Annotated in this window: 100 protein-coding genes, 5 tRNA genes and 1 pseudogene (1 of these 106 running past the window's edge); 40 read left to right on the top strand and 66 right to left on the bottom strand. The window is 70.5% G+C overall.

What is annotated here, in order from left to right; translation table 11 throughout:
- The 6 genes from ACT3SQ_RS06625 to ACT3SQ_RS06600 all read right to left on the bottom strand — a co-directional run.
- A protein-coding gene (locus tag ACT3SQ_RS06625) for a catalase (protein WP_441443103.1) crosses the window boundary here: on the bottom strand, nt 1–518 show its beginning. It extends 976 nt beyond the left edge of the window; only the first 518 of its 1,494 coding nucleotides appear in the window; it begins with the start codon at nt 516–518; the stop codon falls past the left edge of the window.
- 94 nt (nt 519–612) lie between these two features.
- A complete protein-coding gene (locus ACT3SQ_RS06620) occupies nt 613–1,098 on the bottom strand; it encodes a Fur family transcriptional regulator (protein WP_444599167.1) in 486 nt (161 codons plus the stop codon).
- A gap of 105 nt (nt 1,099–1,203) precedes the next feature.
- Nucleotides 1,204–2,022 carry a carbohydrate ABC transporter permease gene (locus tag ACT3SQ_RS06615; RefSeq protein WP_441443105.1) on the bottom strand — a complete coding sequence of 273 codons (819 nt, stop codon included), beginning with the start codon at nt 2,020–2,022 and terminating at the stop codon, nt 1,204–1,206.
- A complete protein-coding gene (locus ACT3SQ_RS06610) occupies nt 2,019–2,966 on the bottom strand; it encodes a carbohydrate ABC transporter permease (RefSeq protein WP_444599166.1) in 948 nt (315 codons plus the stop codon). Before ACT3SQ_RS06610 ends, ACT3SQ_RS06615 begins: the two co-directional genes overlap by 4 nt.
- A gap of 7 nt (nt 2,967–2,973) precedes the next feature.
- Nucleotides 2,974–4,269, bottom strand: a complete 1,296-nt coding sequence (locus ACT3SQ_RS06605; protein ID WP_441443107.1) for an ABC transporter substrate-binding protein — start codon at nt 4,267–4,269, stop codon at nt 2,974–2,976.
- A 117-nt stretch (nt 4,270–4,386) separates the two neighbouring features.
- A complete protein-coding gene (locus ACT3SQ_RS06600; protein WP_441443108.1) occupies nt 4,387–5,160 on the bottom strand; it encodes an SDR family NAD(P)-dependent oxidoreductase in 774 nt (257 codons plus the stop codon).
- Nucleotides 5,161–5,305: 145 nt separating this feature from the next.
- Here ACT3SQ_RS06600 and ACT3SQ_RS06595 point away from each other — a divergent pair, with 145 nt between their 5' ends.
- The gene (locus tag ACT3SQ_RS06595; RefSeq protein ID WP_441443109.1) at nt 5,306–6,031 is read left to right on the top strand and encodes an SDR family oxidoreductase; all 726 of its coding nucleotides are present in this window, start codon (nt 5,306–5,308) and stop codon (nt 6,029–6,031) included.
- A gap of 105 nt (nt 6,032–6,136) precedes the next feature.
- Here the strand turns inward: ACT3SQ_RS06595 and ACT3SQ_RS06590 are convergent.
- The 4 genes from ACT3SQ_RS06590 to ACT3SQ_RS06575 all read right to left on the bottom strand — a co-directional run bounded on the left by ACT3SQ_RS06590 (nt 6,137) and on the right by ACT3SQ_RS06575 (nt 9,962).
- Nucleotides 6,137–6,209, bottom strand: a tRNA-Thr gene (locus ACT3SQ_RS06590).
- A gap of 103 nt (nt 6,210–6,312) precedes the next feature.
- Nucleotides 6,313–7,956, bottom strand: coding sequence for an alpha/beta hydrolase (locus ACT3SQ_RS06585; protein ID WP_441443110.1), 1,644 nt, complete (start codon nt 7,954–7,956; stop codon nt 6,313–6,315).
- Nucleotides 7,957–8,106: 150 nt separating this feature from the next.
- Nucleotides 8,107–8,841, bottom strand: coding sequence for an ABC transporter permease (locus tag ACT3SQ_RS06580; RefSeq protein ID WP_441443111.1), 735 nt, complete (start codon nt 8,839–8,841; stop codon nt 8,107–8,109).
- A gap of 113 nt (nt 8,842–8,954) precedes the next feature.
- A complete protein-coding gene (locus tag ACT3SQ_RS06575) occupies nt 8,955–9,962 on the bottom strand; it encodes an ABC transporter ATP-binding protein (RefSeq protein WP_441443112.1) in 1,008 nt (335 codons plus the stop codon).
- Between the two features lie 198 nt (nt 9,963–10,160).
- On the opposite strand from ACT3SQ_RS06575, the gene ACT3SQ_RS06570 reads away from it, so the two are divergent.
- Together ACT3SQ_RS06570 and ACT3SQ_RS06565 are read left to right on the top strand one after the other, a co-directional pair.
- Nucleotides 10,161–11,294 carry a sensor histidine kinase gene (locus tag ACT3SQ_RS06570; protein WP_441443113.1) on the top strand — a complete coding sequence of 378 codons (1,134 nt, stop codon included), beginning with the start codon at nt 10,161–10,163 and terminating at the stop codon, nt 11,292–11,294.
- Nucleotides 11,291–11,959 (top strand): response regulator, encoded by a 669-nt coding sequence (locus ACT3SQ_RS06565; protein ID WP_441443114.1) that lies wholly within the window; start codon nt 11,291–11,293, stop codon nt 11,957–11,959. Before ACT3SQ_RS06570 ends, ACT3SQ_RS06565 begins: the two co-directional genes overlap by 4 nt.
- A gap of 25 nt (nt 11,960–11,984) precedes the next feature.
- Here ACT3SQ_RS06565 and ACT3SQ_RS06560 read toward each other — a convergent pair whose 3' ends face one another.
- Nucleotides 11,985–12,350 carry a metallopeptidase family protein gene (locus tag ACT3SQ_RS06560; RefSeq protein WP_441443115.1) on the bottom strand — a complete coding sequence of 122 codons (366 nt, stop codon included), beginning with the start codon at nt 12,348–12,350 and terminating at the stop codon, nt 11,985–11,987.
- A gap of 169 nt (nt 12,351–12,519) precedes the next feature.
- Here ACT3SQ_RS06560 and ACT3SQ_RS06555 point away from each other — a divergent pair.
- The 5 genes from ACT3SQ_RS06555 (at nt 12,520) to ACT3SQ_RS06535 (ending at nt 15,013) form a co-directional block, all read left to right on the top strand.
- Nucleotides 12,520–12,592: transfer RNA gene (locus tag ACT3SQ_RS06555), tRNA-Glu, on the top strand.
- Nucleotides 12,593–12,736: 144 nt separating this feature from the next.
- Nucleotides 12,737–12,813 (top strand) — tRNA-Asp (locus ACT3SQ_RS06550).
- A 146-nt stretch (nt 12,814–12,959) separates the two neighbouring features.
- Nucleotides 12,960–13,982 carry an NADP-dependent oxidoreductase gene (locus ACT3SQ_RS06545; protein ID WP_441443116.1) on the top strand — a complete coding sequence of 341 codons (1,023 nt, stop codon included), beginning with the start codon at nt 12,960–12,962 and terminating at the stop codon, nt 13,980–13,982.
- Between the two features lie 112 nt (nt 13,983–14,094).
- Nucleotides 14,095–14,170 (top strand) — tRNA-Phe (locus ACT3SQ_RS06540).
- Between the two features lie 207 nt (nt 14,171–14,377).
- Entirely contained in the window at nt 14,378–15,013 is a 636-nt protein-coding gene (locus ACT3SQ_RS06535; RefSeq protein WP_441443117.1) for a maleylpyruvate isomerase family mycothiol-dependent enzyme, read from the top strand.
- A 53-nt stretch (nt 15,014–15,066) separates the two neighbouring features.
- On the opposite strand, the gene ACT3SQ_RS06530 is transcribed toward ACT3SQ_RS06535, so the two are convergent.
- Both ACT3SQ_RS06530 and ACT3SQ_RS06525 read right to left on the bottom strand, forming a co-directional pair.
- A complete protein-coding gene (locus tag ACT3SQ_RS06530) occupies nt 15,067–15,861 on the bottom strand; it encodes an AAA family ATPase (RefSeq protein WP_441443201.1) in 795 nt (264 codons plus the stop codon).
- A pseudogene (locus tag ACT3SQ_RS06525) lies at nt 15,853–16,746 on the bottom strand (MFS transporter); the annotation flags it as partial. The pseudogene ACT3SQ_RS06525 and the gene ACT3SQ_RS06530, both read right to left, overlap by 9 nt.
- Nucleotides 16,747–16,849: 103 nt before the next feature.
- On the opposite strand from ACT3SQ_RS06525, the gene ACT3SQ_RS06520 reads away from it, so the two are divergent.
- Nucleotides 16,850–18,523 (top strand): formate--tetrahydrofolate ligase, encoded by a 1,674-nt coding sequence (locus ACT3SQ_RS06520; RefSeq protein WP_441443118.1) that lies wholly within the window; start codon nt 16,850–16,852, stop codon nt 18,521–18,523.
- A 190-nt stretch (nt 18,524–18,713) separates the two neighbouring features.
- On the opposite strand, the gene ACT3SQ_RS06515 is transcribed toward ACT3SQ_RS06520, so the two are convergent.
- Genes ACT3SQ_RS06515 through ACT3SQ_RS06490 form a run of 6 tightly spaced genes read right to left on the bottom strand, consistent with a single transcriptional unit; the run spans nt 18,714 to nt 25,700 of the window.
- Nucleotides 18,714–19,301, bottom strand: a complete 588-nt coding sequence (locus tag ACT3SQ_RS06515) for a cation:proton antiporter (RefSeq protein ID WP_441443119.1) — start codon at nt 19,299–19,301, stop codon at nt 18,714–18,716.
- Nucleotides 19,298–19,957: a monovalent cation/H+ antiporter complex subunit F gene (locus ACT3SQ_RS06510; RefSeq protein ID WP_441443120.1), complete on the bottom strand. Its 660-nt coding sequence runs from the start codon at nt 19,955–19,957 to the stop codon at nt 19,298–19,300. The genes ACT3SQ_RS06515 and ACT3SQ_RS06510 overlap by 4 nt, the downstream gene beginning before the upstream one ends.
- Nucleotides 19,954–20,493 carry a Na+/H+ antiporter subunit E gene (locus ACT3SQ_RS06505; protein ID WP_441443121.1) on the bottom strand — a complete coding sequence of 180 codons (540 nt, stop codon included), beginning with the start codon at nt 20,491–20,493 and terminating at the stop codon, nt 19,954–19,956. Before ACT3SQ_RS06505 ends, ACT3SQ_RS06510 begins: the two co-directional genes overlap by 4 nt.
- Nucleotides 20,490–22,070 (bottom strand): Na+/H+ antiporter subunit D, encoded by a 1,581-nt coding sequence (locus ACT3SQ_RS06500; protein ID WP_441443122.1) that lies wholly within the window; start codon nt 22,068–22,070, stop codon nt 20,490–20,492. The genes ACT3SQ_RS06505 and ACT3SQ_RS06500 overlap by 4 nt, the downstream gene beginning before the upstream one ends.
- A complete protein-coding gene (locus tag ACT3SQ_RS06495; RefSeq protein WP_441443123.1) occupies nt 22,067–22,786 on the bottom strand; it encodes a Na(+)/H(+) antiporter subunit C in 720 nt (239 codons plus the stop codon). The genes ACT3SQ_RS06500 and ACT3SQ_RS06495 overlap by 4 nt, the downstream gene beginning before the upstream one ends.
- Entirely contained in the window at nt 22,776–25,700 is a 2,925-nt protein-coding gene (locus ACT3SQ_RS06490) for a Na+/H+ antiporter subunit A (protein ID WP_444600973.1), read from the bottom strand. The genes ACT3SQ_RS06495 and ACT3SQ_RS06490 overlap by 11 nt, the downstream gene beginning before the upstream one ends.
- 150 nt (nt 25,701–25,850) lie before the next feature.
- Between ACT3SQ_RS06490 and ACT3SQ_RS06485 the strand changes: the two genes are divergently transcribed.
- The gene (locus ACT3SQ_RS06485; protein WP_444600968.1) at nt 25,851–27,203 is read left to right on the top strand and encodes an MFS transporter; all 1,353 of its coding nucleotides are present in this window, start codon (nt 25,851–25,853) and stop codon (nt 27,201–27,203) included.
- A 40-nt stretch (nt 27,204–27,243) separates the two neighbouring features.
- Here ACT3SQ_RS06485 and ACT3SQ_RS06480 read toward each other — a convergent pair whose 3' ends face one another.
- Together ACT3SQ_RS06480 and dcd are read right to left on the bottom strand one after the other, a co-directional pair.
- Nucleotides 27,244–28,074, bottom strand: coding sequence for a hypothetical protein (locus tag ACT3SQ_RS06480; protein ID WP_444600967.1), 831 nt, complete (start codon nt 28,072–28,074; stop codon nt 27,244–27,246).
- Nucleotides 28,071–28,724 carry a dCTP deaminase gene (dcd, locus tag ACT3SQ_RS06475; protein WP_444600966.1) on the bottom strand — a complete coding sequence of 218 codons (654 nt, stop codon included), beginning with the start codon at nt 28,722–28,724 and terminating at the stop codon, nt 28,071–28,073. Before dcd ends, ACT3SQ_RS06480 begins: the two co-directional genes overlap by 4 nt.
- Nucleotides 28,725–28,955: 231 nt before the next feature.
- Between dcd and ACT3SQ_RS06470 the strand changes: the two genes are divergently transcribed.
- Nucleotides 28,956–29,026, top strand: a tRNA-Gly gene (locus ACT3SQ_RS06470).
- 95 nt (nt 29,027–29,121) lie between these two features.
- On the opposite strand, the gene ACT3SQ_RS06465 is transcribed toward ACT3SQ_RS06470, so the two are convergent.
- On the bottom strand, nt 29,122–30,060 hold the full coding sequence (locus ACT3SQ_RS06465) for an alpha/beta fold hydrolase (protein WP_444600965.1): 939 nt from the start codon (nt 30,058–30,060) through the stop codon (nt 29,122–29,124).
- 237 nt (nt 30,061–30,297) lie between these two features.
- On the opposite strand from ACT3SQ_RS06465, the gene ACT3SQ_RS06460 reads away from it, so the two are divergent.
- Nucleotides 30,298–30,873 carry a TetR/AcrR family transcriptional regulator gene (locus tag ACT3SQ_RS06460; protein WP_441443137.1) on the top strand — a complete coding sequence of 192 codons (576 nt, stop codon included), beginning with the start codon at nt 30,298–30,300 and terminating at the stop codon, nt 30,871–30,873.
- A 164-nt stretch (nt 30,874–31,037) separates the two neighbouring features.
- On the opposite strand, the gene ACT3SQ_RS06455 is transcribed toward ACT3SQ_RS06460, so the two are convergent.
- The 15 genes from ACT3SQ_RS06455 to ACT3SQ_RS06385 form a co-directional block, all read right to left on the bottom strand.
- Nucleotides 31,038–33,536, bottom strand: coding sequence for a pyrophosphatase (locus ACT3SQ_RS06455; RefSeq protein WP_444600964.1), 2,499 nt, complete (start codon nt 33,534–33,536; stop codon nt 31,038–31,040).
- A gap of 108 nt (nt 33,537–33,644) precedes the next feature.
- Nucleotides 33,645–35,696, bottom strand: a complete 2,052-nt coding sequence (locus ACT3SQ_RS06450; protein WP_444600963.1) for a thioredoxin-like domain-containing protein — start codon at nt 35,694–35,696, stop codon at nt 33,645–33,647.
- Between the two features lie 157 nt (nt 35,697–35,853).
- A complete protein-coding gene (locus ACT3SQ_RS06445; RefSeq protein WP_442332775.1) occupies nt 35,854–36,537 on the bottom strand; it encodes an HAD family hydrolase in 684 nt (227 codons plus the stop codon).
- The gene (locus ACT3SQ_RS06440) at nt 36,534–37,238 is read right to left on the bottom strand and encodes an HAD family hydrolase (protein ID WP_444600962.1); all 705 of its coding nucleotides are present in this window, start codon (nt 37,236–37,238) and stop codon (nt 36,534–36,536) included. Before ACT3SQ_RS06440 ends, ACT3SQ_RS06445 begins: the two co-directional genes overlap by 4 nt.
- A gap of 78 nt (nt 37,239–37,316) precedes the next feature.
- Nucleotides 37,317–38,606 (bottom strand): O-acetylhomoserine aminocarboxypropyltransferase/cysteine synthase family protein, encoded by a 1,290-nt coding sequence (locus ACT3SQ_RS06435; RefSeq protein ID WP_444600961.1) that lies wholly within the window; start codon nt 38,604–38,606, stop codon nt 37,317–37,319.
- 103 nt (nt 38,607–38,709) lie between these two features.
- Nucleotides 38,710–40,395 (bottom strand): ABC-F family ATP-binding cassette domain-containing protein, encoded by a 1,686-nt coding sequence (locus ACT3SQ_RS06430; protein ID WP_444600960.1) that lies wholly within the window; start codon nt 40,393–40,395, stop codon nt 38,710–38,712.
- A 216-nt stretch (nt 40,396–40,611) separates the two neighbouring features.
- On the bottom strand, nt 40,612–41,544 hold the full coding sequence (locus ACT3SQ_RS06425; protein ID WP_444600959.1) for an ABC transporter ATP-binding protein: 933 nt from the start codon (nt 41,542–41,544) through the stop codon (nt 40,612–40,614).
- Nucleotides 41,545–41,552: 8 nt separating this feature from the next.
- Nucleotides 41,553–43,316, bottom strand: coding sequence for a dipeptide/oligopeptide/nickel ABC transporter permease/ATP-binding protein (locus ACT3SQ_RS06420; RefSeq protein ID WP_444600958.1), 1,764 nt, complete (start codon nt 43,314–43,316; stop codon nt 41,553–41,555).
- 15 nt (nt 43,317–43,331) lie between these two features.
- Nucleotides 43,332–44,309, bottom strand: coding sequence for an ABC transporter permease (locus tag ACT3SQ_RS06415; RefSeq protein WP_444600957.1), 978 nt, complete (start codon nt 44,307–44,309; stop codon nt 43,332–43,334).
- A gap of 64 nt (nt 44,310–44,373) precedes the next feature.
- Nucleotides 44,374–46,044, bottom strand: coding sequence for an ABC transporter substrate-binding protein (locus ACT3SQ_RS06410; protein WP_444600956.1), 1,671 nt, complete (start codon nt 46,042–46,044; stop codon nt 44,374–44,376).
- Entirely contained in the window at nt 46,041–47,036 is a 996-nt protein-coding gene (locus ACT3SQ_RS06405) for a GNAT family N-acetyltransferase (RefSeq protein ID WP_444600955.1), read from the bottom strand. Before ACT3SQ_RS06405 ends, ACT3SQ_RS06410 begins: the two co-directional genes overlap by 4 nt.
- A complete protein-coding gene (locus ACT3SQ_RS06400; RefSeq protein ID WP_444600954.1) occupies nt 47,033–47,731 on the bottom strand; it encodes a PIG-L deacetylase family protein in 699 nt (232 codons plus the stop codon). Before ACT3SQ_RS06400 ends, ACT3SQ_RS06405 begins: the two co-directional genes overlap by 4 nt.
- Entirely contained in the window at nt 47,728–48,927 is a 1,200-nt protein-coding gene (locus tag ACT3SQ_RS06395; RefSeq protein WP_444600953.1) for an exo-beta-N-acetylmuramidase NamZ family protein, read from the bottom strand. Before ACT3SQ_RS06395 ends, ACT3SQ_RS06400 begins: the two co-directional genes overlap by 4 nt.
- A 124-nt stretch (nt 48,928–49,051) precedes the next feature.
- Nucleotides 49,052–49,924, bottom strand: a complete 873-nt coding sequence (locus tag ACT3SQ_RS06390) for a MurR/RpiR family transcriptional regulator (RefSeq protein ID WP_444600952.1) — start codon at nt 49,922–49,924, stop codon at nt 49,052–49,054.
- Nucleotides 49,921–50,907, bottom strand: coding sequence for an N-acetylmuramic acid 6-phosphate etherase (locus ACT3SQ_RS06385; RefSeq protein ID WP_444600951.1), 987 nt, complete (start codon nt 50,905–50,907; stop codon nt 49,921–49,923). The genes ACT3SQ_RS06390 and ACT3SQ_RS06385 overlap by 4 nt, the downstream gene beginning before the upstream one ends.
- Before the next feature lie 274 nt (nt 50,908–51,181).
- Between ACT3SQ_RS06385 and ACT3SQ_RS06380 the strand changes: the two genes are divergently transcribed.
- The 3 genes from ACT3SQ_RS06380 (at nt 51,182) to ACT3SQ_RS06370 (ending at nt 54,635) form a co-directional block, all read left to right on the top strand.
- A complete protein-coding gene (locus ACT3SQ_RS06380) occupies nt 51,182–52,174 on the top strand; it encodes an N-acetylglucosamine kinase (RefSeq protein WP_444600950.1) in 993 nt (330 codons plus the stop codon).
- 173 nt (nt 52,175–52,347) lie between these two features.
- A complete protein-coding gene (locus ACT3SQ_RS06375; protein ID WP_444600949.1) occupies nt 52,348–53,043 on the top strand; it encodes a DUF1345 domain-containing protein in 696 nt (231 codons plus the stop codon).
- A 164-nt stretch (nt 53,044–53,207) separates the two neighbouring features.
- A complete protein-coding gene (locus ACT3SQ_RS06370; RefSeq protein WP_444600948.1) occupies nt 53,208–54,635 on the top strand; it encodes a flavin-containing monooxygenase in 1,428 nt (475 codons plus the stop codon).
- A gap of 204 nt (nt 54,636–54,839) precedes the next feature.
- Here the strand turns inward: ACT3SQ_RS06370 and ACT3SQ_RS06365 are convergent, their stop codons facing one another.
- From ACT3SQ_RS06365 to ACT3SQ_RS06320, 10 genes are all read right to left on the bottom strand, one after another.
- On the bottom strand, nt 54,840–56,654 hold the full coding sequence (locus tag ACT3SQ_RS06365; RefSeq protein WP_444600947.1) for a CopD family protein: 1,815 nt from the start codon (nt 56,652–56,654) through the stop codon (nt 54,840–54,842).
- Complete coding sequence (locus ACT3SQ_RS06360) at nt 56,651–57,061, bottom strand: fluoride efflux transporter FluC (protein WP_441443150.1); 411 nt, start codon at nt 57,059–57,061, stop codon at nt 56,651–56,653. The genes ACT3SQ_RS06365 and ACT3SQ_RS06360 overlap by 4 nt, the downstream gene beginning before the upstream one ends.
- Nucleotides 57,058–57,696 (bottom strand): fluoride efflux transporter FluC, encoded by a 639-nt coding sequence (locus ACT3SQ_RS06355; RefSeq protein ID WP_441443151.1) that lies wholly within the window; start codon nt 57,694–57,696, stop codon nt 57,058–57,060. Before ACT3SQ_RS06355 ends, ACT3SQ_RS06360 begins: the two co-directional genes overlap by 4 nt.
- 147 nt (nt 57,697–57,843) lie before the next feature.
- Nucleotides 57,844–59,382: a dihydrolipoamide acetyltransferase family protein gene (locus tag ACT3SQ_RS06350; protein WP_444600946.1), complete on the bottom strand. Its 1,539-nt coding sequence runs from the start codon at nt 59,380–59,382 to the stop codon at nt 57,844–57,846.
- A 33-nt stretch (nt 59,383–59,415) separates the two neighbouring features.
- Nucleotides 59,416–60,399: an alpha-ketoacid dehydrogenase subunit beta gene (locus ACT3SQ_RS06345; RefSeq protein WP_444600945.1), complete on the bottom strand. Its 984-nt coding sequence runs from the start codon at nt 60,397–60,399 to the stop codon at nt 59,416–59,418.
- Complete coding sequence (locus tag ACT3SQ_RS06340) at nt 60,396–61,535, bottom strand: thiamine pyrophosphate-dependent dehydrogenase E1 component subunit alpha (RefSeq protein WP_444600972.1); 1,140 nt, start codon at nt 61,533–61,535, stop codon at nt 60,396–60,398. The genes ACT3SQ_RS06345 and ACT3SQ_RS06340 overlap by 4 nt, the downstream gene beginning before the upstream one ends.
- A gap of 383 nt (nt 61,536–61,918) precedes the next feature.
- Nucleotides 61,919–63,478 (bottom strand): glycoside hydrolase family 3 N-terminal domain-containing protein, encoded by a 1,560-nt coding sequence (locus ACT3SQ_RS06335; protein ID WP_444592390.1) that lies wholly within the window; start codon nt 63,476–63,478, stop codon nt 61,919–61,921.
- 123 nt (nt 63,479–63,601) lie between these two features.
- On the bottom strand, nt 63,602–63,805 hold the full coding sequence (locus ACT3SQ_RS06330; RefSeq protein ID WP_441443155.1) for a hypothetical protein: 204 nt from the start codon (nt 63,803–63,805) through the stop codon (nt 63,602–63,604).
- A gap of 89 nt (nt 63,806–63,894) precedes the next feature.
- Nucleotides 63,895–65,187 (bottom strand): Gfo/Idh/MocA family protein, encoded by a 1,293-nt coding sequence (locus ACT3SQ_RS06325; RefSeq protein WP_441443156.1) that lies wholly within the window; start codon nt 65,185–65,187, stop codon nt 63,895–63,897.
- Nucleotides 65,188–65,271: 84 nt separating this feature from the next.
- A complete protein-coding gene (locus ACT3SQ_RS06320; protein ID WP_444600944.1) occupies nt 65,272–66,600 on the bottom strand; it encodes an MFS transporter in 1,329 nt (442 codons plus the stop codon).
- Nucleotides 66,601–66,815: 215 nt separating this feature from the next.
- On the opposite strand from ACT3SQ_RS06320, the gene ACT3SQ_RS06315 reads away from it, so the two are divergent.
- From ACT3SQ_RS06315 to trpB, 3 genes are all read left to right on the top strand, one after another.
- Nucleotides 66,816–67,061 (top strand): type II toxin-antitoxin system Phd/YefM family antitoxin, encoded by a 246-nt coding sequence (locus tag ACT3SQ_RS06315; protein ID WP_441443158.1) that lies wholly within the window; start codon nt 66,816–66,818, stop codon nt 67,059–67,061.
- Entirely contained in the window at nt 67,058–67,447 is a 390-nt protein-coding gene (locus ACT3SQ_RS06310; protein WP_441443159.1) for a type II toxin-antitoxin system VapC family toxin, read from the top strand. The genes ACT3SQ_RS06315 and ACT3SQ_RS06310 overlap by 4 nt, the downstream gene beginning before the upstream one ends.
- A 238-nt stretch (nt 67,448–67,685) precedes the next feature.
- A complete protein-coding gene (gene trpB / locus ACT3SQ_RS06305; RefSeq protein ID WP_441443160.1) occupies nt 67,686–69,062 on the top strand; it encodes a tryptophan synthase subunit beta in 1,377 nt (458 codons plus the stop codon).
- A 109-nt stretch (nt 69,063–69,171) separates the two neighbouring features.
- On the opposite strand, the gene ACT3SQ_RS06300 is transcribed toward trpB, so the two are convergent.
- On the bottom strand, nt 69,172–70,263 hold the full coding sequence (locus ACT3SQ_RS06300) for a histidinol-phosphate transaminase (protein WP_444600943.1): 1,092 nt from the start codon (nt 70,261–70,263) through the stop codon (nt 69,172–69,174).
- Nucleotides 70,264–70,371: 108 nt separating this feature from the next.
- On the opposite strand from ACT3SQ_RS06300, the gene ACT3SQ_RS06295 reads away from it, so the two are divergent.
- Both ACT3SQ_RS06295 and purB read left to right on the top strand, forming a co-directional pair.
- Entirely contained in the window at nt 70,372–70,785 is a 414-nt protein-coding gene (locus ACT3SQ_RS06295; RefSeq protein ID WP_441443162.1) for a phage holin family protein, read from the top strand.
- 96 nt (nt 70,786–70,881) lie between these two features.
- The gene (gene purB / locus ACT3SQ_RS06290; RefSeq protein ID WP_441443163.1) at nt 70,882–72,297 is read left to right on the top strand and encodes an adenylosuccinate lyase; all 1,416 of its coding nucleotides are present in this window, start codon (nt 70,882–70,884) and stop codon (nt 72,295–72,297) included.
- 150 nt (nt 72,298–72,447) lie between these two features.
- On the opposite strand, the gene ACT3SQ_RS06285 is transcribed toward purB, so the two are convergent.
- Complete coding sequence (locus ACT3SQ_RS06285; protein ID WP_444600942.1) at nt 72,448–73,137, bottom strand: SDR family oxidoreductase; 690 nt, start codon at nt 73,135–73,137, stop codon at nt 72,448–72,450.
- A gap of 97 nt (nt 73,138–73,234) precedes the next feature.
- Between ACT3SQ_RS06285 and ACT3SQ_RS06280 the strand changes: the two genes are divergently transcribed.
- Nucleotides 73,235–73,987: a CPBP family intramembrane glutamic endopeptidase gene (locus ACT3SQ_RS06280; RefSeq protein WP_444600941.1), complete on the top strand. Its 753-nt coding sequence runs from the start codon at nt 73,235–73,237 to the stop codon at nt 73,985–73,987.
- 82 nt (nt 73,988–74,069) lie between these two features.
- Here ACT3SQ_RS06280 and ACT3SQ_RS06275 read toward each other — a convergent pair whose 3' ends face one another.
- The 10 genes from ACT3SQ_RS06275 to mshD all read right to left on the bottom strand — a co-directional run bounded on the left by ACT3SQ_RS06275 (nt 74,070) and on the right by mshD (nt 84,442).
- Complete coding sequence (locus tag ACT3SQ_RS06275) at nt 74,070–74,396, bottom strand: rhodanese-like domain-containing protein (protein ID WP_441443166.1); 327 nt, start codon at nt 74,394–74,396, stop codon at nt 74,070–74,072.
- 179 nt (nt 74,397–74,575) lie between these two features.
- Complete coding sequence (locus ACT3SQ_RS06270) at nt 74,576–75,922, bottom strand: FtsX-like permease family protein (protein ID WP_441443167.1); 1,347 nt, start codon at nt 75,920–75,922, stop codon at nt 74,576–74,578.
- Nucleotides 75,919–76,686, bottom strand: coding sequence for an ABC transporter ATP-binding protein (locus tag ACT3SQ_RS06265; protein ID WP_441443168.1), 768 nt, complete (start codon nt 76,684–76,686; stop codon nt 75,919–75,921). Before ACT3SQ_RS06265 ends, ACT3SQ_RS06270 begins: the two co-directional genes overlap by 4 nt.
- Before the next feature lie 646 nt (nt 76,687–77,332).
- Nucleotides 77,333–78,118: a phosphate ABC transporter ATP-binding protein PstB gene (pstB, locus tag ACT3SQ_RS06260; protein ID WP_441443169.1), complete on the bottom strand. Its 786-nt coding sequence runs from the start codon at nt 78,116–78,118 to the stop codon at nt 77,333–77,335.
- Between the two features lie 28 nt (nt 78,119–78,146).
- Nucleotides 78,147–79,310, bottom strand: a complete 1,164-nt coding sequence (pstA, locus tag ACT3SQ_RS06255) for a phosphate ABC transporter permease PstA (protein ID WP_441443170.1) — start codon at nt 79,308–79,310, stop codon at nt 78,147–78,149.
- A 9-nt stretch (nt 79,311–79,319) separates the two neighbouring features.
- The gene (gene pstC / locus ACT3SQ_RS06250) at nt 79,320–80,282 is read right to left on the bottom strand and encodes a phosphate ABC transporter permease subunit PstC (RefSeq protein WP_441443171.1); all 963 of its coding nucleotides are present in this window, start codon (nt 80,280–80,282) and stop codon (nt 79,320–79,322) included.
- Nucleotides 80,283–80,353: 71 nt separating this feature from the next.
- A complete protein-coding gene (locus ACT3SQ_RS06245) occupies nt 80,354–81,496 on the bottom strand; it encodes a phosphate ABC transporter substrate-binding protein PstS (protein ID WP_441443172.1) in 1,143 nt (380 codons plus the stop codon).
- A gap of 269 nt (nt 81,497–81,765) precedes the next feature.
- Nucleotides 81,766–82,404, bottom strand: a complete 639-nt coding sequence (locus tag ACT3SQ_RS06240) for a DUF4190 domain-containing protein (protein WP_441443173.1) — start codon at nt 82,402–82,404, stop codon at nt 81,766–81,768.
- A 190-nt stretch (nt 82,405–82,594) separates the two neighbouring features.
- On the bottom strand, nt 82,595–83,539 hold the full coding sequence (locus ACT3SQ_RS06235) for an NUDIX hydrolase (protein WP_441443174.1): 945 nt from the start codon (nt 83,537–83,539) through the stop codon (nt 82,595–82,597).
- Between the two features lie 3 nt (nt 83,540–83,542).
- Nucleotides 83,543–84,442 carry a mycothiol synthase gene (gene mshD, locus ACT3SQ_RS06230; RefSeq protein WP_441443175.1) on the bottom strand — a complete coding sequence of 300 codons (900 nt, stop codon included), beginning with the start codon at nt 84,440–84,442 and terminating at the stop codon, nt 83,543–83,545.
- 170 nt (nt 84,443–84,612) lie between these two features.
- On the opposite strand from mshD, the gene ACT3SQ_RS06225 reads away from it, so the two are divergent.
- From ACT3SQ_RS06225 to ACT3SQ_RS06200, 6 genes are all read left to right on the top strand, one after another.
- A complete protein-coding gene (locus tag ACT3SQ_RS06225; protein WP_441443176.1) occupies nt 84,613–85,362 on the top strand; it encodes a hypothetical protein in 750 nt (249 codons plus the stop codon).
- Nucleotides 85,363–85,600: 238 nt separating this feature from the next.
- A complete protein-coding gene (locus tag ACT3SQ_RS06220; protein ID WP_441443177.1) occupies nt 85,601–86,242 on the top strand; it encodes an FABP family protein in 642 nt (213 codons plus the stop codon).
- Complete coding sequence (gene ygfZ, locus ACT3SQ_RS06215) at nt 86,235–87,356, top strand: CAF17-like 4Fe-4S cluster assembly/insertion protein YgfZ (RefSeq protein ID WP_441443178.1); 1,122 nt, start codon at nt 86,235–86,237, stop codon at nt 87,354–87,356. Before ACT3SQ_RS06220 ends, ygfZ begins: the two co-directional genes overlap by 8 nt.
- A gap of 153 nt (nt 87,357–87,509) precedes the next feature.
- Nucleotides 87,510–87,944: a hypothetical protein gene (locus tag ACT3SQ_RS06210; protein ID WP_444600940.1), complete on the top strand. Its 435-nt coding sequence runs from the start codon at nt 87,510–87,512 to the stop codon at nt 87,942–87,944.
- On the top strand, nt 87,941–89,263 hold the full coding sequence (locus tag ACT3SQ_RS06205; protein WP_441443180.1) for an FUSC family protein: 1,323 nt from the start codon (nt 87,941–87,943) through the stop codon (nt 89,261–89,263). The genes ACT3SQ_RS06210 and ACT3SQ_RS06205 overlap by 4 nt, the downstream gene beginning before the upstream one ends.
- A 133-nt stretch (nt 89,264–89,396) precedes the next feature.
- A complete protein-coding gene (locus ACT3SQ_RS06200) occupies nt 89,397–89,714 on the top strand; it encodes a DUF2516 family protein (RefSeq protein ID WP_441443181.1) in 318 nt (105 codons plus the stop codon).
- A 196-nt stretch (nt 89,715–89,910) separates the two neighbouring features.
- Here the strand turns inward: ACT3SQ_RS06200 and fbaA are convergent, their stop codons facing one another.
- Nucleotides 89,911–90,939, bottom strand: coding sequence for a class II fructose-bisphosphate aldolase (fbaA, locus tag ACT3SQ_RS06195; RefSeq protein ID WP_441443182.1), 1,029 nt, complete (start codon nt 90,937–90,939; stop codon nt 89,911–89,913).
- A 220-nt stretch (nt 90,940–91,159) separates the two neighbouring features.
- On the opposite strand from fbaA, the gene ACT3SQ_RS06190 reads away from it, so the two are divergent.
- Both ACT3SQ_RS06190 and ACT3SQ_RS06185 read left to right on the top strand, forming a co-directional pair.
- The gene (locus tag ACT3SQ_RS06190) at nt 91,160–91,345 is read left to right on the top strand and encodes a hypothetical protein (RefSeq protein ID WP_444600939.1); all 186 of its coding nucleotides are present in this window, start codon (nt 91,160–91,162) and stop codon (nt 91,343–91,345) included.
- A 26-nt stretch (nt 91,346–91,371) separates the two neighbouring features.
- Nucleotides 91,372–91,908 carry a hypothetical protein gene (locus ACT3SQ_RS06185; RefSeq protein WP_444600938.1) on the top strand — a complete coding sequence of 179 codons (537 nt, stop codon included), beginning with the start codon at nt 91,372–91,374 and terminating at the stop codon, nt 91,906–91,908.
- 66 nt (nt 91,909–91,974) lie between these two features.
- Here ACT3SQ_RS06185 and ACT3SQ_RS06180 read toward each other — a convergent pair whose 3' ends face one another.
- Nucleotides 91,975–92,613: a TrmH family RNA methyltransferase gene (locus ACT3SQ_RS06180; protein ID WP_441443204.1), complete on the bottom strand. Its 639-nt coding sequence runs from the start codon at nt 92,611–92,613 to the stop codon at nt 91,975–91,977.
- Between the two features lie 92 nt (nt 92,614–92,705).
- Nucleotides 92,706–93,455, bottom strand: a complete 750-nt coding sequence (locus ACT3SQ_RS06175; RefSeq protein ID WP_444600937.1) for a DedA family protein — start codon at nt 93,453–93,455, stop codon at nt 92,706–92,708.
- A gap of 187 nt (nt 93,456–93,642) precedes the next feature.
- Between ACT3SQ_RS06175 and ypfJ the strand changes: the two genes are divergently transcribed.
- A complete protein-coding gene (ypfJ, locus tag ACT3SQ_RS06170) occupies nt 93,643–94,581 on the top strand; it encodes a KPN_02809 family neutral zinc metallopeptidase (RefSeq protein WP_441443186.1) in 939 nt (312 codons plus the stop codon).
- 103 nt (nt 94,582–94,684) lie between these two features.
- Here ypfJ and ACT3SQ_RS06165 read toward each other — a convergent pair whose 3' ends face one another.
- Together ACT3SQ_RS06165 and ACT3SQ_RS06160 are read right to left on the bottom strand one after the other, a co-directional pair.
- A complete protein-coding gene (locus tag ACT3SQ_RS06165; RefSeq protein WP_441443187.1) occupies nt 94,685–95,284 on the bottom strand; it encodes an orotate phosphoribosyltransferase in 600 nt (199 codons plus the stop codon).
- 139 nt (nt 95,285–95,423) lie between these two features.
- On the bottom strand, nt 95,424–96,272 hold the full coding sequence (locus ACT3SQ_RS06160) for an SDR family NAD(P)-dependent oxidoreductase (protein ID WP_441443188.1): 849 nt from the start codon (nt 96,270–96,272) through the stop codon (nt 95,424–95,426).
- 65 nt (nt 96,273–96,337) lie between these two features.
- Here ACT3SQ_RS06160 and ACT3SQ_RS06155 point away from each other — a divergent pair, with 65 nt between their 5' ends.
- The 7 genes from ACT3SQ_RS06155 (at nt 96,338) to ACT3SQ_RS06125 (ending at nt 102,138) form a co-directional block, all read left to right on the top strand.
- Nucleotides 96,338–97,138: an exodeoxyribonuclease III gene (locus ACT3SQ_RS06155; protein ID WP_441443189.1), complete on the top strand. Its 801-nt coding sequence runs from the start codon at nt 96,338–96,340 to the stop codon at nt 97,136–97,138.
- Between the two features lie 469 nt (nt 97,139–97,607).
- Entirely contained in the window at nt 97,608–98,768 is a 1,161-nt protein-coding gene (locus ACT3SQ_RS06150) for a hypothetical protein (RefSeq protein WP_441443190.1), read from the top strand.
- The gene (locus ACT3SQ_RS06145) at nt 98,765–100,015 is read left to right on the top strand and encodes a TadA family conjugal transfer-associated ATPase (RefSeq protein WP_444600936.1); all 1,251 of its coding nucleotides are present in this window, start codon (nt 98,765–98,767) and stop codon (nt 100,013–100,015) included. Before ACT3SQ_RS06150 ends, ACT3SQ_RS06145 begins: the two co-directional genes overlap by 4 nt.
- Nucleotides 100,012–101,097, top strand: coding sequence for a type II secretion system F family protein (locus tag ACT3SQ_RS06140; protein WP_441443192.1), 1,086 nt, complete (start codon nt 100,012–100,014; stop codon nt 101,095–101,097). Before ACT3SQ_RS06145 ends, ACT3SQ_RS06140 begins: the two co-directional genes overlap by 4 nt.
- 116 nt (nt 101,098–101,213) lie before the next feature.
- Nucleotides 101,214–101,414, top strand: coding sequence for a DUF4244 domain-containing protein (locus tag ACT3SQ_RS06135; protein ID WP_441443193.1), 201 nt, complete (start codon nt 101,214–101,216; stop codon nt 101,412–101,414).
- Nucleotides 101,411–101,809 (top strand): TadE family type IV pilus minor pilin, encoded by a 399-nt coding sequence (locus tag ACT3SQ_RS06130; protein WP_441443194.1) that lies wholly within the window; start codon nt 101,411–101,413, stop codon nt 101,807–101,809. The genes ACT3SQ_RS06135 and ACT3SQ_RS06130 overlap by 4 nt, the downstream gene beginning before the upstream one ends.
- Nucleotides 101,806–102,138 carry an Rv3654c family TadE-like protein gene (locus ACT3SQ_RS06125; protein WP_441443195.1) on the top strand — a complete coding sequence of 111 codons (333 nt, stop codon included), beginning with the start codon at nt 101,806–101,808 and terminating at the stop codon, nt 102,136–102,138. The genes ACT3SQ_RS06130 and ACT3SQ_RS06125 overlap by 4 nt, the downstream gene beginning before the upstream one ends.
- A 40-nt stretch (nt 102,139–102,178) precedes the next feature.
- Here the strand turns inward: ACT3SQ_RS06125 and ACT3SQ_RS06120 are convergent, their stop codons facing one another.
- Nucleotides 102,179–103,627 carry a heparan-alpha-glucosaminide N-acetyltransferase domain-containing protein gene (locus tag ACT3SQ_RS06120; RefSeq protein ID WP_441443196.1) on the bottom strand — a complete coding sequence of 483 codons (1,449 nt, stop codon included), beginning with the start codon at nt 103,625–103,627 and terminating at the stop codon, nt 102,179–102,181.
- 214 nt (nt 103,628–103,841) lie between these two features.
- Nucleotides 103,842–106,358, bottom strand: a complete 2,517-nt coding sequence (locus tag ACT3SQ_RS06115; RefSeq protein WP_444600935.1) for a DEAD/DEAH box helicase — start codon at nt 106,356–106,358, stop codon at nt 103,842–103,844.
- 107 nt (nt 106,359–106,465) lie between these two features.
- Here ACT3SQ_RS06115 and ACT3SQ_RS06110 point away from each other — a divergent pair, with 107 nt between their 5' ends.
- The 3 genes from ACT3SQ_RS06110 to topA all read left to right on the top strand — a co-directional run bounded on the left by ACT3SQ_RS06110 (nt 106,466) and on the right by topA (nt 111,859).
- A complete protein-coding gene (locus ACT3SQ_RS06110; protein WP_444600934.1) occupies nt 106,466–108,025 on the top strand; it encodes a DUF7059 domain-containing protein in 1,560 nt (519 codons plus the stop codon).
- Nucleotides 108,022–109,020 carry a phosphatase PAP2 family protein gene (locus ACT3SQ_RS06105; protein WP_444600933.1) on the top strand — a complete coding sequence of 333 codons (999 nt, stop codon included), beginning with the start codon at nt 108,022–108,024 and terminating at the stop codon, nt 109,018–109,020. The genes ACT3SQ_RS06110 and ACT3SQ_RS06105 overlap by 4 nt, the downstream gene beginning before the upstream one ends.
- A 103-nt stretch (nt 109,021–109,123) precedes the next feature.
- Nucleotides 109,124–111,859, top strand: a complete 2,736-nt coding sequence (gene topA / locus ACT3SQ_RS06100; protein ID WP_441443200.1) for a type I DNA topoisomerase — start codon at nt 109,124–109,126, stop codon at nt 111,857–111,859.
- Nucleotides 111,860–112,088: the final 229 nt, after the last annotated feature.

Here is a 112,088-nt window from a genome sequence, read left to right as displayed (position 1 = left end):
TCCGGGGAGTTGGACCAGAAGTCCCACTGCATCTGGTTCGAGCGCAGGCCCGAGTCCGGGGTGCGCTTCTGGGAGTGGATGAAGTCGGGGAACTTCATCGGGTCGCGCAGGAAGAAGATCGGGGTGTTGTTGCCGACGATGTCGAAGTTGCCCTGCTGGGTGTAGAACTTCAGCGCGAAGCCGCGCACATCGCGCCAGGTGTCTGGCGAGCCGAGCTCACCGGCGACGGTGGAGAAGCGGGCCAGCATCGGGGTCTTGCGACCGGGCTGGAAGAGGTCCGCCTTGGTGTACTGCGAGACGTCCTCGGTGACCTCGAGCTCGCCGAAGGCACCGGAGCCCTTGGCGTGGGGGCTGCGCTCCGGGACGCGCTCGCGGTCGAAGCGGGCGAGCTTCTCGACCAGTGCGACGTCGTGGAGCAGCAGCGGGCCGTCGGCGCCGAGGCTCAGCGAGTGCGCATCGGACTCGCGGGGAGCGCCGGTTTCCGTGGTGCTCGGGATCGTGGGATCGAAGTCGGTCATCTGCATCTCCTGGGTGGTGGGGGATTCTGACAAGCTGTGAGAAAAAGTTCGGATACGGGGGCCGGGAAGGATTCCGGAGGTCATCGGCCTCGGATCAGGGAGCGGGGGTCGAGGCGGGTCCGGCGGGGATCGAGGACGCCGACGCCGACGTAGTCGCCGCCGCGATTGCCCGGCATTCCGAGCAGACGCCCCGATAGACGACATCTGCGATCTCGATGTCGAAGCCGTGGGAGTCGTGCGGGGTCAAGCAGGGCGCCTCTCCGACCGCGCACGGGACGTCCTCGAGCCGGCCGCATTCGCGGCAGACCAGGTGGTGGTGGTTGTCGTGGCGATGCATCTCGTACTGCATGCTGCGACCGCCCACCGACACCCGACGCAGCAGATCTGCATCGGAGAGGGCGTTCAGCACGTCATAGACCGCCTGACGGGACACGGCCCCCAGGCTCTCGCGGACGGACCGGGCGATCGTCTCCGCATCGGCATGCGGGTTCGCCTCGACCGCCGCCAGCGTCGCGAGCCGCGGAGCGGTCACGCGCAGACCCGCGCCCCGGAGGGCGGAGGTGTGAGCGGTGGTCGTCATGGCTCCACCATAGCGCCCTGTCTGGACTATCTCAAGAAAGCGTCTAGGTCCGGAGAGGGTGTGGGGTGTCCGGAGAGGGCAGGGCCGGGACGCCCGCGCAGCGGTTCAGCCCTTGGTCGCCCCCGCGGTCAGCCCGGAGACGATGTACTTCTGCGTGAACAGCGCCATCACGATCACCGGCAGCGTGATGATCACCGAGGCCGCCATCAGGCCGCCCCAGTCCACCGAGGAGTACGCGATGAAGTTGAAGATCGCGACCGGCAGGGTGCGGGTGCTCTGACTGGCCAGCACCAGCGCGAACATGAAGTTGTTCCAGGAGAAGATGAACGCCAGGATCGAGGCCGTCGCGATGCCCGGGGTCGACAGCGGCAGGGCGATCCTCGCGAAGACCCCGATGTTGGTGAGGCCGTCGACCAGCCCGGCCTCCTCGAGGTCGCTGGGCAGCGACTCGAAGAACGACAGCATCACCCAGGCGATCAGCGGCATGGTGACGAACATGTGGGAGATGATCAGCGGCGCATAGCCGCCCACCCAGCCCAGCATCGCGAACACGTAGTAGAACGGCACCAGCAGGGACACCCCGGGGATGATCCGGGCCACCAGCAGCATGCCGGATGACCGTGACATCCCGTACTTCGCCATCACATAGGCGGCGGGGACTGCGAGCAGCAGCGACAGGCCGACGGCGGCGACGCCGACGACCAGTGAGTTCAGCATGAACAACCCGAACTGCGCCTCGGTCATCACCCGGACGAAGTTGTCCAGCGTCGGGGTGAAGCGGAACAGTCGCGTGGGATCGGTGATGTCCAGGCTGGTCTTGATCGAGGACAGGCCCATCCACAGCAGCGGGAACAGGAACACCAGGGCGATGATGCCGATCGCGACATAGCGCGCCACGTTCTTCAGGAGCTTCTGCCGCCTCATCCGCGATCACCGCTCTGGGCAAAGCGGAACAGGGCCCAGGAGGCACCGACGATGAGGAGGAAGAAGACGACCAGCACGGCCGAGGCGATGCCGTACTCGTTGTACTCGAAGAACAGCGAGTAGGACAGGATGTTCAGCGTCTCCGCCTCATGGAACGAACCGCCGCCGCGACCCTTGGTCGCGTACAGCAGGTCGAAGGTCTTCAGCGCGTCGATCGAACGCAGCAGCACGGCGGTGATCACGACCGGCATCAGCTGCGGCATCACCACGAAGCGCAGCCGCTGGAAGAAGTTCGCCCGGTCGATCAGGGCCGCCTCCTCCGGCTCCTCCGGCAGGGAGGAGAGCCCGGCCAGCAGGATCAGCGTGACCATCGGGGTCCACTGCCAGATGTCGACGAACATCAGGGTCGGCATCGCCTGGGTCGGGGAGGAGATCCACCCCTGAGGCGGGAGGCCGAACCAGCCGATGAAGGTGTTCACGAAGCCTATGGTGGGCTCGAACAGCAGCAGCCACATCATCGCCACAGCCACCGGCGTGGCGACCAGGGGCAGCAGGATCACGACCCGCACGAAGCCCTGCCCGCGGAAGGGGCGTCGCAGCAGCAGAGCGATCGCCAGACCCAGCAGGAACTCCACACCCACGCAGATCACGGTGAAGTAGAGCGTCCGCCAGACGGCCGGCCAGAACCGGTCCAGGCCGGTGAAGACCTCGACATAGTTCGCCAGGCCGATGAAGCCGAAGCCTCGCTGCAGGGAGCCGCTGGCGTCCGTGAGCGACATGATCAGCGTGTAGATCGCGGGGAACACGACCATCACGATGGTGAACAGGAGGGCCGGGAGCGCGAACAGCCACTTCATGTGCCGGTTCGCCCAGCCGGAGAAGCCGGGCGCCCCACCGGACACGGTGTGTCCCGTCGGCCGCCCGATCTGGGAGTCGGCCGTCATGGGAGGCTCAGCCCTCCTCGTCGAGGAAGGCCTGGTATTCAGTCTGCGCGGTGGTGATGGCCGCGTCGAGGTCGCCGCCCTCGATGCCGATCGGGATCGGGGCGCCGACGATGTCGCGTGCCTGCGAAACCTCGACCACGACCGGCCGGTCGTGGTCCACGCCTTCGGTGAGCGAGGCCTTGATGGTCGCGGTGAGGTTCTCGGGGAAGGCGGAGGTGGCGTCGGGGTCGTCCCAGACCGAGGTCCGGGCTCCGGCGACGCCGGCCTTGCTGATCTCGGTCATGATCTCGGCGGAGGTCGCCCATTGGATGAACGTCCAGGCGTTCTCGGTGTTCTCTGAGGCGGCGTTGATCGCGAGTGCCCAGGACGGGATCGAGTACGGCTTCGAGCCGGCGTCCCCGGCGGGCATCGGGGCGACGGCGAAGGTGTCGCCGATGCGCGACTGGGTCTCGTCGATCATGTTGTTGTAGAACACGCTGGCGTCGGTGTAGAAGGCGGCCTGGCCCTGCTGGAAGATGGCGCTGGCCTCCTTCCAGCTCATGTTGGTGGTGCCGGGAGGGCCGTAGCTGCGCAGCAGGTTGGTGTACATCTCGTACGCGGCCCGGGCCTCGGGGGTGTCGATGGTCGCGGTTCCGGCGGCGTCGTCCCAATCTCCGCCGTAGCCGTACAGGAAGCTCGAGAACTGGGTGACCGCCGCGGCGCGCTGCCCGCGGGCGACGAATCCGAAGACCCCGTCGTTCGCCTCCTGGATCGCCTTCGCGGCCGCCTCGAGGTCATCGAAGGTGGCGGGGACCTCGAGCCCGGCCGCCTCGAGCAGGTCGGTGCGGTAGTACATGACCTCCTGCTCGACCACGATCGGGACGCACACGATGCCCTCGTCGGTGGTCGCGGCGCCTTGGGCTTGGAAGTCGTCCCAGTTCCAGTCGCTCGCGCCGCTGACCTGGTCATCCAGCGGCAGCAGCCAGCCGTTGCGGGAGAACAGCTTGCCCTCCTGCAGGGGGCGCAGCATCGCGACGTCGATGTCGGAGGCGCCCGAGTTGAGCTGGACCTTGTACTGATCGGAGAGCTGGTCCTCCCCCAGCGTGGTGAGCTCGACCTTGAGGCCGCTCTCCTCCTCGAAGCGGGGCAGGAGATCCTTGACCACATCGGTCCACGGATGGTTCGAGAGGGTGAGCATCAGCGTGCCGCCCCCACCGCCACCTCCGCCGGACGAGGAGCCGCCTCCGCAGGCGGCGAGGGCGAGGGTGCCGGCTCCGAGGCCGGCACCGGCGAGAAGCGAGCGACGTGTGGGACGAGCGGACATGACAGCTGCTTTGCATCAGCATGCGCGTCGAACCAGACTCCCACACGCCGTGACGAACCTCACGTCGACTCCCCCTCTGGGGAGGTCACTATCCGGTGACGACGCCGCGGGTGACCCTCAGGGCATGCGCCAGGCCGCCCCCGGGTCCTGGGTGGCGAACTTGCCGCCGCTCACGTCGAGCAGTGCACCGGTGATGTAGCCGGAGAGGTCACCGGCCAGGAACAGGCAGAGGTTCGCGACGTCCTCTGGCAGCCCCCAGCGGCGAATGCTCAGCTGGTCCAGCTTCGTCGCCGCCGCGGACTCGTCGAGCGCGGAGAAGCCGTTCATCGCGGTGGGGATCATGCCGGGCGCGTAGGCGTTCACGGTGATCCCCCAGGGGCCCAGCTCGCTCGCGAGCACCCGCGTCATCTGCACCACGGCGGCCTTGGAGGCGCCGTACGCCGCCGCCTCGACGCTGGGGATGATCGCCGCGAACGATGCGGCGTTGATGATCCGCCCCGACTGCTGCCGTTTCATCATCGGGATGACCGCCTGGCAGGTGTTCAGCACGCCGCGCACGTTGACGGCGAAGACTCGGTCCCACAGCGCGGGGTCGAAGCTCTCCAGCGGCCCCTCGGCGTTGATGCCGGCGTTGTTGACCAGCACGTCGAGCCTGCCGTGCCGCTCCTCGATCCTCGCGATCGCCGCCCGTACCGCCTCAGGATCGGTGATGTCGCAGGTCAGGACCGTCTCGGCGAGGCCCTCCTCGCGCAGCTCGGCGAGCGCGTCGGGGTCGATATCGAGCCCCACGACAATCGCTCCCTCCCGGGCGAAGGTCTGTGCGATGGTGCGGCCAATCCCCCGCGCGGCGCCGGTGACGAGCACGACGCGCCCTGACATGTCGATCTGCATGCTTCTCCTCGGATCATGGGCTCCCGGGCGCGGGCGCGTGAGTGCGCTCTACGCTGGGCGGGACCCGATCTCGGGTCCACAGACACCGGGTCCCACTGTCGCCCCTGCTTCGGGCGTGGTCAAGGGACCGGAAGGAGAGACAGCGATGGATGCACGCACCGTCTGGGTGACCGGCGCGGGATCGGGGATGGGCCGCGCCTCTGCGCTCCTCGCGGCGCAGGACGGGAGACCGGTGGCGCTGTCCGGTCGGCGTGCCGAGCCGCTCGAGGAGGTCGCCGAGGAGATCCGCGCCGCGGGCGGGACCGCGCTCGTGGTGCCGCTGGACGTCGCCGATCGCGCAGCCGTGAAGGCGGCGGCCGTGCGGATCGGCGAGGAGCTCGGGAGCATCGAGGCGCTGGTGCTGTCGGCCGGGGCGAATGCGCCCCGCCGCTATTGGCGCGATCAGGACCTCGAGCAGTTCGCGGCGCTCACTGACATCAACCTGCTGGGACCGGTGGCGGTGATCGACGCGGCGCTCCCGGGGATGCGGGAGCGCGGCGCGGGCACGATCGTGCTGATCTCCTCGTATTCGGCCTGGCGCTTTTCGCCAGACGCCGGGGTGGCCTACAGCGCCTCGAAGACGGCGCTCGGTCCGCTGGCGGCGACCCTGAATGCGCAGGAGAACCAACACGGCATCCGTGCCTGCCACCTGTGCCCGGGAGACGTCGACAGCGCCTTCCTGGACCAGCGGCCGCAGGTGCCGGGAGCCGCCGACAGAGCCGTCATGCTCAGTCCTGAGGACGTGGGACGGGCCGTGTCGTTCGTGCTGACCAGTCCGCCGCATGTGGTGATCGACGAGCTCGTCATCAGCCCCGCGAAACCGGCCGTCTGAACCGGCTGTCTGAACGGCACCCGGAACTTCGGCCGGAACGGCATCCGGAACTGCGGAAGGGCCCCGCTCCTGTGCGTCACAGGAGCGGGGCCCTTCTGCATGCGGAGCCGCCTAGGAGAATCGAACTCCTGACCTATTCATTACGAGTGAATCGCTCTACCGACTGAGCTAAGGCGGCGTCGTCGCCGGGGCACGGCGGACCGGTTCACTGTACGTGACCTGCAGGGCCCTGTGCAAAGCAGGAAGGGGCGATCCGTGTCACCCCGTCGGCCGCCGCGGGCTCAGCAGGTCAGGCCGTCCTCCGGCACGGTGCCCTCGAGCAGGTAGGCGTCGACCTGTTCCTCGATGCAGCCGCCGGAGCGCCCATAGGCGGTATGGCCCTGCCCCTCGAAGGTCAGCAGCACACCGCTCTCGAGCTGCTCGGCGAGGCTCTGCGACCACTGGTACGGGGTGGCCGGGTCACCGGTGGTGCCGATGACCACGATCGGGCCGGCGCCCTCGGCGGCGATCGGGGCGGGCTCACGCAGCGCAGGGACCGGCCACTGGGCGCAGCCGCTCCCGCTGAACGTCGGGCCGAAGGTCGGGAACTCCTCCGCCAGGCGCTGCGCCTCCTGCGCGACCCATTCCTCGTCGGCGACCTCGGGGCGGTCCAGGCAGTTCACCGCGGCCTGCGCGAAGGTCGCGTTGGTGCGGTAGGTGCCATCCGCGGAGCGTTCGGAGGAGCTGTCGGCGATCGAGAGCAGCAGCGAGCCGTCCCCGCTCATCGCGGCGGAGAGCGCGTCGCGGCCGTAGTCCCATAGCCCGTCGTCGTACATCAGCAGCATCACGGCCGACCGGGCGAGGCTCCCGGTGAGCGGCCTTTCCGGGTCCCCGCTGTCCAGGGGGGAGGATTCCACGGCGGTGAAGAAGGAGAGCAGCTGCTGCCTGGCGTCCTCCTCGCTGCCCTTGAACGGGCAGCCCTCCCCCGCCTCCAGGCAGTCCGCGAGGAACGCCTCGGTGGCGCGTTCGAAGCCCTCCGACTGACCGGCCGCGAAGTCGTTGCTGGTCAGTGTGGGGTCAATTCCGCCGTCGAGCACGAAGTGGCCCACCCGCGCGGGGTACAGCTCGGCGTAGCTGGCGCCGAGATAGGTCCCGTAGGAGTAGCCCAGATAGTCCAGCTGCTCGGAGCCGAGCGCCGCACGCAGCACGTCCATGTCGCGAGCGGCGGAATAGGTGTCGAGATAGGGAAGGACATCCTCGGAGTGCGCTTCGCAGGCTTCGGCGACGCGGGTGCCCCATTCGATGGCGAGCTGCTGGGCCTCCGGAGAGCCGGGCTCCGCTCCGGCCGCGAGGTACTCGTCGGTCTCCTCGTCGCTGAGGCACTCGATGCCGGCGGAGCGGTTGACCCCGCGCGGGTCGAAGCCGACCAGGTCATAGGCGGTGCGCACCTCGGGTGAGATCAGGTAGGGCATGCTCTCGAGGTAGTTCACGCCGGAGCCTCCGGGCCCGCCGGGGTTCGTGACCAGGGCGCCGACCCGTTCACCCGAGGCCGCGATCCGTCCTACCGCGAGCTGGATGTCCCCGGCCTCCGGGTCGTTCCAGACCAGCGGCACGTCGATCGTGCCGCATTCGATGTCCGGCCCGTCCACGCCCTCGCAGGGTCCCCACTCGATGTCCTGCGCGTAGTAGTCCGCGTAGGCGGGATCCTCGGCGGGATCCGCAGGCAGGTCCACGGCGGCGGAGGTGCCGAGCTCCTCGAGCGCCGACCCGTCCGGTGCAGACCCGTCCGGCGCAGGCCCCGGCGCTGCTGAGGCGCCGCCGCCGTCGCTCGCCCCGTCACCGTCATCCGGCGCCCCGTCGGGCGCGGTGCAGCCGGCCAGCAGCAGGATGGTCACGGCTGCCGCGGCGGCGAGACGCGTGAGGCGGGGGTGGGCGGCGAGAGTCATGCAGGTTCCTTGTCCGTACGGGAGGCGGGCTGGACGGGCGGGGCGGCGGGATCCGCAGGGCCCGGGGGCGCGGCATGCGGTGGGCTTGGCGTGCGGGTGGCGCGGGGCCCGGCCATCCTAGGCCCCGCGCATGTCCTGCTCCCTGACCGTTCAGCCCACCTCGCGCCGGTTCCAGCGCCGGATCCCGAACACGGTCGGCACGATCACCAGCAGCAGCAGCGGCAGCAGCTCGAAGGCGGTCGCCTCCCCGCCGCCGAAGGTGATGGCGGCGGTCTGCAGGTCGACAGCGCGGATGATGTCGCTGATCACCTCGGAGCCGAACACCATCGCGAGGGTCCCGGCGGTGGTGATGACGAAGGGTGTTCCGATCGCGGTGACCAGGCCGATCACCGTGGACTGCAGCAGGATCGCCATCGCCAGGGAGAACAGCAGCGTCGCCGCCATCATCGCCAGCTGGGTGGTCAGGACTCCCTCCATGCTGGAGAAGATCGCGCCCTCGCCGAGCAGCTCACCGCCCACCCAGGTGGCGGCGGCCGCGAGACCGATGGACAGTGCCATCAGCGCGAGGAACACCACCGTGGCGGCGAGCACCTTCGAGGTCAGCACCGCGAGCCGGCCCGGCCGCTGCAGCAGCGTGTTCTGGATGGACTTGTCGGACCACTCCCCCGCCACCATCATCACCGTGATCACGGGGATGATCAGGCTCAGCGGGAGTGCGAGGACGGCGAAGGTGAACTCCACGTCGGAGGTGCCGCCCGGCATGACGGCTGGCTGGATGAGCCCGCCGAGGGCGGCGAAGCCGGCGATGATCAGCACGGACAGGGTCAGCAGGAACGCGGCTCCACGGGTGTCGAGGAAGCTGCGCAGGTCGATGGCGGGTCTCATGGGGTGACTCCTCAGGTGGGTCAGTGCGGGGCAGTGCAGTGCAGTTCAGGTCAATGCGGTGCGGGTCGGGTCGGGCGGTGCCGGCCAGCGCAGGGCGGGCCGCGCGGTGCTGATCAGCGCAGCGGTGCCGGGGCGGGCTCGGGGGCGGCAGCGGTCTCCGAGAACGCAGCGGCGTTCACGGGCTCCGCGCCACCGGACTGCTCGGCGCTGCCGGTGAGGGCGAAGAATAGGTCCTCGAGCCCGCCGCCGGAGGTCGCACCCAGGGAGGTGAGCACCAGCTGCTCGCGCAGCGCCAGGCGTCCCATGTCCTCAGGGGCGAGGCTCACCTCGAGCTCGGCGTCGAGGCGCTGCTCATAGGCGATCCCGTGCTTGTCCAGGGCCTTCAGGAGGGCGGCTGCGTCCAGTGCGGTGACGCGGGTGCCCGTGCCCGAGTCGGTGGTCAGCTCCTCGAGGGTGCCCTCGCGCACCAGGCGGCCCTGCGAGATGACCACCAGGCGGTCCACCGTCGCCTCGACCTCGCGCAGCTGGTGGCTGGAGAGCAGCACGGTGCCGCCGGCTGCGGCGAAGGAGCGCAGCAGGCGGCGCATCCAGCGGATCCCCTCGGGGTCCAAGCCGTTCGCGGGCTCGTCGAGGACGAGCACGGCGGGGTCACCGATCAGCGCCACCCCGATCCCGAGCCGCTGGCGCATGCCATAGGAGTAGCCGCCTACGCGCTTGCCCCCGGCGTCCTGGAGACCCACCTGCTCGAGCACCTCGTCGGCCCGGGAGGCGGGCATCCCGATCGTGCGGGCGGTCAGCCGCAGCGTCTCCAGGCCGGTGCGGCCACCGTGCAGGGCGCGGGCATCGAGCATCACCCCGATGGTGCGTGCGGGGTGGGAGAGCCGCCGGTAGGGCTCCCCGCCCACGAGCGCCTCGCCGGCGTCGGCCTGCGCCAGGCCGGTCAGGATGCGCAGCGTGGTGGACTTGCCGGCGCCGTTGGGGCCGAGGAAGCCGGTGACGGTGCCGGGACGGCACACGAAGCTGAGGTCGTCGACGGCCGCGCGCTCGCCGTAGCGCTTGGTCACGCCGCGCACCTCGAGGGTGGGGCCGGAGGATGTGGATGAAGGGGTCGTGATGCTCATGGGACGAGACTCCTCCTGCATCACGCGGCCGCGACAGCGTCGCGGGGCCAGGCCGGTGGCGACGAAGGTCGGGCCGCGGGTGGTCCACGGGGACGGCAGGGGCGACCTCCGTCGATCCCGTCCCCGACCTGGGGCGAGGACCGGGCGGACGCTGCTGGTCCGGGCGGGGGCCGGGAGCTGCGCGATTACAGTGGCCACGTGGATGAACCCGGAGCCCCGAGGCGGCAGCGCTGGCAGGAGGTGCTCGTCCTCGCCGTCGTCGTGGCCGAGGCGATAGCGCAGCTGGTCGTCGTGACCTCCCCCTTCGAGCCGTGGCGCGCCGCCCTGACGCTCGTGCTCGGGAGTGCTCTGCTGCTGCGCCATCGGCACTGGCGCTGGCTGCTGCCCGTGCTGCTGGTGCTCAACGCGGCGGTGATGGCGCTCTCGGTGCTGATCATCGTCGTCTACAGCTTCGCAACCCGCAGCCACCATCGGCTGCTGACCCTGCTGGTCGCAGCGCTGGCCGTGGCCGCCGGGGCGGTGCCCTCACTGCTCTGGGTCGGGGCCGGCCCGTACATGGGCATCACCGGACTGGTGGTGAGCACGCTGATCGTCGCCGCCTCAGCCGCGACCGGGATGTACACCTCGACCCGACGCGCCCTGCTCGCCCAGCTCCAGCAGCGGGCGGAGCAGGCGGAGTCCGGACGTGCTGCCGCCGAGGAGCAGGCCCGGCGCGCCGAGCGCACCCGCATCGCCCGCGAGATGCACGACATCGTCGCCCACAAGATCTCGCTGGTCGCCCTGCAGGCCGGCGCTCTCGAGGTGAACCCGAATCTCGAGCGCGCCCAGGTGCAGCAGTCCGCCGGCCTGATCCGGCAGACCGCGACGACCGCGCTCTCGGAGCTGCGCGAGGTGCTGGGAGTGCTGCGCGGCGATGGGGAGGAGGCGCCTCTGGCACCGCAGCCCACCTGGGAGGACGTGCGCCGCCTGGTGGCCACCTCGCAGGACGCCGGCATCTCCGTGGACCTCTTCGATTTCATCGACGATCCGGTGCCCGATCAGCTCGCGCGCACCGCCTACCGGGTGGTGCAGGAGGGGCTGACCAACATCCATAAGCACGCCCTGCACACCAAGGCGCGGGTGGCGCTGATCGGCGAGCCCGGCATCGAGCTGGTGATCGAGGTCAGTAATGTTCTCCCCAAGGGGTTCACGACGGATCTTCCCGGGGCCCGGATGGGCCTGTCGGGCATCGAGACCCGTGTCACCCACGCGGGTGGCACCATCACGTCGGGCCCCACCGACGACGGACGCTTCGAAGTGAGGGCGGTGATCCCGTGGCCGACGGCGACGTGACTCGTGTAGGACTGATCGACGACGACTCCCTGGTGCGTGCTGGGCTGGCGATGATCCTGGGAGCTGATCCGGCCATCGAGGTGGTGGGTCAGGGCAGCGATGGCGCGGAGGCGGTGACACTGGTGCAGAAGCACCGCCCGGACGTGCTGCTGATGGATGTGCGTATGCCGAAGCTCGACGGGATCGCCGCGACCCGCGCGGTCAGCGCCCTGCCGAACCCGCCCAAGATCATCATGTTGACGACGTTCGACATGGATGAGTACGTCTTCCAGGCGCTCGAGGCCGGAGCCAGCGGCTTCCTGCTCAAGGACACTCCGCCCCAGGACCTCGCCCGTGCAGTCCATGTGGTCGCCGGAGGCGAGGCCATGCTCTCCCCCACCGTCACCCGACGGATGCTCTCGCACTTCTCCGACGCCAATCCGGGCTCGCGCCAGGAGCAGCACCCCGGGCTCGATCAGCTCACCGAGCGCGAGACCGAGGTGCTCGGCGCGGTCGGCGCGGGACTGTCCAACGCCCAGATCGGGATGCGGCTGTTCATGAGCGAGGCGACGGTGAAGGCGCACGTCTCGAAGATCTTCGCGAAGCTCGACTGCACCAACCGCGTGCAGATCGCGATCATCGCCCATGAGGCCGGGCTCACGGACCTCGACGCCGACCAGGTCTGAGCGACCCGGCAGCAGTCCTCACGGGTCAGCCCCAGCCGAGCTCGTGGAGGCGGGCGTCGCTGATCCCGAACAGGTGGCCGAGCTCATGCAGCACGGTCACCGCGATCTCCCGGACCAGGTGTTCGCGGGAGATGGCATGGCGCTGGAGCGGGCCGCGGAAGATGAAGATCCGATCCGGCTGGGCGTAGCCGTCGAAGACCGAGCGCTTGTCCAGCGGGATCCCCTCGTACAGGCCCAGCAGCTCGCGACCGTCGGCCTGCTCCGGTGACGGCTCCTCCTCCACCAGGATCACAACATTCGCCTCGGCGATGGCGCGGGCGATCTCCTCGGGCAGCGAGTCCAGGGCGTCATCGACCGCTTCCTCGAACTCCTCGCGACTGATCCGGATCATGGAGCCATCGAACCATGCGCGGGCCGTACGTGGCGGGCTGCGCGCGGGACGTGACGCGACAGCCTGGAACTGCGCCGCATCGTGTCGGATACGACGCATCCATGCCGAACCCGGAGGCATAGATCGCCAGAGATGGGTATGCTCTGCGTCGGGCAGTTCTGCTGCCCGGGCCCCCATCGTCCAGTGGCCTAGGACACCGGCCTTTCACGCCGGCGACACGGGTTCGAATCCCGTTGGGGGTACTTCGCTCCAGGTGCGACGGAAACGTCCGGACCAGGCGAAACGGAAGTGCGAGACGGCTCACAGCCAGTTTGGTCGAGAGCCATCTGAACATCCGGTAGAGTTATTCGAGTCGAAGCGAGTACGCGAAGCGCACAGACACGCATGGCCCTGTAGCTCAGTTGGTTAGAGTGCCGCCCTGTCACGGCGGAGGTCGCCGGTTCAAGCCCGGTCAGGGTCGCCATCGAAAGCAGGCCCCGGAACATCGTTCCGGGGCCTGCTTCGTTCTCTGGATCCCCCAGCAGCCGACGCAGGTTCGAGTCCCCTAGCGGGGCATATGCCACCGCTCGCAGCTCACCCCCTCCGCTCGTTTCCCCTTACGCTCGAGGGATGAGCACCTCCCTGCGCAATCACCGCATCCGCCTCGCCTCACGCCCCCAGGGCGAGCCCGTCCCCGACGACTTCACGCGCGACGTGAGCGAGGTCCGGTCCCCCGAGGCGGGCCAGGTGCTGCTGCGCACCCGCTACCTGTCCTTGGACCCCTATGTCCGCGGCCGGATGAGCGCCGCGAAGTCCTATGCGTCGCCGATGGAGGTCGGGGACGTGATCGTCGGCGGCACCGTCTCCGAGGTGGTCGAGTCCGCGGCCGACGGCTTCGCGCCGGGCGACACCGTCCTCTCCTACGGCGGCTGGCAGGAGTACAGCGTCGAACCCGCCGCGCAGCTGCGCCGCCTGGACCCCGCCGCCGCCCCGGTCACGACCGCTCTCGGGGTGCTCGGCATGCCCGGCTTCACCGCCTACGCCGGTCTGCTCGCGATCGGAAAGCCCCAGCCCGGGGAGACCGTCGCGGTCGCGGCGGCCACCGGGCCGGTCGGCTCTGCCGTGGGCCAGATCGCGAAGATCCACGGTGCCCGCGCGATCGGCATCGCCGGCGGCGAGCAGAAGGTCGCACGCCTGCAGGAGCTCGGCTTCGACGCGGCGCTCGACCACCGGGCCCCGGACCTGGCCGGCAGGCTCGCCGCGGCCGCCCCCGACGGCATCGATGTGTACTTCGAGAACGTCGGCGGCACAGTGTGGGACGCGGTGCTGCCACAGCTCAACGAGTTCGCGCGAGTGCCGGTATGCGGGCTGGCCGCGAACTACAACGCGACCTCGCTGCCCGAGGGCCCCGACCGCAGCGGGCAGCTCATGGGCGCCATCCTCGCGAAGAGCCTCACCCTGCGCGGATTCATCCAGCGCGAGTTCGTCTCGGCGATGTTCGAGGACTTCCTGCGGGACATGACCGGGTGGCTCGCCTCCGGCCAGGTGCAGCACACCGAGGACATCACCGAAGGGCTCGACCGCGCCCCGGAGGCGTTCGCGGGCATGCTGCGGGGCCGGAACTTCGGCAAGGCGATCGTCCAGGTCTCCTGAGCAGAATCCTCGGCCCGACCGCGTCTCGTGGCGTGCCTTACACCACGCCGATCTGGTGAGGTGCCGGCCTCTCCCGCCTGGTACTCTGTTCCCTGGTCGCCTCGGCGGCCGCGGCTCTGTAGCTCAGTTGGTAGAGCGTTCGACTGAAAATCGAAAGGTCACCGGATCGACGCCGGTCGGAGCCACCACCACGAAGCCCCCTGGTACGCCAGGGGGCTTCGTCGTTCTCCAGGCTCGATCTCCTGCTGGGTCCGCCCTCGCGCTAGGTCCGACCCCGTGCTGAGTCCGGCCCCGTGCTGAGTCCGGCCCCGTGCTGAGTCCGGCCTCGTGCCGGGCCCGGTCTGACACTGTGCCCGGTCTTGTGCCGGGTCCTCCACCGCCCTACCGTCGGCCTGGTGAACCCCCGCGACGTCCTCCCTCTCCTCCACGCCGAGCGCCTCGCTCTCGCCGATGCGCTGCGGGACGTGCCCGACGTGGACTGGGAGCGTCCTTCGCTCTGCGCCGGGTGGACGGTACGGGATGTGCTGACACATCTCACCGCCGCAGCGCGCACCCCGACCCTCCCCTGGCTCATGAACATGGCCGCCGCACGGTTCGACACAGACCGGCACAACCAGCGCCTGCTGCACCGGCATCGCGCTGCGGATCCGGCCCGCGGGCTGGCTGCCTTCCGTGACTCGGCGATGTCGTCGGCCGCACCGTTCGGGGAGCGGGCAGGCATGCTCGGAGAGGTCGTGGTGCACGGGCAGGACATCGCGCGACCGCTCGGCCTGCCGCTGGTCCCCGCGCGCGAGGCGGTACGGGTCGTGGCCGAGTTCTTCGCGAGCAAGGACTTCGCCGTCAACAGCCGCACGCTGGTGCGAGGACTGCGCCTCGAGGCGACCGACGATGACCTGGCCGTCGGCGACGGCCCCGAGGTGCGCGGCACAATGCTCGACCTCGTCATGGCGATGGCGGGACGTACCGCTGCGCTCGACGAACTGGAGGGAGCAGGCGCGGAGGTGCTCAGGGAGCGGCTCGCCCAACCCTGAACGCGGCGACCGGGCGACGTGCCCGGAGCTGGGCGGGACGGATCAGGACCGGCTCAGTCGTCCGTCGGCTCCTCCAGGTCCATATCGACCATCCCCCGCTCAGCCTCGACGGCTGCGACGATCTCCTCCACGGCTTCGTCGAGCGACATCTGGCTGGAGTCAATGATCAGGTGATAGCGACCCTCGTCGGTCGGCTCCCAGTGCATGAGCCGGCGCGACATCCGCGGCCGCATACGGTCCTCGCGCACCTGCCGCTGCTCGGCGACCTCGCGGGTGATCCCGTAGTCCGCGGCGGCCCGGTCCACGCGGTCCTGGACATCTCCGATCATCCGGATGTGGACCGCGCCGCGCATGTTGTCGAGGATCGCGGTCGCATCCCGTCCGAGCACCACGCCGCCGAAGCCTTTGACCAGGCCCATCACCTCGTCGATGTTCTTGGAGACCAGATTGGTGCCCACCTGCGCGTCTCCGGAGGCGGTGGCGACGTTGACGTCCATCCCCGGCCAGGAGAAGGAGTGCAGCCATCGCAGGGACCTGCCGGTGGTGTCGTCGGCCAGCACCTTCGGGTTGGAGGAGGACGCCCGTTCGAGATCCTCGGAGCTGAATGCGAGGCCCGCGTACGGCACCCCGAGCTTCTCGGCGACGCGCGGAGCCACGTAGGAGGCGCCGGCGCCGTAGTCCTCGTTGACGGTGACCACCGGGCGGCGGGCGATGAGCTGGTCGCCGCGCGAGGCGAGCACCACTCCCGCGCCGGGCGCGGTCTCCCCCAGGGCGCTGCGTGCTCGCCGCTGGTGGAGCTCCTTGACGATCCCGGTGTGCTCCTTCGCGGTGAGCGGGTACAGGAGCATCACCAGCACCGCGATCAGGCACAGCACGGCAGGTGCCCAGCCGGCGGCGAACTTGATGCCCTGCACCGCCTGGTCGGGCTGGTCCGGAGCGCCGGAGACGTAGCCGAAGGCGGCGATGATCGCGCCGCCCAGGAAGCCGCCGATGCCCTGGCCCGTCTTGCGGACGAAGGAGAGGATCGAGTAGCTGCCGCCCTCGGCGCGGGTGCCGGTCCTCCATTCGCCGTAGTCGACGGTGTCGGCCTGCATCGAGAACATCAGCGCATTGGTGCCGCCGAAGCCGATGCCGTAGATGAGGAAGGCCAGCAGCGTCATCGGCAGGTTCCCGGTCGGGGTGAGGCCCACGATGCTCAGGCCCAGCACGGCGAACATCGCCAGGCCCACGTAGCTGGTGCGCTTGCCGAAGCGTTCCGAGATCCGCGGGATCACCGAGGCGATCGCGATCGTGCCGACCGTCTGCAGCAGGAACAGGAGCGCGAATTATCCGGCGCCGCCGACCACGTCGCGGGCGTAGTACATCATCACCGCGTTCATGGTGAACGAGCCGCCGAGCAGGAACAGCGCTCCCACGCACAGCACGATCAGCGGCTTGTTCCGCCGCACCATCGACATGGTGGTGCGCAGGTTGACGGTGCCCGTGCCGGCCGTGACGACCTCCTTGGTGTTGCGGAAGCAGACCCAGTAGAAGACGAGCGCGAGGGCGGCCAGGACCAGGGTGGCGATCGTGAATTTCAGGCGGATGCCGTCGACGGCCGTGTTCTCGAACTGCGGGGAGAGCACCATCGACAGGATCACGCCGGTGACCGCGCCGCCGATGGAGCGCGCGCCCGCCAGGCGTGAGCGGTCGGTGCCGCCGATGCCGAGCCGGTGCCTGGTCCGCCCCAGCACCAGGTCTGCAGTTCCCGCGTCTTCCTTCTCCCACCGCCGTAGGCTGGTCCTCGGATCAGCCCGGCCCCGTGCCCGGGCGCTCGACACCCAATGGAGGACGACGATGTCAGCCGAGAACCCGGACCTTGCGATCGCCCAGGCGGCGACCCTGCAGCCCATCACCGAGATCGCCGAGAGGGCCGGGGTGCCCGCCGAGGCCCTGGTGCCCTACGGCTCCTACAAGGCCAAGGTCGATGTGCGGAAGATGACGCCGACGGGGACGACCGGGAGACTGATCCTGGTCTCGGCCATGTCCCCCACTCCGGCCGGTGAGGGCAAGTCCACCACCACGGTGGGTCTGGCCGATGCCTTCACGCTGCTGGGGCACCGGACCATGGTCGCGCTGCGCGAACCGGCGCTCGGCCCGATCATGGGGATCAAGGGCGGCGCCACCGGTGGCGGTCACGCCCAGGTGGTCCCGATGGAGGACATCAACCTCCACTTCACCGGGGACTTCCACGCGATCCAGATCGCCAACAACACCCTCGCCGCCCTGGTCGACAACCACATTCACCAGGGCAACGCCCTGAACATCGATCCCCGCCGGATCCAGTGGAAGCGCGTGGTGGACGTCAACGACCGGGCTCTGCGGAAGATCACGATCGGTCTGGGCGGCCCGACCCAGGGCGTTCCCCGCGAGGACGGCTTCGACATCGTGGTCGCCTCCGAGATCATGGCCGTGCTGTGCCTGTCCACCGACCTGAAGGACCTCGAGGCCCGCATCGATCGCATCGTGCTGGGCTTCACCTACGACCGGAAGCCCGTGAGCGTCGCCGACCTGGGCGTGGGCGGCGCGGTCACGATGCTGCTCAAGGACGCTCTGCTGCCGAACCTCGTCCAGACCCTCGGCGGGACCCCGGCGCTCGTGCACGGCGGCCCCTTCGCGAACATCGCCCACGGCTGCAACTCGCTGGCCGCGACCCAGCTGGCGCTGTCCCTGGCGGACATCACCGTCACCGAGGCCGGCTTCGGCTCGGACCTCGGTGCGGAGAAGTTCCTGGACATCAAGGCCCGCCTCGGCGGTCTCTCCCCCGACGCCGGGGTGGTGGTCGCGACCGTGCGCGCGCTGAAGATGCACGGCGGGGTCGCCAAGGACGGGCTGGCGACCGAGGACATCGACGCCGCCCTGGCCGGCACCGTGAACCTCGCCCGTCACGTGCAGAACATGCGCAAGTTCGGCATCGAGCCGGTCATCGCGCTGAACCGCTTCCCCACCGACACCGAGGCTGAGCTCGAGGCAGTGCTCGGATGGGCGAAGGAGCAGGGCTTCCGCGCCGCGCTCTCGGAGGTCTGGGCGAAGGGCGGCGACGGCGGCCTGGCGGTCGCCGAGCAGGTGCTCGCCGCGATCGAGGAGGACGCCCCGGACTTCCGCCACCTCTACGACCCGGCCGAGGGGATCGAGGCATCACTGCGGACCCTGGCTCGCGAGATCTACGGGGCCGACGACGTGGTCTTCGAGGACCGCGCACCGGCACAGCTGCGGATGCTGAAGCGCAACGGCTGGGACACCCTGCCCGTCTGCGTCGCGAAGACCCAGTACTCCTTCTCCGATGATCCCAAGGCGCTCGGCGCCCCCACCGGGCATGTGCTGCATGTGCGGGATCTGGTGCCGAAGATCGGGGCCGGCTTCGTGGTCGCGCTGACCGGCGCGATCATGACGATGCCGGGGCTGCCCAAGGAACCTGCCGCGCTGCGCATGGGTGTCACCGACGCCGGGGAGTCGGTCGGGCTGTTCTGAACTGAACTGAACTGAGTTGAGCCGGGGCGGGCCCGGCAGCCGGTGCGAGCCGGGCGGCCCGGCGGAGCGAAGGGCGCGGCGGGGCGGGCGGGCCGGCCCGGCGGAGCGAAAGGCGCGGCGGGCCGACGAGCCGGGGTGTCGGCCCGTCACCGGTGGTCGCGGCGGGCCGACGAGCCGGGGTGTCGGCCCGTCACCGGTGGTCGCGCTCGGCGACCTCCTCGGCCTCGAGCTCGGTCTCGTCGTCGAGGTCGATATCGATGATGTCCTCGTCCTCGACGTCGTCCGCGCGTTCCTCCGGGTCCACCCAGTTGGGATCCGTGAGCGGTTCGACGGTCTCGGTGAGCACGTTCTCGGGGAAGCGATCCACGTCGCCGTCGGCCATCCCCCGGTGATCGTCCCCCTCTTCGTCGATGAAGCCGTCCTCGTCATCGTCATCATCATCGGTATCTGCCAGCCGGGGGCTGAGCTCGTCGATCGCGTAGTCGCCGCCGCGCACGAAGCCGCGGCGGAAGGCGGCACGGCCCACCATGACGCTCGAGACCGGCACGGTCAGCATCTGGGCGAGCAGCACCACCAGCAGGAAGGCTGCCAGGGACCAGGAGCCCGAGAACAGCGCCGCCCCGCTGAACACCAGGATCAGCCCCAGCACCTGGGGCTTGGAGGCTGCATGGATGCGCATCAGCACGCCGTCGAAGCGGTTGAGCCCGATCGCGGAGACCACGCCCAGCAGCACGCCGCCGGCGATCAGCACAGCGGCGATGATCTCGATCGTCGTCATCGGGGCTCCTCCGTCGTTCCGGGATCACGGACGCCGCGGCGCTCGTCCTCGAAGCCGCGCCAGCCCGGCTGGGCACCGAACCCGTGCTCGTCCCCGTCCTCGAACGGCTCCGGCTGCTGCGGGGCGTCGCGCCCCTCCCCCGGCCGGCCTGTCTCCTCGAGAGCCTCCCCCGGCTGGAGCGGATCCTCCAGCGGGTCCTCGGCGGTCAGCGGGTCCTGGGACTCGGCGTCGACGAAGGTGTTGCCCGGCGTGCTGCCCGGTGTGCTGTCCGATGCGCCCCCCGGCGCCTGGTCCCAGGCCTCCGAGCTGGAGGGGTCGGGGTGGATCGCCTCATGGGGGCCGGTGTCCGTGCGCGGCTCGCGGGAGTGGCGGGTCCGGCGGCCCTGCATCGGGTCCTCGCGGGCCACGAAGCGGGCGAAGGTGACGGTGCCGATGAAGGCCAGGCCGGTGAGTCCCAGCAGTGCCGGCCCCGCCCAGGCCGCCTGGGCGTGCGCGGCGTAGAGGGCCATGCCCATCACCACCAGCGTGACCAGGGAGTCGCTGGAGATCGCACGATCCAGGATCGTCGGGCCCACCACCATCCGGTACACCACGCCCAGCGCAGCGGCCGCGAGGATGGCGGCATAGATGACCAGCAGGATCTCGAAGGTGCTCATCGCAGACCCGCCTCCTCGAGGACCTCGCGGCGGCCGACGGCCCACAGCAGCCGCTCCTCCTGGGCACGGACCTGTGCCCGCGCCTTCTCGACCTCCTCGGGAGTCCCGGTGTTGAAGGTGTGCAGGAACAGCATCCCGGTGGCGCGCTGCGCCTCGACCACGACAGAGCCGGGGATCAGGGTGCACAGCACGCCCGTGAAGGTCAGGAAGAAGTCCGAGCGCGACGCCATCCGCACAGCGATCACCGAGCTCGGCGGCTGCGGGCCCGGGCGCAGCGAGTAGTAGCCGACCTGGATGGCGGAGACCACCACATCGGCCAGGAAGCGGGCCGCGAAGAGGAGGAAGCGCACCGGGCGCAGGGTCAGCTCGTGGCCCGTCGGCGGCATCGGGAACAGCACGAAGACGAGGACGGCGACCGCGATGCCGCCCAGCACGTTCTTGAGGTCCACACCACCCCACAGCAGGCACCACAGCGCCACCGAGACCAGCGCCCAGATCCATGAATGCCGAAGGTCCCTGAAACGTCGGGAGATCATTCGTCCACCTCCTGCCCGTTGCCGTCGAGGCGGTGCCCGGCGTCATCGATCCGGTACTGCAGCTCGCCGGCGGCCTCGTCGCCGAGCACGGCGCCCACATACGGGGTGCGCTCGAGGATGGAGCTCGCCGCATTGTCGGCGTAGGTCATGATCGGGCCGGCGAGCACCGTGAGCACGAGCGAGAAGGCGATCATCGCGGCGGTCGCCCCGCCCATCACCTTGGGCAGCGGGACGTCACGGGCGATGATCTCGGCGCTGGGCTCCTGCCAGAAGGCGCGGTTCCAGATCTTGGCGATCGCATACAGCGTGAGCAGGCTGGTCAGGACGCTGATGACGATGAGGATCCAGCCCGCGGTGCGGTCGTACTGGATGCCCGCCTCGATCAGCCCCACCTTGCCGATGAAGCCGGAGAAGGGCGGGATGCCGGCGAGGTTCATGGCGGGGATGAAGAAGAGCACCGCGATCACGGGGGCCAGCTTCTGCAGCCCGCCGAGCTTGATCAGGTTGGTGGTCCCGCCGCGGTGCTCGATCAGGCCCGCCGCGAGGAACAGCGTGGACTGCACGGTGATGTGGTGGGCGACGTAGAAGATGGTCGCGCCCATGCCCAGCTGCGTGCTCATCCCGATGCCGAACAGCATGTAACCCATATGGGAGACCAGCGTGAAGGACAGCACTCGCTTGAGGTCCGTCTGCGCGACGGCACCGAAGATGCCGATCAACAGGCTCAGCGCCGCCGCGGCCAGCAGCAGGTTCTGGATCTGCGAGGCCGGGAAGAGCAGGGTCTCCAGGCGCAGGATCGCGTAGATGCCGACCTTCGTCAGCAGGCCCGCGAATACGGCGGTGACCGGGGCGGGGGCGGTCGGGTAGGAGTCCGGCAGCCAGGCGCTGAGCGGGAAGATCGCGGCCTTGATCCCGAAGGCCACCAGCAGCATCAGCTCCAGGACCATCCGGATGCCGGGGTCCAGGCCATCCAGCCGGACCGCGAGCTCTGCCAGGTTCACGGTGCCGGTCGCGGAGTACACGGCGGCGATCGCGGCCAGGAAGATCACCGAGCTCAGCAGCGAGACGATCACATAGGTGGTGGCTGCGCGCACACGGCTGGCGGAGCCGCCGAGGGTGAGCAGCACGTAGCTCGCCGCGAGCAGCACCTCGAAGCCGACGTAGAGGTTGAACAGGTCGCCGGCGAGGAAGGCCATCGACACCCCGGCCACCAGGGCGAGGTAGGTGGGATGGTAGATCGCCACCGGGGTCCGCTCGGTGTTCTCGCTGACTGTCTGCGCGCTCGAGTACACCAGCACCGCGAGGGTGACGAAGCTGGAGACCAGCAGCATCAGCGCGGTGAGACGGTCCGCGACCAGCACGATCCCCAGCTGCGGGGTCCAGTTGCCGATCTGCAGGACCAGCACGCCCTCCTGCGAGACGTAGTAGCCCAGCACCATGGAGACGGTGAAGATCGCGGCCAGGGTGAGGATCGCGACCCAGAGCTGGATCCGGGTGTAGTGGCGCAGCAGCAGCGTGAACGCGGCACCGGCCAGCGGAAGCATCACCGGCAGCGCGAGGAGCAGTTCGATGCTCATCCCTCACCCCGCCCATCTGTGTGCTCTCGGTCGGTATCGGTGGCGGGGCCCGCGCCGGGCACGCTGCCCATGTCCTGGGACGCCTGGTCTGCAGCGGAGTGCCCTGCGCGCGGCGGGTCCTCGGGCCGCTTCCCTCCCTTGTCGGCACGGCGACGGCCGGGCCGTGGGGGCGGCGGCGCACCTCCCTCGTCGGCCTCGGTGGCGTCCTGCGGGACGTCCTCGGCACTGGTGAGGTCCGAGCCCAGCGGATCGTCGTCCTCTGCGGCGAGCAGTCCCTGGGACTGTGCCAGGGCACCGCGGCGGGACTCCTCCGAGAGCGCCTGGGACCAGGGCAGGTGGTCGGTCTCCTCGGGGCGGCGCCTCCGCCGACGCAGCACCCGTCGGTCCTCGACGTCGTCGGGGACCTCGTCGTGGCCGAAGAGCTGCCAGGCCCGGTAGGCCAGGGCCATGCCGAAGGCGGTGATGCCCAGCGAGATCACGATCGCGGTGAGCACCATCGCGAAGGGGAGCGGATCGGTCATCTCCGCAGGATCGCCGGTGCCCTCGAAGGGTGGCAGCCCGGGCTTCCCGGCGGCGATGATGAACAGCACGTTCACGCCGTTGCCCAGCAGCACGAAGCCCAGGATGATCCGCGAGAGGGTGCGCTCGAGCATGAGGTAGACGCCGCAGGTGATGAGCACCCCGGCGATCAGGAGCAGCGAGAGACTAACGGGCATCGATCTCCGCCTCCTGCTGCTGGTCGATCTGCGATCCGAGCGACCGCAGGAAGTCGAGCATCACGCCGACGATCACCAGGTAGACGCCGACGTCGAAGATCAGGGCGCTGGGGAAGTGCAGCTCCCCCAGCAGCGGCACCTGCACCACCGGGGTCGCGCTGGCGAAGACGGTGCCTCCGAAGAGCACCGGGAGCACGCCCGCCAGGACCGCGATCGCCATCCCGGCGCCGAGCACGAGACCCGCCTGCACCGGCGCGGCCTCGCTCAGCTCGTAGCGGCCGCCCGCGATATAGCGCAGTGCCAGGGCGAGACCTGCCACCAGCCCGCCCGCGAAGCCGCCGCCGGGCAGGTTGTGCCCTGCCATCAGCAGGTACACCGAGAACATCATCATCATCGGGAAGGCGAGGCGTGTGATGACCTCGAGCATGACCATGCGCCTCTCGGGGGCCAGGGTCAGTCCCGCGGAGAGCCAGGTCCGCCAGCGGTTGCCCTCGGAGACGTCATCCGGGCGGGCGTCGAAGTCCAGGGCATTCTGGGGCAGCTCGGAATCCATCCGTCGGGGCCAGATGGAGGTCTTGGACTCCAGGTCGCGCACCCGGGAGATGGGGCGTTCGCGACGGGTGACGAAGATCAGCGAGGCCACCCCGGTCGCCACCACCAGCAGCACGGAGATCTCGCCCATCGTGTCCCAGACGCGGGCATCGACCAGGGTCACGTTGACCACGTTGTGGCCGCCGCCGATGGTGTACGCCGGCTCGATCAGGCCCGGGCCGAGCGCCTCGCGGTAGCGGGCATCGGCGGCATACAGGGTGCCGCCGCACAGCACCACCGCGGTCGCGATCGCGATCCCCCAGCGTCCCCAGGCACCGATCCGCAGGGGTCGGCGGGAGAAGTGGATCGGCAGGCGACGCAGCACCAGCACCAGCACCACGGTCATCGCGGTCTCGACCAGCACCTGGGTGGTGGCGACGTCCGGTGCGCCGGCGACCAGGAAGAGCAGGGCGACGCTGTAGCCCGTGACGGTGATCAGGAAGACGGCTCGCAGTCGGCGACGGGAGCGGGCGGCGCCGAAGGCCGCCAGCGCCGCCACCGGCAGCAGGATCAGCTCGAGAGGATGCTGGAACAGCACCAGGTTGTCCGGCAGCGGGGCCTGGGACACCGCGACCGGCCCCACCAGGGCGATCAGCACCACCAGCATCGTGCCCAGAGTGTAGGGCAGGGACCCTCGCTGGAACAGCGCGGTGGCCGCGATCGACAGCGCATCGGTGCCGCGCAGGATCCGGCGGAAGCCGCGCTCGGCATCGAAGGCCTCCAGCAGGCCGCCGTCGGCCCAGCGCTGCGGGGAGACCCGCTTCTGGAGCTTCGCGAAGGGCTTGGCGAGCAGGGCGAGTCCGATGCCGAGGCCGAGGGTGAGCACGGAGGCCAGCAGCGGGACTCCCAGATGCGGGATCACCACCAGGTGCACTCCCGGGCCGGTCTCCGGCAGCACCGAGGAGGAGGCGCGCAGCACCTCCTCGAGCGGGCCGGTGGCGACGGCGAGCGCCACGGAGAACACGGCCACCAGCGCGGGCGGCAGCCAGTAGAGCACCGGGATCTGCGGCTTCTGGACCCGGGGAGCTCCCGGGGCGGGCCCGAAAGCGCCCCAGACGAATCGCCAGGAGTAGGCGACGGTGAGGATCGATCCGGCGATCAGGGCGAGCAGCAGCAGGCGCTGCCAGCCGCCCGCGTACCAGAGCGCGGAGTAGATCGATTCCTTGGCCACGAATCCGTACAGCGGCGGCACCGCGGCCATCGAGGCGGCGGAGAGGGTGCCGATCACCGCGACGACCGGCGCGACCCTGCCCACTCCGGACAGGACGCGCAGGTCACGGGTGCCGAACTTCTTGTCGATGATGCCGACGACCATGAACAGGGGTGCCTTGAACACCGCGTGCGCGATCAGCATCGCGAGGCCTGCGAGCACGGCATCGTGCGTGGCCAGGCCGGTCACCGCGGCCAGGAATCCCAGCTGCGAGACGGTGCCGTAGGCGAGCAGCAGCTTGATGTCCGTCTGCCGCAGCGCCCGCCAGCCGCCGACCAGCATGGTCGCCGCACCCACGGCGGCCAGGATCATCGTGATCACTTCGAGGTGGGTCAGCGCCGGGGCCATGCGCAGGATCAGGTAGACCCCGGCCTTCACCATCGCCGCAGCATGGAGGTAGGCCGAGACCGGGGTGGGGGCGGCCATCGCGCCGGGGAGCCAGAAATGGGTGGGCAGCAGCGCCGACTTGCTGGTGGCGCCCGCCAGGATCAGCACCATCGCGGCGACGAGATACGGGCCGGCCTGCTCCCACATCGGATCACCGACGATCACCGAGAGCCGCATCGACCCGGCCTGCGAGGCGACCATCAGCAGGCCCACCAGCATCGCGAGCCCACCGGCGGTGGTCGAGATCAGGGCATTCAGTGCAGCACGCCGCGAGGCCTGCTTGTCCTGGTAGTGCCCGATCAGGAGGTAGGAGAAGACGGTGGTGAGCTCCCAGAAGGTGTAGATCACCATCACGTCGTCCGCGAGCACCAGGCCCACCATCGCCCCTGCGAACGCGGTCAGCACCCCGGCGAAGCGCCCCAGCCCGGGTTCGGTGTCCTGGAAGTAGCGCGCGCAGTACAGCAGCACGATCGCGCCGATGCCGGTGGCGATCAGCGCCAGCACCCAGCTCAGCGGATCGAGCCGGAAGGCCAGGTCGATGCCGAAGGCGGGGATCCAGGGGATCGATTCCTCGCGCGGGAGCTCCGCGAGGGCCCGGGGGTCGATCGTGGCGAGCCAGAGGGCTGAGGCCCCCGGCACCACGGCCAGCGGATAGAAGGCGTTCCGGCCGATCCATCGCACCAGGAGGGGTCCCACGAGCGCCGCCACCAGGTGGGCGAGCAGCATCAGGAACACGCGAGTCTCCAACCGGAGCAGGGGGAAGGGGCCGACGACATCTTACGGGAGGCCGCGCCCCCTTTCCTGAATCAGGGGCATCCGACCACACATCTCACGGACTGCGGCACCGACACCCCGGCTGCTCCGTAGAGTGAGCGCATGGCCACCATCTCGGACCCGGAGGCGCACGTGTCCGCTTCCCGCCCCGCGCGCCCGCCCGTCGTCCCCTTCGCGCTGTGGGACGGAGGGATGTCGGCCTTCAGCTCGGTGATCCTCACGTTCGTGTTCGCGACCTATGTCGCCAGCGCCGTGGCCGCCGAGGGTGCCGTGGGCGATGCGGCGATCACGGCCGCGCAGGCTCACGGCTCACAGGTGCTGACCACCTGGCAGTCCATCGGTGCGGTGGCGGTCGCGCTGCTCGCTCCCCTGCTGGGGAACCTCGCCGACCGGGGCGGTGCCCGCAACACCCTGCTGCGCGTCACCACCCTCGCCACCGTCGTGGTGATCGCCCTGATGCCCCTGGTCGCGCTGGACTCCGACTACCTGGTGCTCGGCGCGGCCCTGATCGCGCTGGCCGTGGTGTTCAGCGAGCTCGCCGGGGTGTTCGTGAACTCCGTGCTGCCGGAGATCTCCACCCCTGCCAACCGGGGCCGCATCTCGGGCACGGCCTGGGCGGTGGGCTACTGGGGCTCGATCGTGTGCCTGGCCGTGGTGCTGGTGCTGTTCGTCATGCCCGGGACCGGGCTGCTCGGGATCACCGGCGAGAACGGCTGGAACTACCGGGCGATCCCGCTGTTCGTCGCGCTGTGGATCCTGGTGGGCACGATGCCGCTGATGCTGCGGGCCCCGAAGCACCCCGCCTCCGCCCCCGGCGAGAAGTGGAACCCCTGGCAGGGCTACGCGCACATCGTGCGCCGCGTGATCCGGGCCTTCCGCGAAGAGCCGATCATGCTGCAGTACCTGGTCGCCTCGGCCATCTATCGCGACGGCCTGGGAGCGGTGTTCTCGATCGCCGGAGTGCTGGCAGCGAACGCGTACGGCTTCTCCTTCACGGAGATCATCATCTTCGGCATCGCCGCGAACCTGGTGGCCGGCGTCGGGGTGTTCCTCGGAGGTCGCGTCGATGACCGCGTGGGGCCCCGTCCTGTGATCATCGCCGGGTCCCTCGGGGTCATCGTGCTGGGCCTGGTGGTGCTGTTCTTCAGCTCGAGCCTCGTGTTCTGGATCGCCGGCCTGGCGATCTGCCTGTTCGTCGGCCCCGTGCAGTCCGCGTCGAGGAACCTGCTCACCCGGCTCTCGCAGCCCGGTCGGGAGACGGAGAACTTCGGCCTCTACGCGACCACCGGCCGTGCGCTGGGCTTCCTGGGCACCGCCGCCTTCGCCGCGACGGTCGCGATCTCGGGCGAGACCCGCACCGGGATCTTGGGGATCGTGCTGGTGATGGCCGTGGGGCTGATCGCCTTCGTGCCGATCCGGCTCGGTGCCGCCGGGCGGGCTCCGGCGGCTGACTGAGGACTGGAGGCGTCAATGGCGCAGGCCCGCCCTCCCGCCGTCAGCCGAGATCAGCAGGGTCGACCAGGAACCCCTCGAGGTCCACGACGTAGCCACCGACGCTCTCGATGAGCAGCCCGGCGATCAGTCCGATCCGCCGGTAGGCGTGCTCCCACCGCTCGGCGACCTCGGCCGAGGGGACCTCGACCGCATCCTCTTCCGGGTCTGCGGTGACATGCACCACCTGGTACTCCACGGCGTCGTCGAGCCATTCCAGCGCGGACAGCGCCGCAGGGCGAGAGCTGAGCCCCACCCGCACCGAGATCTCTTCCCCTCCCGGCAGCGAGATCGAAGCGCTGTACCCAGAGCGGGCGATATGTTCGGGAACCTCGTCGAGCGAGATCTCCGACTCGAGCGGGGCGAGCAGCTCGACCAGGGACTCCGGGGCCAGCGCGTGAGCGCTCACCACGCTCAGATCACGGATCTGGAAGGGATGCGGCTCGAGCCGCACACCGCCGTCGGTGACCACCGCGCCGTAGAGACGACGGCCCAGCGACCAGGCGAGGTCCAGCGCCCGCCGCTCGGCGCCGAAGGGCATCCCCTCGGGGAAGGCCCGGTCGTAGCCATGGGAGTCACCCATGCCCTCGGGCAGCGGCACCTCCCGCTCCCGCGGGGTCTCCAGATCCCAGCGTCCCGCACCGCGCGGCGAGCGGTCCGGCACCAGGCGCACCTGGGCCTCGAGCTCGATCGCGCCGTCCAGGTCCTCGCCGGCGGCGGGGAGCACGTTACGGATCATGGTGAGGACGTCACCGGGGTCGGTGTCGCGGGGCAGCTGCAGACGATGCCGGGTGCGGCTCTGCTCAGTGCTCGACGGGGGGACCGAAGCGGTCACTGCTCCTCCTCGACAGGGATCAGGGTGCGATGGAAGTTCTGCGCGGAGCGCGACGGCGTCGGGCCGCGCTGGCCCAGGTAGCGGTTGAGATTCCCGGCGCTGCCATAGGGGCGCTCCGAGGCGCTCGAGAGCTGGAAGAAGCACAGCTGCCCGATCTTCATCCCGGGCCAGAGCGCCACCGGCAGGGTCGCCATGTTCGACAGCTCGAGAGTGATGTGGCCCTGGAAGCCGGGGTCGATGAAGCCCGCCGTGGAATGGGTGAGCAGGCCGAGCCGTCCCAGGGAGCTCTTCCCCTCGAGGCGCGCGGCGACGTCATCCGGCAGCGTGATCTGCTCATAGGTCGAGGCGAGCACGAACTCCCCCGGATGGAGCATGTACGCCTCCTCGGGGTCGACCGCCACCTCACGCGTGAGATCGGCCTGCTCGAGCGCAGGATCGATCATCGCGTGCTTGTGGTTGTCGAAGAGGCGGAAGAAGCGGTCTATCCGCACATCCACGGAGGCGGGTTGGATCATCTCGTCATCGAAGGGGTCCAGGCGTACCCGACCGGCCTCGATCTGGGCCCGAATATCACGATCGCTGAGCAGCACGGCGCCCAGACTAGTCTCCCCGCGTCGAGGAAGGCACAGCATCCCAGCATCACCGCCCATGGCGGGGCTCCACCGGTGGGGCATCGCCGGTGGGGCATCGCCGGCGGGGCTCCACTGGCAGCGCATCACCGGCGGGGGCCTGCCGCCGGTGCGGAGGAAGCGCCCGCGCTCCGCCCGGACAGGACGCGCGGCGCCGGTTGGCGGAGCACTGCCGGGAGAGGGTATGCTGATTCGCGTTCGCTCGAGCAGCCGTGGTCCTCCGGGATGGCAGGCCAGGTCGGACGGCGTTTCGCGGGTGTAGTTCAATGGTAGAACTTCAGCTTCCCAAGCTGATAGCGCGGGTTCGATTCCCGTCACCCGCTCTCGATGATGTCGCAGGACATCCGAAGGGCCCGGCACCATGAGACATGGTGCCGGGCCCTTCGTCATGCCGGGAGATCCCGGGGCCAGGCGGAGCTCAGCGGGCCAGCAGATGCTCCTGGATCCAGCTGATCAGCTGGTCCCGCACCTCGTCACGGATCGGCGGCTCATTGTGGATCTCGTGGCGGTATCCCGGCCACACCCGCACCATCACGTCCTCCACGCCCGCCTCACGCAGCTTCCGGCCGACCTCCTCCGGACCCGCCCCGAAGCCGCCGACGGGGTCATCCTCCCCCGCGAGCACCGCCACCGGCAGGTCCGTGGGGACGCTGGAGTACCAGGCATCGGGGGTCACCTCGCGGTACAGGCCCACGAAGTTCCGCAGGAACCGCAGGGTCATCACCGCCTGGAAGTTGTTCAGCGGGTCGCTGGCGTGGTCGGCCACGACGCCGCGGTCCGCGGCTACCCAGTCCGTGGGTCCCTGGACGTCGTCGTAGCGATCGAGGAAGCCCTCGAACAGGGTGGGGAGGAAGGCGCCCGCGGGGGCGTCGCCTCCGTCCCGTGCGATCGCCGCATCGATCTCTGCGAGCGCCACGGCCTCGAAGGACGGCTGCGCGGCGGCGATCCCTCCGAGGAGGAGGCCCGCGAGCTCCTCGCCGTGCTGCGCGGCATAGCCGCGCGCGATGATTGAGCCCCAGGAGTGCCCGAACAGCACTAGCGGGAGGTCGGGGTGGAGCTCCCGGACCTTCTGAGTCAGGGCCCATTCGTCGGCGATGACGCCGTCGGGATCGGCCGTGCCCGAATCCTGCCAGTGCCCGCTCAGAGCGGCGGTGCGACCATGCCCCATATGGTCATCAGCGGCGACCACGAAGCCCGCGTCCAAGAACGCGGAGATCAGACGCAGATAGCGACGCGAGTGCTCGCCCAGGCCGTGCACGATCTGCACGATCGCCCGCGGCTGCGGCGGGGAGTAGATCCAGGCTTGGATCCGATCCTGACCGGATGTGGACTCGAACTCGAACTCATGCAGGGCCATCGTCACTCCTTCGTGGGGTCTGGGTGCGCACACCCTACTCGCGTGCGTCACTATGCCTCCAGGTCAGCGCCGTACCTTCAAGTCAGCGCCGTCGCCACCTCGTCCTGGGGTCAGGCCTTGCCCGAGCCCGGTGAGCAGGAGCCTCCCGCACGGAGAGCACGGACAGCGCGGAAACCCGCACGTCGGCGCATCGCCGCCCGGGTTATGTCGATCTTCGCGGAAGTGTAAGAATGCGGCATGCCCAAGATCATCGGAGGATCCCTCGAGGAGCATCGCGAGCGCACGCGGGAGAAGATCTTCGCCGCGCTCGCCGAGCTGCTCGAGACGCAGTCGTTCGAGTCGGTCACCTTCTCCCGCATTGCGTCCGCGGCCGGCGTGGGGCGCACGGCGATGTACAACCACTTCCCCGACCGCGAGACCCTCCTGGTCGAGTACGCGATCCATGAGACGACGGACTACATCGCCCAGCTGCGTGCCGGGGTGAGCGATTCCGCCACCCCCCGCGATGCCGCGATCGCCTACGTGCACACCCAGCTGGACCTCAACATCTCCTTCCATGTCCCGCAGACCTCCGGCGGCGCGAGCCTCACCCCGGAGACGGCCGCGCGCATGCGCGACCACGTGGTGCTGATCGAGGACGTGCTGCGCACGATCGTCACCGATGGCGTGGCCGGTGGTGACTTCGCAGCTGATCTCGATGTGGACGCGACCGTGCGCATCATCAACGGTCTACTGGTGGGCTCCTCCGCCAAGCGCTACTCCCGTGAGGCGCTCGAAGGCTTCGTCCTGCGAGGCCTGGGCGTCGAGGCCTGACACCGGCGCCGACGCCGACGCCGCGACGCAGACAACCGAAACGCCCCGTTCGAACCGCAGCTGCGGATCGAACGGGGCGCTTCGCTGTCTGAGGCCGGCGGGGCCGTCTGAGCCCGACTACGCGGTCTGGACCCGGCGGGGCCGTCTGGGCCCTGCGGGGACGGTCAGTCCTCGTCCTCCTCGTCGGACTCCTCTGCGGCCCTCGCCTCGGCGCGGCGCTTCTTGCGCTGGGCGCGGGTCGGCTTCTGAGCAGGCACCGGGACCTGCTCGACGTTCTCATCGTCGGCCCCCCAGTCCATCGCATCCAGACCCCCGTCCGCAGTCTCCTCGGCCCGGGCGAACAGCGGCCGGGAGATCTCTCCCTCACCATCTTCGAGATCCACCTCGGGGGCCGTCGCGGCCACCACCCAGCAGACCAGCACGATGACGAGGGCGAGCACGGCGATGCCCCAGCGCAGGAAGGCGCTGGTGCCGTCGGTGGTCATGCCCACCACGGCGCTGACGGACAGCGCCGCCAGCAGCGAGGTGGTCAGCAGCAGCGGGAGCGCGACGGAGCCGACGGCGGCGCGCAGGATGCCGGTCAGCACCGTGCCGCCCAGGGCGCCGGAGTGGCCCCAGGAGCCGCGACCGCCATAGCGGCCCGAGCCGATCACGGCCGCGGCGTTCTCGAGGGTCGAGGCGGAGCCGAGCAGCCACAGGCCCAGGCCTGTCGCCGTGAGCACCACCCCGATCACCAGTCCGGGCAGAGCCCCCGGTCCCAGACCGAACCCGGCCACGATCGGCATCAGCACGACCAGCACCACGGACGGCACGGCGGCGCGGCGCACCATCTCCGAGAGCTCGACCAGCTCGGCGCGGGCACGGCCCTCGAGCATCGAGGCGCGGGTCTCGACCACGGCATTCGCACCGAGGCGGCGGGCGCCGTCGAGCAGGGAGGCGGTCACCAGCAGCACGGTGATCACGCCGAGCCCCACCCCGCCGAGCACGGTCAGGGAGGTGGGACCGACGGCGTGCAGGGCACGGTCCTCCCAGACGGTCGCGGCGCGGGGTGCGAGCTGCAGGGCGCTGCCCAGCGGGCCCAGCACGGGCAGGGCGGTGAGGGCGCCTGCCAGCAGCAGCGCCGCGCGCGGACCGGTCGCGGCACCGGCACCGGCGTTGGCCAGCCCGGCGTCGATCTCCGGGCCCTCGGTCAGAGTGGACGCCAGGAGGGAGCCCGCATGGGCCGCCACCACGATCAGGGCGCCGATCCCGGAATATGCCAGCAGCGCGAGCGCGAGGGCGGGCACCCCGGCGGAGAGCACGGCGATGACCGTGGTGATCAGGACCAGCAGGGCCACGACTCCGGCCGCGGTGAGCGCGGTCGAGCCGAGCCCGGCGGTGAGGCCGAGCGCCCCGCCGGTGCGGGCGGTGCGGGCGGCGCGCAGCACGGTCCCGCCGAAGCGGTGCCCGGTGCCGCCCAGCAGCGCCACCGTGCCCAGCGCGGTGAGGGCGCCGAGGCCGAGGGCGATCGCGACCACCACGTTGGGGGTGATCGAGTAGAGCGTGAGGGTGTCCAGGAAGGCGCTCGCGTACTGCGACTCATCGGTGCTGGTCAGCCACTGGCCCATGTCAGTCAGCGCGCCCTCGATCTGCGGCTCGAGCTGCTCGCGCGGGGTGGGGGTGCCGCCGGTGATCGCCGGGTCCGTGAAGTTCTCGAGGCCCACGTCCTCGAAGCGGAGGTCCTTGTAGAGGGACGGGATCCACAGCGCAGCGGCGGCGACTGCTCCGGCGGCGCCGAGCACTGCCGGGATCAGCCCGCCCAGACGGAGCGCTCCGCGCTCATGGCCGGTGCTGCCGACGTGGGGCATCACTGCGACGACGGCAGCGGCCAGCAGTGCCGCTCCGAGCCCCAGCAGCACCACGATGAATCCTTCCGCCGCGAAGACGGGGATCCCCAGCAGCACTCCGACCGCGGCGACCGCTGTGGCCACGGCGACCAGATCGGCGCTGAGTCCACCTCCGCGGCGGAACATGCGGGCGCTGCGCAGGTGCGGACCGCCCAGATTCTGCGGGTCTTCCGCGTCCAGCTCGTGCTCGTCGGTTCCCACGAGGAGCCCGGCGGAGGAGGCGGCCGCCTCGATGGGTGCCCCGCAGACCCGGATCGCCAGGGCGGAGATCGCAGCGCCGGCGGCCAGGGCCATCAGCGCCGGTCCGGCGGTCGTCTGCAGGAACCACACGATGATGACGATCGGGATGATCGCGACGGCCAGTGCCCCGGTGACGGCGAGCGCCCCCAGCCGGGAGATCATCGCGGCGCGTCGTTCGGCGGCGATGCCGAGGGCGGCCAGCTGGATGGCGATGCCGCGCCAGGCCGCGAGTGGTCCGAGGGCGACGCCCACCAGCAGCAGCGCGGAGCGCAGGATCCGGTCATCGGTCGTGCCGGGAGCGAGGTACAGCAGCATCGCGACCGGCAGGCCGATCCACAGCATCAGCGAGCCGGCGGAGAGCAGCTGCGCGCCGAGGCGATGGCCGAGTGCGTCGTCGACCTGGTCGCTGTCCTCATCTCGACGCATCCGGCTGGGGACGACGGCCCCCGCGACGAGGGCGGCGAGGGCGAGCACGCCGAGCGCCAGGAGGGTCCAGGCGAGATCGTCGCCCAGGGGGAATTGCGTGATCAGATCCACGGGTGAGCTTCCGACGACGGGGCTCGGCAGGCCGAGCAGGTCAACGCACCGGAGCGGGGCTCCGGCGGACGAGAATAGCGGAGGGCGGCGGCCGGGTCCTGGACCGACTCAGTCCAGCAGCGAGAGATCGAGATGATCCGGTCCGCCTTCGACGACTCGGATCGGGACTCCCCAGTCCTGCTGATGCATGTGGCAGGCCGGGAACTCGACCGCCGGATCTGCATCGCAGGAGGCGGCCCGGGCGCTGACGTGCAGCACTCCCTCGGTGTAGGCGGGATCGAGCTCGAGCGTGCGCTCGAGGGCGGTGTCCACCCCGGCACCTGCGGTGAGCATCGAGGACGGGGTGGTCGAGATGGTCACCTGAGTCGAGGGGCCCAGGGAGTCATCGAGCTTGTGGCCCGGCGGCGGGGTGAACAGCACTCGCACGGTGAGCGGGCCCGGTCCCACCTCGGTGACCGGCCGTTCGGAGCGCTGAGCGCCCTGGTCGATCATCCGTTCGGCAGCCTTCGCCACAGGCACCCAGGTGATGCGGTGGGTGCCGGACTCGACGACGATCAGCTGACCGATGCCGTCCACCGGCGGGCCGACGATCGCGTCCGACGGCTCCTTGAGGTCGGTGGCGACCGTAACCACGTGCGCGGTCCCGCCGCCGTCCCCGGCCCCGTTCCCCCCGGCAGCGGTGCCCCCAGCAGCGGTGCCTGTGCCCGAGGCGCCCGGAAGGTCCGCGATCCCGACCATGCCGCTGAGGGCGGTGATGCCGCCCGTGGTGGCGTGGTCGCCGTCGGCCGACGGCTCCTCGATGATCCGGATCGCGCCGTTGTAGGTGTCGCTGACCGCGATGCGGCCATCGGGCAGTGCCGTCACCCCGAGCGGGTGCTGGAACCGCGCGACGTCCGCGGCGCCGTCCACATGCCCGAAGTCGAACAGCCCGTGCCCCACGAGGGTGCTGACCTGCATCGTGCGCGGGTCCAGGATGCGCACGGCGGAGGTCTCGGAGTCGGCGATCACGATGCGGCCGTCGGGCAGCTCGTCGAGCCCGGAGGGCTGGGCCCACCAGGAGGTCACGGCCGGACCGTCCACCAGGCCCTCCTGGGTGGTGCCGGCGAGCACCATGAGCGCACCGGTGACCGGGTCGAAAGTCCACAGCTGGTGGATGCCGGCCATCGCGATGACCGCCCGGCTCAGCACATGCGACCAGGTCAGGTCCCACGGCGTGGACAGTGAATAGGTGCGTGCATCCCCCTCGCCCCGGGGCAGCGGCTCGCCCTGCATCCACTGCGCACCGGTGCCGGCGACGGTGGTCACCTCGGTCGCGGTGCGCGAGCGCAGCAGGCGGTCCTGGCCGACCTTCACCCCGCGCAGGCGGTGATTCACCGTATCGGCGATCAGCAGGTCATAGCCGACCTCGGCGGCGATCTCGTCAGGGAGCGCGAGGACGCCGTTGGGCTCGGCGAACTGTGCGATCTCGGCGTCACCGTCGGCGTGGCCGCGGGTCCCGGTCCCGATGATCGCGTCGACCGTCGTGCCGTCGTTCTGGAAGACCACCAGCCGGTGCTGGCCGGCATCGGAGACCACCAGGCGCCCGTCCGGCAGGACCGAGAGCTTCGAGGGGAAGCGGAGGGTCTGGGGGGTGCGCTCGGTGAGCACGGTGGGGGCCGGGCCGCGACGCAGCGAGCCGTCGGCCTCTCCCTCGGCGACCAGCTGCTCGACGAGCTGGTCGAGGTTCGCGGCATGCCCCTCACCGGAGAGGTTGCCGGCGATGCGGCCATGGGCGTCCAGCACCATCAGGGTGGGCCAGGCGCGGGCCCCGTAGGCGCTCCAGGTCTCCAGCTCCGGGTCATCGATGACCGGGTGGGTGACCTCGTAGCGCTCGATGTTGGCGGCCAGTGCCTCAGGGTCCTTCTCGAACTCGAACTTCGGCGAGTGCACCCCGATGACCACGAGCTCCTGCTCCCACTTCTCTTCCAGAGGGCGCAGCTCGTCGAGCACATGCAGGCAGTTCACGCAGCAGAAGGTCCAGAAGTCCAGCAGGACGATCTTCCCCCGCAGCGCTTCGAGGTCGAGCTCCGCACCTCCCGTGTTCAGCCAGCCGCGGCCGCGCAGGGCGGAGCCGTGGGCGCGGGCGGTCAGGGGCGCAGAAGGATCGGACGCTGTGCTCATGGGGACCAGTGAACACCGGATCGGCGTCGCAGGTCGAACTCGGGTGACATGCGCGGACATCCGGGCCGCTCTCCCGCGTGCCCGCTCCTGCTGACGACCACGCTGACGATCACGTCGTTCCCACGCCCTGCGAGACGGCCGGAACGGCTCCTTCAGCTCACCAGCTGCGGATCCAGGCCGCGAGGTCGGGGTCGGTCAGCGAGGTCAGCGCCAGATCCGCGGGCGGGGCGTCATAGCCGGGAGCCGGGACCGCGATCAGGCGCAGACCTGCATCGCGCGCGGCCTGCGCCCCGGTCCCCGAGTCCTCGAAGGCGAGTACGTCCGACGGCTCGATGCCGAGGGCACGGGCCGCGGCGGCGTACATGTCCGGAGCGGGCTTGGCGTTCTCGACGGTGTCCGAGGCCTCGAGCACCGCGAACTTCTCGCGCAGCCCGCCGAGGGTCAGCTTGTCCTCCAACGCGGCCAGCCACGAGTTCGAGGCGCAGCCCAGCGGCACCTTCTCCCCCGCCAGGCGCAGGATCTCCTCGGCGCCCGCCATGGTGCGGATCCCGGCGGAGAGCTCACGCTCGAACTCGCGGTGGAGATCCGCGAGGACCTCCTGCTCGTCGTGGCCGGAGCGGCGTGAGATCAGCTCGGCGGCAGCCTCGATGGTGGAGCCGTGCAGCACGTCCTCGTCGCCGGCCTGGAGCTGGGCGTCGTGTGCCGCGACGACCAGGTCCTCGGTGCGCTGCCAGACCGATTCGGTGTCCAGCAGCAGTCCGTCGCAGTCGAAGACGACGGCGCGCGGGGTCCAGTCCCCGAATGCCTCCGCGAAACGGGCCGGGATCGCGGCCCCGGTCATCGCCGCAGCTCCCAGCCGGCGATCCAGCCGCTCAGCACCGGGTCGGCCATGGATGCCAGTCGGCGCGACGCGCGCGGCTCCTGGCCGAGGATCGACGGCACCGCGATCAGCTGCAGGCCGGCCGCCAGCGCGGCCTCCGCACCGGTCTCGGAATCCTCGAAGCCGAGGCAGTCGACGGGGTCGACGCCGAGCGCACGGGCCGCGGCGAGATACATGTCCGGAGCAGGCTTGGGCTCTGCGACGTCGTCGATCGCGATCGAGGTGTCGACGACGTCGGCGATCCCGAGACCGTCGAGCTTGGCGTCGAGCAGATCGCGCGGGGAGTTCGAGGCGACGGCGACCGGGCGCACCGCGGCCATCGCACGCAGCGCCTCGAGCGCACCGGGCAGCGGAGTGAGCCGGTCCCCGACGTGCTCGCGGTGCGCGGAGATCAGCTCCTCGCCGACCAGGAGCGGGTCCTTGTCCACGACGTCCGCGATGGTGAGCACGACCAGCTCGGCGGCGCGGCCCGTGATCGCGCGGCGGGTCTCCGGGTCGAGGGCCGCGCCGTGCCGGGCGAGGTAGTCGTCCTGCAGCGCGACCCACTGGCTCTCGGTGTCCACCAGCAGCCCATCGCAGTCGAAGATCACTCCGCTCGGCGACCAGCGCGGGGGCCACTGGTCCAGCGGGGAGGAAAGAAGTGCAACAGGCTCGAGGGTCATGCCCACCAGGGTATCCACCCTCGCCTGCACGAGCGCTGGCCCGTCTGCGGGCCCCCAGCAGCTGCTCGTGGCTGAGACTCAGGCGCCGGCGGCGGCCAGCCCCTGCTCGATGTCGGCGAGGATGTCGTCGATGTGCTCGATGCCGACGCTGAGGCGCACGAAGCCCGGCTCGATGCCCGCGGCGCGCTGCTCCTCTTCGCTCAGCTGGGAGTGGGTGGTCGAGGCGGGGTGGATCACGAGGCTGCGCACGTCGCCGATGTTCGCTACATGGGAGTGGAGGGTGAGGGCGTCGACGAAGCGCCGGCCGGCCTCGAGCCCGCCGGGCAGGACGAAGCCGAGCACGCTGCCCGCCCCGCGGGGGAGGTACTTGTCCGCGGTCGCCTTGTACGGGGAGGAGTCCAGCGATGCCCAGGTCACCGAGGCCACGCGCTCGTCGGCCTCGAGGTGATCGGCGACCTTGCGGGTGTTCTCCAGGTGGCGCTCCATGCGCAGCGGCAGCGTCTCCAGGCCCTGCCCGATGAGGAAGGCGTTGAACGGGGAGACGGCCGGGCCCAGGTCGCGCAGCAGGTTGGTGCGGGCGCGGGTCGCGAAGGCGGCGGGCAGGCCCGCGAAGACGAGGCCGTTGTAGGACTCATCGGGCTGGTTGAACTGGGGGTACTTCTCGGCGTGGGCGGAAAAGTCGAAGCTGTCGCCGTCCACGATCACGCCGGCGATCGAGGTGCCGTGGCCGCCGAGGAACTTGGTGGCGGAGTGGACGACCACATCGGCTCCGTGCTCGAGCGGGCGCAGCAGGAACGGGGTCGCGACGGTGTTGTCGACGATCAGCGGCACTCCGACCTCGTGGGCGACGTCAGCGATCGCGCGCAGGTCCGGGATGTCCTGCTTGGGGTTCGGGATCGACTCGACGAAGAAGGCCCGCGTGGTCTCGTCGGCCGCGGCGCGCCAGGACTCGGGGTCGGTGGGGTCAGCGACCCACTGCGCGGTGATCCCCAGGCGGCTGAGGGTGTACTTGAAGAGGTTGAAGGAGCCGCCGTAGAGGCTCGGCGAGACGGCGATGGAGTCACCCGATCCGGCGAGGTTCAGGATCGACAGGGTGATGGCGCTCTGTCCGGAGGCGAGCAGCAGGCCGGCCGCGCCGCCCTCGAGCGCGGCGACCCGGTCCTCGACCGCACCCTGGGTGGGGTTGTTGATGCGGGAGTAGATGTGTCCGGGTTCGGCCAGCGCGAAGCGGTCCGCGGCGGACTCGGCCGTCGGGAACACGAAGCTCGTGGTCTGGTGGATCGGCAGTGCCCGCGACCCGGCATCGGAGTCGGGGGTCTGGCCGGCATGGATGGTGAGGGTCTCGAACTTCTGCGTCTGCTCGGTCATGGCGCTGCTCCTCCTGCGATGGGTTATGGCCCTAGCCTGGACCGCCGGGGCGCACCGCGCCGAGGACGATGAACGCGGATGAACAGGTTCCGTTCGGCGGGACTCAGCCAGGCAGCTCGAGCAGCTCACCCTGCCAGCGGCTGCGCAGCCAGCGGTCGTGGGAGGCGATCAGCACGCTGCCGTCCCAGTCCTCGAGCGCGGCCTCGAGCCGGGTCGCGGTGACCAGGGCGAGGTGGTTGGTGGGCTCGTCCAGCACCAGCAGCTCGGGCGGGTCCAGCAGCACGGCGGCGAGCATCACCCGGCGCAGCTGTCCGCGGGAGAGCAGCTCGAGCAGGCGGGGCAGGTCCCGCGCAAGGACGAGGCCGAACAGCTCCGGGACGGTGCCCTCATCCGCCGGGTCCAGGCCTGCGGCCTCGCGCAGATGCCGGCCCACGGTCTGGCCGGGGATCGGGACGTCATCCTGGCCGAGGTGGCCGATGCGCAGGCCGTCGGGGCGGTCCACGGTCCCGGCGGTGGGGTCGAGAACCCCGACGACCAGGTCCAGCAGGGTGGACTTCCCGCTCCCGTTCGCGCCGGTGACCAGCAGGTGCTGACCGGCCGAGAGGCTGAAGGAGGTCGGGGCGAGGCGGCCGGTGAGGGAGGCTCCGCTGACCGCGAGCTGCACAGCGCCGGGGCCTCCACGGGCGGTCGAGGGCGGGAGGTGGGTGAGGTGCAGCTCGGCGGGCGGCTTGCGCACCTGGCTCTCCTCGAGCTGGGCCAGGCGGGCACGGGCCTCCCGCAGCCGCCGCGAGACCACGGTGGCGTTGCGGTCGGAGTAGAACTTCTTGGAGGCGCGGGCCTCGGTGCGCGGTGCGGCGCCGGCATGGCCGACGGTCGCGGAGTCCTTCACCGCCTGTCGCAGCACCGTGAGCTCCTCCTGCTCGGTGCGGAAGCCGTGCTCCCAGCGGTCCCGTGCCTCGAAGCGGGCCAGCAGGTAGTCGCTGAACCCTCCGGTGTACGCGGTGAGCCCGCCGAACTCCGCCGTCACCGGGGTCTCAGCGGGATCGAGGTCGAGCTGGGCGGCGGTGGCGTCGTCGAGGAAGGCGCGGTCGTGGCTGGCGATCAGCACCGGCCCGGGATGGGCGGCGACCGCGGCGGCGAGGAAGGCGGCGCCGGAGTCATCGAGGTGGTTGGTGGGCTCGTCGAGCAGCCAGCTGGTGGGGCGGGCGATGAGCAGGTGGGCGAGGGCGAGACGCTCCCGCTGGCCGCCGCTGATCCGGCCGATCTCGGTGTCAGGGGCGATCTGCCCCAGGCCCAGCCCGTCCATCACCTCTGCGGCGCGATGCTCCGCGTTCCAGACGTCTGCGAGGGTCGCCTCGGCCAGCAGCGCATCGTAGCGCTGGACGGCGTGGGCCGCGGGTTCTCCCCCGTCGGCCCCGAGCGCCTCGCCGGCGGCGATCAGCTCCTGCTCGATCCGGCGTGAGCGCTCGAGAGCATCGGCGAGCACCTCCGCGAGGGTCGCGACGCGAGAGAACGGCAGCTCCTGGTGAAGCATCCCGATCGGGCCGGGCACCGCGAAGGTCCCCGTGTCGGGCAGCAGGCGCCCGGCGAGGACCCGCAGCAGGGTCGACTTCCCGCTGCCGTTCTCACCGAGCAGGCCGGTGGGCCGGCCCGCGGGCACCACGAGGCTCACGTCCGTGAGGACGCGGCGGTCGGGGTACGCGAAGGAGAGCCCGTCGGCCCGCAGGTGCAGGGCGGGATCCGTCGAGGCAGTGACGATCGACGGGGACGAGAGGGGATGCGCGGGCATGGATCAGCTCCTGGGGTCCAGGGGACGGCGGTCGACGGAGCGGATCACAGGCGCATGGCCGTCACGCTACGTCGCCGCGGTGGGGCCGGTCCAGGGAATAACCGACGGGGGCCCGGGGCGCGCACTGCACGCGCTCCGAGCCCTCGTCCTACCGTCACCGCCCCGCAGGCCTGCGCAGCTCCCTCCACCCCGCGGAGTCTGCCCGGCCGTCTCCGCTCAGCGGGCCTGCGCGTCCAGGCGTCGGCGCGGATTCGGTGCCGCGGCGAGCAGCCGCTTCGTGTATTCGTGCTGCGGATCGTCGATCACCTGCGCGCTCGGGCCGGACTCCACCACCTGTCCGTGGAGCATCACCGAGGTCTCGTCCGAGTACTGCCGGGCGGAGCCGAGATCGTGCGTGATGTAGAGGACCGCGAGGTTCTCCCGACGGGTGAGCTCCGCGATCATGTCGAGCACCTCCTTGCGGATGGTGACGTCGAGCATCGAGACGGGCTCGTCGGCCAGCAGCACCTTCGGCTCGGCTGCGAGGGCCCGGGCGAAGGAGACTCGCTGGCGCTCTCCGCCGGAGAGCTCGTGCGGGAAGCGATGCAGGTACCGCTCCGGCGGGGTGAGGTTCACGCGTCGCAGCAGGTCCAGGCTCCGCTCTTCGACCTCGGCCGTTCCCTTGGCGCGGCCGTGGATCCGCAGTGCTCGGCCCAGGGTGTAGGAGATGCGGTGCACGGGGTTCAACGAGGCGAAGGGGTCCTGCAGGGTCATCTGCACCTCCGCGGTGTACTCGCGGAATGCCCGGCCGCGGGCTCCGGCGACGGGCGCCCCGCGCAGCAGGATCTGCCCCTCGGTGAGCGGGAGCAGCTGGGCGAGCAGCCGGCCCACCGTCGACTTCCCGGAACCGGACTGCCCGACCAGTGCGGTCACCTGACCGGTGCGCAGCTCGAGGGAGACATGGTCCACCGCGCGGAAGCGCTCCCGGCTCATCCCGGAGCGTCGGCCACGGAAGTCCTTGACCAGGTCCTTCGCCTCGAGCACCAGCTCGCCAGACCGCGTCGATCCGGGTGTCGCGGGACCGGCGGCGTCGGCCGGCGCAGGGTCGACCGGCACGGAACCGGACGGCGCGGAATCAGACGCTGTCGCGTCGGCCGGAGTGGTGCTCATGGGCTCGTTCACAGCAGTGCCCCCAGATCGGCGAGGGAGGACAGCAGGTCCTCGGTGTAGGGATGGCCGGGATTCGTGTAGACCTCGAGCGCCGGCCCGTACTCGACCAGGCGTCCCAGGCGCATTACCGCGACCGAGTCGGAGACCTCCAGCAGCAGGGAGAGGTCATGGGTGGTGAAGATGATCGCGAAGCCGTACTCGTCGCGCAGCGCCATGATCTGCTCGAGGACCTCGCGCTGGATCAGTAGGTCCAGCGCGGTGGTGGGCTCGTCCATGATGATCACGTCGGGCTCGAGCACGAGGGCGATCGCAATCGCGACCCGCTGCTTCATCCCGCCGGAGAGCTCGTGGGGGAAGGAGGTGATCCTGTCCTCCGGGATCTCGACGCGGCGCAGCATGGTGCGTGCGAGCTCGGCCCGCTCGGCGGCGCCGAGATGGGGCCGGTGGGCCCGCACCACGTCGTCGAACTGCGCCCCGATGCTGGTGACCGGGTTCAGGGCGTTCATCGCGCTCTGGAAGACGATCGCGATCTCGCTCCAGCGCAGCACCCGCAGCTGCTCGTACGGGACGGTGAGCAGGTCCACCTCCCCGCGGCCCTCCGAACGGTGGTAGGTGATGCTCCCGGAGACGACCTCCGCCGGGGAGCGCAGCAACCGGGTGATGGCGTTGGTGAGCGTGGACTTCCCGGAGCCGGACTCGCCGGCCAGGCCCAGCAGCTCGCCACGGTGCAGCGTCAGCGACACCCCGTTCACCGCGCGCACCGGACCGTCCTCGGTGGGGTAGTCCACCACGAGGTCCTCCACCACGATGATCGGTTCGCCGGGGACGTCCACCGGCCGGCGCGAGGGCTCGGCCGCGAGCCGGTCCTCGTCCTGCCTGGGGACGACCTCACCGGTGAGCGGTGCACGGGGCGCGGTGCGCGCACCCCGTCGGGGCCGACGGCGGGGCTTGCCCGTGCGCAGGCGGGGGTTGGCGTGCTCGTCGATCCCGAAGTTGATCAGCGCGAGGCCCGCGCTGATGACCGCAATGGCGAGGCCCGGCGGGACGAACCACCACCAGGCGCCGACCAGCAGCGCCTGCGAGTTCTGGGCGAAGTACAGCATCGATCCCCAGGACACGGTGGTCAGCGAGCCGATGCCGAGGAAGGACAGCCCGGCCTCGGCGAGGATCGCGCCGATGGTCGAGAAGATGAACCCCGAGGCGACGACGGGCAGCGCGTTGGGCATCACCTCGGAGAAGATGATCCGCATCCGGGACTCGCCGGTCGCGCGGGCCGCCTCGACGAATTCGCGGTTGCGCAGGGACATAGTCTGGGCGCGCAGCACGCGGGCGGCGGGGGCCCAGGAGGTGATCGCGATGACGATCGCCACCGAGACGATGCCGCGCGTGGGCAGGTAGCCGGTGAGGACCACCAGCAGCGGTAGCCCCGGGATCACCAGGAACACCGAGGTCAGGATGTACAGCAGGTCATCGACGACGCCGCGGAAGTAGCCCGCGACCAGGCCGATCACCACGGACACGGCCTGCGAGGCGATGCCTGCGACCAGGCCCACCAGCAGGGAGATCCGTGCGCCGTGCACGAACTGCGCGTAGACGTCCTGGCCGGTCTGGGTGGTGCCGAACCAGTGCGCGGCCGAGGGCGGCTGCAGGAGGTCCGCACCCGAGGAGCGTGGACCGTAGCTGGTGAGCATCGGGCCGAACACTGCGATGAGGACGAAGAACAGGACGATCAGCAGACCGACCCGCACCTTGCCCGAGGAGGGGAGGAGCATGGAGCGCAGCATGGTTCAGGCCTCCGAACGGGTGCGGGGATCGAGGAACACGTAGACGATGTCGGCGAGCAGGTTCGCGATGATCACCGTGAGGGAGATGATCAGGAACAGTCCCTGCATCAGTGGGAAGTCCTGGTTCTCGACCGCCTGGAAGAGCGTGTATCCGACACCCGGATAGTTGAAGATGACCTCCGTGAGCATCGATCCGCCGACGACCGCGCCCAGGGACATCGCGAATCCGGTGACCGACGGGAGGATCGAGTTGCGGGCCGCATAGGTGAACAGGACCTGCCTGCGCGGCAGCCCCTTCGCCTCGGCCATCGTCACGTAGTCCTCGCCGAGCACGGAGACGGTCATGTTGCGCATCCCCAGCACCCATCCCGCGAAGGAGCCCAGCACGATCGTGAGCGCCGGGAGGATGGCGTGGTAGGCCGCCGAGCCGAGGAACTCGAGCGAGAGCTCCGGCATCAGCGCCCTGCTGTACGCGCCTGCGACGGGGAACCATCCGAGGTTCACCGAGAGCACCAGCACCAGGATCAGCGCCATCCAGAAGTACGGGACGCCGTTGAAGAAGGTCAGCATCGGCAGCACGTAGTCGCTCTTGCGGCCACGCCACCAGGCGAGGACCACGCCGAGCGAGGTGCCCAGCACGAAGCTGATGATGGTGGTCAGGCCCACCAGACCGATCGTCCACGGCAGCGCCTGCATCACGATGTCCGCGACCGGCACCGGGTGGAAGCCGATCGATAGCCCCAGATCCCCTCGCAGGAGGTTGCCGATGTAGGTGATGTACTGGATCGGCAGCGGGTCATCGGTGATGCCGTAGCTCTCGGCGATGGCGGCCATCGCCTCGGGAGCGATGCGCCCCTCCATCCGTTCCACCAGCAGTGCGACCGGGTCACCGGGCATCAGGCGGGGGATCAGGAAGTTGAGGGTCATCGCGGCCCAGGCGATGAAGGCGTACAGCATCACCTTCCGCAGCAGGTACTTCATGCAAGGTCTCCAGGGCGTGGTCGGGCGGTGCGGGCACACGGGGCCGGGTGCCCGCACCGGGGGATCATTCGGCGGGCTCGAGGTTCAGGACGACGAGCAGGTTGTCCGGGGACTGGAACGGTGCGCCGAAGGCGTACGGGTCCTCCTCGGACGGGAAGCCGGTCCACCGCGAGGAGTTGTACTGGAACCAGTTCGGTGCCTGCAGCAGCGGGATGGTGGGGAACTCCTCGACCACGATGGTCTGGAGCGCGTCCAGCGCCGCCTGCTTCTCGGCCTCGTCCTCAGTCGCGGCATAGGCAGCGAGCTGGGCGTCGGCCTCGTCGTCGTAGTAGCGGCCGAAGTTCTGCGTGACCGCCGCGCCGTCCTCGGCCCTGTACTCGGAGCTCAGCAGCGAGCGGTACATGTCGAAGGGGGACTGACCGATCGCCACGGAGGACAGCGTCAGCTCGAAGTTCCCGTTGTTGCGGGTCTCGAGCCAGGCCTCGAAGGCGACGCCCTGGGGGACGACCTCGATACCGATCGCTGCGAGCTGCTCCTCGAGAAGTTGCACGATGCTGACCCAGTCGGCCCAGCTCGAGGGCACCTCGACGTTCCAGGACATCCGCTCGCCGTCGGGGCTGACCCGGATGCCGTCCGCACCGGCGGCGTAGCCGGCCTCGTCCAGCAGGCGGTTGGCCTCTGCGGTGTCGAAGTCGAGCGTCGCGTCGGTGTACTTGTCGGCGAGCACCGACTCGTACGCCGGCAGCGGCAGGCCCGTGGGGTGCGCGGCGGGGGTGTATCCCTGCATCGCTACCTCGGAGAGCTGGGCGCGATCGATGCCGAGGCTGATCGCGGAGCGCAGGGCGACGTCGTCGAACCCGGGCTTGGAGGCGTTGTAGAGCAGCGTCACCAGGCCGCCACCGGGGTACCAGTAGCCGCGGTTCTCCGGATCGTGCTCGATGAAGATCTGCTCGATGTTGGGGACGAATCCACCGGTCCAGTCGAGGTCGCCGTTGCGCATGGCCGTATTGAAGGTCTCGGTGGTGTTGGCCGGGTAGTGGACCTCCGTCACGGAGACCTCGTCCGCCTGCCAGTACGCCTGGTTCTTCACCATCGTGTAGAGCTGGGCGGAGAAGCGGTCGAGGGTGAAGGGGCCGGTGCCGACGGGCTCCTCGTTCGTCGTCTCGATCGGGTCCTCGATCGCGCTCCAGATGTGTTCGGGCACGATCAGGGTGTTGCCGATCGCGGCGGAGAACGCGAACTGGGGCTCGGCGAAGGTGACCTCGACGGAGAGGTCGCCGGTGGCCTCGGCCTTGACGACCGGACGGGCGTTGGCGTTGGTCGCCGGGAACTCCACCATCTGGTTGAAGGTGAACGCGACGTCGTCGGCGGTGAACGCCTCGCCGTCCGTCCAGGTGACGCCCTCACGCAGGGTGAAGGTGACGACGGTGCCGTCCTCGTTGAACTCTTGGGAGAGGGCGAGCCAGGGCATCGACTCCCCCGGCCGCATCGGCGTGTTGAGCATCAGGGGCTCGTACACGAAGCCGCGGGTGCCGTGCAGCATCGACGCGGAGAAGGGGTTGAAGTTCGCCTGGTACGTGTTGGTGCTGTTGGCGTGGATGGACAGGGGCGGCAGTGTTCCGCCCTCGCCACCGCCACCACCACCGCTGCCCTTCGAGCCGGAGGTGCAGCCCGCGGTGACCGCGGCCAGTCCCGCGGCTGCCAGGGGGACTGCCAGTGCTGTGCGACGTCTCATCGTTGATCCTCGTTCCTCGGCGCCTTCGCCGACTGGGGGGTGTGCAGGTCTGTGCGCATCACGGTGAAGCGGCGGGACACCGTGAAGCCGGTGCTCGCGTAGAGGTGGCCTGCGGGGGACTTCTCGCCCGTCCACAGGAACCACGCCCCGTGCGCCGCCTCGGAGCGCATCTGCATGAGCGTGAGGCTCAGCAGGATGCGGCCGAGGCCCGTGCCGCGACGGGTCTCATCGACCCCGAAGGGGCCGAAGCGTTCGAAGGTGTCGCCATAGGCGCCATAGGTCGCGAGGCCGGCGACGGCTCCGTGCGGATCCCTCGCCACGACGACGCGGCGCACGGCGGCGGGGTCGCGCAGCGCGGCCTCCCTCAGGACCTCTCCCCAGTCCGGGGCGAGGCGGTTGCTCGCGAAGGCGATCACCTCGGGCAGGTCCTCGACCGTGGCCGGACCGAAGCGGAACCCGTCCGCGCGGCGCGTGCGCACCAGGTCGCGGACGCTGTCGCTGATCGACCAGGCGTCCAGGTCCAGGCTCATCGCGGCGGCCATCCCCGAGGGGGCGAGCCCGCAGGCCTCGAGGAAGGCGATCCCCTCGGGGTGCTCCTCGGCGTCGACGCCGGGCCAGAAGTAGGCCTGGGGGTAGCCGGCGACGGTGAGGCTGGTAGCCCCGCGCTCGGCGAGGTGGTCCCGAACCCTCTCGAACAGCGCGCGGCCGATCCCGCGGCGGCGATGCCCGGGGTCGACGCAGGCGAGGGTCATGTAGCCGCTCGTGGGCAGCGCGGGCACGCCGCGCTCGGCGCAGGTGCCGTAGGCGGCACCTATCACGCCGTCCTCGGGGTGCTCGGCGATGATCAGCCCTCGGGGGTCGTGGTTCGGCTCGAGCAGGAGGTTGCGTCCGAGCCGCTCGGCGGAGACCACGTCACGCGGCATGGCGCGGGTCATCAGCCCGCTGATCCGCTCCATGTCGCCGGGCCCGGCGCCGCGGTAGACGATGCTCATGCCAGCGCCGCCATCGAGGGGAAGGTGGTGCCGGCCAGCGCGACGGCGCGGGTGGTGCCTGCGAGGCAGCCGCGCATGGCCATCTGGGCGGTGTAGTAGTCGATGTAGCGGAAGCCGTAGGTCTCGCCGCGGGCAAAAGCCTGGACGCTGATCGCCTCCCGCCAGAGCGCGAAGGCCTCGTCGGAGATCGTCACGGAGGTGTCGGCGACATAGTCCTCCGCGTCCTCCCAGTTCTCGGTGTGCAGGAGCTGGCCGACGCCGTGACGTGCGGCGTCCTGCTCGCGATGGCCGGGCAGGCCCGAGAGGAAGCGGGCGCGCTCCGCGATCACGGAGGCGGCCTCGTGGTCGCTGTGCATGCTGTGCCGCCAGTGCGCCAGCACGAGGTCGGGTCGCTCCTGCCGCATGAGCAGGGCGAGGCGGTCGGCGACCTCGTCGTCGGGAGCGAGGAATCCGTCCGAGAGGTCGTCGAAGATGTGGACCTCTGCGCCGATGGTGCGGGCGAAGCTCTGCGTCTCGGCGATCTTCTGGGCGCGGTACTCGTCCACGGACAGGCGTGGGTGGCCGCGCTCGCCCGGAGTCAGAGCGACGAGCACCGAGCGCCCGCCGTCCAGGACGTTCTGGGCGAGGATGGGGCCGGCGGCGAGGTCCATGTCGCCGATATGTGCTCCGACGGCCATGATGGTCCGGGCTCTCACAGTGTGTCCTCCTGGGGGTTCGTCGGGGTGGTCTCGTAGAGCAGGGCCGCGGACGGCGGCTGCGGTGAGCGGGGGGATCGCTCGAGGATCTGGGCGAGGTCGAGGCCTGCGTCGATGCCCTCGCGCAGGGCGGGGCTTCCCCAGAGCAGGTCGATGAAGGGCGGGCGGTCGCCGCCGAGTTCGTCGGGCCCGCGCTGCCGCCAGAGGGTTTCGTCCGGGTGCAGCTCGCGCACGGTGGAGAGGACGGCGTGGGCGGTGCGCAGCGGGTCGAAGCGTGCGGCGTCGAGCAGGTGGAGCTGGGCACCATGGACGGTGCTGCCGCTCCACTTGGAGAACATGGGGCGGAAGACCGCTTCGCGGACGGCGACGCCCGGGAGGTCCTGGTCCCGCAGCGCCTCGGCCAGGGCGCGCGTGGTCCAGGCTGCGCCGAACAGCTCGAAGGGGCGGGTGGTGCCGCGCCCCTCGGACAGCAGTGTGCCCTCGATCAGCGCGGTGGCGGGGTAGAGGGCGGCTGAGTCGGCGGTGGGCATGTTGGGCGAGGGCATCACCCACTGTGCGGCGGGGAGGGCCGACGTGGCCGTCTGCGACTCGACCTCCACCACGTCCAGCTGCACCTGGCGGCCGGTCTCCTGGGGGACGTGCTCGAGGGCGAACCAGCGGGCGAGCTCGCCGAGGGTCAGCCCGTGCCGGAGCGGGATCGAGACGCGACCCACGAAGCTGGCGCAGGCGGGATCCAGGCCGGGGCCGAGCCGCCGGCGTCCCAGCGGGTTCGGTCGATCGGCGATGACGAGGGAGAGGCCGGTACGCGCCGCAGAGCACATCAGGTCGAACAGCGTCCAGGTGTAGGTGTAGAACCGGGACCCGATGTCCTGGAGGTCCACCAGGATCTGGGCGGCGCCGGAGCGCAGCAGCAGTGCGTCGAGCCCGGCGCCCTCGGCCCCGTAGGTGTCGAGGATCGGCAGGCCGGTGGCCTCGTCGATGCCGTCGCCGTCGCTCTCGCCGGCCTGGGCGGCGCCCCAGTAGCCGTGCTCGGGGGTGAGCACTGCGGTGAGGGGGATGCCGGCGGCGTGCAGCGCGTCGACGCCTCGCGCGAGATCCGCGGTGACGGAGGTGTAGTTGGCGCACAGCGCCGTGGGGACCTGCTGGAGGAGGTTCGGATCGCGGAGGATGCGATCCAATCCGGTGGTGCCGGCCATCGTGCACTCCCTGCTCTGCGAGTGGTGGGTCACACTTCTTGAGGAAACTTACACGCTGGACCGACTTGCCCGCAAGTAAGTTCCACACTTGGGCGTGCAAGCTCCAGGAGGGTCCTGCACAAGGTCAGCGGGAGCGGCGCTCCACGGCGGCGCGCGTGGTCTCCAGCGCGGTGCGCCCCAGGTCAGGCAGGCAACGGGCGACAGCGACCAGGATGCAGTCGATCACCGTCAGCTGCGCGATGCGGGAGGCGGTCGCCCCGGAACGGAGCAGCGACTCCTGCGCGGCCGTGACCAGCAGATGATCCGCATACTGCGCCAGCGGAGAGCTCGGGGCGTTGGTGATAGCGACAGCGGTCGCACCCACCTCCGCTCCGAGCCGGAGGGATTCGATCACCTCGGCGGTCTGCCCGGTGTTTGAAATGCCGATCGTCACGCACCCCGGCGTCAACAGTGAGGCCACGATGAGCGCCTCATGCACGTCCTGGTGGGCGCTGCAGCTCAGACCCAGGCGCATGAGCTTCTGCTGGAGGTCCTGCGCCGCAAGGCCGGAGGCGCCGATGCCGAACACGGCGATGCGAGGCGCGGCGGAGATCCGATGGGCCACCTCGGCGAGCGTGGCGATGTCCAGGGCCTGCGCGGTGTCCTCGACGGCGCGCGCGTCGGAGACCGCGATCTTGCCGACGACCGTGGCGAGGTCGTCATCCGGATCGATGTCCCCCTGCAGCTCGCCCCGCGAGGTGCGCTCATCCGCAATGGCGGCCTCATGCAGAAGGTTGCGCCGGAACTCGCGATAGCCGCTATACCCCAACTCCGTCGCGAAGCGCACGACGGTCGCCTCGGAGCATCCCGCCTCTGCGGCCAGCGCGCCAATGCTCAGCCCGCTCGCGGCCGACGGATCCTGCAGCACGATCTCCGCGATTCGGCGCAACTTGGGCTGAAGGTCGCCGAGGCGCCCGCGCAGCCGCACGGTCACCGCCGCGCCCGTGCCGGCGATCATGACGAAGTCAGCAGGGAGGCCACCGCGGCGCGGATCCCGGCCGGGTCCCCAACGCGGGAGGGATCCGGCGGATAAGCGGCGGCGGCCGCACGGGCCGGGGCGACCTCGCTGCCCGCGAGCAGCGCCACCAGAGCCGCGCGCACGTCGCCATCCGCGGCCTGGAGCATCTCCGCCGCGGCCTCGGCGTCGACGCCCGTGCCCTGCACGAGCATGCGCACAGTGCGGGCGACGAGCTTGTGGTTGGTGGGCCGCACGTTGATCATCAGGTTGGAGTACGTGGTGCCCAGCCGCACCATCGTCGCCGTCGAGAGGGCGTTGAGCACGAGCTTCTGCGCCGTCGCGGACTTCATGCGGGTCGATCCGGTCACGACCTCGCTGCCGACGTCGGGCAGGATCGCGAGGTCGGCGCTGCCAGCCAGCTCGGCCAACGGGTTGGTGGAGATCAGCGCCGTGCGCAGCCCGCGGGACCGGGCCTCACGCAGGGCTCCGCCGGCGAAGGGCGTGCGACCGCTCGCCGCGAGGGCGATGATCACGTCTCCGGGTGCGGACTCCTTGGCGACCAGTCGGGCTCCGGCCTCCTCGTCATCCTCCGCACCTTCGACGGCCCGCATCATGGCGGTCTCGCCGCCGGCAAGATAGGCGGCGACCATGGTGTCGTCCGCGTTGTAGGTGGGGATGAGCTCGACGGCGTCCAGCACGCCCAGACGTCCGGAAGTCCCGGCGCCGACATAGCGGACGGTGGATCCGCCGGCGATCGCGCGGACGCACTCCTCGACGAGCTGGGCGATCTGCGGGCTGACGGCTTGGACCGCCGCCGCCACCGTCGCATCCTCGGAGAGGATCAGCTCCACCAGCGGCCCTGCGTCCAGCGTATCCAGCTCGAGGCTGCGTGCATTGCGGGCCTCGGTGGGCGAGGCCATGGCCACGAGAGAGCGCCAGGCGGTGTCGTCCGGTGCGGGCAAGGGCGGGTTCGGAGCGTTCATCATTCCTTCCAGGGTGCCATCGAGCGGGGAGCGGAGTGACTCCGAGCATTCCCGCTCATTCTGTATGAGGGAACGTTCTGGCGAGGCGACTTCCGAAAGCCGTCGTCCGCGCCGAACAAGTCGATCACCACAATGAAAGTAACCTCCACTAGAGGCATTGCTTGATAGAAGTTACCATGATTGCGGGGCGTGCGGGAATCGTTCCCGCATCGTCCCTGACGGCCAGGCTAGGACGCCCGGCCCTTACGATGAGCACCCCGACGAGGGAGGTCCCATGAGCAGCACTCCACCACCCACCACCCGCACCCTGGTGATCGCGGGGGACATCGGCGGTACCAGCTCGCGCCTGGTTCTCGCGCCGCTGGCCGGGGCGATCGTCGCCGAGGCGGAGGGGCCCGGGGCGAATCTGCGCTCCTCGGGGACGGACGCGCTCGACAACATCGCCCGGACGGCCGAAGAGGTCCTGGCTCGCGGCCGGCGGGAGCTGGGGCACGACGGAGAGCTCGCCGCGGTGGCGCTCGGGATCTCGGGCGCGGGCCCGGCGCGGGCGGCGGAGGTGCGCCGCGCCGTCGGTGAGCGCCTCGCCGGGCTCGGCATCGGCGAGGAGCGGATCCTGATCACCGATGACCTGCACACGGCCTTCCTCTCCGGGGGCGTCGGGGACGACGGCCTGCTGGTGCTCGCGGGGACCGGCGCGGTCGCGGTCCGCTTCCAGGAGCGGGAGGCGGTGGCTCGCCGGGACGGAATGGGCTGGCTGCTGGGCGATATCGGTTCGGCCGTCTGGCTCGGACGCCGCACGCTCGAGGCGGTCGCCGCGGACCTCGACGGCCGCGGCCCGCACACCCGGCTCACTGAGGAGGTCGGCGAGATGCTGGGCCTGGACCTGCGGGGTGGGCAGAACCCTCCCTCCCCCACCGGTGACCCGCGCCAGGACCTGATCCGCGCCCTGGACGAGCAGCTCCCGGCCGGCGCGCCCGCAGCGTTGGGCCGTTTCGCGCGCCTGCCGGGGAACATCGCCGAGGACCCGGTGGCCGGCGAGATCCTCGATCTCGCGATCCGGCACGTGCTCGAGACCGTGCAGGCCCTGGATCCCGGAGCCGGCCTCCCGGTGGTGCTCGCCGGCTCCGCGCTGACCGGGCCGGGCCCGTTCCACGACGCGGTCACCGCGGCGCTGCGGTCCCAGGGCCGCTCCTTCCGCGCCGCCCCCACCGGGCTGCCCGGGGCGCTGCTCCTGGCCAGGGAGCGAGCCGCTACCCTTCTGCCATGAACGCCTCCCCGCCGGCCGACCTCCCCGGCCCCGGAGCGGAGCCCTCGGAGCAGGCAGAGCCGCCGGCACCGGCACCGGCACCGGCACCGGCACCGGCGGAGCCGATCCCCGTCGCGACTCCGCCTCGCCGACGGCGACGGCTCCCCCGGCACCGCAGGTCGTGGAGACGGCGCATGCTCTCGGAGAACCTGCGCCTGTTCGCGGCGCTGCTGCTCTCGGTGGTGATCGGCGTGGCCGTCGTGCTGGTGCTCTCCGCCGCCCTTTCCGGCATCGGCTCCACCGAGATGGAGCTGCCGCTGCTGCTGATCCTGCTCATCGTGGTGATGTCGGTGTACTCGCTGGCGTTCGCGGGACTGACGCTGTGGGCTCTGACCGATCAGCCGCGGCACCGCATGCTCGCCGCCGCCCGGCTGCCCCGGGCCCGCCGCCATGTGCGCTTCTATCGCTGGTACATGGCTCGTTCGAGCGCCTTCAGCGAAGTCGCGCAGATGCTGATGATCGCGGTGATCGCCGCCCTGCTGCTCATCGTGCCCCCGCCCGAGGTGCCGATCGCCGCGCTGCTCGCGCTGACGGCGGTCGCGGTGGCGACAGCGTGGATCGGCACCGTGATCACCTTCGCCGCCGAGTACGCCGCCGAGGACTCTCGCGGCACGGCGTTCTCCCTGCCGGGGACTCCCGGCGCGGAGCGGACGATCGGGGACTACGTCTACGGGGCGGTGCTGATCCAGGCCTCCTCCGGGACCGGCGATCTCACCCCGCTGACCGCACCCGCCCGGCGCCTGGTGCGCCATCACGTGATCCTCGCGCACGTCACCAGCACCATCATCGTCACCCTGGGCGTCTCCGCCGTGGTCACGGCCGTGACCTGAGCCTGCGGCGCCTCGCCGACGTCCCGTCGGTCACGCTCGCGCCGAGGGGGCGTCCTGCATGCGGCGCGGCGATAGGATGGCCAGCGTCCGCCCGCTGCTGAGCCGGGTGCCCGGCTCTGCACCGGGCACCGCGTGCCGCCCGACTCGGAAGAAGGCTTCCCTCGATGCCCGATCTCCACGACCAGATCCCCACCCGCGAGAAGGTGCTGATCATCGGCGCCGGGCCTGCGGGCCTCGCCTCTGCTGCGGCGCTCAAGGCGCTCGAGGTGCCCTTCGACCTGGTCGATCGCGCCAAGCACGTCGGCGGGATCTGGGACCCCGAGCGGGAGGATTCTCCGGTGTGGCCCACGATGGAGATGATCTCCTCGCGCGAGCACACCCAGTTCGAGGACCTGCTGCAGCCGGTCTCCTACCCGGACTTCCTCTCCCCCACCCAGATGGCGAAGTACCTGCGCGCCTACGCGGCCCGCCACGACCTCACCGAGCACTTCCGCCCGCACACCGCCGTGCGCTCCGCCCGCCCCTTCGAGGAGGGGGTGTGGCAGGTGGAGCTGTCCACTGGCGAGATCGGGATCTACCGCGCGGTGATCTCGGCACACGGCATCTCCGAGCGTCCCCACCGTCCCGACTGGGCGCAGACCGTCCCGGCGACGGTGCGGGTGATCCACTCCAAGGACTGGAACGGGGCCGACGGGCTCGAGGGCCAGCGGGTGCTGGTGGTCGGCTCGGGCCAGTCCGCCGCCGATATCGCGGTCGACGCCGCCCGGCGCGCCCTCGAGGTGCGCTGGTCGATGCGCACCGGCCACTGGGTGGTGCCGCGCCGCATCGCCGGGACCCCCGGTGACGTGGCCGCCTCCCGCGAGCCCGCCGCGCTCGGAGGGCTCAACGCGAAGATTGCCGAGACGCTGATCCGCCGTACCGTCGGCGACCCCGCCTCCATGGGCCTGCCCGCCCCGGTGGCGCCCCTGCTCGAGGATGCTGTGATCGTCTCCGACGATGTGCTGGACCGGGTGCGTGAAGGGCGGATCACCCCTGCCGGGGAAGTCACCGGGATCGATGCCGAGGGCATCGTCACCCATCTCGGCACCGGATCCCATGCCGGGCATCAGAGCTTCGCCCCGGATCTGATCGTGCTCGCCACCGGATACGAGTCCGGTGCCGATCATCTCCCCCAGGACGTGGTGCCGCGCACCGCCGACGGCGACCTCGATCTGTTCCTGGGCGCCTTCGCCCGTGGCCGCGACGACCTGGTGATCCTGGGCCAGCAGCGAGTTGCGGGTGGGGTGCTGCCGATCCTGGTCGAGCAGGCCGATATCGCCGCATACATGATGGCTGCGACCCGCGACGGCTCCTCGTCCTCTGCGGTCGAGCAGTTCCGTCGCCTGCGCGCCGGTGCCGAATCCGCGGTCCCGGTCACCCACCCACGCGCCGGGAGCGGGCTGCTGGGCCGGCTCGGCAGCGTGGTCGGCGCGAACCGCGTCACGATCCGCAGCGCAGCCTCGACGCACGAGACCGGCGAGAAGCTGGTTCCGGCAGCGGACCGCGACACCCTGCTGGCGCGGCTGAGGTCAGTGCGGGGCCTGTTCGCCTGATCTCGACCTCGCCAGGCCCGTCGGCCCACTGGACCGACGGGCCTGTCATGCATCACGGCCGTCAGGCAGCAGCGCGGTCACGCAGCAGGCCCGTCATGCAGCACGCCCGTCGGGCAGCGGGGCCGTCGGGCAGCGGGGCCGTCGGGCCATCGCTCTCCAGGGCCCGGCTGCCGCCAGGCCGTCACGAGGCTCGCCGACGCCGCCTCAGGCGGCAGGATCTGAGCGGCGCCGACGCGGCACCATCACGATCACCGCGGCGACCGCCACCACCACCAGCACCGCGATGCCCGCGCGCTGCTGATCCGCGAGCGCATCAGCCCACCAGGTGCGGCCCGTGGCTCCGAACCAGCTCGCCGCCAGCAATGAGTCGGTCAGCAGCAGCGCGACCCCGGTGCCGAGACCCAGCAGCAGCGGAGCCCCGCGCAGCAGCAGGCGCTGCCAGGGCCGAACCGTGACGGGCACAGCCCGGACGGCGAGCGCGGTGAGCACTCCTCCGGCCAGTGCCAGCATCTGCAGCGCCAGATGCGCGGCATGCCCGTCCAGCGCGAGCCGGAGGAACGGGCTGACGTAGCCGAGGATCAGCAGCAACGGGCCGGCCAGGGCCAGCAGCATCGCCACCCACCAGCGGTCCTCGACCAGTGCCCGCAGACGCTGCGGAACGGCCCCGACGCTGCCCAGCAGCGTCCCGGCCAGAACCATCAGCAGCACATGCTGCAGCACGTGGGCGGAGACCAGCACCTTGCCATAGACGTTCAACGGTCCGCTGGTCATCAGCACCAGCACCATTGCGCCCAGCAGCAGGCGGAGGCTCTGTGTGCGCGGACGACGGGGCGCCCGGGGCCGCCACCACACCAGCGCCAGCGCGCAGGCCAGCGCCATCCCGAAGGGATCAGGCCGCCAGGCGGTGAGCACGCTGGACACCTCCGGCATCGCCGGCAGCGGGTAGCCGGTGAGCACCCCGGCGGTGCCCCCGGGCGGAGTCCCCGCCTCGGCGGGTGGTGGGGAGGAGCTCATCGCGGCGGCGAGTGCCACAGCGAGTCCCATCAGTGCGAGCTCTAGCACGGCGAGGCGCCGGTAGGTGGCTCGTGCGTGCTTGCCCGCATCCTTCGAGACGGCGCCCCGGGTAGCATCCGGGGCTGTGCCGAAGCCCTCGGCGATCTGTCGGCGCTGCAGGACCCCGAGGCCGCCGAGCAGGAGCAGCAGGACGGCCTTGGCGACCCCCAGCTGCACATACGGGCTGGTGAGGATCTCCCCGGGATGGTTCATCCTCACCGCGAGCGCCCACACCCCGCTCAGGGCGAGCGCCACCCAGCAGATGAGCGCCAGGTGCGAGTAGCCGCGCACCACGGCCCCGTCATCGCGTCCGCGGTCCGGGAGGAGCTGCAGCACGGCCAGCCCTCCCAGCCAGATCCCTACAGCGAGCAGGTGGATGAGCATGGTCGAGGTGCCCACCTCGTGGGTCTCGTCGCCGGCTGCGTGGCCCGTCATCGCAGCGCAGAAGGAGATCAGTCCGGCCAGCACCGCGACCGTGCGTGCGATGCGGACGGAGCTGCCGAGCACCGCGACGGTGGTGGTGGCCGCGGCGACCACCAGAGCCGTCAGCAGCCAGATCCCCAGATCGGTGGCGACGAAGACACCGAGATCGGACCCGAAGCGCGGCGAGCCGACGGGCTGCCCGGTCGCGACCGCATAGGAGAAGGCGAGGGAGGCTCCCCGGGCGAGGGTGGTGATCGCGGCGGCCACTCCCACCACGATCAGCACCCGGGCACGGTCCGCCTCATCACGCAGCAGCCAGCCGGCGATCACCGCACCGCCGAGGGTGAGGGCTGCGGCGAGGTCGGCGAGAGTCGCCGCGACCGGTGCGCCGTGGCGGGCGATCGGCCCGGCATCGAGCAGCACCAGGTTGCCGCCGCCCGCAGCATCGGCGGCGAGCACCGACAACCCGGCGAGCAGGGCGAAGACGGCCCCGAGGATCACGATCAGCATGGGCCGCGAACGCTGCGCGACAGACGTGCTCATGACGCGATCACCAACCCCAGCCACAGCGCCGCCATCCCGCCGCCGGCGCTCAGCATCAGATAGGCCAGGGCCAGGGAGAAGGTGGTGTGGCGCACCAGCTCGACGATGTCGAAGGCCGCGGTGGAGAGGGTGGACAGGCCGCCGCAGAAACCGACCGCCAGCAGCAGGTAGACGAACTCGCCGGTCCCTGTCGCGGAGCCGAACCTCGCCACCACGATCCCGATCAAGAAGCATGCGATGAGATTGGCGCCGAAGGTGGACCAGGGGCGCAGCCGCTCGCTGCCGCCAGCGGAGCGCGCTGCGGCCACGGCGGTGATGAGCTCTCGCAGACCCCACCGTGCGACGGCCCCGAGTCCGCTGCCGATCCCCACCAGCAGCGCGGCCAGCAGATACATCCCCGCGCTCATGCCCGGCCCTCCGCATCAGCATCGCGAGGGGCGACATCACGGGGCCCAGCATCACGGGCCGCTGCATCACGGGACTCAACATCACGGAGCGAGGCTTCACGAGGTGCGGCGAAGCGCCGACCGAGGATCAGTCCCACGATCAGGCCGCCGAGGCACAGCAGCACCGTCGCCGCCCCGTAGGCGAGGGCCAGCAGCGGGAAGTCGGCGCCGATCATCGCCGACCCTTCGAGCACCACGGCAGAGAAGGTCGTGAAGCCCCCGCACAGGCCGGTGCCCAGCAGCGGCTGCATCCAGGACCTCCCCGACCGCACCTCGAGCGCGCCGTTGAGCCCGCCGAGCGCGAGGCAGCCGAGCAGATTCACCCAGAACGTCGCCCAGGGCACCTCGACCAGCGTGGGAGTGGTGACCGTCGGGGCTAACGCCGACAGTGCGAATCGCAGCATTCCTCCGAGCGCACCACCTGCCGCGACCAGCAGCGCGGTCTGCCACCAGGTCAGTGGAGCGCGAACCGGCCCGGAGCCCAGCGTCTCGGAATCGATGACGTCCTCGAGGTGCACGGCGGCCATCTCGACCGTGTGCATCCTCGGATCGTCGCGTCGCGGGGTGCGGGGCGCGGGAGAGGGGCTCGAGGTCACCGACACAGCGTACCGACGACTGCGCCGCCGCTGTCCGTCCGCGCCGCCCGGGCGCTCAACCCCACACCTTCAGGTCGAGCTCCTCCCGCCGCGCCTCCGCCGCCGACTCGCACGCTCGCTGACGACTCCAGCTGCACAGTTCGTCGCTCAACCCCACACAAGCCCCAGGGAGGGGTCCTCCAGCACTGCGGAGACGTCGCGGAGCAGCTCCGCGCCCAGGGCGCCGTCTATCAGGCGGTGGTCGAAGCTGAGTGACAGCGTGGCGACCTGGCGCGGCACGATCTGCCCGTCCACCACCCATGCCTTCTCCTTGATCGCGCCCACCCCGAGGATCGCGGACTCCCCCGGGTTCAGGATCGGGGTGCCGGAGTCGATGTCGAACACGCCGTAGTTGGTGATCGTGATGGTGCCGTCACGGGTGTCGCGCAGCGAGGTGCGACCGGCACGGGCGGTGCGGGCGAGCTCGCTGATGCCCTCGGCGAGCTCCCGCAGGGTCATCAGATGCGCGTCCTTGAGGTTGGGCACGATCAGGCCGCGGGGCGTGGCCGCGGCGATGCCGAGGTTCACGTAGTGCTTGTAGACGATCTCCTGGTTCGCCTCATCCCAGGAGGCATTGACCTCCGGGTTGCGACGGATCGCGACCAGCAGCGCCTTCGCGATCACGGCGAGGGGGCTGATCTTGACGTCGGCCCACTCACGGGAGGCTCGCAGCTGGCTGACTATCTGCACCGCGCCCGTCATGTCGATCTCGTTGAAGACCGTCACGTGCGGTGCGGTGAAGGCGGAGGCCACCATCGCCTCCGCGGTGCGCTTGCGCACCGAGCGGATCGGCACCCGTGTGGTGCGGTCATCACTGGTGACACCCGAGAAGGGCTGATCGCGCGTGGACTTCATGGCGCCTCCCAGACCCTCCGGGGCCTGCGGGGACTCCTCGGGGAAGTAGTCGCCGTCGACCTCACCGCCGTAGGTGCGCTGCTGCGCGTTCAGCACGTCCTGACGGGTGACGGTCCCCTCGGGCCCGGTGGCCAGCACATCGTGCAGGGCGACGCCGAGATCGCGGGCGAGCTTGCGCACGGGTGGCTTGGCGAGGATGCGGCCGATCGGCACCTGCTGGCCGTCATCGGACTGGGCCGGTTCGGCGAGGCGGCGCCGACGGCGCTGCGGGCTGGCCTGGGTGCCATAGCCGACCAGGTTCTTCGGCTCCTCCGTCGCAGCGGCTGACGCAGCAGACGCAGCTGAGCTGGCCGAGGTCGCCTGCGCGGCGAGCTCTTCGGCCGACGGGTCCGCCTCGGGCTGCGCAGAGTTCGGCTGCGCGGAACTCTGCTGCGCGGTGGCGGGCTGCGTGTCGGCGGGCCGGGTTCCGGCGGCGGGCCGCGGCGCGGGAGCAGGCACCGGGCCGCCGGCGGTGTCGACCTGGATCAGCCCGGCGCCCACCGGCACCTCATCGCCGACCGCGACGAGGATTGCGACGACGGTGCCGGCGACATGGGTGGACAGCTCGACGGCGCTCTTGGCGGTCTCGACCTCGACCACCGCGGCGTTGATCTCGACGCGATCGCCCACGGCGACCTTGATCTCGAGGATCTCGGCCTCGGTGAGGCCTTCCCCGGGGTCGTTCAGCGGGATCGTCACGATCGAGCTCGCGCCGGATGAGGCGGCGGAGCCTGCGGGGGTGGCGGCATTCATGGTCGTGATCCTTTCACGCGCAGGGCGCTTCCGTCAGTGCTCGAGCAGGCGGTCCACGCCGTCGAGCACCCGGTCGAGGTCGGGAAGGTAGGCATGCTCCATCCGCGAGGGCGGGTAGGGCAGGTGATAGCCGCCGACGCGGAGCACCGGGGCCTCGAGGTGGTAGAAGCACTCCTCGGAGATCCGGGCCGCGATCTCCCCGCCGAGGCCGCCGACCACCGGGGCCTCATGGGTGATCAGCAGGCGGCCGGTGCGCTTCACCGAGGCGACGATGGTCGGGTAGTCGATGGGCGCCAGCGAGCGGGCGTCGATGACCTCCAGGTCGATGCCGTCCTCGGCGGCGGCCTCCGCACTCTCGAGCGCGAGCGGCATGCTCGGCCCCCAGGCCAGCAGCGTGGCGTCGGTGCCCTGTCGCACCACCGCCGCCTCCCACGGGGACAGCTCAGGACGGTGGTCGGGATCCACATCGCCCTTGACCCAGTACCGCTTCTTGGGCTCGAAGATGATCACCGGGTCCTCGCACTCGATGGCCTGGCGGGTCATCCAGTAGGCATCCTGCGCGGTCGCAGGAGCCAGGATCCGCAGGCCCGCGGTGTGCGCGAAAAGCGCCTCCGGACTCTCGGAGTGATGCTCGATCGCACCGATCCCGCCACCGTGCGGGATCCGGATCACGATCGGCATGTGCACCGCACCGGCGGTGCGATTGTGCATCTTCGCGACCTGGGTGGTGATCTGGTTGAAGGCGGGGAACACGAAGCCGTCGAACTGGATCTCGACCACGGGCCGGTAGCCGCGCACAGCCAGACCCACGGAGGTGCCCACGATGCCGGCCTCGGCGAGCGGAGTGTCCACCACGCGCTGCGAGCCGAACTCGGCATGCAGTCCATCGGTGACTCGGAAGACGCCGCCGAGCACCCCGATGTCCTCGCCCATCAGCAGGACCTTGTCATCCGCGGTCATCGCGTCACGGAGCCCGGCGGTGATCGCCTTCGCGATCGGGAGGTTGGTGCTGCTCATGCGCGCTCCCCCTTCTGCTCGGCATCCTCGTCGGTGGCGCCGTGCTCGTCCTCGAACTGGGCGACGTACTCGAGGTACTGCGCCCGCTCGGCCTCGACGATCGGATGAGGCTCCGCATAGGCGTGGGTGAACATGCCCACCGGGTCCGGATCCTCCATGCCGTGGATGTGGTGATGCAGCTGCATGGCGAGATCGTGCGCCTCCTCGTCGCAGCGGGCGATGTACGCCTCGTCGATCTCCCCGATCTGCTCGAGGTGGCGGCGCAGGCGCAGGATCGGATCCTTCTCGGCCCATTCCTCCTCCTCGGAGGAGGGGCGATAGCGGGAGGCGTCGTCGCTGGTGGTGTGCGCGGCCATGCGGTAGGTGAGGGCTTCGACGAACACGGGGCCCTTGCCCGCCCGTGCGGAGTCCAGTGCGATGCGCACGGCACCGAGCACGGCGAGCACGTCGTTGCCGTCCACCCGCACCGAGGGGATCCCCCAACCGCGGGAGCGCTGGGCGAGCGGCACCCGGGACTGCACCGACGTGGGCACGGAGATCGCCCACTGGTTGTTCTGGGTGTAGAACACGACCGGCACATGGAAGGAGGCGGCGAAGGTGAAGGCCTCCGAGACCTCGCCCTCGCTCGAGGCGCCGTCGCCGAACAGGGCGAGAACGGCAGTGTCGGTCTCCGGCTGGCCGGTGCCCACCACGCCGTCTCGCTGCAGGCCCATCGCATAGCCGACGGCGTGCGGGGCCTGGGATCCGAGCACGATCATGTAGGGGTGGGTGCGCAGCTCGTTGGGGTCCCAGCCGCCATGGCTGACGCCGCGGAAGGACTCCAGCAGGCGCCAGGGTTCGATCCCGCGGGCCCAGGCGATGCCGTGCTCACGGTAGGTGGGCACCAGGTAGTCCTGCTCGCGGGAGGCGTGGCCGGCACCGATCTGGGCCGCCTCCTGGCCGAGCGCGCTGGCCCACAGCCCGAGCTGTCCCTGGCGCTGCAGGCTGGTGGCCTCGACATCGGCCGCGCGGATCATCACCATGTCGCGGTAATAGCCTCGCAGCCGCTCGGGGGTGGCAAGGCCGCTCTCCTCGAGCACGGCGTCGAGCTCGTCGTGCGGGGTGCGGGTGCCGTCGGCCGCGAGGAGCTGGACCATCGGCTCCTCAGCCGCGACATCAGGGATCGTGGAACGGAAGACACTCACCCGGGTAGCGTAACTTACGGGACCGTAAGGTCAAGGGAGTCGCCAGCGGTTCGGCGTCCTCGGGAGCAGACGGCAGGGATGCTCGTCATGACGAGGGCCAGCGGGGGCGTCATCAGCCGGAGGATCCTCACCTCACTCGCGACGGCTCTCGAGCGCGGCCCGGGTGCGGGCGAGCCCCGTGGCCCGGCATCGGGATGGACGTTCCCGTTCGCGATCAGCAGGCAGTCCGCGATGGTCAGCCGGGCGGCGCGGGAGGAGGTCGCTCCGGCCCGGAAGGAGGGCTCCCGCGAAGCGGTGAGCAGTGCCGGACATCATTCCGAGCACCCGCATCCCGCTCAGCGCGGTCCGCCGAGCATCAGGTCGACCGCGGCGCGCATCATGGTGCGGCCGCCGCCGTGGGCGAGCACGAGGCGGCGGTGGTCCGGGGCGGCATCGGGCACTCCGGTGTGGACCACGATCGCCTCGGGGTTCCGGGCGAGCAGGGCGGCCAGGCGCTGCCCCTCCTCGGGGTCGCTGCGCGGCAGCCGGGTGATCACGAGCAGCTGGGCGGCGGCGCTCTGCAGGCCCTTCTGGCCGACCTGGCCGGGCGGGCCGGGATAGTCGGGCGGGCCGGGCTGGTCGGGATAGTCGGGCTCTGCGGCCTGCACCCCGCGCTCGCGGAGCGCGTCGACGAGCTGCTGGGAGCGGGCGCCGGAGGCGTGCTGGGAACGGACGCGCAGGTCGACCACCATGGCGGGGTCCAGCGTGAGGGAGGCGTGGCGGGCCCGGACCGCGCGGGCTGCCGCCTCGGCGCCGAGGAGCTCGGCGCGACGCAGCGCATCCTCGAGCGCCGGGGCGGGCACGAAACGGCGCCGGACGCGCAGGGAGTGCAGGCGGGAGCGGGTGCGCGCGGCCCGGGCGCGCAGCGTCTCCCGGGGGAGCCGGCCGCTGTCGATCGCGTCCAGCAGGGCGTCGTGGGCCTCACGGAGCATCAGTTGGTCATCACGGCGCAGAGAGGTGCCCAGGCACAGCAGGTCCGCGCCGGCCTCGACCGCCTGCACCACGGACTCGCCGTAGCCGGGATCCGTGGCGACAGCCGCCATGTCCAGTGCGTCGGTGATCACGAGGCCCTGGTAGGTGCCGCCCACAGCTTGGTCCAGCAGCGGCCGCGACCAGGGGGAGATCGAGGCGGGGCCGACTCCATAGGCGGGGACCAGCACATGCGCGGTCATGATGCTGTCGAGCCAGGGCGCGATCCCCCAGGGGGCGAGGTGCTCGCGCTCGAACTGTCGGGCATCGAGATCGATCAGCGGCAGGGCGGTGTGGGAGTCGGTGGCGGTGGCGCCGTGGCCGGGGAAGTGCTTGGCGCAGGTGCCGAGCCCCGCCTCCATCAGCCCGGTCGCGAAGGCCTTGGCATGGGCGGCGACCCGGTCGGGATCATCGCCGAAGGCGCGGGTGCCGATCACCGGGTTCGCCGGGTCGGTGGAGACGTCCAGCACGGGAGCGAGGTCGAGGTCCAGGTCGCAGGCGGCGAGCAGGTCCCCGAGCGCCTTGCCGACCTCCCGGGTCAGCTCGATGTCGTCCACCTCCCCGAGCGCCCAGGCGGTCGGGAGGGAGGAGCCGGTGAGCGCCTGGAGGCGGGTGACGTCCCCGCCCTCCTCGTCGATCGCGACCACACACTCCTCGGCACGCTCGTGCACTGCACGGGCGAGGCGCCCGGCGGTGCCGGCGTCAGGGGTGTTGTGGCCGAACAGGATCACCGAGGTCAGGCCCGCATCCAGCGCCGCACCTATCCATTGCGGCAGCGTCGTGCCAGTGAAGGGCGCCATCAGCACGCCAAGCGCGTCGGGATCCCAGGCGCCGACATCCACGGTGCCGAGATCCGCGACGTCGGCATCCCACGAGGCACGTTCCATGCCTCAGCCTTTCACAGCGCAGGCGGTCATGCCCTGGGCGAGGTTGCGCTGGACCAGCACGAAGAAGATCACGACCGGCAGGGTGATGATGGACGGTCTACTTCGAGCTGTCCTGTATGAAGGTCAGCGCGAGGATGAACTCGTTCCGCACACCTCCGCATCCCACCTCCGAAGGACGCCTGGCCAGGTGATCTGGTGGCGTGAGAGGTCGAGGTCCCACCGGTACTTCCCGAGAGCGTCGGTGAGGGCCTCGTCGAGCGCCTCCTGGCGCTCCAGGGCGTAGAGAATCGTGTGCTGGGCTGCCTTGCGGAAATCGGGAGAGATCATGCCCTGAACTCTAGGGTCCCGCGGGCCGGGAACTCCAGGGTGCGGGCGGGCCGAGAAGGGGTTCCCTCGCGCGGCCCGCCCGCCACGGCTCACTCGGCGGCTGATCCCTTGGCCGCCTCCTGCGCCGCGTAGAGCGCCTCGAGGTCGATCGGCTCCTGGTCCTTATCGAGGTCCTGGACCGGCAGGGGGCAGTCCCCGAGGTCCTGGATCACGAGCCGCTCGCCAGCCTGGTTCATCGACTGATGGGCGATGACCCCGGGCAGCGTGTAGCGGGCCGCCTGCCAGGCGTTGACCATCGGCTGCATGCCGTCGACCACGGCGCGGGCGAAGTCGTCGACCAGGAAGTGGTGGGCGCCCTCGTGTCCGTTGGGCATTCCCTGGAACTCTTTGGGCAGGCGCTCCTGGTGGTGGGCGGGAGCGGCACCCGCGACGAAGGCGTCGCGCAGGGCCGGGGAGACGTCCGCCAGGCGCGGGTCGTCCAGGCTCATGGTCGCACCGGTGGCGATCTGCCCGGTCACCTCCAGCACGCGCTTCTTGTCGTGCCAGTAGGTGACGTCGATGGTCTCCTCGAAGGAGGATTCCTCGCCGAAGAAGCGGAAGCGGGATTCGCGCTTGTGGCTGGGGTAGCCCACGCGGCGCAGCTCGTTGGTGCGGAAGGCGCCCCCGTTGTCCATGCCGAACAGGGCGAAGGCGTTGCTGACGTCGTTGCCGAACATCGAGACGTCCTTGTCGAACACGCCGTCCCCGCGGGTGTCGGGGCGGCCCAGCGCCGAGACGGACACGGCATGCCGCTCCCCCAGCACGCCGAGGATGCCGCCGATGGAGTGGGTCGGGTACAGCAGCGGCGGGTAGGACGCGGTGGACTTCCAGTTCTCGCCGCCGGAGTACTTGTAGGCGTCGTAGAAGCCGAGGTCCATGTCGTGGACGTAGTCACCCTCGGCGTAGAACACCTCGCCGAAGGCGCCGGAGCGGTGGATGCGGCGGGCCAGCACCACGGCGGCGTTGTACTGGCTGGTCTCGCCCATCATGTAGACGAGCCCCGTGCGCTGCACCTCCTCGGTGATCGCCCGGATCTCCTCCTCCTTGATCGCCATCGGCACCGCGGAGTAGACGTGCTTGCCGGCCCGCAGTGCGGCCAGGGCGTGCTCGCCGTGGGTCCAGCGCTGGGTGAAGATCGCGACCGCGTCGACGTCGGAGGCCAGCAGATCCTCGAGGGTGTCGAATCGCTTGTCGAACGCGACGCCCCGAGCTTCGAGGGCGTCGATCCGCTCGGGCACGGCGTCGACGGCGTAGAGCGCGTCGATCTCGGGATGGGCGGCGAAGAGCTCCGCGAAGTGGGAGCCGAACTGACCGATTCCGACGATGCCCAGCGTGAACGACATTGTTTCTCCTTGAAAGTAAGTGATGGGAGGAACGCTACGTCAGGGTACTGGGATGCGGCAAGCCCTCAGCAACCCAGGGCCGGGTCAGAGCCGGCGCCAGCGGCCCGAGCGCCAGACGTCGCGCCACAGCGGCACCTCCTGGCCACGAGCGGCCATCCTCCGCCGCAGGTTCCGGCGCGTGATCAGCATCCCGGCCACCCCGATCGCGAGCATCGGCAGCTGCACGGCGAAGGCGAGCCGGAAGGCCGCCAGGTCGTAGTTGCCGTCGGGCCGCAGCAGGTCCAGCACCACGCCGATGAGCAGGATCGAGATCAGACCGCCGATGAAGCCGCCCATGATCACGACCCCGGTCGCGGTGCCCAGCCGGTGCCGGGCCAGATCCGTGCGCGGGAAGTCGAAGCCGACGCTGCTGGCGGGACCGCCGATCGAGAAGCCGGCGACCAGCAGGATCAGCAGCCAGATCGGCGCCGGGCCGGGCCACAACACGAGTGCGAGCAGCGGCACCACGATGCTGACCACGATCAGCAGCACCAGGGTCGAGCGGCGCAGCGGGTGGCGCTGGGTGAGCGAGCCGATCACGGGCCCGGCGATGATCGCCACCACCACCAGCACCGTCATCACCGCCGAGGCGGCAGGCCGGCTGAGCCCCTCCCCCGCGGTGAGATACGGGTATCCCCACATCATGGAGAACGCGATACCGGTGAAGCCGGCGGTGAAATGCGTGAAGAAGCCCAGCTGGGTGGAGGGGTGGCGGATGATCCGCACCAGCACCTGCGGGATCCGGCGCAGATCCTGCTTCACCCGGGGGCGCGGGATCCTGGCCGGGCTCGCCCGCACCACCAGCAGGACCAGCAGGGCGGCCACCGCGCTGAGGGAGGCGGCCGACGTGAAGGCGGTGCCCCAGCCGGCGAGACTCAGCAGCGCCACGAAGGGCACGGCCGAGGCGATCTGTCCCACCTGGCCGAGGATTCCGGTGAGCTGGGTGAGCAGCGGCACCCGTCCCGGAGGGAACCAGGCCGGGACCAGGCGGATCGCGCTCGAGAAGGTCAGCGCATCACCGGCGCCGAGGATGATCCGGGCGATCATCGCGGTGCCCACGGTCTCGGTCTGCGCCATCAGCAGCTGCCCGATGCCCATCAGCAGCGCCCCGGAGACCAGGGTGACGCGAGAGCCGTAGCGATCCAGCAGCATGCCGGCAGGGACCTGCGCGAGGGCGTAGACGCCGAGCTGGAGCACCACGAAGCTGGAGACGATGGTCGCCGAGGCGCCGAAGCGGTCCGCCGCCTCGAGCCCCGCGACCCCCATCGTGGTGCGCTGCAGCACCGCGATCGAGTAGGCCGTCACGGCCGCGATCCACACCAGGTACGCGCGGGGCCCTCCGAGTGCGGGGGCGGGCGCGGGGGGCGTGCTCATGGATGGTCCTTCGGCAAAGTCGGGCAGTCGTCGGGCAGTCGGACCGGATGCCTCGGGCGCCCTTCCCGCAGCGGCTGGGTCCCGACCACCTCCGAGGCTATCGGTGCGAGGCACCTCGGCGGTAGTGATGTCCGCCCAGGGCAGCCGAAGTGGACGGGTGGACAGCCGTCCCCACGGGGCCGACACAAGTGCTACACGAACGCTACAATGGTCGCATGAAGACGATCAGTCAGCGCGAGCTGAGGAACGACTCGGCCGCCGTCCTGCGCCAGGTGACCCAGGGAGAGTCGTTCCGGGTGACCACGCGCGGAACCCCGGTCGCTGTGGTCTCCCCCATTTCCGAGCAGCCACTCGACGGGCTGGTCCTGCGCGAGGGTTCCGGCGACTTCTCCTTCCCTCCCGGAGCGCAGATCCAGGAGTCCGCCGGTGACGCGCTCCGCGAGCTGCGTGGCGATCGATGATCCATCTGGACACCTCCGCACTCGCCAAGCTCCTCGTGGAGGAGCCCGAGTCTGATCCCCTCCGCGCCCATCTGGTTACCCAAGGGCAGGCGGGCACACAGTTCGCGATCTCCACGATCGCCACGGTCGAGCTGCGGCGGCTGGCGATCCGTCTCGGCCTCGAGGCGTCCCGGGTAGAGCCTGTGCTGCGGCCGTTCCACACCCTTCGACTCACCGAGGGCATCCTCGCGCTCGCGGGCCGGTTGAGCTTTCCCCATCTGGGGACGTTGGATGCGATTCATGTCGCGACCGCACTGACCGCGGAGGCGGGCACTCTGCTGACCTATGACACTCGCCAGGCGGAGGCCGCCGCCATCGAGGGGCTCACGATCCTGTCCCCGGCGTGAGGCCCTGACATGGCGGCCCTCACTGCGCCCAGCCACTCCTGGCTACCACGGTGGACTTGGCACCGTGACGCCCTGGCTCTGGGCTATTGTCCGTGCCATGCGCATCGCGAAGATCAGCTGGTGGGCCGTCTGAGGGCGGTCCCCTGTCGCATGTGCTGACACAGAAGCCGCCCACTGCCGGGCGGCTTCTTTCTGCAATGGAGCAGCCCGCGACGGGCCCGTACATCGGAGAACCCTCATGACCAGCACCGTCTCGTCCGCCGCATCGTCGGACACTCCTTCCTCGGATATCCCCGTCCCGGCAGCATCGGCGCCCGCCGCCTCCAGCTCAGCCGCCTCAGCCGCTCCGGCGGCGCATGAGCCTCACACCCTCGCCGAGGCCACGACCCTCACCCACTCCCCCGAGTTCGCCGGGAACACCGGAGGCCGCTTCGGGGAGTTCGGCGGTGCGGTCCTGCCACCGCCGCTGGTGGGTCCGATGGCGGAGGTTGCCGCGGCCTATGAGGAAGCACGCCACGATCCGGAGTTCTACACCGAGTACTCGCGCCTGCTGCGGGACGTCGTGGGCCGACCCTCCCCGATCTCGAGCGCGGATCGCCTCTCCGGTGCCCTCGGCGGCGCTCGCATCCACCTCAAGCGCGAGGACCTGAACCACACCGGCGCGCACAAGATCAACCACACCATCGGCGAGGCGCTGCTCGCGAAGCGGATGGGCAAGCGCACCCTGATCGCCGAGACCGGCGCCGGCCAGCACGGCGTGGCGCTCGCGACGGCCGCAGCCCTGGTGGGGCTCGAATGCGAGATCCACATGGGTGCGGTGGACGTCGCCAAGCAGCACCCGAACGTGGTGCGGATGCGTCTGCTGGGCGCGAAGGTGGTCTCCGTCGAGGTCGGTCAGCAGACCCTCAAGGAGGCCGTGGACTCGGCATTCGCCGTCTACGCGGCAGACCCTGCCCGATACCTCTTCGCGATCGGCTCGGTCGTGGGGCCTGCCCCCTTCCCCGATATGGTGCGCGACTTCCAGTCCGTGGTGGGGCGCGAGGCGCGGGCCCAGCTCCTCGCCGCTCACGGGCGGCTGCCGGATGCGGTGATCGCCTCGGTGGGCGGCGGCTCGAACGCGATGGGCGCCTTCACCGGCTTCCTCGAGGACCGCGAGGTGCGCCTGATCGGTGTCGAGCCCGGCGGCCAGGGCGACGAGCCCGGCCAGCACGCGGCGACCATGACCTTCGGCACCCCCGGGATGCTGCACGGCATGGACACCCTGGTGCTGCAGAACTCCGACGGGGAAGCCGCAGAGGTCCAGTCGATCGCCTCCGGGCTGGACTACCCCGGGGTGGGCCCGCAGCATGTACACCTCAACAGGCTGGGCCGGGTCGAGTACGTCAAGGAGGGCGACGAGGCGGTGCTGGAGGCCTTCCAGCAGCTCAGCCGCACCGAGGGCATCATCCCGGCGCTCGAGTCCGCGCACGCTCTGGCCCACGCGATCCGCATCGCCCCGTCGCTGCCCGCCGACTCACACCTGTTGGTGAACCTCTCCGGCCGGGGCGACAAGGACATCGACTACGTCGCCGAGCGGATCGGGATGCGCGGAGAGGCCGACGAGGTCGTGCGCTGAGCGCTTCACCGCCTGGTGCGGGGAGTGCCGGGCGCGGGGTGCGATGCCGCATCTCGCGCCGGCGTCGAGCCTGCACAGGTGCTGGTGCTGGGCAGGCTGGACGGCCTGCTCAGCGCTCGCGCCAGGCCCCGCCGACCTCGATGATCAGATCGTTCGCCTCCTGCTCGGCGATCGTGGCACGCACCCCGTCAGTGCCGTAGGCCCGCAGCACGAGACCTCGCGCATCGGCGAACTCGGCGAAGGCCGCGGAGTCCTCGCCGAGCGGGAAGTACACGAAGTTGCCCTGGCTGACGGGCAGCTCCCAGCCCTGGCCGGCGAGCGCGTGCAGCACCCGCGAGCGCTCGGAGCGGATCCACTCCGCGCGGCGCTCGAGCTCCTCCTGCACCGCGGGGTCCAGACTTGCCAGCGCCGCGGCCTGTGCGGGGACGCTCGCGCCGAAGGGCACCGTGACCTGGCCCAGCGCCCGGGCGAGTCGTGGGTGAGCGACGGCGTAGCCGATCCGTAGGCCGGCCAGCCCCTGCAGCTTGGAGAAGGTGCGCAGCAGCACCACGTTGCCGTGGCGGCGGAAGATCCCCGCGGTGCCGAGCACGGTGGCGGGGTCGTGGAACTCTCGGTAGGCCTCGTCGATCGCGACCACCACGTGGTCGGGGACCTGTGCCAGGAACTCCTCGACCTGCTCGGTCGAGAGCGACGGACCGGTGGGGTTGTTCGGGGTGCACAGCAGCACCAGGCGGGTGCGGTCGGTGATCGCCGCGGCCATCGCCGCGAGATCGTGCTCACCGCTCGCGGTCAGCGGCACCGGGACGGGGACCCCGCCGTGGGAGCCGACGAGGATCGGGTAGGCCTCGAAGGAGCGCCAGGCGAAGACCACCTCGTCCCCCTCCCCCATCACGGCACGCACCAGGTCGCCGGAGACGGCGACCGATCCGGTGGACAGGGCGATCTGGGAGGGGTCCACGCCGTGCTTCACGCCGAGCGTCTCGCGCAGCGCCAGGGCGGCCGCATCCGGATACCGGTGCGCCCCGTCGAGGGAGGCGATCACGGCGTCGCGGACAGCGTCGACGGGTGCGAACGGGGACTCGTTCGAGGAGACCTTGTACCGCACGATGCCGTCGTCGGCCGCAGGCTTGCCGGGGACGTAGGCGGGCAGGTTCTCGAGGGTGGAGCGCAGGCGGACGTTCTCCAGTGGCTGGTCGGACATGCCGCCAGGGTATGCCGCACGTGCGCCGTCGGGGCGGGTTGTCCGGGGCACAGCAAGGATGGGGATAGCCCCACTGGCGCCCTCAGGATGAGTGCAGATAATGGAGCCATGAGATTCCTCGGCCACATCATCGTCACCGGTCTCGCGCTGTGGGTCACCGCGCTGATCCTGCCCGGCATGCATCTGGGCGACGACAGCGCGAGCGTGCTCACGCAGGTCCTCACCATCGGGGCGATCGCGCTGATCCTCGCAGTGATCAACGTGATCGTGAAGCCGATCCTGGAGTTCCTCACCTTCCCCATCACCTGTCTCACGCTCGGCCTGTTCCAGCTGGTCATCAACACGCTCATGCTGCTGCTGGCGAGCTGGGTCTCGGCCCTGGCCGGACTGACCCTGCAGTTCGACAGCTTCTGGTGGGCGCTCGGGGCCGGCGTGATCATCGGCATCCTCTCGGCGATCGTCGAAGGGGTCACCGGGCTCGGTGACGAGCGGGGACGTCGCAGCTACTCGAGCGGCGAGTGAGCATCCCGCCCGCATACCCATGACGCGAAGCACCTGAGCCGTCCGTCCGGCGGCGCGCTCGTCGGCCGGGCGATCGAATCTGGGAGAATGCTCCCCATGGCTCACTCCTTCGCGGACATCACCCCGCAGATCGCCCTGACCCCGCTCGACGGCCGCTACCGCGCGCAGGTCGCGCCGCTGGTGGACCACCTCTCCGAGGCGGCGCTGAACCGCTCCCGCCTGGTGGTCGAGACCGAGTGGATGATCCACCTGCTCGATCAGCAGGTCATCCCCGGCCTGCGCACCCTCACCGAGGACGAGCGAGCCCTGCTGCGCGCCATCCCCGAGGACTTCGGCGCAGACGGCATCGCCGAGCACGCCGAGATCGAGCGCGAGACCGTCCACGACGTCAAGGCGATCGAGTACTACATCAAGCGCCGCCTGGCCGGCACCTCCCTCGAGCCGCTCGCCGAGGTGGTGCACATCTACTGCACCAGCGAGGACGTCAACAACCTCTCCTACGCCCTGATGGTCAAGGGCGCGGTCGAGCAGGTGTGGCTGCCCGCGCTGCGTGACGTGATCGGGGACCTCACCGCCCTCTCTAAGGCTGCAGCCGAGGTGCCGATGCTCTCGCGCACCCACGGCCAGCCCGCGACCCCCAGCACGCTCGGCAAGGAGATCGCGGTCTTCGCGTTCCGCCTGGGTCGCCAGGAGCGCCGGATCGCCGCTGATGAGATCCTCGGCAAGATCAACGGCGCGACCGGCACCTACGCCGCGCATGCCGTCTCCGTGCCGTCAGCGGACTGGGAGCAGGTCTCCCGCACCTTCGTGGAGCACCTGGGGCTGACCTGGAACCCGCTGACCACGCAGATCGAGTCCCACGACTGGCAGGCCGAGATCTACTCGGACATCGCCCGCGCCGGCCGGATCCTGCACAACCTCGCGACCGACGTGTGGACCTACATCTCGCTGGGCTACTTCCGTCAGCGCCTCTCCGCGCAGGGCGGCACCGGCTCCTCGACCATGCCCCACAAGGTGAACCCGATCCGCTTCGAGAACGCCGAGGCGAACCTCGAGATCTCCGGGGCACTGCTGGACTCCCTGGCCTCGACTCTGGTCACCACCCGCCTGCAGCGGGACCTCACCGACTCCACCACCCAGCGCAACATCGGCCCGGCGCTCGGGCATTCGCTGCTGGCGATCGCGAACCTCCGCAAGGGCCTCGCGGGCCTGGACGTGGACGCCGACGCCATGGCCGCCGATCTCGACGGGAACTGGGAGGTGCTCGGCGAGGCGGTGCAGTCCGTGATGCGCACCCTCGGCGTGCAGGGCGTGCCCGGGCTGGACAACCCCTATGAGCGGCTCAAGGACCTCACCCGCGGCCACCGCGTGGACGGGGAGGGCATGCGCGAGTTCGTCGGGTCCCTCGGGCTGCCCGCGGAGGAGCAGGAGCGGCTGCTGGCGCTGACCCCGCACAGCTACGTCGGCTATGCCGGGCAGCTCGTCGACCACCTGGACGACAAGCAGGCCTGAGTCGGACGGGCGGGCACGACTGTGCCCGCCCCCGGCCAGCGGGGCACCCCGGTCAGCAGGGCACTCCATCGTCGGAGCACCCCGGTCAGCAGGGCGCTCCGTCAGCGGGGCACCCAGGTCAGCAGGGCGCTCCGTCGTCGGGACCCCCGGTCAGCGGGGTCTGACCGACAGGGTGTCGATGCTGGCATCCGCCGGCAGGCGCAGTGCAAGCGCCACAGTCGCGGCGACCGTGGCCGGGTCCATGTAGTCCTCGGCACGGAACTCGCCGCCCTCGAAGACGCGCAGCTCGCGCTGCATATCGGTGGCGACCCGTCCGGGATGGACCGAGCTGACCCGCACTCCGTGCTCGCGCTCCTCGGCGCGCAGCGAATCCGTCAGCGCACGCAACGCGAACTTCGAGGCGCTGTACGCGCCACCGCCCGGCCCGGCGGTGAAGCCCGAGCCGGAGTTGATCGTCACCACGGTGCCGCGAGCGCGGCGCAGAGCCGGCAGCAGCAGCCGGGTCAGCTCGGCCACGGCCACCACGTTGATCGCGAAGGAGCGGCTCCAGTCCGCAGCGGCGAGATCTGCGACGGTGCCGCTGACCAGGATCCCGGCCGAGTGCACGACACCGGCGAGCCCGTGCGGAAGCTCCAGCGCCCCCACGGCGCGCTCGAGGGCGGCGGAGTCGGTGAGCTCGGCGACGAAGGGCTGCGCCGAGGGGAACTGCGCGGCGAGCTCCTCGAGGGCAGCCGCATCACGGCCGCCGAGGAGCAGGTGGTGATCGGTGGCGAGCTCCTCGGCGACGGCGCGGCCGATGCCGCGGCTGGCTCCGGTGATCAGAACAGCAGGTGAGGTCATGCCCCGAGTCTGGCACGGGTCCGCTGCGTGCGACCGTCGCTGCCCCGCCCGTCTGCCTTCCCTGCCCGCCAGGTGAGAGCATGTGCGGGTGGAGCTCATGACCCCCAGCCGGCGCTGGCTGCGCGCCGAGGTGCTGATCGTCCTCGCCCTCTCCCTGGGCCGCAGCGCGGTGTACTCGCTGCTCGCCCTCGCCCAGGCCCTTGCAGCGGGGCCGCTTTCCAGCCAGTCCACCGCGCTGAACTCCTCGCTGCGGGAGGATGCGTGGCTGGACCTGCTCTACCAGCTGCTGTCGATCAGTTTCGCGCTGGTGCCGGTCGCGCTGGTGGTGCTGTTGCTCGCGCTGACCGCAGGCTCGCTCCAGCAGGCGCTGCGGGATCTGGGAATGGATCTGGGCCGGCCGCTGCGGGATCTGCTGCACGGCGTGCTGATCACCGCCGGGATCGGTCTGCCGGGCCTCGCGATCTACTACCTGGGTCGGTTGCTGGGCGCGACGGTCGAGGTGATCCCCGCGGCGCTGGACACCCACTGGTGGACCCTGCCGGTGCTGGTCCTCCATGCGGTGAAGAACGCGGTGCTGGAGGAAGTGATCGTGGTGGGCTACCTGTTCCAGCGGCTCGAGAAGCTCGGCTGGTCACCGCGGCGGATCATCGTCGTCTCCGCCCTGCTGCGCGGGGCTTATCACACCTATCAGGGGGTGGGCCCGGGGCTCGCGAATCTGGTCATGGGGCTGGTGTTCGGCGAGTGGTACCGGCGTACCCGGCGGACGTTGCCGCTGGTCATCGCGCACACCCTGCTGGATGTGTTCGCCTTCGTGGGCTACGCCCTGCTGCAGGACTTCATCTCCACCTGAGGCCGGGCCGAGGTGCTGCGCGCCGGCTGCTGATCTCAGCGGCAAGGGATCTTCGAGTCGAGGCGCCCGGAAGCGCGGAGCCTCAGAGGACGTACGCCTCGCCTTCGCCGTCGGCGACGATCGGCAGGCCGGACTCGAACCACAGGTCCATCCCGCCGGCGACGTTGACCGCCTCGAAGCCGTTGGCGTTGAGCCACTGGGCGACCTGGAAGCTGCGGCCGCCGCTGCGGCACACGATGTACAGCGGGTCATCGGTCTCGGGCAGCTGGTCGAGGTTCTCCATCAGCGTGCTGGCCGGGAGGTGCTGGGCGGTCGCGGCATGGCCGGCGTCCCATTCGTTCTGCTCGCGCACATCGATGAGATGCACGCCCTCGGGGACCGCGTTCGGAGCAACGTTCTCGAAGTTCATGGATCCAGCCTAATGGCCGCCGGGAGTTCGATGCGGGCCGACGGGCGACCAGCCCGGGAAGGGGCCGGTCGTCCGTCGGTAGCAGTGGCCCCGCTCCGGGCGGTCCTGGGCTCCGTTCAGGCGGAACCGGACTCCGCTCAGGCGGTACTGGAATCCGCTCAGGCGGGACGGAACCACGCTCAGGCGGCGCGCGTCGCGAACCGCTTCACCAGGGGCGAACCGACCAGCACCGCAGCGATCACCAGGGCGTAGGCACCGAGCACGCTGGCCAGATACTGCACGGCCATCGTCGGGTCGCTCGGGGCGCCGCCGAGGAAGGTGGTCAGCACCAGCAGCGCGGTGCCGGTCGCGATGATGGAGCTCAGCGCCACGGGCACCGCGATCTCGGCGAGGCGGGCGCGGTGCAGCTGACCCACCTCGGCGCCGGCGATGTGCTGGGCGCGCAGGCGTGGGGCCTGGTCGATCACCCGGGCGGTCTGGGAGACCCCGGTGCTGACCGCGGCGAGCACCGCGGCGATCCCCAAGGTGAGCAGGCCACCGGTCGTCATGGCGGTGAACATCATCGCCTCCTCGGGATTGGTCGCTTCGCCGAGGGTGGCGATCATGGTGAGGAAGCCCGCGATGACCAGTGCGAAGGTGATCCCGGAGACGGCTCTCCAGCCAGCCCGCGGATCACCGGCGAGGCGCCGCGCCCCGACCATCAGCGAGGGAGTGGGCGCGGTCTTCGCGAGCAGCAGCGCGGTGACCCACACGATGAAGGGGCCCACGACATTGATCCCCGCGACGATCGCGGCGATGAACAGGATCATGATCGCGATCAAGACCCCCGTGCCCGCTTCGCCCAGCAGCATCCCGCCGACGTTCATGAATGCCACGAACCCCACGATCAGCACTGCCCAGAGCACCACGCGCAGCACCGACAGGCGCACCACCCGCGAGTCACGTGCCACGCCCAGCGGGCTGAGCACGACTCCGGCGAGGGAAACGGCCGCAGAGCCGGCGGCGATCAGCACGAGCGCGACCACGAGCACGGGATAGGCCCACACCGGCAGCAGCAGATCGGGGACGGTGAACGGGGCGATCCCGAAGTCGAGACGGGTCAGGGCCGGAGTCACCGCCACATGGGCGCCGAGGCCGAGCACCGCGCCGAGCAGTGACTGAGCGGCGACGTCGAGCACCGCGACCGAACCGACCTGGCCGCTGGTCCCGCCGACCAGACGCATGGCGGCGAGGTCCTGCTCCCGGCGCGCGAGGGACAGCCGTGCGGCGGAGCCGCCGAGGCCGACGGCGCTGGGCACCAGCAGCACTGAGGCGATCAGCGCACAGATTGCGAGGAACGGCATGACCGAGGCCTCTCCGGTCATCGGCACATCGCCCGGAGGGACCCGGCCGACGAATGCTGCGGCGCCGCCGATCACCGTCGCGGTGATCGCGGTGGCGGCGGCGAAGGCGATCACGGGCAGGATGTCGGCGAGGGCGCCGCGTCGGCGCAGCAGCAGCGGGGCGGAGGCCAGCAGGGCGTTCATCGGGTATCTCCGGTGGTCATGGCAGTCGCTCCGGTGGTCGTCGCTCCGGCCGTCGCGGCCGTCGCCTCGGGGCGCACGTACTCCTGCGCGATGCGGCCGTCCTGCATGGTGACGGTGCGGCGGCAGGCGGCGGCAACCTTCGCATCGTGCGTGACCATCACCAGCGCCGCACCGGTCTCCCGGCAGGAGTCCACCAGGATCTGCAGCACGGTCTGGCCGGTGGCCTGGTCCAGCGCGCCGGTGGGCTCGTCTGCGAAGACCACCGAGGGGCGCCCGGCGAGCGCCCTGGCGATGGCCACCCGCTGGGCCTGCCCGCCCGAGAGCTGGGTGGGGCGGCGGTCGTGCATGCCGGACAGGCCCAGTCGGTCCAGCCAAGACGCCGCCTCGGCACTCGCGGCGCGTCGGGAGGTGCCGCCGAGCATGCGCGGCAGGATCACATTCTCGAGCGCGGTCAGCTCAGGCAGCAGCTGGCCGTCCTGGAAGACGAAGCCGAAGTCGCTGCGGCGCAGCCGGGTGCGGCGGCGGTCCCCCAGTGATGCGAGGTCGGTGCCTTCGTGCAGGACGGTGCCGGAGGTCGGGGTGAGGATGCCGGCGAGGATGTGCAGCAGGGTGGTCTTGCCGCAGCCGGAGGGGCCCATCACCGCGAGCGAATCGGCGCGGGCGATGTCGAGGTCCACGCCGTCCAGCGCCCGGGTGGTGGTGCCGGCGGTGCCGTAGCTCTGGAGCAGCCCGCGGGCGGAGAGCACCGGTGAGGGGTGCATCATCCCGGGCTGCGCGACCTGGTGCGTGCCGCGCGGCGAAGGTGGGGCCGGTACGGGCTGCGACGCCGGGAGCGGGGCGGGCGTCGGTGTGGAAAGGGCCGTGTGTGCGAGCGGGCTGGTGTTCATGCCCCAAGATTCCCGCGCGCACCGCTCTCGCCGCATCCGCCCCGGGGGCCGTTCCACCCGTCACGGGTCAGACCCTGGTCTGACCCGCCCGGGATACCGGGATCCGGTGCGGGGCTGACCGGCGCGAGATACCGGGATCCGGGGGCCGGACTGACCGGCGCGGGGACGCGTTGCGGGCCACGCCCGCCCCACCACGCGGCACACCGAACACGCGCGCCGAACGTGCACGTAAAGCGCGCACGAGTTGCGCGCGTACACCGCGCGCATGCGTAGCGCGGCACGCCGAACGAGAACACCGATACCTACCGTAAACGGGAGATATCGGTGTTCTCGAGCGGGGGCCGCCGGCGTGTTCCGGCGGGGCGCGGCGTGTCACGGCTGCTGCCGGCGTGTTCGGCGGGGCGCGGCGCGCTTCGGCGGGCCCGGCGCGCTTCGGCGGGCCCGGCGCGCTTCGGCGGGCCCGGCGCGCTTCGGCGGGCTCGGCGTGCTTCGGCGGGCGCCGGGGTGTCTCGACCGGGCCGGATCAGCCGAAGCGGCCGGAGATGTAGTCCTCGGTCTGCTTGTTCGACGGGTTGGTGAAGATCGTGTCGGTGTCGTCGATCTCGATGAGGTGCCCGGGCTTGCCGGTGCCGGCGATGTTGAAGAAGCCGGTGCGGTCCGAGACGCGGGAGGCCTGCTGCATGTTGTGGGTCACGATCACGATCGTGTACTCCTGCTTCAGCTCGTGGATCAGGTCCTCGATCGCGAGGGTCGAGATCGGATCCAGCGCCGAACACGGCTCATCCATCAGCACCACCTCGGGCTGCACCGCGATGGTGCGGGCGATGCACAGGCGCTGCTGCTGGCCGCCGGAGAGGCCCATGCCGGGCTTGTCCAGGCGGTCCTTGACCTCGTTCCAGAGGTTCGCGCCCTTGAGCGCCCGCTCGGCGAGCTCATCTGCCGCGGTGCGGGAGATCCGGCGGTTGTTGAGCTTCACCCCGGCCAGCACGTTGTCGCGGATCGACATGGTCGGGAAGGGGTTCGCCTTCTGGAACACCATGCCCACGCGGCGGCGCACGTTGACCGGGTCGACCTTGGAGTCGTAGATGTCCTCGCCGTTGATCTCGACCCTGCCCTCTGCATAGGCGCCCGGGATCACCTCGTGCATCCGGTTCAGGGTGCGCAGGAAGGTCGACTTGCCGCAGCCGGAGGGGCCGATCAGGGCTGTCACCGAACGGGGCCGGATCTGGACGTTGACATCCTCCACAGCGAGGAAGTCGCTGTAGTAGATGTTGAGGTCCTCGACGTTGATGGGCTGGGGGGCTGCCATCAGATGTCCTTTCGCGTAGGGCGACAGCTCAGCGACTGAGCTTCGGGGAGAAGTAGTGGCTGACCATTCTGGCGGCGATGTTGAGCACCATCACGATGATGATCAGGGTGAAGGCGGCGGCCCAGGCACGATCGATGTTCGTCGTGATCGAGCAGGCGTACACCTCCTGGTTGACCGGGTTGGTCACCGTATCGCTCATGCAGTTCGCGTTGCCGTTGCGGTACTGCTGGTTGATGAAGGTGGGCAGTGTCGCCATGCGGCCGTCGAACATGTTCCAGTTCACCGAGGTCACCATGCCCACCGTCAGCAGCAGCGGGGCGGTCTCGCCGATCACGCGGGCGATGGCGAGGGTGATACCGGTGGTCAGGCCCGCGATGGCGGTGCGCAGCACGACCTTGACGATGGTGAGCCACTTCGGCACGCCGAGGGCGTAGGCGGCCTCGCGCAGATCCATCGGGACCAGGCGCAGCATCTCCTCGCTGTTGCGCACCACGGTGGGGATCATCAGCAGGGACAGCGCGACCGCGCCCATGATGCCCATGCGCACGCTCTGGTCCGGCATGAAGGCGATGAACAGCGCCAGGCCGAACAGGCCCGCGACGATCGACGGGATCCCGGTCATGACATCGACCAGGAAGGTGACGCCCGTGCCGAGGGTCTTCTTCCAGCCCTGATCCGCGTATTCCACCAGGAAGATCGCGGTGAACAGGCCCACGGGGATGGAGATGATCGAGGCCCACAGGGTGATCAGCAGGGTGCCGACGGTGGCGTGGAACACGCCGCCCGCGTCGGCGCCGCCGATGATCCCGGACATGTCGGTGGTCCAGAAGGCGAGGATGCTGGGCTTGGCCGCGAGAACGCGGGTCAGGCCCCTGCCGACGACCGCCCAGAGCAGCGAGAGCAGCGGGAACATCGAGACGGCGAAGGCCCCGATGACCAGGAGGGTCACCAGGCGGTCCATGGCCCAGCGCGGACCTTCGCGCACCAGCGAGTAGGTCCAGCCGAACAGCAGGTGAAGCACGAAGCCGAGCAGGATCGCGCTGGCGACGGAGAGGGCACCGGCGATGGACAGCACGGCGACCGCGACCAGCAGCCCGGCGAGACCGGTGAAGACCAGGTGGTACCAGGGCAGTCGGCGTTCGTCGTTCGACCGGACCGAGATGGGTGCCTGCACGGATGTGGAGGAGCTCATGGTGACCTCTCAGCTCTTGGGGCCGCTGCGGGCGACGATCCACCGGGCGAGTGCGTTGATGATGAACGTCAGCACGAACAGCACCAGGCCGGTGAAGATGAGCAGGGACATGTCCACGCCGGACGCCTCCGCCTGCTTGGACGCGATGTTCGCAGCGATCGAGTTGTGGCGTCCCACCTCGAGGATGTGGAAGGAGAAGGTCGCGCCCGGGGCGAGGATCATGAGCACGGCCATGGTCTCGCCGAGAGCGCGGCCGAGCCCGAGCATCGAGGCGGCGACGACACCGCCGCGCCCGAAGGGGAGCACGACGGTCCGGATGGTCTCCCAGCGGGTCGCGCCGAGAGCGAGCGCGGCTTCCTCCTGCAGGCGCGGGGTCTGCAGGAACACCTCGCGGGAGACCGCGGTGATGATCGGCAGGACCATCACGGCGAGCACCACCGAGGCGGAGGCGAGGTTGCGCATCGGCGCGGTGGGATCGCCGCCGAACAGCGGGATCCAGCCGAAGTAGGTGTTGAGGAAGACGTACAGCGGCTCCATCTTGGGAACCAGCCAGATGCCGCCCCAGAGGCCATAGACGACCGACGGCACCGCGGCCAGCAGGTCGATCATGTAGCCCAGGCCCGAGGCCATACGGCGCGGTGCGAAGTGCGAGATGAACAGGGCGATGCCGATGGAGATCGGGATCGCGATGGCCAGAGCGATCGCGGAGGCGAGCACGGTGCCGAAGATCAACGGCAGCGCGGTCTCGATGAGAGAGAACTCCGCGGTGCCCGAGAACTCCTGGCTCGCGATGACAGCCGGCATCGACTCGGTGGTGAGGAAGACGGCCACTGCGGCGAGGGTGAGGAAGATGAGGATGCCCGAGCCGATGCTCAGGTAGGAGAAGATCGAGTCGCCGATGCGCCGGCCGCTGGTCCTCATGGACGAGGGCGGTGCGGTCAGTGATTCCGATTCGACATCAGTGGTGCTCATAGGGGCCTTCCTCAGAGCTCACGGGCAGTGGAGTGGTGCAGAGTGCCGAGTCACGGGTGTGCAAGGGCAGGTCAGCCGACGGTGATGCCGTCGATCGATGCCTGAGCCTCAGTGCGCAGCTCCTCGGAGATCGGTGCGGAGCCGGCGTTCTGCTCGCCGACAGCCTGGCCGTCCTCGGAGATGATGTAGGACGCGTAGGCCTTGACGGCCTCGCCCTCGGCGGAGTCGGCGTAGGAGCCGCACAGCGCGAGGTAGGAGATCAGGACGATCGGGTAGACGCCGGACTCGGTGGTGGTGCGGTCCAGTGCCACGACGATGTCGTTCTCAGCGCGACCCTCCTCGCGCGGCGAGACATCCACAGACTTCGCCGCGGCGGCGGAGCTGAACGGGACGAACTCCTCGCCGACCTGGATGGCGGCGGTGCCGAGGTTGCCGGCCTGCGAGGCGTCGGCGTAGCCGATGGTGCCGTTGCCGCCCTCGACCGCGGAGATCAGACCGGAGGTGCCGTCACCGGACTGGCCGCCGTCGATCGGCCAGGTCTCGATCGGGCCGTGGCTCCACGCCTCGGGAGCGTTCTCCGAGAGGTACTCGGTGAAGTTCTCGGTGGTGCCCGAGTCGTCCGAGCGGTGGACCGGGACGATCGGCAGATCGGGCAGGGTGGCGTCGGGGTTGAGCTCGGCGATCGCCGGGTCGTTCCAGGTGGTGATGGTCTCGGCGAAGATCCCGCCGATCACCTCGGGCGAGAGGTTCAGATCCTCGACGCCGTCGAGCTTGAAGACGACCGCGATCGGGGAGATGTAGACGGGGAGGTTGAACGCCTGCTCACCGTTGCAGGTCTCGGCGGAGGTTGCGAGCTCCTCCTCGTCGAGGGCGGCATCGGTGCCCGCGAACTTCACCTGGCCGGAGAGGAACTGCTCTCGGCCGGTGCCGGAGCCGGTGGGGTCGTAGGTGACCTGGATGTCGCCACCCTCGGCCCCCACAAGGCCCATGAAGGACTCGGTCCACGCGTTCTGGGCGTTCTGCATGGAGGACGCGCCGGAGCCAGCCAGGTTGCCGGTCAGCTCGGCGTAGCCGCCTGCCGAGGCGCCACCGTTGTCCGAGCCGGCGTTGCCGCCGTTCTCTGCTTCGGCACCCCCACCACAAGCGGTCAGCGCGAGGCCGCCGATGAGTCCGAGTGCGGCGAGCGAGACGAGCTTGTTCTTGCGAACCTTCACTGCGAGTCCTTTCGGGGCCGGGGGCCCGCGGATGCTGTCCTACTGGAAGTTCTGACAGCGGGGACGCTAAGGAGGGCAGATGACAGGCCGCCCGCTCTCGCATGAACAGCAGGTGAACTCCCCACCGGGCAGCATGAACTTGCAGGTCAGAACCAGGATACGAACAGGTCACAGTGCTGCTCGTCACGGAGCGCGGGAGTGGCCTGCTCCACCGGGAGCAGACCGTGCGGGCCTGACCTGGATGAGCCAGGCGGAGGTGCCCGGACGAGTCAGGCGGAGGTCGCCCCGGCGATGATCGCGACGATGACGAAGGCGAAGTAGAGCACGAAGAAGAGGAACGGGATCAAGCCGATCAGGGACGTCACCAGCCCGGCGATCGCGAGGCCGCGGCCGCCCTTGGGGTTGATCGCCGTCGGTCCCGTCTCCTTCATGCCCTTCATGGCGAAGATGATGCCGACGGGCGCGGTCAGCCCGGCGCACATGGTCAGCGCCAGCAGGCCCAGAACGAAACCCGTGATGCCCGCTCCGGAGCTCGGGAGCGGAGGCGGGAACTGCCCATAGCCGGGAGGTCCCGACGGATGGGTCCCGTACTGCTGCGACCCGTACTGCGGGGATGAGTCGTAGGAGGCGACGGCGTATCCGCCGGACTGTGCCGGCGCGGAGGAGCTGAAGACCGGGCCGAACCCGTCGGCCTCCAACGGGTCTGTCGCATACGGGTCCTGCGCAAACTGGTTCTGCGCATACGGGTCGCTCGCATGGGCGTCGACTGAGTAAGGGTCAGTCGCATAAGGGTCAGGCGCATAGGGGTCGCTGCCGTACAACGGCTCTCCCCCGCGTCCCTCACCGCTGGAGCGGCTCCCGGGTCCCCCGTTGTAGTCCGGCAGACCGCCTCCGTACCCTGCGCTCATCTCTGTCCGTGCCCTTCCCCTGGCCCCTGGTCCCTGGCTGTCGTCTTGTCGTTCGTCGTGCCTGTCCTGGCCATCGAGTCCGGCGTGACCGTCCCGGCCGGCGTACCCGTCATGCGCGTCATGCGCGTCATGCGCGTCGTGCTCGTCGTGCCCGGCGTGCCCGGTGTGCTCGCCGTGCGCATCAGGCTCGTCACCCGATGTTCGGCAGGTGACGCTCGATCGCGACCACCGTGCCGCCGGCAGTGGTGTGGAGCAGCAGCGCCTCCCCGGCGGCGAGGAACGGATCCTCCCGCGGCAGCTCGAGCGCCGCCCCTTGCTGGGCGACTGCCCGCACCGACTCGATCACGGTGGGCAGCACCGGGCGGTGCGTGCACACCACGGTGGGACGGGCCTCGCGCAGCACCCGATCGATCACCGCGGCGGTGCGCGAGGGATGCGCGGCATGCGCCGCCTCGGTGAGCTCATCCTTGGTTCGGACCTTCAGCCCCTCGACCTTCGCCAGCGGCTCGACGGTGGTCAGGCAGCGCTGCCAGGGGCTGCTCACCACACTGGCCGGGTCGAAGGCATCCAGCAGGGCCGGCAGCGCCTGGGCCTGCTTCTTCCCCTTGCTGTTCAGGGGCCGGGACTCCTCGCTCTTGCGCCACTTCGCTCGCGAGACGGCGGCGCCGTGGCGCTGGATGATGATCGGCACGGTCCTGAGCTCGTCGGCGTCCAGGAATCGGCGCAGCGCCACCAGGGGCACCTGGTCGCCCTGCCGGGTGACCAGCTGCTCCGCCTCGTCGAGGGGAACCCAGCGGACCTCGTCGACCTCACCGCGGTTCTTGGGGCCGGGACCGATCTTCGCCCGTACGGTGGCCGTCCAGTACTGGACGATCTTCGTGCGGCCGTCCGGCAGCAGGTACACGGAGGCCGGGAGCGGCCGGTGCAGGCGCACCCGATAGCCGGTCTCCTCGGCGACCTCGCGCACCGCCGCGGCCGGGAACGTCTCGCCCTTGTCCAGCTTCCCCTTGGGGATCGACCAGTCGTCATAGCGGGGGCGGTGGACGAGCAGCACCTGTATCCCCTCACCCTTCTCCCGCCAGGCGAGAGCGCCGGCGGCGAGCACGGGTGGTGGCTTCCCGGGGGCGACGAGCATCGATCAGCCCCTCTCTGCCGCGCGCATCTGGACGTCGCGGCCCGAGACGGTGAAGCCCCAGTTCTCGTAGAGCCGCAGCGCCGGGGTGTTGTCGGCCTCGACGTAGAGCTCCACGCCCGGGACCCCGCCCTGCTGCAGGCGCGCCAGCGCGGTGGCCATGAGCAGACCCGCCACTCCGTGCCCCTGCACCGAGGGGTCGGTGGCGACCACATAGATCTCGGCGTCCTTTGTGCGATCACCGGGGTGCTCGCGCTTGATCCACACGAATCCGACCAGTTCGTCATCGCGCAGCGCGACCAGCATGTCCTCGGCGTCGAACCACGGCTGTGTCAGCCGCTGATCGAGGTCCGCGCGGGTGAGCGCCCCCTGCTCGGGATGGTCGGCGAAGGCGCGGGCGTTCACCGTCACCCAGCGCTCGGCATCTCGTCCTGCCTCGAAGCTCGCCAGCCGCAGCCCCTCGAGGCTCGAGGCGGGGATCGCGGGCAGCGGGTGCGTCGCAGCGAGGTCGCGGTGCAGGGTGAGCAGGCGGCGGGTCTCCTGCAGACCGGCGGCGGCGAGGAAGGCGAGGGATCCCTCGAGCGCGCCATGCGCCCAGACCCCTGCATCGGGGTGCAGGTCGAGCGCCTCGCGCAGCACCGTGGTGCCATGACCGCGACGGCGGTGCGCGGGATGGACCATTCCTTGGACGGTGCCGTCGGCCAGCACGCTGGCATAGGCGAGCAGCGCGGCGTCGGCCTCGCCCCCACCCGTCCCCTCGAGCAGCAGATGCTGGGCACTGCCGCCGTCGAGCGCGAGCAGGGCCGCTTCATCGAGGGCGGCAACGCCATCGTGCTGCGTGGCCGTCTCGAGCAGGTCGCGGACGGCGTCCCGCTGCGTCGCCGACACGGCGGCCGTGATGATCATGGGGTCCTTCCGGGGACTCTGCGGCAGTGCTGACCTCCTGCGGCCGACGGCCGGATGAGGTGCACGAGTATGCCGTCACCTGCGGGCACTCGTAGACTGCCACTGTAGCGCCCGAGGCGGACCCCTCGTCGGCGTGACCTGAGACCGGAATCGACTGCCTGGGAGGACCTGTGACCGCTCCCGAGCGCGCTCCCCTCGGGGCCGCACTCGCGCTGCTGCTGAGCGTGGTCTCGCTCACCGGGGCGATCTCCCCGGCGCTGATGGCGGCCACCGTGGCGCTGCTCTCCCTGCTGATCGGGCTGGCCTGGCCGACGCTGCTCGAGCTGCCCTCCCCCGGCGGCACCCGGATCGTGGTCGCCGGGACCGGGATCCTCGGCGCACTGATCACGGTGCTCGCTCCGGAACGGTTCACGCCGATCTCCGGGGTCGTGATGATGTGCGCGGCAGGGGTGCTCGCCTCCTTCGTGCACCAGATGCTGCGCGCCGAGCGGCGCGAACTCACCGAATCGCTCACCGGAACCGTCGCCGGAGTGTTCGTGGTGGGGATCGCCGCCTGCTGGGTGATCGCCCAGACCGGGGCGGACGCCGCGGGTGCGGGCATGCTGGTGACCGCGATCTCCGCCGGCCTCGCCGGCACGCTGCTGCTGAACTCGACCCCGCTGCCCACGATCCTGCGGTTCCTGCTGTCCGCGCTCGTGGGGACCGCGGTGACCGCGGTGCTCGCGGTGACCCTGGCCGGGGTCGCGCCACTGCTCGCGGCGGGCGCGGGACTGGTCACCGCGATCGGGGCGAGCTGCGCTCACCTGCTGGTGGGCTCCTCACTGGTCGCGAAGGAACCGGTCCCCTCGCTCGCAGTCGCGGCGGTGCCGGTGGCGACCGTCGGGGTCGTCGCGCACCTGATGGTGCTGCTGCTCGTCTGAACTGTTCACGCCCGGCCGTGATGCCACTGCTCACGCCCGCGTGTGATGCCGGTTCCCGCCCCGCCATGATGCCGCGCGCAGCCGCCTCCTCACGGCCTCCAGGGCGATAGACTGTGGGGCATGTCCGCGCTCTCGCTTCTCTTCATCGCCCTCGTCGTCCTGGTGGGCGTCGGCACGCTCGCCTTCGCCGTCCTGGTGCTCACACGACTGTTCAACCGCTGAGCGACCTGCGGCACCGATGCCCATCACGCTTGACACCTCACTTCCTGAGTCGCTGTACCCCCTGGCCTGGCTGATCGGCAGCTGGGAGGGCAGCGGCGCACTCCAGCTGCCTGATCAGGACGTCCCCGACGCCCGCATCGAGCAGCAGCTGGAGTGCACGGCTGCCGAGGACGGCACCCTGCGGTGGCGCTCACTGATCCACCGCGTCGACCTGCCCGCACCCTTGCCGCCCACCAGCGTCTTCGCCCGCGACGAGGCGGAGGGGGACGCCACGCCGGCGAGGCAGGGCTCCGGGGAGCGCACCCTCCTGCACCGGGAGGAGGGAAGCTGGACCGTCGGCGATCTGCTGCCCGGCCAGGACCGTGCCGTGTCCGAGGCCGCGAAGCCCGGCACCCCTGCGAGCTTCCTGTCCTATCGGCTCGACGCCCATCTCACGCGCCGCGGCGAGAGCCCGGAGCTGTGGGTCGGAGAGGTCCGCGGCCCCCGAGTCCAGCTGGCACTCGACAGCACCGACGGCGAGGTCTCCGAGACCCGCATGTTCGGGTACGTGCGCGGTCGTCTGATGTGGCTGTGGGAGCGTCGCCTCCCGGTGCCTGACGGCCCCCCCGGCGAAACCTCGTTGGCCCCCTATCTGTCTCTGGAGCTGCACCGTGTCTGATCCCGCCCATGTCGTCCGTCCCCTGCTGAGCACCCGCGCGGTCCTCGGGGAGGGACCCGATGCGGGAGTGCCCGCCCACTACGGGGCCCCTCTGCGCGAGCAGCGGCATCTGCTGGACGGCACCGCGGTGGTCGACCTCGGCCACTTCGAGCTGCTCGAGGTCCGGGGCGCGGACGCCCGCAGCTGGATGACCACGATCACCACCCAGGTCCTCGCCGGCACTCCCGTCGGCTCCTCCTCCTCGCTCGCGGTGCTCTCCCCGCAGGGCCGCGTCGAGCACATGGCCTCGGCCGTGGTGCTCGAGGACGATGCGCTGCTGCTGGTGCTCGATCCCGGCGCCCGGGCAGGGCTCCGCCACTACCTCGAGATGATGCGCTTCGCGGCCCGGGTCGAGCTGACCGACCGTGACGATCTGCGTGTCCTCGGCGCCCTCTCCCCCGCCCCTGAGGTGCTGCCTCAGCTGGGCCTGCCCGCACCTTTCGCCGTCTGGTCCGAGCCCTGGCCGCAGGTCGCCCCGGGCGGCGTGGCCTACGGCCCCGATCCGGAGGACCCGGTGGGCGCCGTCCTCACCGTCTTCGAAGCTGCCGCGATCGAGCAGCTGCCCTGGCAGAGCTCGCACCTGGCCGGGATGAGCTCCTGGGAGGCGCTGCGGATCGCTGATCACCGCGCCCGCGGAGCCCGCGAGGTGGACGAGCGCTCCATCCCCCACGAGCTCGACCTGCTGCGCACCACCGTGCACACCACCAAGGGCTGCTACCGCGGCCAGGAGACGGTGGCGAAGGTGCTGAACCTCGGCCAGCCACCTCGACGGCTGGTCATGCTCCACCTCGACGGCTCCCAGGATCTGCCCGCCGCGCCGGGCGGCGAGATCCGGCTCGGCGGCTCGGAGGGGAAGGTCGTCGGGACCGTCACCTCTGCCGCCCTGCATGCCGATCTGGGCCCGATCGCCCTGGCAGTGGTGCGCCGCGCCGTCCCGCTGGATGCGGGGCTTTCGGTCCAGGTCCCCCTGGGGGACGCCGACGGGGAGACCTCATCGGTGTGGATAGACGCCACCCAGGAGCCGATCGTGCTGCCCCGTGAGCATGGCGGCCGCCCCGCCACCGCCAAGCTCTGAGGGACAGTCCTCCACGACCCGCTTCACGGCCCTCCTCACGGCTCTCTTCACGGCTCTCTCCATGACGCCCTCCACGACGCCCTCACGGTTCCGGCACCGCCCTCCTACGCCACTGCCCGGTGCAGAGGCCGCTCAACTGGAACAATGGGGTGCATGAGAGCTGAGGGTGACGAGCAGGACTGGAGCCGGCACCGCCGCGAGGCGTTCGAGGTCAAGGAGCAGGCGATGCGTGCCGCCCGCCTGCAAGAGCACGAGCAGGCCACTGCGATGATCCGCGAGGCCGTCGACCGTTTCCATGCCGCCGGCATCTCGCCCGTCGCGCTGCGCGCCCGGCCCTACCAGGGCGGCGGCACACTCCGCACCGGCCTCGAGGGCTGGTACCTCAAGAAGGACCGCAGCCTCGCGATCGACGCCGAGGGTCACTACTTCGTGATGCGGGTCGACGGCGGTCTGCGGGCCCGACTGCGCGGCGCCGCCCCGGCACCGACCTATGCCCCGCTGGTCGTGGGGCGGGGCGGGCGCGACGGGGACTGCTTCCGCCTCGAGGAGCTGCTGGAGATGCGGCTGCAGGACCCGGTGCCCGCATGACCCCGCGCACCCCTGGCAGCAGCGCCCCCGCTGGCTCCAGCTCCCGGACGATGGGCGCGCTCCTCGAGCAAGCTCGCCACACCGTGCGCCAGTGGTTCCTCAAGGGCGTCTCCCGCGGCCACCGAGACCTGCTGACTGTGGGCCGAGCCGCGATCGCCGCGGCCCTCGCCTACCTGGTCAGCGGGTTCCTCTGGAACCACGAGCACCCCTTCTTCTCCTCGATCGTCGCGTTCATCATCATCGGCTTCGGCATCGAGAAGAAGATGCGCAAGATCGTGGAGATGTCCTGCGGCGTGATGCTCGGCGTGCTGCTGGGCGAGCTGGCGCGCGGGCTGCTCGGCTCCGGGACCTGGCAGATCCTGGTGGTGGTCTTCGGCGCCGGGATGCTGGCGCGCTTCATCGACTCCAGCAACCTCTTCGGGTTCCAGGTCGCGATCCAATCACTGCTGGTGATGATCATGCCCGTCACCCCCACCATGACCCCGGGCGGGCGGGCGCTGGACGCCGTCACCGGTGTCGTGGTCGCGATCATCATCCATCTGCTGCTCTCGGGCGATCCCCGCCGGCTCCAGTCCCGGGCGGCAGCCTCCTTCTATCGGGAGCTCGAGGACACGCTGGTGAGCCTGGCGCTCTCCGCGCGCAGCGGCGACCGCGGCGTGGCGCAGGCGGCGCTGAAGAAGCTCCGCGAGGTCTCCCAGAAGTACACCGACGAATGGTCCCTCGCCAATGACGTGGCCAACGAGATGGCGACCTTTTCCCCCTCCGGACTGCGTCACGCTGACGATGTGAACCGGTTGCAGCACCTGCTGGTGGGCTCCGATCGGGCCATGCGTAACATGCGTGTGATCGCCCGTCGCGAGGTGGAGTTCCTCGAGGCGGTGCGCGGGGACGCCCATTCCCGGCTGGCCGATGCGCTGCTGGCCGCACGCGATGCGGTGCTCGAGCTCAGCAACGCCGTCTCGCACGAGGATGTCGACTTCACCGAAGCTCGGCGCAAGCTGCGCCTGTTCTGCTCCTACCTCTCCCCCGAGATGCTGCTGCGCAATGACGAGGGGATGCGCCCGGGTCGGGCCGGGCACTTCGAGGGTGTGACTCTGACGATCCAGCTGCGCTCCCTCGCGATCGATCTGCTGCAGGCCACCGGACTCAGCGCCGCGGAGGCCAAGCAGTTCCTGCCGAGCCTGGTGGTCGCCGCGGACGGCGATGCGATCGGCCCCCGCCCGATGACGATGGAGATGCGCGCCCTCGAGCCGCCAGCCACCACCGAGGCGCTCGAGCTGCTGATCACCGATCGCTCGGATCCCGACCGGCGACGCTGAGCATCTCCCGGGTCCGGGCGGCGCCTGCGGGGCCCTGCGCCACGCCGCCTGCTCGGGACCCCGGCCGATTCGCTCCTGGCGTGTACCTGCCGGGGTCCGGGAACTGCCCAGCCATCACCCGTATCCTGACGCGATGATCGCGCTCATCCAGATGTGGATCTTCCTCGTGCTCGCCGTGGCCCTGCTGGCGGTCGAGCTCTGGGCACTCGTCAACGCCCTGCGCTTCCGTCCCGACGCCTATGTGGCCGCGGGCAAGCGCACCAAGGTGTTCTGGTGCGTGCTGACCGGCGTCTCCGTGGTGCTGGGCTTCCTGTCGCTCCCGTATCCGGTGGGCCGCGGAAGCTCGATGCTGTTCATGATCGCCGGAGTGGTCATCGCCGGAGTCTTCCTGGCCGATGTGCTGCCCTCCCTGAAGCGGGTCATGGGCCGCGCCCAGGGCAACCGCTGGTGACCAGCTGCTGAGCAGCTGAGTACCCGCACGCTCATCCGCACTGGCGCGCCGGACTGCCGGGCGCAGACGACGAAGACCCCGGAGCCGAAGCCCCGGGGTCCCGTGGAGTGCTGAGTCGATCAGGCTGAATCCATCGCCTGATCTCCTACCGCTCGCGCGCTCGCAGTACGTCGATCAGGCCAGACTCATCGCCTGATCAGGCCTGGTGCGTGCCGGCGGAGCGGAGGTTCTCTGCCGCCTCGACCAGGCGTGCGGCCAGCCCGGCCTCTGCCTTCTTGCCCCATGCGCGGGGGTCGTAGGCCTTCTTGCTTCCGACCTCGCCGTCGATCTTCAGCACGCCGTCGTAGTTCTCGAACATGTGCGAGACCACGGGGCGGGTGAAGGCGTACTGGGTGTCGGTGTCGATGTTCATCTTGATGACACCGTTGTCGACCGCGGTGCGGATCTCCTCGAGGGAGGAGCCGGAGCCACCGTGCATGACGAGGTCGAACGGCATCTCCTTGCCGTACTTCTCGCCGACGGCCTTCTGGATGTCCAGGAGGATCGACGGGGTGAGCTTGACGTTGCCCGGCTTGTACACGCCGTGCACGTTGCCGAAGGTGAGGGCGGTCAGGTAGCGGCCGCGCTCGCCCAGGCCGAGCTTGGCGGCGGTCTTCATGCCGTCCTCGGGGGTGGAGAAGAGCTTGTCGTTGGAGACATCGGCGACCACGCCGTCCTCCTCGCCACCGACGACGCCGACCTCGATCTCGAGGATCTTCTTGGCCTCGACGGACTTCTCGAGCAGACGCTCGGCGATCTCGAGGTTCTCGTCGACCGGCACGGCGGAGCCGTCCCACATGTGCGACTGGAAGAGCGGGTTCAGGCCCTTCTTCACTCGGTTCTCGAGGTCCCACTCGATCAGGGGCTCGACCCAGGTGGGCAGAACCTCCTTGGCGCAGTGGTCGGTGTGCAGCGCGACGTTGATCGGGTAGTTCTTGGCGACTGCGTGCACGAACTCGGCGAGCGCGATCGAGCCGGCGACGCGGTCCTTGACGGTGGAGCCGGAGAGGTACTCCGCGCCGCCGAAGGACACCTGGATGATGCCGTCGGTGTTCGCCTCGGTGAAGCCCTGCAGGGCTGCGATCGCGGTCTGCGAGCTGGAGACGTTGACTGCGGGGTAGGCGAACTTGCCTGCCTTCGCGCGATCGATCATCTCTGCGTACTGATCCGGGGTTGCGACTGCCATGAGGCACTCTCCTTCGCTGACGGGATGGGAGACGACCGGCGGGGCGGGCCCGCGCAGGGTCGTTCTATCGACCCCATTGTTCCACAGCGACCGGGACGCTTCCTGTCCGCAGGTCCCCGTGGACAGATCCCCAGGTGTGCACCGCCGTGCGCCGTCAGAACGGGCGGAGCTCAAGGAAGATCACGGCGCGCTGACCCGCACGGGACTGCGAGGTCTCAGCATGCGCAGCAGCCTCCTCGAGATGGACGAGCTCCAGCTCTCCAACCCCCTCAATGCGCAGTCTCTGCCCGACATCGAGGCCGATCACACCGGGCGAGGAGATGCTCAGCTCCCGACGGGTGAGGACCTCGAGCCGCACCAGGCTACGGTGCAGTGGCTGTCCGTACGATGGGGAGAACTCCCCTGACCGTGCTCTGCGAAGGAGCCCTCTGCATGAGACGAGCACGAGCCTGGATGGTGCTGATCGTCGTGGCGATGGGAGCCACCACCGCCTGCGCGTCCGGAGCTGTCGAACCTGGCATCCCGGCGGACACCTCGGGTCCGCTCACCCTCCCGCAGGCCGAACAGCTGATCGAAGAGCCGCTCGGCGCTCTCGCCGAATCCGTCTCGGAGAGCACCGACGAATATGCGTCGTTCTCCGCGGATATCCCTGCCGAGGTGCAGGAAGTGAACGGGAACTGCCTGTATGTCTCGACCGTCTATCACAGCACGCAGCGGGTCGACAGCAAGGGGTGGGGCGCTCTGGCCGATGCGGTGCGTCCGCAGATGACAGCGTGGGAGATGGACACCAGTGCGCTCGACCGTGAGGAGCGTGCCATCGGCGCTGGACTGCGCGGACAGAATCCGCACAACCAGGCGGAACTGACCGTGCGGGCCTGGAATGACCACCTGGACGAGGAGCTGGACGGTCCCACGATGGGGCTGGAGATGACTGTGCAGGTCCCGCTCATGGACTCGGAGTGCAGCTGACCCGGCTCAGCGTGCGGATGATGCGGCCCGGAGTACGGCTGGCCAGGCTGGCCGGCACGGTCGGGATCAGCGCAGGGGCCCGGAGGGGAGCTCGGCGTGCTGCAGGACCCAGCTGTGCATCGCGATCGCAGCGGCGGCGGCGACGTTGATGGAGCGAGTAGAGCCGAACTGGCTGATGCCGACCACGAGCTGTGCTGCTTCGAGGATCTCGGCGCTCACGCCGGGCCCTTCCTGACCGACCACCAGCACCGCGTTGTGGGGCAGCGGGGTGCGCTCGATCGGCAGCGCTCCCTCGACCAGGTCGATCGCCACGAGCGGGCGTCCCTCGGCGCGAGCCCAGTCGATGAGGTGCTGCGCGTCGGGGTGGTGGATCTCGTGCTGGTAGCGGTCGGTGACCATCGCGCCGCGTCGGTTCCAGCGGCGCCTGCCGACGATGTGGAAGGCGCCGACGGCGAAGGCGTTGGCAGTGCGCACCACAGACCCGATGTTCGCGTCGTGCTCGAGGTTCTCGATCGCGACGTGCAGCTCGTGGCGATGGGTGTCGAGCTCGGCGATGATCGCCTCGCGACGCCAGTAGCGGAAGCGGTCCTCGACGTTGCGGCGGTCCCCGTGCTCGAGCAGCTCCGGGTCGAAGCGCGCGTCCTCCGGCCAGGGGTGAGGATGCGGTCCGACTCCGACTTCTCGCGATACGGCCGGGTGGGACATGACCTCCGCGCCGGCTCTTTCCACCGCGCCGGGGCCGTCAGGCACATCGTGGCCGCCGGGCACGCCGCGGGCATCAGGTACTTCGGTGCGGGTCACCGGCCGTCGGTCCGCTCGTGCCCGGCCGTCTGTGCGTCCCCCTGTGAGTCGCCGTGCGGGCCCTTCTGCGAGTCCTCCTGGGAAGGCTCCTGCGCATCCTCCTGGAGGTACTTCTCATCGGGGTCCGGAAGTCCCAGCTCGCGACGCTTCTTCTCCCGCAGGATCAGCCTGACCACGAACCACAGGATCACCAGCGCGACGACCGCGTAGGCGACCTTGGAGAAGATGTCGGTGTACGGCTCGATCACGGTCCAGTTGCTGCCCATGAAGTAGCCGATGGTCAGGAAGATCGTGTTCCAGATCGCGCTGCCGGCGGCCGTGAGCAACGTGAAGATGGCGATCGGCATCGCGTACAGGCCCGCCGGGATGGAGATCAGGGAACGGACCCCGGGAACGAAGCGACCGAAGAAGATCGCCTTGTGGCCGTGCTTGTCCATGAACGCGACGGACTTGTCGTAATCCTCGACGTGCACCAGTGGCAGCCAGATGACGATCTTCCGCAGACGTTCCGGTCCCAGGAGTCGCCCGAGGCCGTAGAGCACCCAGGCCCCGACCACGGAACCGGCCACAGACGCCAGCAGCATCATCCAGTAGGAGTTCTCCGGTCTTGCGGAGGCCACGCCGGCCAGCGGGAGGATCACCTCGGAGGGGATCGGGGGGAACAGGTTCTCGGCAAAGATCAGCAGGAAGACACCGAAAGCGCCGAGGCTGTTCATGGTCTCGACCGCCCAGTCGACGATGTTCATGCAGGTCTCCTCGCGATGGGGGTGCTGATGGGCGGATCTGCCCGGCGGCGTTCAGAGCACGGGACATCCGCGTTCAATGCTATGCGGTGGCGGGTGCTGCCCGAGTGACCAGCTGGTCACGTCCCCAGGACCTTCACTGTCGCTGTTCCACCTGCTCACACCGCACGTTCAGGTCTACTCTGTGCGCATGACCTTCAACCCGAATGCGGAGATCCGCTCCGACAACGTCTCCGCATCTGGCGGCGGAGGCGGATTTCGGCCCCGTGGCGGTGGCGGGCGCGGTGGCCGCGGCCTGAAGCTCGGCGGCGGTGGAGGCTGCCTGTTGCTGGTGATCGTGATCATCTACGCGCTGATGGGCGGCAATCCGCTGGATCTGCTGGGTGGCTCCTCCTCCCCGCAGGGCCAGGGGCAGGGCCCGGTCGCCGAGGGCGGTTCGCTCGATCACTGCCTCACCGGCGCCGACGCGAACGAGCAGGATGACTGCCTGGTGCAGGCGACGATCGAGTCCGGCGACTCGCTGTGGTCGCAGCTCGGACCGGAGTCCGGCATCCAGTTCGTCGAGCCCCAGGGTCTGGTGTTCACCGATTCGGTCCAGACGGGCTGCGGCGCTGCCACAGCGGATGTTGGCCCCTTCTACTGCCCGGCCGATTCCACGATCTACGTCGACACCACCTTCTTCGATTCCCTGTCGAGCCAGTACGGCGCCGACGGTGGGCAGCTGGCGAAGATGTACGTGGTGGCCCATGAGTACGGCCATCACGTCCAGTACCTCTCCGGATCGATGCAGGACGCGGACCGTTCAGAGACCGGGCCGCAGTCCGACGCCGTCCGGCTCGAGCTGCAGGCCGACTGCTACGCCGGGGTATGGGCGCACCACGCCGCCAATACCGTGGACGACGACGGGAACGCGATGCTGTCCCCGCTCACCGACGAGGACATCGCCTCGGCGCTCTCCGCAGCCAGCGCCGTGGGTGATGACCACATCCAGGGCGAGGTGGCCGGTGGCCAGGTGCGACCGGAGTCCTGGACCCATGGCTCCTCCGAGCAGCGCCAGGCCTGGTTCACCACCGGTTATGAGCAGGGCACGGTGCAGTCCTGCGACACCTTCGCAGTGGACTCCGTCTGATCGACGTACTGCGAGGCACGAGCGGTAGGAGATCAGACAGCAGGGCTCGTCTGATCGACGTACTGCGAGGCACGAGCGGTAGGAGCCGACTGGCTGAGTTGCCTCAGATCTCCAGCTCGGAGATGTCGTACGCGGCGAGGTAGCGGTAGCCGGCGGCTTCGACGGCCTCGCGGGAGGCGTCGGAGCGGTGCACGATCACGGCGACGGCGGCGATCTCTGCTCCGGCCTCGGTGAGCGCCTCGCAGGCGGTCAGCACGCTGCCGCCGGTGGTGGAGGTGTCCTCGACCGCGACCACGCGCCGGCCGGTGACGTCCGGTCCCTCGATGCGTCGCTGCAGGCCGTGCGCCTTGTTGGCCTTGCGCACCACGAAGGCGTCCAGCGGGTCGAGCGCCTGATCAGCGGCGGAGGCGTGCAGCATCGAGGTCGCCACCGGATCGGCGCCCAGCGTCAGACCGCCCACGGCCTGGACCCCGGGGAGCAGCCCTTCGCGGCGCAGCAGGTCGAGCATCACGCGTCCCACCAGTGGGGAGGCCTCGTGGTGAAGGGTGATGCGGCGCAGATCGACGTAGTGATCGGCCTCCGCGCCCGAGGAGAGGATCACGTGACCGCGCACCACGGCGAGGTCGCGGATCAGGACTCGCAGGCGCTCGCGGGCGGGCGCGATCGAGGCGGGCTGGGCGGAATCGGTGCTGGTGCCGGACATACGGCCAGAGTAATCGACCGAGCCTCGGCGGCGCCCGACGGCCCACGGGGCCGCCCCGGCTGCGGGGCGACAGATGCCGGACCTGCGGACCTGCGGTCCGCGAGGGTGGCGGCGGCCGGATCCCCAGAGGAGACGAGGACTACGCCTCGTCCTCGCGCTGCCAGGGGGCATGGAGGTTCCGTCGTGACGCTCTTCGACGGGAGCGATGCACGGAGCGGGACTGCATCCGGCGGTACCAGTCCGGAGAGGTGAAGGCACGGATCAGCGGCCGCGGTGCGATCCTGGAGAACTCGCTGGCAGTGCGGTACTTCACCGACGGAATCGACAGCACGTTGCCCTTGGCGGTGTCCTTGAGAGCCTGCTCGACCACATACGGCGCCTTCAACCAGGTGATCCGCGGCAGCCCGTCCATGCTCATCGAGGCGCGTTCATGGAACTCGGTCTGCACGAACCCTGGCAGCAGCGCGGTCGCCGTCACGCCGGTGCCCTTGAGCTCCATCGCGAGCGATTCGGTGAACACCGTGACCCAGCTCTTGGACGCGGCATAGGGGCCGGCCGTGGTGTAGCCGGCCAGGGAGCTGACGTTGAGGATGGCGCCTTTGCGACGCTGGACCATGGTGCGGGCCGCGGCATGGGAGAGGACCAGCACGGCCTTCATCAGGGTGTCCATCTGCTTCTCGTGGTCATCGACGCCGACCTCGAGGAACCCGCCGCGCAGCCCGTAACCAGCGTTGTTGACCAGCAGGTCCACTCGATCGACGGGGTCGGTGAGGCGGATCGCGACGCGTTCGAGCTGCTCACGGTCCGAGAGGTCGGCGGGCAACACGTCGACCTCGACCTTGTGGACGTCGCGGATCTGCTCGGCGACGGCGCCGAGCCGGTCCTGGTCACGCGAGACCAGCACGAGGTCATGCCCAGTCCCGGCCAGCTGCCAGGCGAATTCGAGTCCCAACCCGGAAGTGGATCCGGTGACGAGTGCGCGCGCCATGGCTTGAGTTTACGACTGTCCGGGCGGGACTGCGGACGACTTCGGTCCCCCGTAGGATCGGTCGCATGCGCATCGCCACCTGGAACATCAATTCGCTGCGGGCCCGGATGGATCGGGTGCTCGCCTTCCTCGAGCGGCACGACGTCGACGTGCTCGCCCTGCAGGAGATCAAGGCCAAGCCCGAGCAGTTGGACCTGACCGCGCTGGAGGAGGCGGGGTACGAGGTTGCCGCACACGGCCTGAACCAGTGGAACGGGGTGGCGCTGATCTCCCGCGTCGGCCTCACCGATGTGCGCACCGCGCTGCCTGCCGTACCCAGCTTCCCGGAGGATGAGACCGGCGTGATCGAGGCGCGTGCGCTGGGCGGCGTGGTCGGTGACGGACTGCGGATCTGGTCGCTATATGTGCCCAACGGTCGAGAGCTCGACCACCCGCACTACGCCTACAAGCTGCGCTGGCTCGAGGCGCTGCGCGCCGAGGGCGCCCGGGAGCTCGCCGAGGATCCTTCGGCCCGCGCCGTGCTGGTGGGCGACTTCAACGTCGCGCCGTTCGACGAGGACGTGTGGGACATGAGCTTCTTCGAGGGCAAGACCCACGTGACCGAGCCGGAGCGCACCGCGTTCCAGTCCGTGGTCGACGCCGGCTACGCCGACGTGATGCGCGCCGACCATCCGGGGCCCGGCGTGTACACCTATTGGGATTACCAGGCGCTGCGCTTCCCGAAGAAGGAGGGCATGCGGATCGACTTCGTGCTCGGCTCCCCCGCCGTGCAGTCCGCGGTGACCGGATCCTTCATCGACCGCGAGGAGCGCAAGGGCAAGGGCGCCTCGGATCACGCACCGGTGGTCGTGGATCTGGAGTTCTGAGCCCGACGCCCGGGCGTCGCGATGGCGTTTCGGGTGTGCCGCTCACACAGCGTCCCGTCGCGCAGCTCGCGACGGTGAGTCGCGAAGCCCGCGGAGGTTCTGCGCAGAAGAGAGCAGCAGGGACCAGAAGAGATCTGAGCGCAGCAGAGAAAAAGTTCTGCGCACAAAAGAATGGAGCGGCGTCGCGATCTCTCGCGGCGCCGCTCCGGACGAGCCATGTGCATCGGGATCAGGCGTACACGTGATCTAGCTGCGGTGGCGCTTTCGACGCCTCACAGCCGGTCCGTTGCGGGGACCAGTCGTACGTGGGTTCCGATGCCGGTATTCGTCGTTGTGAAGATCACACTACGCGCCTGCCGCCGGGTGCGCAAGGACCTGGGTCCCGCGGACCGTTCCTCCACAGAACGCAGTTGTCCACCATCTCCGATCGAGCCTGCCCAGCCGGCCGGATTGCGGCCACCATGGCCGCATGACCAGCACAACTGCCCCCTCCACTGCTCCTGAGGCCCTCGTCCCGGGCCTGCCGGATGCCGTGATCCCGACGGAGCCGGACGGCCTTTCGGACACGACCCCGCGGCGTCGCAGCGCACGGTTCCCCGGACTGGAGAAGTCGGCTGCGGCTCCTGGTCCGAGTGCCCGCCCGCGGGTCTGCTGGATAGGTCCGGAAGGGCCGCTGCGCGAGCTGGTCCGAGATCACACGATGGCGGTCGGAGCCGAGCTCTCCGATGTCCTCGAGGGCGGGGCCGCGGCCTGTGTGGTCGCAGATGCGGATGCTCTTGCGCACCGGGCCGGGGTGCTCGGCCGGGAACGAGCGCCGTTGCTGGTGGTGACCTCCCGAAGCGAGGTCCCCGCTGCAGTGTGGCCGCGCGCGCTCGCGGCCGGTGCACGCGCAGTGATCCCGCTGCCCGGCGGCTCCGAGGAGCTGCTCTCGCGTCTGGCCGATCTCGCCCGGCCCCGCAGCGCGTCGCTGCTGCTCGGAGTCGCCGGGGGCTGCGGCGGAGCCGGCGCCTCGAGCTTCGCGGCACGGCTGGCCGCCGCCTTCCGCTCCCGAGGGCCGGTGACTCTGATCGACGCCGATCCGCTGAGCGGCGGCCTCGATCTGCTGGTCGAGGCGCCAACGGCGCCAGGGATCAGCTGGGCTGAGACGGCCGATCTGGGTCCGGACGATGGGGAGGCGCTGCGCGAGGGCCTGCCGATCGTGGACGAGGTGCGTCTGCTGGTCGCCCAGGAAGGATCCGGACCGGATCGCTCCGCGGTCTCCCGGGTGCTGTCCGCTCTGGCCCCGCTGGGAGGGACCGTGGTGGTGGATCTGAGCTCGGAGATGGTCCCGGCCGCCGCAGAGCATCTCGATCACCTGCTGGTGCTCGTCCCGGCCACCGACCATGCGGTGCGTTCGGCGACCCGGAGGATGCGTGCCTGGCAGCTGTCCGAGGGACTCGCCCAGGCCGTGGTGCGCCGCAGCGGGCCCCTCAACAGCCGGGAGGTCTGCGAGGACCTCGCGCTCCCCCTCGCTGCAACATTCCATGACAGCACCCGCGGCGCCGTGCCCCTGCTGGATGTGCGACGCCGGGGCGCCGACCGCGCCGCCCGCATGCTGGTCTCCGCCCTGACCACGAGCGGGCGCTCATGAGCGCCTCGCCGTCGCCCATCCTCGACGAGGACCTCTCACCGATTCTGGACCTGGTGCGAGAAGACCTGGTGCGCTCCCCCGGCCTGGTGGACGTGCCGCGCATCGTCCGGGTGCTCCGCCGCCAAGGACGGGTGCTCGGTGCGGCAGCGACCCTCGAACTCACCTCTCGGCTCCGTGACCACGTAGACGGACTCGGTCCCCTGCAGCCGCTGGTCGCACCCGGGGTGACGGACCTCCTGGTCAATGACGACGGGACGGTGTGGGTCGATGACGCCGCCGGGCTGCACCCCACCTCTGTGCACCTGGAGCCGGGTCAGGCTCGTGATCTCGCGGTGCGGCTCGCGACGGCGGGCGGACGGCGGCTCGATGATGCGTTGCCCTGGGCCGATGCGCATCTGCCGTCCGGCATCCGCTTCCATGCCGTGCTGCCGCCGCTGTCCCCGGGCGGGGCGATCCTCTCCCTGCGCCTGCCCTCCTCCACCCGACTCGATCTCGAGGATCTGGAGCGGTTCGGCGCGATCGACTCCGCCACCCGGGACGTGCTGCGAGCGATCATCGCGGCACGGGTGCCGTTCCTGATCAGCGGCGGCACCGGGACCGGGAAGTCGACCCTGCTGGCCGCGATGCTTCGCGAGGCGTCCCCTGATGAGCGGATCGTGATCGTCGAAGATGTGCTCGAACTGGCCGTGGACCACCCCCACGTGGTGCATCTGCAGTCCCGTCATGCGAACAGTGAAGGTGCCGGCGCAGTGGACCTCACCGCTCTGGTCCGGCAGAGCCTGCGGATGCGACCGGACCGGGTGGTCCTCGGGGAGTGCCGTGGAGGCGAGGTCCGAGAGCTGCTGCAAGCGCTGAACACCGGGCATGAGGGCGGCTGCGGCACCGTCCATGCGAACACCGCCGCGGATGTCCCCGCTCGGCTCGAGGCGCTGGGTGCGCTCGGCGGGCTCGACCGCGCCGCGCTGGCCGCCCAGGTCGCCAGCGCCCTGGAGGTGGTGGTCCATCTCGCGCGCCGAGACGGGGTGCGGGCGCTCGAGGAGATCGCCCTCCTGCACCGCGGCGACGACGGAATGCTGCGAACCTCGACCGCGCTGCGTATGCAAGACCGCCGCCTGGAAGAGGGGCCGGCCGCGCAGGCTCTCGCCGAGCGGGTCCGCGCCACCCAGCCCATGCCCGCCATCCGAGCGACGACCGTGCCTCAGAACGCCGCCCCGAGACCCCGAGCCGTGCGCCGGAGGTCGGCATGATCATCGCGGCTTTCGCCCTCTCAGTCACCCTGCTCTGGGTGCTCTCCCCTCCGTCGCTCGCCGTTGCCTCGACCCCGTCCCTGCGAACGCCGAGGCGTGCCGCCGCAGGACCGCTCGAGATGGCACGCCTCGTGGAGCAGCTGGCCACGATCATCAGCTCCGGCTCCGGGCCCCGCCAGGCCTGGTCCGCACTGGCGCGCACCCTCCCCGAGGGAGACCTGCAGGACCTCTCCCGCGCTGCAGCTTCCGGCGCCGACCCCCGCCGCGCCGCCGGGGCGCACCTGCAGCGGTCCGAGATGGTCAGCGCCCTCGGCGCGGCCCTCGCGGTCTGCGCACGCACCGGCGCGCCCACGGCCGAGATGCTGCAGAGCCTCGCGGACGCCCTGCGGGACCTCCACGATGCCGCTCAGGCGCGCCGCAGCGCCTTCGCCGGCCCACGTTCCACCGCCCGGATCCTGCTGGTGCTCCCCCTGGCAGGGCTCGGGCTGGGAATGCTGCTGGGCGGGGATCCGCTGAGACTGCTACTGGTGTCCCCGGCCGGCAATCTGCTGAGCCTGACCGGGCTGGTGCTCACCCTCCTCGGCTGGTGGTGGATGCGTCATCTGATCCGGCAAGCGGACCCTCCCCGAGAGCACCGGGTGGATCCGTCCGTGGGGCTCGAACTGATCGCCGGGGCGCTCGATTCCGGGTTGCCTCTGGCCCGCGCCGTCGCCGCCGTCGGCGAATCACTGGAACCGGGCCCCGACGCGAAGACGCTGAACAGGCTCGCCACCTCGCTCGCCGCCGGTGTCCCCGCTGCCCACGCCACCAGGGTGCTGCCGCCAGCATGGAGCGCGCTCGAGCAGTCCGCGGCTCTGGCCGAGGGCACGGGTGCGGATCTCGCCCGGGTGCTCCGCTCCGCGGCGCGGGACGCCCGTCGCGGCCACGCCCGCGATGCCGAGGTGCTCGCCGCCCAGCTCGCGGTCCGCCTGGTGATGCCCACCGGTCTGACCCTGCTGCCCGCCTTCGTGGCACTCGGCATCATCCCCACGGTGATGTCCCTGCTCGGCGGCACCTTCTCCCTCACCGTCGGCGGAGCGTGAGGCCATGACCACCGGGACCCTCCCGGTGCACCGACTCCTCCCGGAGCCGGTGACGGGCAGCTGCGGCTGCCACCCCCGGGACGGCGAACGCCGTCCCCGACACGAAGGAGGACCTCATGTCCCTCACCAAGGAGCGGCTGCGCCGCACTCTCGACCGCGTGATGCGCGGCGAGGCGGGCGCCTCGACTGCGGAATACGCGATCACGGTGCTCGCCGCCTGCGGATTCGCCGCCGTCCTGGTCGCCCTGCTGGCGTCCGGGGAGGTGCGCGAACTGCTGATGGGGATCATCACCTCAGCCCTGTCCAAGGGGTCATGATGCCGCGGTCCGCCCGGTCGTCCCGTCTGCGGGACGACCGGGGGTCCGCCACCGCGGAGACCGCGATCGTCCTGCCCGTTGTGGTGGTGATGGTGCTCGTGGTGCTGCTGACCGGGGCTGGGCTCGGCACGCAGGTGCGGCTCGAGAGCGCGGCACGCGGTGCCGCCCGGGAGCTGGCCCGCGGGGAGGACTCGGCCGCCGCCACGGCCGTCGCACAGCGGATAGGCGGTGAGGGCACGACGGTCGAGATCGTCGCTGGCGGTGAGTGGGTGCGGGTGGAGGTCAGCCGCACCCTGCAAGCCCCCGCTGGAGCGCTGTCCGGGGCGAGCTGGGAGCTGAACGCCGATGCCGAGGCCCGGCTCGAACCCCATCTGCTCTCGGGGCGAGCACCATGAGCACCGGTGCCGCGTCGGTGCTGGCCTGGACCGGAGCCGCCACCGCGGTGGTCGGGGGCCTCTCACTGCTGGGCACCGGCGTGATCGCCCAGTCCCGCGCCGAGACGGCAGCCGATCTCGCGGCCCTTGCCGGCGCCGACGCCCTCGCCGCCGCCCACGGTCAGCCCTGTGAGGTGGCCGCCGAGGCCGCGGACCGGAATGGGGCGCTGCTGGTCTCCTGCGAGCAGCGTGAGTGGGACGTGCTGGTCACGGTGCAGGTCGAGGCGTCCCCGCTGCCGGTGGCAACCTCCCGCTCCCGAGCCGGGCCGGGCCCGGCAGACCTGCCGTGACGGTGTGATCGGGCTGCTCGTCGGGGCTGGTCGTCGAGGCTCAACGCTGGCCGCGGGCGTCTCCTGTAGGTGCCGGGACCGGCAGGGGTGGCGCGGCGCGCCGTGCAGCCCAGGCTGTCAGCCGTTCGAGCGGACCGCGGCCGAGGAGGGCCGCCCACGCCAGGCACACCAGGATCAGAGCGAGGCTCATCAGCACCCACACCAGGTTGCTGGAGATCCATCCGCCGGGCCCGACCAAGGCGAAGAGCGCGAACACATGGACCGAATAGGCGGTCAACGGCATCGCGCCCAGTGCCGACAGCGGCAGCAGCACCCATCGCAGCGGCCTCGCGAGCAGCAACAGCACTCCGATCACGCACATCGCGAGCCCTCCGGAGCGGAATATCTCCACGGTGGAGCCCGAATGGGGAGAGAGCGAGACCACCGAATCGAGGAGCATCGGCCCCGGCTCCATGTCGATCAGGCTCTGCGGATAGGACGCCCATCCCTCGCCTCCGGGGTCCTCGGACCACGAGGACTCCTCCTCCAGCCAGGTATCCGCGTAGTCGGGCGGTTCGCAGTAGACGGTCGGATCCCCGGGATAGGGCGGGTAGCAGACCAGGCCGGTCAGGTCGATCTCCTCCCCCGGGACCGTGGCCGCGTCACCCTCCCACGACCCCTCGTCCTCCACAGTCCACGAGGAGCCCTCGCCGGAGCTGCCGGAAGCCGTCCCCTCCTCCCAGGAGGAGCTGCCCGTCAGGGCTCCCGGGGCCAGCACGCCGAGCAGCACCGCGAACAGCAGCCCCACACCGGTGCCGAGCACGGCGAGCGCCGCTCCTACCCCCGCCACGACGGCCGCGACCCGGCGCCGCTCCAGAGGCAGCCGCCCCAGCGCCATGCCCACCAGCATCAGCGGAGCCCAGGCGGTGAACCGATAGATGCCGGTCAGCACCAGCAGTGCCCCGCTCCCGTATCCCCCGAGCGAGAGCACCTCGACGGCGGCGACCAGTAACGGTCCCAAAAGCGCGATCGGGAGCGCGAGCAGCAGCAGCCTGCTGGCGCGCAGCCGCAGCACCGGCAGCGCAGCGATGTACATGACCCCGTAGAAGGTGAGTATCACCGCGACCCCTGTGCCGAGCATCTCCAGCACCAGACCGATCACGAAGATCACCGCGCCGCGGCCGAGGAGTGCGAGGCGCAGCCGCGGGAGCTCCTCCACGTCGGGCAGCTGGGTCCGGCCCGTCATCAGCGCGATCGAGACTCCTGCCAGCACTGCGAACAGCAGCGCGGAGTTCCCATGCACCACAGAGAAGTAGCTCAGCGGATCGCCCGGGGAGAACTCCGGGATGTCCCCCACGTGCGCGCCGATCATCCCGAGGATCGCGAGCGCCCGCGCCACGTCCACAGCAGTGATCCGTGGCGGCGAGACCAGGGCTCGCAGCCGCTGCTGCGGGCTGGGACGCTCCTGCGTCACTCCCACGACCGGTCGATCCGCGATCGCACTGCTCATCCGAGGCTCCTCCACCTCTGGCGACGCACGGCCGCTCCCCTCCCCGGTGTCCGGAGAACATCCTGATTGTGGGGCTCCACCGAGAACTCGCAGCGCAGCGCCGCATCACGGTTCGGTCACGGCGTGGTCAGCACGTCGCCGCATCAGTCACGGCGTGGTCAGCACGTCGCCGCAGCGCTCTCCCTCTTTCGTCACGGCAACCGTCAGACGGTCGTCACCGCGCGGATCCGGCGTTCCCCTCCTGCTCTCGCAACAGCTCCAGCAGGCGTACGGCCTGCGGTTTCGACAGGGGTTCATTGCCATTGCCGCACTTCGGAGAGACCACACAGGCGGGGCAGCCCGCCTCGCAGCCGCACTCACCGATCATGTCCGCGGTGGCGCGCACCCAGGCGGCGGCTCCGTCGGCCCCGCGCTCGGCGAAGCCGGCCCCGCCGGGGGCGCCGTCGTAGACGAAGATCGTGGGTGCTTCGGTGTCCTCGTGGAGCGCCGTGGAGAGCCCGCCGATGTCCCAGCGGTCGCAGGTGGCCAGGAGCGGCAGCATCGAGATCGCGGCATGCTCCGCCGCGTGCAGGGCGCCCGGCAGCTCCTCCTCCGGGATCCCGGCGGCGTCGGTCCGCTCCCGGGGGATCACCCACCACACCGCCTTGGTGGTCAGGGTGCGCGGGGGCAGGTCCAGCGGGCGCTGTGCGAGCACGGCCTGAGTGAACACATCACGCACCTGATAGCCGGTGACCTGGTCTGTGACATCCACGGTGCCGAAGCACAGCCGCACCCCGCCCGCCCATTCGACCTCGCGATCGATCTGCCGGATCCGCAGGCTGGAGGCGGACTGCGGATGGGTGGTGTGCAGCGGGTCCTCGCGGTGCACGAAGGCAGCGGCCTGCTCCACGTCGAGACGGTCCACTACATAGCTGCGTCCCTGGTGGAGGTACACCGCGCCGTCGTGGACCTGGGTGTGGGCGCTCGCGGCATCCACGGTGCCCAGCAGCACGCCGCTGGCCTGCTCGACGATCCGCACCGGCTCCCCACCGCTGCCGCGCAGGTCGGTGAGCTGGTGCGCGGATTCGCTCAGCGTCCAGTACCAGCCGGTGGCCCGCGAGCGCAGCACCCCCCGGGCCGCGAGGGTCATCAGCAGGTCCCGCGCCGTCGGCCCGAAGATCTCCTCCTCGCCGTCACGGATCGCGAGCTCAGAAGCGGCGGCGCACAGATGCGGCGTCATCACATATGGGTTCGCGGGATCGAACACGGATGCCTCGACCTCGGCGCCGAAGATCGTCTCCGGGTGGTGGACCACATAGGTGTCCAGCGGGTCCTCCCGCGCGACGAACAGCGCGAGCGCGCCGCCGTCGGCGTCCTGTCGCCGCCCTGCCCGGCCGAACTGCTGCCACAGCGAGGCCCGGGTCCCGGGCCAGCCGGCGACCACCACGGCGTCCAGGCCCGCGATGTCGATCCCCAGCTCGAGCGCGTTGGTCGACGCCAGCGCCTTCAGCTCCCCCGATCGCAGCGCGTCCTCGAGCTGGCGTCGCTCGCGCGCCAGATACCCGCCCCGGTAGGCGGCGATCCGGGAGGCACGGTCCGCAAGCCCAGGGGCGGCGGTGCGCTCGGCCTTCTGCGTGAGCAGGCGCTGCGCACCGCTGGAGACCAGTTCGGCGCCGCGCCGAGAGCGGGCGAAGACGAGGGTCTGCACGTCCCGTTCGACGAGGTCGGCGAGGATCGCGCCGGCCTCGCTGGTGGCCGAGCGGCGCAGCGGGTCCTCTCGCCGCTTCCCCGCGGTGCCCTCGCCGGATTCATCGTCGATTTCATCATCGGCGGAGTCGTCGACGTCCTCGGCGTCCTCGGCGTCCTCGGCGTCCTCGGCGTCCTCGGCGTCCTGCCACCGTGCCGGGTCCCCGCGGCCGTCGACCCTGGTCCGGGTGCCCGGCTCCCACAGCCCGATCGTCAGCCCGGCCCGGGGAGAGCCGTCCTCGGTGACCGCCTCGACATCCCGACCGACCAGCCGCGAGGCGGAGAGCTCGGGATTCGCGGTGGTGGCGGAGGCGAGGATGAACGTGGGATCGGCACGGTAATGCGCGGCGATCCGGCGCAGCCTCCGGATCACCATCGCGACATGGCTGCCGAAGACTCCGCGGTAGCTGTGGCACTCGTCGATCACCACATAGCGCAGCGCCCGGAAGAAGTGCGCCCACTGCTCGTGCCCGGGCAGAATCCCGAAGTGCAGCATGTCGGGATTGGTGAGCACCACGGAGCCGTGGCGACGCACCCAGCGGCGCTGCTCGGAAGGGGTGTCGCCGTCGTAGACCGCGATCCGGGCGTCGCGGATCCCGGCACCGTCGGCCATCGCGGTGATGTTCGTGAGCTGATCCGCGGCCAGCGCCTTGGTGGGCGAGAGGTACAGGGCGGTGGCGCGGGGAGCCTCGTAGTCATGCTCGCGAGCCCCGATCGCGGTGAGCACGGGCAGCAGGTAGGCGAGCGACTTGCCCGAGGCCGTGGCCGTGGCGAGCACCACATCCTGACCGTCGTGCGCGAGTTGCGCGGCCTGCTCCTGGTGCGTCCAGGGAGCGGTGATGCCGCGCGCGGCGAGATGCTGCACGAGCCGCGGATCGGTCCACTCCGGGAAGCTGCCGCGGCGTCCCTCCCGCCCAGGTCGGCGCTCGACATGGGTGAGGCAGCTGCGGCGGATCAGCGGCGCGGTGAGATCGGTGAGGAGGTCCTCGGCTGCACCTGCCCGCATCCGCCTGTCCCTCCCCATCTCTCACTTCGCGACCGCGCACAGAATGTGCGGATCTCCCCCGCCTGGTGTCCGGTCGGACCCCAGGTGGCTGATGCACAATCGTAGCCATGCCCACCGACTCACCGACCCCGCCCCCGCGCGTGCTGACCGCGGAGATCGCGGCCCTGCGCACGGACCTCTCGGCCGGCCTGTACACGAGTGCCAGGATCGAGGAGCTGCTGGGGCCGGTCGCCTCCGCCGCGCTGCGGCGCGAGAACCCCGTCCCGGCTCGCCGGATGCTCGAACCGCTGACTGATCCTGCCGCCGTGCTGCTGCGCCTGTTCACCCTCGGCGCCGTGCTGTCCCGGGCGCAGGTGCAGGCCGCGCTGCCCACCCTCGGCGTCGACGGCGCGCTGCGCCTGGGCCTGCTCGGCCCGGCCGGTGATGACCCCGACTCCGCGCTGCAGGCGCTGGTGGACCTCGCCCCGTATTCGGCACGCGATGACGCCGGAGAGATCGACTGGTGGATCGCCTCGGACCATTCGGAGCTCGCCACCGGCGCCCCGCTGGGCCCGGAGCACGTGCTCGGGGTGGGCTGCGCCTCCCTGACCCTGGCGAGGATCACCCCGCGCGAACCCGCCCGCCGGGTGCTCGACCTCGGCTGCGGCGGCGGGATCCAGGCGCTGCACGCCTCCCGCCACGCCGAGCAGGTGGTCGCCACCGATCTGTCCGAGCGGGCGCTGGGCTTCGCCGCCTTCAACGCCGCGCTGAACAGCATCGAGCTCGACCTTCGCCAGGGCTCCCTGCTCGAGCCCGTGCGCGGCGAGACCTTCGACCTGATCCTGTCCAATCCCCCCTTCGTCATCACCCCGCGCGATGTCGTCGCCGAGGACACGACCTGGACCTACCGTGACGGCGGCCGCGCCGGGGACACACTGCTCGCCGAGCTGCTGCGGGAGCTGCCCACCCATCTCGCTGCGGGCGGCAGCGCCGTGATGCTCGGCAACTGGGAGATCCGCGACGGTGAGGACTGGGACACCCATCCCCGGGCGTGGATGCAGGCGGCCGTCGCCGACGGCGTGGACGCCTGGGTGCTGCAGCGCGAGCAGGAGGATCCCGCTCAGTACGCGGAGACCTGGGTCCGTGACGGCGGCATCACCACCCGCGATGAGCGCTGGCCGGCCCTGACCGGGGCATGGCTGGATGACTTCGCGGCCCGGGATGTGGAGGCGATCGGCTTCGGCTACCTGCTGCTGCGCCGCCCGGAGAGCGCCGCCGCGCGACCCGGAGTGCTGCGCACAGAGCTCGTCCCGGGCACCGGCAGCGGCTCCCTGGCCGCCCACCTCGCCGCCTCTCTGAGCGCCCTCGCCGCGCTCGAGGACCACGACGACGAGGCGCTGGCCGCCTCCCGCCCGGTGCGGGCGGAAGACGTGATCGAGCGCCGCCATCTGACCCCCGGGGACTGGGACCCGATGCTGATCGAGCTGGTCCAGGGCGCGGGCTTCGCGCGGGTGGTGCGGGCCGACCAGCTGCTCGCCGCGACCGTCGGCGCACTGGACGGCACCCTGACCCTCGGGCAGGTGCTCGGTGCCGTCTGCGCGCTCACCGACGTCGATGAGGACGAGGCCCGCGCCCGGGCGCTGCCTGCGGTGCGCGAGCTGCTGATCACCCAGATGGTGGCCCTGTGAGCGCCGCCAGCACCGCTGGCCGCCGGGATGCCGCCCGCTCCGGGAGCACCGCCCGCGTCGGCGGTCTCGCCCGCCCGCTGCTCTCGCTGCTGGCCGCCGCTGTATGCACCGCCACGATCGTGGGCCTCGCCCGCGGCGCGGTGGGCACCGCGAGCGGACAGCGCCTGGATCAGCTGATCCTCTCCGGCGCAAAGGCACATGAGGGCCCGCTGTCGCAGTACGCCGAGCTCGCGGTCCAGTCGGTCAGCGTGCCGGTGATCGCGGTGCTGCTCGCGCTGGCGACGGTGCTGGTGCTGGTGCGTCGACGGCTGAGGCTGTTGATCCCGCTGACCGTCCTGGCCATCGGCGCGAACCTCACCACCCAGCTCATCAAGCACGTCCTGGTCACCCGTCAGGCGCTGGGGCCGGGCATCGACATCACCCCCAACTCCTTCCCGTCGGGGCACACCACCCTCGCGGCCACCGCGATGATCGCGGTGGTGCTGGCCGCCGGGCGGGCGCGGGTGGTGCTCGCGCCCCTCGGCGCGCTGTGGACCCTCGCCGCCGGCCTCGGCACGCTGGTGGTCGGCTGGCACCGCCCCAGCGACGTGATCGGGGCGATCGCGGTCGCGGCCGCCTGGACGTTCCTGGTCCTCGCCGCCGACGGGCTCCACACCCGCCGCCTCCGCGCCCGGGCCGCCGCCCATCCCGGCCGTGGCCGCCGCCGCCGCGGCATCGAGGTCTCGAACTCCTCCCGCACCCCGCGTCATGGCGCGGGGACGGTGGTGATGGCGGCGGTGCTCGGTCTGGGAGGCCTCGCTGGCCTCGGGATGGGAGCAGTCGGTCTGCTGTCCCTCCCCCGCCCGCTCGAGCTCCACGACGTCCCCCAGCAGCTGGCCGCGTTCCGCGCGACCGCCGCGCTGATCGGTGGCGGCACCGGCGCCTGGATGGCCCTGGTGCTGGCGCTGCGCACGCCGATCTCACACCGGGGGCGCATCAGCGAGCGTGTACCGTGAGCAATCGCCGAGCGCAGTGGATGCGTCCGGTTCATCCCGGACCACGGCATTCAGCCACGGCGAACGGGCCGCGACGTGACGCGGCGAGGAAGGACATATCAACGTGACTGGCGGACGGCATCTGGTGATCGTGGAGTCCCCTGCGAAGGCTCGCACCATCGCGCGCTATCTCGGGGACGACTACATCGTCCAGGCTTCGGTGGGGCACATCCGCGACATCCCGGTGCCGCGTGACCTGCCCGCCGAGATGAAGAAGGGTCCCTACGGGAAGTTCGGCGTCGATGTGGAGAACGGCTTCGACCCCTATTACATCGTCAGCCCCGACAAGAAGAAGACCGTCGCGGAGCTGAAGAAGGCCCTCAAGGACGCCGACACGCTCTACCTCGCCACGGATGAGGACCGCGAGGGTGAGGCGATCGCCTGGCATCTGCTGGAGACCCTCAAGCCCAAGAAGTCCCTGCCGGTCAAGCGGATGGTGTTCCACGAGATCACCAAGGACGCGATCCGGGCGGCGCTGGACAACACTCGCGAGCTGGACACCGACCTGGTCGATGCGCAGGAGACCCGTCGCATCCTGGACCGGCTGGTGGGCTTCGAGCTCTCGCCCGTGCTGTGGCGGAAGATCAAGCCGTCGCTGTCCGCCGGCCGTGTGCAGTCCGTCGCCACCCGTCTGGTGGTCGAGCGCGAGCGCGAGCGGATGGCCTTCGTCGCCGCCGACTACTGGGATGTGACCGGCACCTTCGGCACCGACACCACCCAGTTCACGGCCAAGATCCAGACGGTCGACGGGGCCCGCATCGCCACCGGCGCCGATTTCGCCGACGACGGCACCCTGAAGCCGCGGGCGAAGAACGCCGCCGTCCTGACCGAGGAGTCCACGCGGACCCTCGTCGAGGTGCTGGCCGATGCTCCCGCCACCGTGGCGGCGCTCGAGTCGAAGCCGTACACGCGGCGTCCGGCCGCCCCGTTCACCACGTCATCGCTGCAGCAGGAGGCCTCGCGCAAGCTCCGTCTCGGTGCCCGTCAGGCGATGCGGGTCGCGCAGTCGCTGTACGAGAACGGCTACATCACCTATATGCGTACCGACTCGGTCACGCTCTCGGGTGAAGCGATCCGTGCGTCCCGGGCCCAGGCCGCCGAGCTCTACGGCTCCCAGTACGTGCCGGACAAGCCGCGCGTCTACCAGAACAAGTCCCAGGCCGCGCAGGAGGCTCACGAGGCGATCCGTCCCGCGGGTGACCACTTCCGCACCCCTGCCGAGGTGGCCGGGCAGCTCGCGGGCGATGAGTTCCGTCTCTACGAGCTGATCTGGAAGCGCACGATCGCCTCCCAGATGGCCGACGCCAAGGGCACCACCTCCACCGTCGAGCTGCAGCTCGAGCAGGGCGGGCGGACCGCGACCTTCCGCGCCGCCGGCACAGTGATCACCTTCCGCGGCTTCCTCGCCGCCTATGAGGAGGGCCGCGACGCCTCCCGCTACGGCAACGACGAGGCCGAGAACTCCGGGGACAAGCGTCTGCCGCAGATGGAGGAGGGGCAGCAGCTCGACACCCGCGACCTCACCCCCGACGGCCACTCCACGACCCCTCCCCCGCGCTACACCGAGGCGTCGCTGGTGCGTGCGCTCGAGGAGCGCGGCATCGGTCGTCCCTCGACGTACGCCTCGACGGTCGCGACCGTCCAGGACCGCGGCTATGTGCTGCGGCGCGGCACCGCTCTGGTGCCCAGCTGGACCGCCTTCGCCGTGGTGCGCTTGCTCGAGGAGCACTTCGGGCCGTTCATTGACTACGACTTCACCGCGCAGATGGAGCAGCAGCTGGACCGTATGGCCCAGGGCGAGCTCGGACGCTCGGAGTACCTGAAGAACTTCTACCTCTCCGACGGGTCGGCCGGACCGCTCGGGCTGAAGTCCATGGTCGACAACCTCGGCGAGATCGACGCCCGCGCGATCAACAGCATCGAGATCGGTGAGGGCATCACCCTGCGCGTGGGGCGCTACGGCGCCTACGTCGAGCAGGCCGCCCGGGACGAGGCCGGCGAGCTGATCGACGGTGCGGATCCGCGCCGTGCGAACGTCTCCGACGAGGTCGCCCCGGACGAGCTGACCGTCGAGGTCGCCAAGGAGATGCTCGAGCGCGCGAAGGACGACGGTCGCGTGCTCGGCACCGACCCCGCGACCGGGAACGAGATCGTCGCCAAGGACGGCCGCTACGGCCCCTATGTCACCGAGATCCTGCCCGATCCCGAGGAGACCGGCGGCAAGAAGGTCCCGAAGTCGAAGCAGCCCAAGCCCCGCACGGGCTCGCTGCTGAAGTCGATGGATCTCTCCACCGTGTCCCTCGAGGACGCGCTGAAGCTGCTGAGCCTGCCGCGCGTGGTCGGGACCACTGAGGACGGCATCGAGATCACCTCCCAGAACGGCCGCTACGGTCCGTACCTGAAGAAGGGGACCGACTCCCGTTCCCTGGAGACCGAGGAGCAGATCTTCTCGGTCACCATGGAGGAGGCGGAGAAGATCTACGCCCAGCCCAAGACTCGGGGCCGGGCCGCTGCGAAGCCCCCGATGAAGGAGCTCGGGGTCGATCCCACCAGCGAGAAGCCGATCGTGATCAAGGACGGGCGCTTCGGTCCGTACATCACCGACGGCACCACGAACGTCTCCCTCCGTGCGACCGAGAAGGTCGAGGAGATCACAGAGACGATCGCGATCGAGAAGCTCGCGGAGAAGCGTGCCAAGGGGCCGGCCAAGAAGCCGGCCGCCAAGCGCGCCCCCGCGAAGAAGAGCACGACCACCAAGAAGGCCACCACCGCGAAGAAGAGCACCACCGCGAAGAAGTGACCGCGCTCGGCCCCTGAGGGCCGCGCGAGCAGAGGGCACGGACCATGACGGTCCGTGCCCTCTGTTCTGTGCGAGCAGGGCTGGTTCCCCCTGTGCGCGCAGGACGGGACCGGGAAGCGCTTATCTCATCACGAGACGGCATCACCACCGCAGCGAACCGTCTCCGATGCTGGTCGCGAGCTCGATCACGCCTACAGTGTGACCATAAGCACCTTGTCGACTCACAAAG

The sequence above is a fragment of the Brachybacterium sp. AOP42-C2-15 genome (genome assembly GCF_052377065.1).
In the GTDB taxonomy this organism is placed as follows: domain Bacteria; phylum Actinomycetota; class Actinomycetes; order Actinomycetales; family Dermabacteraceae; genus Brachybacterium.
This window is presented reverse-complemented; position numbering and strand designations above follow the sequence as displayed.

Coding starts and splice junctions, on each gene's coding strand:
- ACT3SQ_RS06620 (WP_444599167.1), bottom strand. CDS start 1,098: ATGACGACCACCGCTCACACCTCCGCCCTCCGGGGCGCGGGTCTGCGC.
- ACT3SQ_RS06615 (WP_441443105.1), bottom strand. CDS start 2,022: ATGAGGCGGCAGAAGCTCCTGAAGAACGTGGCGCGCTATGTCGCGATC.
- ACT3SQ_RS06610 (WP_444599166.1), bottom strand. CDS start 2,966: ATGACGGCCGACTCCCAGATCGGGCGGCCGACGGGACACACCGTGTCC.
- ACT3SQ_RS06605 (WP_441443107.1), bottom strand. CDS start 4,269: ATGTCCGCTCGTCCCACACGTCGCTCGCTTCTCGCCGGTGCCGGCCTC.
- ACT3SQ_RS06600 (WP_441443108.1), bottom strand. CDS start 5,160: ATGCAGATCGACATGTCAGGGCGCGTCGTGCTCGTCACCGGCGCCGCG.
- ACT3SQ_RS06595 (WP_441443109.1), top strand. CDS start 5,306: ATGGATGCACGCACCGTCTGGGTGACCGGCGCGGGATCGGGGATGGGC.
- ACT3SQ_RS06585 (WP_441443110.1), bottom strand. CDS start 7,956: ATGACTCTCGCCGCCCACCCCCGCCTCACGCGTCTCGCCGCCGCGGCA.
- ACT3SQ_RS06580 (WP_441443111.1), bottom strand. CDS start 8,841: ATGAGACCCGCCATCGACCTGCGCAGCTTCCTCGACACCCGTGGAGCC.
- ACT3SQ_RS06575 (WP_441443112.1), bottom strand. CDS start 9,962: ATGAGCATCACGACCCCTTCATCCACATCCTCCGGCCCCACCCTCGAG.
- ACT3SQ_RS06560 (WP_441443115.1), bottom strand. CDS start 12,350: ATGATCCGGATCAGTCGCGAGGAGTTCGAGGAAGCGGTCGATGACGCC.
- ACT3SQ_RS06545 (WP_441443116.1), top strand. CDS start 12,960: ATGAGCACCTCCCTGCGCAATCACCGCATCCGCCTCGCCTCACGCCCC.
- ACT3SQ_RS06530 (WP_441443201.1), bottom strand. CDS start 15,861: ATGCTCCTGTACCCGCTCACCGCGAAGGAGCACACCGGGATCGTCAAG.
- ACT3SQ_RS06520 (WP_441443118.1), top strand. CDS start 16,850: ATGTCAGCCGAGAACCCGGACCTTGCGATCGCCCAGGCGGCGACCCTG.
- ACT3SQ_RS06515 (WP_441443119.1), bottom strand. CDS start 19,301: ATGACGACGATCGAGATCATCGCCGCTGTGCTGATCGCCGGCGGCGTG.
- ACT3SQ_RS06510 (WP_441443120.1), bottom strand. CDS start 19,957: ATGAGCACCTTCGAGATCCTGCTGGTCATCTATGCCGCCATCCTCGCG.
- ACT3SQ_RS06505 (WP_441443121.1), bottom strand. CDS start 20,493: ATGATCTCCCGACGTTTCAGGGACCTTCGGCATTCATGGATCTGGGCG.
- ACT3SQ_RS06500 (WP_441443122.1), bottom strand. CDS start 22,070: ATGAGCATCGAACTGCTCCTCGCGCTGCCGGTGATGCTTCCGCTGGCC.
- ACT3SQ_RS06495 (WP_441443123.1), bottom strand. CDS start 22,786: ATGCCCGTTAGTCTCTCGCTGCTCCTGATCGCCGGGGTGCTCATCACC.
- ACT3SQ_RS06490 (WP_444600973.1), bottom strand. CDS start 25,700: ATGCTGCTCGCCCACCTGGTGGCGGCGCTCGTGGGACCCCTCCTGGTG.
- ACT3SQ_RS06485 (WP_444600968.1), top strand. CDS start 25,851: ATGGCCACCATCTCGGACCCGGAGGCGCACGTGTCCGCTTCCCGCCCC.
- dcd (WP_444600966.1), bottom strand. CDS start 28,724: ATGGGCGGTGATGCTGGGATGCTGTGCCTTCCTCGACGCGGGGAGACT.
- ACT3SQ_RS06465 (WP_444600965.1), bottom strand. CDS start 30,060: ATGGCCCTGCATGAGTTCGAGTTCGAGTCCACATCCGGTCAGGATCGG.
- ACT3SQ_RS06460 (WP_441443137.1), top strand. CDS start 30,298: ATGCCCAAGATCATCGGAGGATCCCTCGAGGAGCATCGCGAGCGCACG.
- ACT3SQ_RS06450 (WP_444600963.1), bottom strand. CDS start 35,696: ATGAGCACAGCGTCCGATCCTTCTGCGCCCCTGACCGCCCGCGCCCAC.
- ACT3SQ_RS06445 (WP_442332775.1), bottom strand. CDS start 36,537: ATGACCGGGGCCGCGATCCCGGCCCGTTTCGCGGAGGCATTCGGGGAC.
- ACT3SQ_RS06440 (WP_444600962.1), bottom strand. CDS start 37,238: ATGACCCTCGAGCCTGTTGCACTTCTTTCCTCCCCGCTGGACCAGTGG.
- ACT3SQ_RS06435 (WP_444600961.1), bottom strand. CDS start 38,606: ATGACCGAGCAGACGCAGAAGTTCGAGACCCTCACCATCCATGCCGGC.
- ACT3SQ_RS06430 (WP_444600960.1), bottom strand. CDS start 40,395: ATGCCCGCGCATCCCCTCTCGTCCCCGTCGATCGTCACTGCCTCGACG.
- ACT3SQ_RS06425 (WP_444600959.1), bottom strand. CDS start 41,544: ATGAGCACCACTCCGGCCGACGCGACAGCGTCTGATTCCGCGCCGTCC.
- ACT3SQ_RS06420 (WP_444600958.1), bottom strand. CDS start 43,316: ATGCTCCTCCCCTCCTCGGGCAAGGTGCGGGTCGGTCTGCTGATCGTC.
- ACT3SQ_RS06415 (WP_444600957.1), bottom strand. CDS start 44,309: ATGAAGTACCTGCTGCGGAAGGTGATGCTGTACGCCTTCATCGCCTGG.
- ACT3SQ_RS06410 (WP_444600956.1), bottom strand. CDS start 46,044: ATGAGACGTCGCACAGCACTGGCAGTCCCCCTGGCAGCCGCGGGACTG.
- ACT3SQ_RS06405 (WP_444600955.1), bottom strand. CDS start 47,036: ATGAGCATCGTCTACCGCGGCGCCGGGCCCGGCGACATGGAGCGGATC.
- ACT3SQ_RS06395 (WP_444600953.1), bottom strand. CDS start 48,927: ATGGCCGGCACCACCGGATTGGATCGCATCCTCCGCGATCCGAACCTC.
- ACT3SQ_RS06390 (WP_444600952.1), bottom strand. CDS start 49,924: ATGATCGCCGGCACGGGCGCGGCGGTGACCGTGCGGCTGCGCGGGCGC.
- ACT3SQ_RS06385 (WP_444600951.1), bottom strand. CDS start 50,907: ATGAACGCTCCGAACCCGCCCTTGCCCGCACCGGACGACACCGCCTGG.
- ACT3SQ_RS06380 (WP_444600950.1), top strand. CDS start 51,182: ATGAGCAGCACTCCACCACCCACCACCCGCACCCTGGTGATCGCGGGG.
- ACT3SQ_RS06375 (WP_444600949.1), top strand. CDS start 52,348: ATGCTCTCGGAGAACCTGCGCCTGTTCGCGGCGCTGCTGCTCTCGGTG.
- ACT3SQ_RS06370 (WP_444600948.1), top strand. CDS start 53,208: ATGCCCGATCTCCACGACCAGATCCCCACCCGCGAGAAGGTGCTGATC.
- ACT3SQ_RS06365 (WP_444600947.1), bottom strand. CDS start 56,654: ATGAGCACGTCTGTCGCGCAGCGTTCGCGGCCCATGCTGATCGTGATC.
- ACT3SQ_RS06360 (WP_441443150.1), bottom strand. CDS start 57,061: ATGAGCGCGGGGATGTATCTGCTGGCCGCGCTGCTGGTGGGGATCGGC.
- ACT3SQ_RS06350 (WP_444600946.1), bottom strand. CDS start 59,382: ATGAATGCCGCCACCCCCGCAGGCTCCGCCGCCTCATCCGGCGCGAGC.
- ACT3SQ_RS06345 (WP_444600945.1), bottom strand. CDS start 60,399: ATGAGCAGCACCAACCTCCCGATCGCGAAGGCGATCACCGCCGGGCTC.
- ACT3SQ_RS06340 (WP_444600972.1), bottom strand. CDS start 61,535: ATGGTCCAGCTCCTCGCGGCCGACGGCACCCGCACCCCGCACGACGAG.
- ACT3SQ_RS06335 (WP_444592390.1), bottom strand. CDS start 63,478: ATGGAACGTGCCTCGTGGGATGCCGACGTCGCGGATCTCGGCACCGTG.
- ACT3SQ_RS06330 (WP_441443155.1), bottom strand. CDS start 63,805: ATGATCTCTCCCGATTTCCGCAAGGCAGCCCAGCACACGATTCTCTAC.
- ACT3SQ_RS06325 (WP_441443156.1), bottom strand. CDS start 65,187: ATGTCGTTCACGCTGGGCATCGTCGGAATCGGTCAGTTCGGCTCCCAC.
- ACT3SQ_RS06320 (WP_444600944.1), bottom strand. CDS start 66,600: ATGAGCACGCCCCCCGCGCCCGCCCCCGCACTCGGAGGGCCCCGCGCG.
- ACT3SQ_RS06315 (WP_441443158.1), top strand. CDS start 66,816: ATGAAGACGATCAGTCAGCGCGAGCTGAGGAACGACTCGGCCGCCGTC.
- ACT3SQ_RS06310 (WP_441443159.1), top strand. CDS start 67,058: ATGATCCATCTGGACACCTCCGCACTCGCCAAGCTCCTCGTGGAGGAG.
- trpB (WP_441443160.1), top strand. CDS start 67,686: ATGACCAGCACCGTCTCGTCCGCCGCATCGTCGGACACTCCTTCCTCG.
- ACT3SQ_RS06300 (WP_444600943.1), bottom strand. CDS start 70,263: ATGTCCGACCAGCCACTGGAGAACGTCCGCCTGCGCTCCACCCTCGAG.
- ACT3SQ_RS06295 (WP_441443162.1), top strand. CDS start 70,372: ATGAGATTCCTCGGCCACATCATCGTCACCGGTCTCGCGCTGTGGGTC.
- purB (WP_441443163.1), top strand. CDS start 70,882: ATGGCTCACTCCTTCGCGGACATCACCCCGCAGATCGCCCTGACCCCG.
- ACT3SQ_RS06285 (WP_444600942.1), bottom strand. CDS start 73,137: ATGACCTCACCTGCTGTTCTGATCACCGGAGCCAGCCGCGGCATCGGC.
- ACT3SQ_RS06280 (WP_444600941.1), top strand. CDS start 73,235: ATGACCCCCAGCCGGCGCTGGCTGCGCGCCGAGGTGCTGATCGTCCTC.
- ACT3SQ_RS06275 (WP_441443166.1), bottom strand. CDS start 74,396: ATGAACTTCGAGAACGTTGCTCCGAACGCGGTCCCCGAGGGCGTGCAT.
- ACT3SQ_RS06270 (WP_441443167.1), bottom strand. CDS start 75,922: ATGAACGCCCTGCTGGCCTCCGCCCCGCTGCTGCTGCGCCGACGCGGC.
- ACT3SQ_RS06265 (WP_441443168.1), bottom strand. CDS start 76,686: ATGATGCACCCCTCACCGGTGCTCTCCGCCCGCGGGCTGCTCCAGAGC.
- pstB (WP_441443169.1), bottom strand. CDS start 78,118: ATGGCAGCCCCCCAGCCCATCAACGTCGAGGACCTCAACATCTACTAC.
- pstA (WP_441443170.1), bottom strand. CDS start 79,310: ATGAGCTCCTCCACATCCGTGCAGGCACCCATCTCGGTCCGGTCGAAC.
- pstC (WP_441443171.1), bottom strand. CDS start 80,282: ATGAGCACCACTGATGTCGAATCGGAATCACTGACCGCACCGCCCTCG.
- ACT3SQ_RS06240 (WP_441443173.1), bottom strand. CDS start 82,404: ATGAGCGCAGGGTACGGAGGCGGTCTGCCGGACTACAACGGGGGACCC.
- ACT3SQ_RS06235 (WP_441443174.1), bottom strand. CDS start 83,539: ATGCTCGTCGCCCCCGGGAAGCCACCACCCGTGCTCGCCGCCGGCGCT.
- mshD (WP_441443175.1), bottom strand. CDS start 84,442: ATGATCATCACGGCCGCCGTGTCGGCGACGCAGCGGGACGCCGTCCGC.
- ACT3SQ_RS06220 (WP_441443177.1), top strand. CDS start 85,601: ATGCCCATCACGCTTGACACCTCACTTCCTGAGTCGCTGTACCCCCTG.
- ACT3SQ_RS06210 (WP_444600940.1), top strand. CDS start 87,510: ATGAGAGCTGAGGGTGACGAGCAGGACTGGAGCCGGCACCGCCGCGAG.
- ACT3SQ_RS06205 (WP_441443180.1), top strand. CDS start 87,941: ATGACCCCGCGCACCCCTGGCAGCAGCGCCCCCGCTGGCTCCAGCTCC.
- ACT3SQ_RS06200 (WP_441443181.1), top strand. CDS start 89,397: ATGATCGCGCTCATCCAGATGTGGATCTTCCTCGTGCTCGCCGTGGCC.
- fbaA (WP_441443182.1), bottom strand. CDS start 90,939: ATGGCAGTCGCAACCCCGGATCAGTACGCAGAGATGATCGATCGCGCG.
- ACT3SQ_RS06190 (WP_444600939.1), top strand. CDS start 91,160: ATGCGCAGCAGCCTCCTCGAGATGGACGAGCTCCAGCTCTCCAACCCC.
- ACT3SQ_RS06185 (WP_444600938.1), top strand. CDS start 91,372: ATGAGACGAGCACGAGCCTGGATGGTGCTGATCGTCGTGGCGATGGGA.
- ACT3SQ_RS06180 (WP_441443204.1), bottom strand. CDS start 92,613: ATGTCCCACCCGGCCGTATCGCGAGAAGTCGGAGTCGGACCGCATCCT.
- ACT3SQ_RS06175 (WP_444600937.1), bottom strand. CDS start 93,455: ATGAACATCGTCGACTGGGCGGTCGAGACCATGAACAGCCTCGGCGCT.
- ypfJ (WP_441443186.1), top strand. CDS start 93,643: ATGACCTTCAACCCGAATGCGGAGATCCGCTCCGACAACGTCTCCGCA.
- ACT3SQ_RS06165 (WP_441443187.1), bottom strand. CDS start 95,284: ATGTCCGGCACCAGCACCGATTCCGCCCAGCCCGCCTCGATCGCGCCC.
- ACT3SQ_RS06160 (WP_441443188.1), bottom strand. CDS start 96,272: ATGGCGCGCGCACTCGTCACCGGATCCACTTCCGGGTTGGGACTCGAA.
- ACT3SQ_RS06155 (WP_441443189.1), top strand. CDS start 96,338: ATGCGCATCGCCACCTGGAACATCAATTCGCTGCGGGCCCGGATGGAT.
- ACT3SQ_RS06150 (WP_441443190.1), top strand. CDS start 97,608: ATGACCAGCACAACTGCCCCCTCCACTGCTCCTGAGGCCCTCGTCCCG.
- ACT3SQ_RS06145 (WP_444600936.1), top strand. CDS start 98,765: ATGAGCGCCTCGCCGTCGCCCATCCTCGACGAGGACCTCTCACCGATT.
- ACT3SQ_RS06140 (WP_441443192.1), top strand. CDS start 100,012: ATGATCATCGCGGCTTTCGCCCTCTCAGTCACCCTGCTCTGGGTGCTC.
- ACT3SQ_RS06135 (WP_441443193.1), top strand. CDS start 101,214: ATGTCCCTCACCAAGGAGCGGCTGCGCCGCACTCTCGACCGCGTGATG.
- ACT3SQ_RS06130 (WP_441443194.1), top strand. CDS start 101,411: ATGATGCCGCGGTCCGCCCGGTCGTCCCGTCTGCGGGACGACCGGGGG.
- ACT3SQ_RS06125 (WP_441443195.1), top strand. CDS start 101,806: ATGAGCACCGGTGCCGCGTCGGTGCTGGCCTGGACCGGAGCCGCCACC.
- ACT3SQ_RS06120 (WP_441443196.1), bottom strand. CDS start 103,627: ATGAGCAGTGCGATCGCGGATCGACCGGTCGTGGGAGTGACGCAGGAG.
- ACT3SQ_RS06115 (WP_444600935.1), bottom strand. CDS start 106,358: ATGCGGGCAGGTGCAGCCGAGGACCTCCTCACCGATCTCACCGCGCCG.
- ACT3SQ_RS06110 (WP_444600934.1), top strand. CDS start 106,466: ATGCCCACCGACTCACCGACCCCGCCCCCGCGCGTGCTGACCGCGGAG.